Origin of the sequence: Arthrobacter sp. NPDC058097, from assembly GCF_042884885.1 — a bacterium.
Classification (GTDB): domain Bacteria; phylum Actinomycetota; class Actinomycetes; order Actinomycetales; family Micrococcaceae; genus Arthrobacter.
Genome location: NZ_JBHVSZ010000008.1, coordinates 56,250 through 171,592 on the forward strand (window position 1 = coordinate 56,250; position 115,343 = coordinate 171,592).

General features: G+C 64.8%; 95 protein-coding genes and 1 pseudogene (2 of these 96 cut by a window edge). 44 read left to right on the forward strand and 52 right to left on the reverse strand.

Annotated elements, in window-relative coordinates:
* Positions 1–418, reverse strand: the start of a protein-coding gene (locus ACFVTE_RS14805; RefSeq protein ID WP_387101561.1) for a helix-turn-helix domain-containing protein. It extends 1,085 nt beyond the left edge of the window; the window shows 418 of its 1,503 coding nt (coding positions 1–418); it begins with the start codon at positions 416–418; its stop codon lies off the left edge, out of view.
* A gap of 161 nt (positions 419–579) precedes the next feature.
* On the opposite strand from ACFVTE_RS14805, the gene ACFVTE_RS14810 reads away from it, so the two are divergent.
* From ACFVTE_RS14810 to ACFVTE_RS14830, 5 genes are all read left to right on the forward strand, one after another.
* Positions 580–1,626 carry an amidohydrolase family protein gene (locus ACFVTE_RS14810; protein ID WP_387101563.1) on the forward strand — a complete coding sequence of 349 codons (1,047 nt, stop codon included), beginning with the start codon at positions 580–582 and terminating at the stop codon, positions 1,624–1,626.
* Positions 1,623–2,438: an iron-sulfur cluster assembly protein gene (locus ACFVTE_RS14815; protein ID WP_387101565.1), complete on the forward strand. Its 816-nt coding sequence runs from the start codon at positions 1,623–1,625 to the stop codon at positions 2,436–2,438. Before ACFVTE_RS14810 ends, ACFVTE_RS14815 begins: the two co-directional genes overlap by 4 nt.
* Positions 2,435–3,469 (forward strand): NAD(P)-dependent alcohol dehydrogenase, encoded by a 1,035-nt coding sequence (locus tag ACFVTE_RS14820; protein WP_387101567.1) that lies wholly within the window; start codon positions 2,435–2,437, stop codon positions 3,467–3,469. Before ACFVTE_RS14815 ends, ACFVTE_RS14820 begins: the two co-directional genes overlap by 4 nt.
* Positions 3,470–3,506: 37 nt before the next feature.
* Positions 3,507–3,824: a putative quinol monooxygenase gene (locus tag ACFVTE_RS14825; RefSeq protein ID WP_387101569.1), complete on the forward strand. Its 318-nt coding sequence runs from the start codon at positions 3,507–3,509 to the stop codon at positions 3,822–3,824.
* 175 nt (positions 3,825–3,999) lie between these two features.
* Entirely contained in the window at positions 4,000–4,302 is a 303-nt protein-coding gene (locus ACFVTE_RS14830; protein ID WP_387101570.1) for a YciI-like protein, read from the forward strand.
* 125 nt (positions 4,303–4,427) lie between these two features.
* Here ACFVTE_RS14830 and ACFVTE_RS14835 read toward each other — a convergent pair whose 3' ends face one another.
* From ACFVTE_RS14835 to ACFVTE_RS14850, 4 genes and pseudogenes are all read right to left on the reverse strand, one after another.
* On the reverse strand, positions 4,428–5,540 hold the full coding sequence (locus tag ACFVTE_RS14835; protein WP_387101571.1) for a 2,3-butanediol dehydrogenase: 1,113 nt from the start codon (positions 5,538–5,540) through the stop codon (positions 4,428–4,430).
* A gap of 7 nt (positions 5,541–5,547) precedes the next feature.
* Positions 5,548–5,924: pseudogene (locus ACFVTE_RS14840) on the reverse strand (NAD(P)/FAD-dependent oxidoreductase); the annotation flags it as partial.
* 76 nt (positions 5,925–6,000) lie between these two features.
* Positions 6,001–6,984 (reverse strand): nucleoside hydrolase, encoded by a 984-nt coding sequence (locus ACFVTE_RS14845; protein WP_387101573.1) that lies wholly within the window; start codon positions 6,982–6,984, stop codon positions 6,001–6,003.
* A gap of 32 nt (positions 6,985–7,016) precedes the next feature.
* Positions 7,017–8,447, reverse strand: a complete 1,431-nt coding sequence (locus ACFVTE_RS14850; RefSeq protein ID WP_387101575.1) for an MFS transporter — start codon at positions 8,445–8,447, stop codon at positions 7,017–7,019.
* Positions 8,448–8,590: 143 nt separating this feature from the next.
* Between ACFVTE_RS14850 and ACFVTE_RS14855 the strand changes: the two genes are divergently transcribed.
* The 4 genes from ACFVTE_RS14855 (at position 8,591) to ACFVTE_RS14870 (ending at position 13,386) form a co-directional block, all read left to right on the forward strand.
* Positions 8,591–9,463 (forward strand): ribokinase, encoded by an 873-nt coding sequence (locus tag ACFVTE_RS14855; RefSeq protein WP_387101576.1) that lies wholly within the window; start codon positions 8,591–8,593, stop codon positions 9,461–9,463.
* A complete protein-coding gene (locus tag ACFVTE_RS14860) occupies positions 9,460–9,960 on the forward strand; it encodes a GNAT family N-acetyltransferase (RefSeq protein ID WP_387101578.1) in 501 nt (166 codons plus the stop codon). Before ACFVTE_RS14855 ends, ACFVTE_RS14860 begins: the two co-directional genes overlap by 4 nt.
* 150 nt (positions 9,961–10,110) lie before the next feature.
* Positions 10,111–10,236 carry a DeoR family transcriptional regulator gene (locus ACFVTE_RS14865; protein WP_387101579.1) on the forward strand — a complete coding sequence of 42 codons (126 nt, stop codon included), beginning with the start codon at positions 10,111–10,113 and terminating at the stop codon, positions 10,234–10,236.
* A gap of 681 nt (positions 10,237–10,917) precedes the next feature.
* Complete coding sequence (locus tag ACFVTE_RS14870) at positions 10,918–13,386, forward strand: CHAT domain-containing protein (RefSeq protein WP_387101580.1); 2,469 nt, start codon at positions 10,918–10,920, stop codon at positions 13,384–13,386.
* A gap of 419 nt (positions 13,387–13,805) precedes the next feature.
* Here the strand turns inward: ACFVTE_RS14870 and ACFVTE_RS14875 are convergent, their stop codons facing one another.
* The 6 genes from ACFVTE_RS14875 to ACFVTE_RS14900 form a co-directional block, all read right to left on the reverse strand.
* Positions 13,806–19,235, reverse strand: a complete 5,430-nt coding sequence (locus ACFVTE_RS14875) for an ATP-binding protein (RefSeq protein WP_387101581.1) — start codon at positions 19,233–19,235, stop codon at positions 13,806–13,808.
* A complete protein-coding gene (locus ACFVTE_RS14880) occupies positions 19,232–20,866 on the reverse strand; it encodes a hypothetical protein (RefSeq protein WP_387101582.1) in 1,635 nt (544 codons plus the stop codon). Before ACFVTE_RS14880 ends, ACFVTE_RS14875 begins: the two co-directional genes overlap by 4 nt.
* Positions 20,857–25,053, reverse strand: coding sequence for a protein kinase (locus tag ACFVTE_RS14885; RefSeq protein ID WP_387101583.1), 4,197 nt, complete (start codon positions 25,051–25,053; stop codon positions 20,857–20,859). Before ACFVTE_RS14885 ends, ACFVTE_RS14880 begins: the two co-directional genes overlap by 10 nt.
* Before the next feature lie 29 nt (positions 25,054–25,082).
* Positions 25,083–26,498 (reverse strand): hypothetical protein, encoded by a 1,416-nt coding sequence (locus tag ACFVTE_RS14890; protein WP_387101584.1) that lies wholly within the window; start codon positions 26,496–26,498, stop codon positions 25,083–25,085.
* A complete protein-coding gene (locus ACFVTE_RS14895) occupies positions 26,495–28,666 on the reverse strand; it encodes a restriction endonuclease subunit M (RefSeq protein ID WP_387101586.1) in 2,172 nt (723 codons plus the stop codon). Before ACFVTE_RS14895 ends, ACFVTE_RS14890 begins: the two co-directional genes overlap by 4 nt.
* 213 nt (positions 28,667–28,879) lie before the next feature.
* Positions 28,880–31,999, reverse strand: a complete 3,120-nt coding sequence (locus ACFVTE_RS14900) for a DUF3427 domain-containing protein (protein WP_387101896.1) — start codon at positions 31,997–31,999, stop codon at positions 28,880–28,882.
* 325 nt (positions 32,000–32,324) lie between these two features.
* Between ACFVTE_RS14900 and ACFVTE_RS14905 the strand changes: the two genes are divergently transcribed.
* Positions 32,325–33,194 carry a hypothetical protein gene (locus ACFVTE_RS14905; protein ID WP_387101587.1) on the forward strand — a complete coding sequence of 290 codons (870 nt, stop codon included), beginning with the start codon at positions 32,325–32,327 and terminating at the stop codon, positions 33,192–33,194.
* 323 nt (positions 33,195–33,517) lie between these two features.
* Here ACFVTE_RS14905 and ACFVTE_RS14910 read toward each other — a convergent pair whose 3' ends face one another.
* The 3 genes from ACFVTE_RS14910 to ACFVTE_RS14920 all read right to left on the reverse strand — a co-directional run bounded on the left by ACFVTE_RS14910 (position 33,518) and on the right by ACFVTE_RS14920 (position 35,074).
* Positions 33,518–34,387 carry a hypothetical protein gene (locus ACFVTE_RS14910; protein ID WP_387101588.1) on the reverse strand — a complete coding sequence of 290 codons (870 nt, stop codon included), beginning with the start codon at positions 34,385–34,387 and terminating at the stop codon, positions 33,518–33,520.
* 246 nt (positions 34,388–34,633) lie between these two features.
* Complete coding sequence (locus tag ACFVTE_RS14915; protein ID WP_387101589.1) at positions 34,634–34,852, reverse strand: hypothetical protein; 219 nt, start codon at positions 34,850–34,852, stop codon at positions 34,634–34,636.
* Between the two features lie 51 nt (positions 34,853–34,903).
* Positions 34,904–35,074, reverse strand: a complete 171-nt coding sequence (locus ACFVTE_RS14920; RefSeq protein WP_387101590.1) for a hypothetical protein — start codon at positions 35,072–35,074, stop codon at positions 34,904–34,906.
* Between the two features lie 163 nt (positions 35,075–35,237).
* On the opposite strand from ACFVTE_RS14920, the gene ACFVTE_RS14925 reads away from it, so the two are divergent.
* On the forward strand, positions 35,238–37,121 hold the full coding sequence (locus ACFVTE_RS14925) for a restriction endonuclease (protein ID WP_387101592.1): 1,884 nt from the start codon (positions 35,238–35,240) through the stop codon (positions 37,119–37,121).
* A gap of 378 nt (positions 37,122–37,499) precedes the next feature.
* Here ACFVTE_RS14925 and ACFVTE_RS14930 read toward each other — a convergent pair whose 3' ends face one another.
* Entirely contained in the window at positions 37,500–38,912 is a 1,413-nt protein-coding gene (locus ACFVTE_RS14930; RefSeq protein ID WP_387101593.1) for an amino acid permease, read from the reverse strand.
* 42 nt (positions 38,913–38,954) lie between these two features.
* Positions 38,955–40,064, reverse strand: a complete 1,110-nt coding sequence (gene hisC / locus ACFVTE_RS14935) for a histidinol-phosphate transaminase (protein ID WP_387101595.1) — start codon at positions 40,062–40,064, stop codon at positions 38,955–38,957.
* A 93-nt stretch (positions 40,065–40,157) separates the two neighbouring features.
* Between hisC and ACFVTE_RS14940 the strand changes: the two genes are divergently transcribed.
* The 3 genes from ACFVTE_RS14940 (at position 40,158) to ACFVTE_RS14950 (ending at position 43,499) form a co-directional block, all read left to right on the forward strand.
* Positions 40,158–40,661: an Lrp/AsnC family transcriptional regulator gene (locus ACFVTE_RS14940; protein ID WP_387101597.1), complete on the forward strand. Its 504-nt coding sequence runs from the start codon at positions 40,158–40,160 to the stop codon at positions 40,659–40,661.
* A 120-nt stretch (positions 40,662–40,781) separates the two neighbouring features.
* On the forward strand, positions 40,782–42,440 hold the full coding sequence (locus ACFVTE_RS14945; protein ID WP_387101599.1) for a thiamine pyrophosphate-binding protein: 1,659 nt from the start codon (positions 40,782–40,784) through the stop codon (positions 42,438–42,440).
* A gap of 129 nt (positions 42,441–42,569) precedes the next feature.
* Positions 42,570–43,499: an NADP-dependent oxidoreductase gene (locus ACFVTE_RS14950; RefSeq protein ID WP_387101600.1), complete on the forward strand. Its 930-nt coding sequence runs from the start codon at positions 42,570–42,572 to the stop codon at positions 43,497–43,499.
* A gap of 14 nt (positions 43,500–43,513) precedes the next feature.
* Here ACFVTE_RS14950 and ACFVTE_RS14955 read toward each other — a convergent pair whose 3' ends face one another.
* From ACFVTE_RS14955 to ACFVTE_RS14965, 3 genes are all read right to left on the reverse strand, one after another.
* Complete coding sequence (locus ACFVTE_RS14955; RefSeq protein ID WP_387101601.1) at positions 43,514–44,176, reverse strand: dihydrofolate reductase family protein; 663 nt, start codon at positions 44,174–44,176, stop codon at positions 43,514–43,516.
* A gap of 121 nt (positions 44,177–44,297) precedes the next feature.
* The gene (locus ACFVTE_RS14960; RefSeq protein ID WP_387101602.1) at positions 44,298–44,441 is read right to left on the reverse strand and encodes a hypothetical protein; all 144 of its coding nucleotides are present in this window, start codon (positions 44,439–44,441) and stop codon (positions 44,298–44,300) included.
* A gap of 2 nt (positions 44,442–44,443) precedes the next feature.
* Complete coding sequence (locus ACFVTE_RS14965; RefSeq protein WP_387101603.1) at positions 44,444–45,838, reverse strand: OFA family MFS transporter; 1,395 nt, start codon at positions 45,836–45,838, stop codon at positions 44,444–44,446.
* Between the two features lie 334 nt (positions 45,839–46,172).
* Between ACFVTE_RS14965 and ACFVTE_RS14970 the strand changes: the two genes are divergently transcribed.
* Entirely contained in the window at positions 46,173–47,408 is a 1,236-nt protein-coding gene (locus tag ACFVTE_RS14970) for an MFS transporter (RefSeq protein WP_387101605.1), read from the forward strand.
* 334 nt (positions 47,409–47,742) lie between these two features.
* Here the strand turns inward: ACFVTE_RS14970 and ACFVTE_RS14975 are convergent, their stop codons facing one another.
* Positions 47,743–49,254, reverse strand: coding sequence for an MFS transporter (locus tag ACFVTE_RS14975; RefSeq protein WP_387101607.1), 1,512 nt, complete (start codon positions 49,252–49,254; stop codon positions 47,743–47,745).
* Between the two features lie 327 nt (positions 49,255–49,581).
* Between ACFVTE_RS14975 and ACFVTE_RS14980 the strand changes: the two genes are divergently transcribed.
* The gene (locus ACFVTE_RS14980) at positions 49,582–50,151 is read left to right on the forward strand and encodes a hypothetical protein (protein WP_387101609.1); all 570 of its coding nucleotides are present in this window, start codon (positions 49,582–49,584) and stop codon (positions 50,149–50,151) included.
* Positions 50,152–50,229: 78 nt separating this feature from the next.
* Entirely contained in the window at positions 50,230–50,553 is a 324-nt protein-coding gene (locus ACFVTE_RS14985; RefSeq protein ID WP_387101611.1) for a hypothetical protein, read from the forward strand.
* 256 nt (positions 50,554–50,809) lie between these two features.
* Here ACFVTE_RS14985 and ACFVTE_RS14990 read toward each other — a convergent pair whose 3' ends face one another.
* The 8 genes from ACFVTE_RS14990 to ACFVTE_RS15025 all read right to left on the reverse strand — a co-directional run bounded on the left by ACFVTE_RS14990 (position 50,810) and on the right by ACFVTE_RS15025 (position 59,629).
* Complete coding sequence (locus ACFVTE_RS14990; RefSeq protein WP_387101613.1) at positions 50,810–51,544, reverse strand: excalibur calcium-binding domain-containing protein; 735 nt, start codon at positions 51,542–51,544, stop codon at positions 50,810–50,812.
* Positions 51,545–51,589: 45 nt separating this feature from the next.
* Positions 51,590–52,525 carry a DUF1524 domain-containing protein gene (locus ACFVTE_RS14995; protein WP_387101615.1) on the reverse strand — a complete coding sequence of 312 codons (936 nt, stop codon included), beginning with the start codon at positions 52,523–52,525 and terminating at the stop codon, positions 51,590–51,592.
* The gene (locus ACFVTE_RS15000; RefSeq protein WP_387101617.1) at positions 52,494–52,937 is read right to left on the reverse strand and encodes a hypothetical protein; all 444 of its coding nucleotides are present in this window, start codon (positions 52,935–52,937) and stop codon (positions 52,494–52,496) included. The genes ACFVTE_RS14995 and ACFVTE_RS15000 overlap by 32 nt, the downstream gene beginning before the upstream one ends.
* A 294-nt stretch (positions 52,938–53,231) precedes the next feature.
* Positions 53,232–54,620, reverse strand: a complete 1,389-nt coding sequence (locus ACFVTE_RS15005) for an MFS transporter (RefSeq protein ID WP_387101619.1) — start codon at positions 54,618–54,620, stop codon at positions 53,232–53,234.
* Positions 54,621–54,792: 172 nt separating this feature from the next.
* Positions 54,793–55,449, reverse strand: coding sequence for an endonuclease VII domain-containing protein (locus ACFVTE_RS15010; RefSeq protein ID WP_387101621.1), 657 nt, complete (start codon positions 55,447–55,449; stop codon positions 54,793–54,795).
* Between the two features lie 1,115 nt (positions 55,450–56,564).
* Positions 56,565–57,347 (reverse strand): carbon-nitrogen hydrolase family protein, encoded by a 783-nt coding sequence (locus ACFVTE_RS15015; RefSeq protein ID WP_387101623.1) that lies wholly within the window; start codon positions 57,345–57,347, stop codon positions 56,565–56,567.
* Between the two features lie 40 nt (positions 57,348–57,387).
* Positions 57,388–58,740, reverse strand: coding sequence for an APC family permease (locus ACFVTE_RS15020; protein WP_387101625.1), 1,353 nt, complete (start codon positions 58,738–58,740; stop codon positions 57,388–57,390).
* A 10-nt stretch (positions 58,741–58,750) separates the two neighbouring features.
* Positions 58,751–59,629 (reverse strand): carbon-nitrogen hydrolase family protein, encoded by an 879-nt coding sequence (locus ACFVTE_RS15025; RefSeq protein WP_387101627.1) that lies wholly within the window; start codon positions 59,627–59,629, stop codon positions 58,751–58,753.
* Between the two features lie 96 nt (positions 59,630–59,725).
* Here ACFVTE_RS15025 and ACFVTE_RS15030 point away from each other — a divergent pair, with 96 nt between their 5' ends.
* Positions 59,726–60,499 carry a FadR/GntR family transcriptional regulator gene (locus tag ACFVTE_RS15030; protein ID WP_387101629.1) on the forward strand — a complete coding sequence of 258 codons (774 nt, stop codon included), beginning with the start codon at positions 59,726–59,728 and terminating at the stop codon, positions 60,497–60,499.
* A 9-nt stretch (positions 60,500–60,508) separates the two neighbouring features.
* On the opposite strand, the gene ACFVTE_RS15035 is transcribed toward ACFVTE_RS15030, so the two are convergent.
* Complete coding sequence (locus ACFVTE_RS15035) at positions 60,509–61,252, reverse strand: TetR/AcrR family transcriptional regulator (RefSeq protein ID WP_387101631.1); 744 nt, start codon at positions 61,250–61,252, stop codon at positions 60,509–60,511.
* A 111-nt stretch (positions 61,253–61,363) separates the two neighbouring features.
* Between ACFVTE_RS15035 and ACFVTE_RS15040 the strand changes: the two genes are divergently transcribed.
* The 3 genes from ACFVTE_RS15040 to ACFVTE_RS15050 all read left to right on the forward strand — a co-directional run bounded on the left by ACFVTE_RS15040 (position 61,364) and on the right by ACFVTE_RS15050 (position 63,369).
* Positions 61,364–62,122, forward strand: coding sequence for a DUF2306 domain-containing protein (locus tag ACFVTE_RS15040; RefSeq protein WP_387101632.1), 759 nt, complete (start codon positions 61,364–61,366; stop codon positions 62,120–62,122).
* Positions 62,123–62,299: 177 nt separating this feature from the next.
* The gene (locus ACFVTE_RS15045; RefSeq protein ID WP_387101634.1) at positions 62,300–62,773 is read left to right on the forward strand and encodes a DUF4383 domain-containing protein; all 474 of its coding nucleotides are present in this window, start codon (positions 62,300–62,302) and stop codon (positions 62,771–62,773) included.
* A gap of 98 nt (positions 62,774–62,871) precedes the next feature.
* A complete protein-coding gene (locus tag ACFVTE_RS15050; protein WP_387101636.1) occupies positions 62,872–63,369 on the forward strand; it encodes a DinB family protein in 498 nt (165 codons plus the stop codon).
* A 35-nt stretch (positions 63,370–63,404) separates the two neighbouring features.
* On the opposite strand, the gene ACFVTE_RS15055 is transcribed toward ACFVTE_RS15050, so the two are convergent.
* A complete protein-coding gene (locus ACFVTE_RS15055) occupies positions 63,405–64,241 on the reverse strand; it encodes an oxidoreductase (RefSeq protein ID WP_387101637.1) in 837 nt (278 codons plus the stop codon).
* A gap of 112 nt (positions 64,242–64,353) precedes the next feature.
* Between ACFVTE_RS15055 and ACFVTE_RS15060 the strand changes: the two genes are divergently transcribed.
* Entirely contained in the window at positions 64,354–65,022 is a 669-nt protein-coding gene (locus ACFVTE_RS15060; RefSeq protein WP_387101639.1) for a TetR family transcriptional regulator, read from the forward strand.
* A 127-nt stretch (positions 65,023–65,149) separates the two neighbouring features.
* On the opposite strand, the gene ACFVTE_RS15065 is transcribed toward ACFVTE_RS15060, so the two are convergent.
* A complete protein-coding gene (locus tag ACFVTE_RS15065; protein ID WP_387101641.1) occupies positions 65,150–66,088 on the reverse strand; it encodes a LysR substrate-binding domain-containing protein in 939 nt (312 codons plus the stop codon).
* 242 nt (positions 66,089–66,330) lie between these two features.
* On the opposite strand from ACFVTE_RS15065, the gene ACFVTE_RS15070 reads away from it, so the two are divergent.
* Both ACFVTE_RS15070 and ACFVTE_RS15075 read left to right on the forward strand, forming a co-directional pair.
* A complete protein-coding gene (locus ACFVTE_RS15070; RefSeq protein WP_387101642.1) occupies positions 66,331–67,449 on the forward strand; it encodes a PrpF domain-containing protein in 1,119 nt (372 codons plus the stop codon).
* Positions 67,450–67,478: 29 nt separating this feature from the next.
* Positions 67,479–68,924 carry an SLC13 family permease gene (locus ACFVTE_RS15075; protein ID WP_387101643.1) on the forward strand — a complete coding sequence of 482 codons (1,446 nt, stop codon included), beginning with the start codon at positions 67,479–67,481 and terminating at the stop codon, positions 68,922–68,924.
* Between the two features lie 345 nt (positions 68,925–69,269).
* Here ACFVTE_RS15075 and ACFVTE_RS15080 read toward each other — a convergent pair whose 3' ends face one another.
* The gene (locus ACFVTE_RS15080; RefSeq protein ID WP_387101644.1) at positions 69,270–69,590 is read right to left on the reverse strand and encodes a GYD domain-containing protein; all 321 of its coding nucleotides are present in this window, start codon (positions 69,588–69,590) and stop codon (positions 69,270–69,272) included.
* A 296-nt stretch (positions 69,591–69,886) separates the two neighbouring features.
* Between ACFVTE_RS15080 and ACFVTE_RS15085 the strand changes: the two genes are divergently transcribed.
* Entirely contained in the window at positions 69,887–70,963 is a 1,077-nt protein-coding gene (locus ACFVTE_RS15085; RefSeq protein ID WP_387101646.1) for a DUF1524 domain-containing protein, read from the forward strand.
* A gap of 49 nt (positions 70,964–71,012) precedes the next feature.
* Entirely contained in the window at positions 71,013–72,104 is a 1,092-nt protein-coding gene (locus ACFVTE_RS15090) for a hypothetical protein (RefSeq protein WP_387101648.1), read from the forward strand.
* A 27-nt stretch (positions 72,105–72,131) separates the two neighbouring features.
* Here ACFVTE_RS15090 and ACFVTE_RS15095 read toward each other — a convergent pair whose 3' ends face one another.
* Positions 72,132–72,818 (reverse strand): GntR family transcriptional regulator, encoded by a 687-nt coding sequence (locus tag ACFVTE_RS15095; protein WP_387101650.1) that lies wholly within the window; start codon positions 72,816–72,818, stop codon positions 72,132–72,134.
* Between the two features lie 146 nt (positions 72,819–72,964).
* On the opposite strand from ACFVTE_RS15095, the gene ACFVTE_RS15100 reads away from it, so the two are divergent.
* The 4 genes from ACFVTE_RS15100 to ACFVTE_RS15115 all read left to right on the forward strand — a co-directional run bounded on the left by ACFVTE_RS15100 (position 72,965) and on the right by ACFVTE_RS15115 (position 79,902).
* Positions 72,965–74,719 carry an L-lactate permease gene (locus ACFVTE_RS15100; RefSeq protein WP_387101652.1) on the forward strand — a complete coding sequence of 585 codons (1,755 nt, stop codon included), beginning with the start codon at positions 72,965–72,967 and terminating at the stop codon, positions 74,717–74,719.
* A complete protein-coding gene (locus ACFVTE_RS15105) occupies positions 74,719–77,580 on the forward strand; it encodes an FAD-binding and (Fe-S)-binding domain-containing protein (RefSeq protein ID WP_387101654.1) in 2,862 nt (953 codons plus the stop codon). The genes ACFVTE_RS15100 and ACFVTE_RS15105 overlap by 1 nt, the downstream gene beginning before the upstream one ends.
* 110 nt (positions 77,581–77,690) lie before the next feature.
* Positions 77,691–78,584 (forward strand): potassium channel family protein, encoded by an 894-nt coding sequence (locus tag ACFVTE_RS15110; RefSeq protein ID WP_387101656.1) that lies wholly within the window; start codon positions 77,691–77,693, stop codon positions 78,582–78,584.
* A 385-nt stretch (positions 78,585–78,969) separates the two neighbouring features.
* Positions 78,970–79,902, forward strand: coding sequence for an SAM-dependent methyltransferase (locus ACFVTE_RS15115; RefSeq protein ID WP_387101657.1), 933 nt, complete (start codon positions 78,970–78,972; stop codon positions 79,900–79,902).
* A gap of 27 nt (positions 79,903–79,929) precedes the next feature.
* Here the strand turns inward: ACFVTE_RS15115 and ACFVTE_RS15120 are convergent, their stop codons facing one another.
* Entirely contained in the window at positions 79,930–80,457 is a 528-nt protein-coding gene (locus ACFVTE_RS15120) for a flavodoxin domain-containing protein (RefSeq protein ID WP_387101658.1), read from the reverse strand.
* Positions 80,458–80,641: 184 nt separating this feature from the next.
* Here ACFVTE_RS15120 and ACFVTE_RS15125 point away from each other — a divergent pair, with 184 nt between their 5' ends.
* Together ACFVTE_RS15125 and ACFVTE_RS15130 are read left to right on the forward strand one after the other, a co-directional pair.
* On the forward strand, positions 80,642–81,667 hold the full coding sequence (locus ACFVTE_RS15125; protein WP_387101660.1) for a glycerophosphodiester phosphodiesterase: 1,026 nt from the start codon (positions 80,642–80,644) through the stop codon (positions 81,665–81,667).
* Between the two features lie 208 nt (positions 81,668–81,875).
* On the forward strand, positions 81,876–82,559 hold the full coding sequence (locus tag ACFVTE_RS15130; protein ID WP_387101662.1) for a haloacid dehalogenase type II: 684 nt from the start codon (positions 81,876–81,878) through the stop codon (positions 82,557–82,559).
* Between the two features lie 113 nt (positions 82,560–82,672).
* Here the strand turns inward: ACFVTE_RS15130 and ACFVTE_RS15135 are convergent, their stop codons facing one another.
* The 4 genes from ACFVTE_RS15135 to ACFVTE_RS15150 form a co-directional block, all read right to left on the reverse strand.
* Complete coding sequence (locus ACFVTE_RS15135; RefSeq protein WP_387101664.1) at positions 82,673–83,821, reverse strand: low temperature requirement protein A; 1,149 nt, start codon at positions 83,819–83,821, stop codon at positions 82,673–82,675.
* Between the two features lie 240 nt (positions 83,822–84,061).
* Positions 84,062–85,531: an AAA family ATPase gene (locus ACFVTE_RS15140; protein WP_387101666.1), complete on the reverse strand. Its 1,470-nt coding sequence runs from the start codon at positions 85,529–85,531 to the stop codon at positions 84,062–84,064.
* Between the two features lie 299 nt (positions 85,532–85,830).
* Positions 85,831–86,910, reverse strand: coding sequence for a TM2 domain-containing protein (locus tag ACFVTE_RS15145; protein ID WP_387101668.1), 1,080 nt, complete (start codon positions 86,908–86,910; stop codon positions 85,831–85,833).
* A gap of 332 nt (positions 86,911–87,242) precedes the next feature.
* A complete protein-coding gene (locus ACFVTE_RS15150) occupies positions 87,243–87,659 on the reverse strand; it encodes an ester cyclase (RefSeq protein ID WP_387101670.1) in 417 nt (138 codons plus the stop codon).
* A 183-nt stretch (positions 87,660–87,842) separates the two neighbouring features.
* On the opposite strand from ACFVTE_RS15150, the gene ACFVTE_RS15155 reads away from it, so the two are divergent.
* From ACFVTE_RS15155 to ACFVTE_RS15170, 4 genes are all read left to right on the forward strand, one after another.
* Entirely contained in the window at positions 87,843–88,133 is a 291-nt protein-coding gene (locus ACFVTE_RS15155; protein WP_387101672.1) for a YegP family protein, read from the forward strand.
* 146 nt (positions 88,134–88,279) lie between these two features.
* Positions 88,280–90,073 (forward strand): RecQ family ATP-dependent DNA helicase, encoded by a 1,794-nt coding sequence (locus ACFVTE_RS15160; protein WP_387101674.1) that lies wholly within the window; start codon positions 88,280–88,282, stop codon positions 90,071–90,073.
* A 142-nt stretch (positions 90,074–90,215) separates the two neighbouring features.
* Positions 90,216–90,971: an ArsR/SmtB family transcription factor gene (locus ACFVTE_RS15165; RefSeq protein ID WP_387101676.1), complete on the forward strand. Its 756-nt coding sequence runs from the start codon at positions 90,216–90,218 to the stop codon at positions 90,969–90,971.
* A gap of 164 nt (positions 90,972–91,135) precedes the next feature.
* Entirely contained in the window at positions 91,136–92,332 is a 1,197-nt protein-coding gene (locus tag ACFVTE_RS15170; protein WP_387101677.1) for a TerC family protein, read from the forward strand.
* Between the two features lie 102 nt (positions 92,333–92,434).
* Here the strand turns inward: ACFVTE_RS15170 and ACFVTE_RS15175 are convergent, their stop codons facing one another.
* From ACFVTE_RS15175 to ACFVTE_RS15210, 8 genes are all read right to left on the reverse strand, one after another.
* Positions 92,435–93,307 carry a serine hydrolase domain-containing protein gene (locus tag ACFVTE_RS15175; protein WP_387101678.1) on the reverse strand — a complete coding sequence of 291 codons (873 nt, stop codon included), beginning with the start codon at positions 93,305–93,307 and terminating at the stop codon, positions 92,435–92,437.
* A gap of 204 nt (positions 93,308–93,511) precedes the next feature.
* Positions 93,512–93,709 carry a hypothetical protein gene (locus ACFVTE_RS15180; protein WP_387101680.1) on the reverse strand — a complete coding sequence of 66 codons (198 nt, stop codon included), beginning with the start codon at positions 93,707–93,709 and terminating at the stop codon, positions 93,512–93,514.
* 205 nt (positions 93,710–93,914) lie between these two features.
* Positions 93,915–94,541, reverse strand: coding sequence for a bifunctional 4-hydroxy-2-oxoglutarate aldolase/2-dehydro-3-deoxy-phosphogluconate aldolase (eda, locus tag ACFVTE_RS15185; RefSeq protein WP_387101682.1), 627 nt, complete (start codon positions 94,539–94,541; stop codon positions 93,915–93,917).
* Complete coding sequence (locus ACFVTE_RS15190; protein WP_387101898.1) at positions 94,534–95,919, reverse strand: mannitol dehydrogenase family protein; 1,386 nt, start codon at positions 95,917–95,919, stop codon at positions 94,534–94,536. The genes eda and ACFVTE_RS15190 overlap by 8 nt, the downstream gene beginning before the upstream one ends.
* Before the next feature lie 116 nt (positions 95,920–96,035).
* Positions 96,036–97,007, reverse strand: coding sequence for a sugar kinase (locus ACFVTE_RS15195; RefSeq protein WP_387101900.1), 972 nt, complete (start codon positions 97,005–97,007; stop codon positions 96,036–96,038).
* Between the two features lie 38 nt (positions 97,008–97,045).
* Positions 97,046–98,257: a D-mannonate dehydratase ManD gene (gene manD / locus ACFVTE_RS15200; protein ID WP_387101684.1), complete on the reverse strand. Its 1,212-nt coding sequence runs from the start codon at positions 98,255–98,257 to the stop codon at positions 97,046–97,048.
* 93 nt (positions 98,258–98,350) lie between these two features.
* Positions 98,351–99,376 carry an L-idonate 5-dehydrogenase gene (locus tag ACFVTE_RS15205; RefSeq protein WP_387101686.1) on the reverse strand — a complete coding sequence of 342 codons (1,026 nt, stop codon included), beginning with the start codon at positions 99,374–99,376 and terminating at the stop codon, positions 98,351–98,353.
* On the reverse strand, positions 99,373–100,785 hold the full coding sequence (locus tag ACFVTE_RS15210) for an MFS transporter (protein WP_387101688.1): 1,413 nt from the start codon (positions 100,783–100,785) through the stop codon (positions 99,373–99,375). Before ACFVTE_RS15210 ends, ACFVTE_RS15205 begins: the two co-directional genes overlap by 4 nt.
* A gap of 153 nt (positions 100,786–100,938) precedes the next feature.
* Here ACFVTE_RS15210 and ACFVTE_RS15215 point away from each other — a divergent pair, with 153 nt between their 5' ends.
* On the forward strand, positions 100,939–101,670 hold the full coding sequence (locus ACFVTE_RS15215; protein ID WP_387101690.1) for a GntR family transcriptional regulator: 732 nt from the start codon (positions 100,939–100,941) through the stop codon (positions 101,668–101,670).
* 88 nt (positions 101,671–101,758) lie between these two features.
* Here ACFVTE_RS15215 and ACFVTE_RS15220 read toward each other — a convergent pair whose 3' ends face one another.
* Positions 101,759–102,304, reverse strand: a complete 546-nt coding sequence (locus tag ACFVTE_RS15220; RefSeq protein ID WP_387101692.1) for a YceI family protein — start codon at positions 102,302–102,304, stop codon at positions 101,759–101,761.
* 320 nt (positions 102,305–102,624) lie between these two features.
* Between ACFVTE_RS15220 and ACFVTE_RS15225 the strand changes: the two genes are divergently transcribed.
* Positions 102,625–103,362 carry a DUF1524 domain-containing protein gene (locus ACFVTE_RS15225; RefSeq protein WP_387101694.1) on the forward strand — a complete coding sequence of 246 codons (738 nt, stop codon included), beginning with the start codon at positions 102,625–102,627 and terminating at the stop codon, positions 103,360–103,362.
* A gap of 21 nt (positions 103,363–103,383) precedes the next feature.
* Here ACFVTE_RS15225 and ACFVTE_RS15230 read toward each other — a convergent pair whose 3' ends face one another.
* Together ACFVTE_RS15230 and fdhA are read right to left on the reverse strand one after the other, a co-directional pair.
* Complete coding sequence (locus ACFVTE_RS15230; RefSeq protein ID WP_387101696.1) at positions 103,384–103,680, reverse strand: hypothetical protein; 297 nt, start codon at positions 103,678–103,680, stop codon at positions 103,384–103,386.
* A 130-nt stretch (positions 103,681–103,810) separates the two neighbouring features.
* A complete protein-coding gene (fdhA, locus tag ACFVTE_RS15235) occupies positions 103,811–105,022 on the reverse strand; it encodes a formaldehyde dehydrogenase, glutathione-independent (RefSeq protein WP_387101698.1) in 1,212 nt (403 codons plus the stop codon).
* 307 nt (positions 105,023–105,329) lie between these two features.
* Between fdhA and ACFVTE_RS15240 the strand changes: the two genes are divergently transcribed.
* Both ACFVTE_RS15240 and ACFVTE_RS15245 read left to right on the forward strand, forming a co-directional pair.
* Complete coding sequence (locus tag ACFVTE_RS15240) at positions 105,330–105,632, forward strand: DUF1540 domain-containing protein (protein WP_387101700.1); 303 nt, start codon at positions 105,330–105,332, stop codon at positions 105,630–105,632.
* 165 nt (positions 105,633–105,797) lie between these two features.
* Positions 105,798–109,577: a TM0106 family RecB-like putative nuclease gene (locus ACFVTE_RS15245; RefSeq protein WP_387101702.1), complete on the forward strand. Its 3,780-nt coding sequence runs from the start codon at positions 105,798–105,800 to the stop codon at positions 109,575–109,577.
* Positions 109,578–109,591: 14 nt separating this feature from the next.
* On the opposite strand, the gene ACFVTE_RS15250 is transcribed toward ACFVTE_RS15245, so the two are convergent.
* Positions 109,592–109,894 (reverse strand): acylphosphatase, encoded by a 303-nt coding sequence (locus ACFVTE_RS15250; protein ID WP_387101703.1) that lies wholly within the window; start codon positions 109,892–109,894, stop codon positions 109,592–109,594.
* A 136-nt stretch (positions 109,895–110,030) separates the two neighbouring features.
* Between ACFVTE_RS15250 and ACFVTE_RS15255 the strand changes: the two genes are divergently transcribed.
* Positions 110,031–111,230, forward strand: a complete 1,200-nt coding sequence (locus ACFVTE_RS15255; RefSeq protein WP_387101705.1) for a mechanosensitive ion channel family protein — start codon at positions 110,031–110,033, stop codon at positions 111,228–111,230.
* A gap of 91 nt (positions 111,231–111,321) precedes the next feature.
* On the opposite strand, the gene ACFVTE_RS15260 is transcribed toward ACFVTE_RS15255, so the two are convergent.
* Positions 111,322–112,194 carry a glycosidase gene (locus ACFVTE_RS15260; RefSeq protein WP_387101707.1) on the reverse strand — a complete coding sequence of 291 codons (873 nt, stop codon included), beginning with the start codon at positions 112,192–112,194 and terminating at the stop codon, positions 111,322–111,324.
* 257 nt (positions 112,195–112,451) lie between these two features.
* On the opposite strand from ACFVTE_RS15260, the gene ACFVTE_RS15265 reads away from it, so the two are divergent.
* The gene (locus tag ACFVTE_RS15265; RefSeq protein ID WP_387101709.1) at positions 112,452–112,751 is read left to right on the forward strand and encodes a hypothetical protein; all 300 of its coding nucleotides are present in this window, start codon (positions 112,452–112,454) and stop codon (positions 112,749–112,751) included.
* Between the two features lie 117 nt (positions 112,752–112,868).
* On the opposite strand, the gene ACFVTE_RS15270 is transcribed toward ACFVTE_RS15265, so the two are convergent.
* Entirely contained in the window at positions 112,869–113,144 is a 276-nt protein-coding gene (locus tag ACFVTE_RS15270) for a DUF2630 family protein (RefSeq protein ID WP_387101711.1), read from the reverse strand.
* Between the two features lie 294 nt (positions 113,145–113,438).
* Here ACFVTE_RS15270 and ACFVTE_RS15275 point away from each other — a divergent pair, with 294 nt between their 5' ends.
* On the forward strand, positions 113,439–114,332 hold the full coding sequence (locus ACFVTE_RS15275; protein ID WP_387101713.1) for a glucose 1-dehydrogenase: 894 nt from the start codon (positions 113,439–113,441) through the stop codon (positions 114,330–114,332).
* A 219-nt stretch (positions 114,333–114,551) separates the two neighbouring features.
* Positions 114,552–115,343: the 5' portion of an aldo/keto reductase gene (locus ACFVTE_RS15280; protein WP_387101715.1), read on the forward strand. The gene runs 183 nt beyond the window's last position; the window shows 792 of its 975 coding nt (coding positions 1–792); it begins with the start codon at positions 114,552–114,554; its stop codon lies off the right edge, out of view.

The following is a 115,343-nucleotide window of genomic DNA, read 5'->3' on the forward strand; positions in this document are numbered from 1 at the left end:
CGGCACGGACCAGGCTGGGCGTCCGGTCCGCCAGCGCCATACCCAACCCGCTGGTTCCGGCTTCCCGCTCGGAAAAGGCAAAACCGGGAGCCAGATGGACCTTGTCGAGTGCCCGCAGCAGTGACGTGTCGCCACTGAAGCGGTTGAGGACCAGCCCGTCGGCGTCGGTGAGCATCAGGCTTAGTGGCTCGTTGGCCAGCGTTTGATGCAGCCCCTTAAGCACCTCCTGGCCGCACTGGTAAAACAGCGAGTCACCGGGCACCGACCCGGCCCAGACGGGGTCGATGACCTCGGCCGAGACGCCGTATTCCTCACTGCGCTGCCATGAGGCAAGAAGGCGTCTTGAGACAGTAGCCATCATGCCTTCCGGCCCGCCGGCCTGTGGCCTCGGGACGGGAACGTTCTGCTCCGGCACCATCGCCGCCCTCCTTGTCCTGGTCATTCGAGATTACGGCGCGCTGCCTCAAAAGGCGATGCCACCCTGTCTCAAAATGAGACACCGGTCACCTGTTGACGGGTGCCTTTTGACCCTAACGTCGTCTCTGTCGCGACTATGGCAGTCGCGGGGAGGAGAACGATATGTACAGCAAAGACGGCGAGAACTACTTCATCGTCGACGCCCACATCGCATTGTGGGACGCCCGCCCGGAGAACCAGAAGAATATCCAGGGCAAGCAGTTCATCGATTGCTTCTACGACTACCACCGCAACCTCGGCCCGGAGAAGGAACACTGGTCCTACGAGGAATTCCTGTACCAGGGCGGCGAACGCCTCATGAAGGATCTGTTCGTCGACGGCTACGTGGACCACGCGATCTTCCAGCCGGCCTACCTCGGCGCGTTCTACAAGAACGGATTCGCGCAGGTGGAGGAGGCGTACGGCCTTGCCGCGGCGCATCCGGACAAGCTCACCTACAACCACTGCTATGACCCCCGCGAGGGCGAGGCCGGCCTGGACCGGCTCCGCGCCGACCACGAGAGGATGAAGTTCAAGGGGGTCAAGCTCTACACCGCCGAATGGCGCGGCGAATCCCGCGGGTACAAGCTCTCCGATCCCTGGTCGTACAGGTATTTCGAGGAGTGCCGCAAACTCGGCGTCAAGAACATCCACATCCACAAGGGCCCTACCGTCCGCCCGCTGGACCGGGACGCCTTCGACGTCGCCGACGTGGACCACGCCGCCTCCGACTTCACCGACCTGAACTTCGTGGTCGAGCACGTCGGCCTGCCCCGGCTCGAGGATTTTTGCTGGATCGCCACCCAGGAACCCAACGTCCACGGCGGCCTCGCCGTCGCGATCCCCTTCATGCGCACCCGGCCGCGGTACTTCGCCCAGATCATCGGCGAGCTCATCTACTGGATCGGGGAGGACCGGATCCAGTTCTCCAGCGACTACGCCATCTGGTCACCCCGGTGGCTGATCGAGCGCTTCGTTGACTTCCAGATCCCCGAGGACATGACCGAGTACGCCCCGCTCACCGTGAACCAGAAGAAAAAGATCCTCGGCCTCAACGCGGCGAAAATGTACGACATCCCGGTGCCCGCAGAGCTCCAGCTCCCGGACGCGGACGAGACAAAGACAGGACCGCGCCAGCCGGAACGGGCGGACCTGGCGGGCGCGGCATGACGGCGGCATTGACGGAGCGCACCGGCCGGGACGTGGCGGTGACAGCAGAGGACGTCCGCCAGGCGTTGGGGGCCGTGCTGGATCCCGAGCTGGACGAGCCGATCACGGATCTGGGCTTCGTATGTTCCCTCGAGATCACCGGTTCCCTGGCCGGGGCCGTGGTGACCGTGCACCTGCGCCTGCCGACGTCTTTCTGCTCGCCGAACTTCGCTTACCTCATGGCGTCGGACAGCAAGGACGTGATCTGGGCGCTGCCCGGGGTGGCGAAGGTGGTGGTCCAGCTCGATGACCACCACGACTCTGACCTCATCAACGCCGGCCTCGCGGCTGACGCAGGATACCGCGGCACCTTCGGCCACGAAGCGGAGGACAGCCTGGAGGAGCTGCGGTGGACGTTCCGCCGCAAAGCGCACACCGCCGCGATGGAGCGCTGCCTTACCGAACTGCTGCGGGCCGATCCCGCGCGGGCAGAAGAAAGCGTCGGGACGGTGCGGCTTGGTGACCTGCCGGCCGGCCGGTCCAAAGACGCATTAGTACGACGGCGGATGGCGCTTGGACTGCCGACGGAACCTGCCGCCGTCGTCCTCGTTGACCATAACAACCTCCCCTACCCGCCCGACAATGTGCCGATGGCGTTGCGGCGGGCGCGTTCCACGCGCATTTCCATTGACGGGAACGCGCATTTCTGCCGCGGCCTGCTGCGGACCCGCTACGCCGGCTCGGGTGCCGACCAGACCGACCGGCCGGACGGGGCCGAACCGGCAGACCACCACCACCTTCTTTCCCTCTCAGTCAAGGAGAACAAGCGATGAATACGATGCGGGCCGTCCAGGTGGTCGGCTACCACGAAGGCCTGAAAATGACCGAGGCGCCCATCCCGGAGGTGGCCGGGCCGCTGGACGTCGTCGTAAAAATCGGCGGAGCTGGCGTCTGCCGCACGGACCTGCACATCTTGGAGGGCCAGTGGGCTGAGAAGTCCCAGGTTGAGCTGCCGTACACGATCGGGCACGAGAACGCGGGCTGGGTGCACGAGATTGGAAGCGCCGTCACCAACGTGAAGCAAGGCGACAAGGTGATCCTCCATCCGCTGATCACGTGCGGGCTCTGCCGGGCCTGCCGTTCCGGCGACGATGTGCACTGCGAGAACAGCAGGTTCCCGGGCATCGACACCCACGGCGGATATGCCGAGTACCTGCTCACCTCCGCCCGCTCGGTGGTGAAGATCGACGACTCGCTGGAACCGGCAGACGTCGCGGCCCTGGCCGACGCCGGCCTCACCGCCTACCACGCTGCCGCCAAGGCGGCCAAGCGGCTGACGCCCCGGGACAATTGCGTGGTCCTCGGGGCAGGGGGTTTGGGCCACATCGGCATCCAGGTGCTCAAGGCCCTCACGCCCAGCCGGATCATCGTCGTCGACCGCAACCCGGCAGCCTTGGAACTGGCCAAATCCATTGGCGCCGATGAGGGGGTCATCGCGGACGGCACGCAGGTGGAGCAGGTGCGGGCGCTCACCGACGGCAGGGGCGCCGAGGTGCTCATCGACTTCGTGGGCGAAGGCGGGGCCACGTCGGAGGGCATTGCGATGCTGCGCGAAGCCGGCGACTACTTCGTGGTGGGATACGGCGAAAACATCAGCGTGCCCACGATCGACATCATCTCCTCAGAAATCAACATCATCGGCAACCTGGTGGGTTCCTACAACGACCTGCAGGACCTGATGGCGCTCGCTGCCCGCGGCGCAGTCACCCTCCACACCCAGAAGTACAAACTGGATGACTTCCAGCAAGCCATCAGTGACCTCGACGCCGGCAAGGTCCGCGGCCGCGCCATCCTGGTCCCCTGATTTCCCGCAAGGACGAACTGCAACCCGAGGAGAACCCATGATCTTCATTACCGCAAAATTTCCCGTCAAGCCCGAGCACGCCGACAACTGGCCGGAGATTGCCCGGGAGTTTACGGACAGGACCAACGCTGAAGAAGGCTGCCTCTTTTTCGAGTGGGCGCGCTCGCTTGAGGACCCCAATACGTACGTCCTGATCGAGGCGTTCCGGGATGACGACGCCGGGGGCGAGCACGTGAGGTCGGAGCATTTCAGGAAGGCCACCGCAGAACTGCCGGCGTACCTGGCACGGACCCCGGACATTGTCAACGTCAAGGTGGACGGGTGGTCCAGGCTCGGGGAGATGGCCGTCAAGTAAGCCCCTGCCGTTGCGGAGATCTCAACGTGGCCCAGAGGACGCGGTCCCGGTCCCGGTGGCAGCGCCTTCTGCCACCGGGGCGACACCCTTGCAAAGGGACGACGGCGGATTGAGTCCCGTGGGTACGCTACTTTTACAACGAGTGAAAACCCCTGAACGAAATGGACGGACACCCATGCACGCCGTGCTCGAATACACCTATGAGGACAACTACCTTCATACCCGCGAAAAATACCGCTCAGACCACCTCAGGGCGGCGTGGGAAGCAGTGGAACGGGGCGACCTTCTGCTGGGTGGAGCCGTTGGGGAGGGACCCTTTACTGGGTTGCTGATCTTCAGTGGCGAGAACGCGCTCGAGGCTGCACGGGCTTTTGCAGCCGCCGATCCTTACGTCACCGCCGGCGTGGTGACGTCGTGGACCGCCCGCCCGTGGACAACGGTGGTGGGAAAAGAGGCGGCCACACCCGTCCGCCCGTAAGCCCCATCTATCGCAAGCCAGCAGCAACGGATGGAGCGACGACGGCGGGAGTACGTGCCGCCGTCGTCCTCCGTCAGCGTGGGCGAACGGCAGCCGCTCCCCTGACGCGCGGCCGCCCACAGCGCCTACGGGTGCACCAGCACCTTCACCGCCGTGTCCTTGTGGTTGATCAGGGTATCGAAGCCCTGCTCCACCAGGTCCTCCAGCGCGATCCGGCCGGTGATGAAGGGTTTGAGGTCCACCTTGCCCTCCTGCACCATCCTGATCACCGCGGGGTGGTCCCGGACGTAGGCGATGGTGCCGCGCAGGTCGATCTCCTTGAGCACCAGCTTCTGCATGTCCACTGTGGCAGGCGCGCCCCAGATGGACACGTTGACCACCACGGCGCCTGGCCGGACGGCGTCGAGCATGGTGTCCAGCACCGCGTTCACGCCGGCGCATTCGAACGCGACGTCGGCCCCCGTCCCGCCGGTCAGCTCGCGCACCCGCGCCGGGACGTCCTCCTGGCTCGGGTCCAGGACGTGGTCCGCCACGCCGCTGGAGGTGGCTTTTTCCTTGCGCGCCTGGGTGAGTTCGCTGATGATCGTGGTCACCCCCATGCCCTTCAGGACGCCGGCGGTGAGCAGCCCGATCGGCCCGGAACCGCCCACCAGCGCGGTGTCGCCCGCCTTCACGCCGCTGCGCGCCACGGCGTGGTGCGCCACGGACAGCGGCTCGATCAGCGCCGCCTCATCCAGCGGAATGTCCCCGATGGGGTGCACCCACCGCTGGTCCACCACAATCTTCTCGCTCAGCCCTCCCCCGCCGCCAGACAGCCCAATGAAGCCCATCTGCCGGCACAGATGGTAGCTGCCGGCCTGGCACATATCGCAGTCGCCGTCCACAAAATAGGGTTCGACGACGACGTTGTCCCCTTTCGCCAGGCCCGTGACCCCTTCGCCGATTTCCGAGACAGTTCCGGAGAATTCGTGCCCCAGGGTCACCGGGGATTCCTCGTGGGACAGCGGATGCGGCCGGCCGGGAGGAGGACAGAAGATGGGCCCTTCCAGGTATTCGTGCAGGTCCGTGCCGCAGATCCCGCACCATGCGACGTCGATTTTCACCGCCCCGGCGCGGAGTTCCGGCTCCGGGATGTCCTCGATGCGGATGTCCTTGCGGGCGTGGAATCGTGCTCCCCACCCGCACCCTAACCTCGCAAGCTCGGCCAGGGAACCCTGCGGGCGTGGGCCCAAGCTCATTCACCAGTTAGCGGGTGTGGTGGCTGGGCTGCAGTTCATACACCGGAGTCTCCAGCCCTTCCATCCAGGCCTTGAGCTGCAGGGCCAGGTAGGAGGAGTAGTGCCGGCTCTGGTGCAGGTTGCCGCCGTGGATCCAGAGGTTGGTGACGTTGGTCGGTTTCCACATGTTGCGCAGCTCCCCCTCCCAGGGGCCAGGGTCTTTTGGCGTGTCTGAACCGTCTCCCCAGCATTTTCCTACTTTGTCCGCGATTTCGGGAGAGACCAGGTCCGCCACCAGCCGTTCATGGATCAGGAGCCGGTGGCGTACACCATGAGGTCGGCCTCCAGCTCGGTGCCGTCGTCCATCACCACGGCGTTGCCCGTGATCTTGGAAACCTGCCCGGACATCGGGTTTGAATCGTTTCCAAATTGTTGCATCTGCCCAAGAACTCTTGATGGCAGGTGGGTGGTTTCGCCTGACTCAACCGGCGAGCGCGGGTTCCCCCGCCAGTTGCAGGGTCAGCAGCGTCTCCACCAGATGCGGCGCGAAGTCGTCCTCCAGCGAGAGGACCACCCGGCAGCGGGCACCGGGCTGCTCCGGGTAGTCCATGTACAGTCCGCGCATGTCGCAGACGGTCTGGCCGCGGCCCGGCCCGGAGGTGGTGTCGACGTCGACATGCACCACCGGCGCAAGGGCGGGCGTAACAGCCCCCACAGCGAGCGCCGCGGCGAGCGGATCGTGCATCGCGGAGCAGGCGCGGCCGAACAGGCCCTCGTAGAACCGGAAGTAGTAGCCCAGCATCTCCCCCAGCGCCCGCGGCACGGGACCGGGCGAGGCGAGCAGTTCCTGCCGGTGGTTCTCCTCCAGCACGTTGGCCATGGTCACGTCCAGCGGCACCAGGGTCACGTTCCAGTCGGCGGCCAGCACCACCGCGGCGGCCTCGGGGTCGTTGGCGATGTTCGCCTCCGCCACGGGCGTGAGGTTCCCCGGGGCCAGGGCGGCGCCGCCCATGATGGTGATCTCCGCAACCAGCTCCGGCAGGGAAGGCTCCAGCCGCAGGGCCTCGGCGATGTTGGTCAGCGGGCCGATGGCCAGGACCCGCAGCGTGCCTGGGTACTCGTGCGCGAGCCGCACCAGCATCTCGGCCGCGGTTTCGGGCGCAAGTTCGGCAGCCGCCGTCGAAAGCTCAACCTCGCCGATGCCGTTGGCGCCGTGCACCCACGGCGCTCCCCCGCCGAAGGAACCGGCGAGGGGGTCGTGCGCGCCGAGGGCGACGGGGATGTGCGCATGCCCGGCGAGCTCCAGCAGGTCCAGGGTATTGCGGGCGCCGACGGCGGCACTGACGTTACCGCTGACGGCGCCGATCCCCTGCACGTCCGCCTGCGGGGAGGCGAGCAGGTAGGCCAGGGCGAGGGCGTCGTCGATGCCGGTGTCGCAGTCGAGGTAGAACGGGAAGCTGGTCATGGGTGGTTCTTCTTTCGGTTGGTGCGGAAGGTCTAGTGGGTGTCGCCCTTGGGGGCGGGGACGAAGAGGCTGACGATGAACGCGGCGGCGGTGATGCCCACCGAGATCCAGAGGGCGGTGGCGTAGCCGGCGGTGGTCGCCTGCGCGGCGAACGGGGCAACAATTACGACGCCGAGGCTCGCCCCGATGCCGAAGGAGGCGCCGTTGATGCTGGGCAGGGAAGCGGGTGCTTCCTTGGGCGAGAGCAGGACGGAGAGTCCGTTGATGGCGGTGAGGAAGAGGCCGTTGTAGAAGATGCCGAGGGCGGCGACGGCGACCATCACCGCGATCTGGTTGTTGGAGAACGCTGCGGCCGCCGCTGCGCAGGCCAGGCTCATGGCGGTACCGGTGCGGAGGACCTTGATCCAGCCGCGGCGGCCGGCGAGCCAGCCGGCGAACGGCGCGGCGAAGACGCCGATGAGCGCGGCCGGGGTGAGGAACAGCAGGGCGGAGAGGGACGGGCTGAGCCCGAAGCCGGGGCCCTTGTCCTGGCTGAGCAGCACCACGGTGAAGTTCATGATGGCGAAGATCCCGGCCAGGGTCAGCACGGTGCTGGCGATGACGGGCCACACCTGGCGGGAGCGCAGGTGGTGGACGGCGATGAGCGGGTGGCTGCGCCGTTTCTCGATCAGCCAGAAGGCGGCGAAGGACGCGATGGTGCCGGCCAGCAGGGCCAGGGTACCGGGGGCGGTCCAGCCGCTGGCCGACCCGCCGGAGACGAAGTAGGTGATGAATACCAGGAACACCGACAGCGAGGTCGCTCCCCACCAGTCCATGGCGCCGCGGACGTGTTGCGGACGTCCCTTCGGGACGGTCTTGAGGATGCAGCCGGCGGCGACGGCGGTGAGCACCAGGACCACGGCGAAGATGGACCGGAAGCCGAGGGTCTCGGACATCAGGCCGCCGACGTAGCCGTCCACTCCCCCGATGCCGCCGTTGATCGCGGCGATGATGCCCACGGAGGTGCCGAAGACGCGCGGCTGCAGATTCTCGCTGAGCACGATGTAGGAGAGGGCGAAGACGGCGCTGGACACGCCCTGCAGGAAGCGGCCGGCGACGAGCAGCGGCAGCGTGGGCGCCGCGATGCAGAGGATAGTTCCGGCGCCCATGATGGCCAGCACCAGCAGGAGGGCGGCGCGGCGGCCGATGAAGTCGCTCCACCGTCCGATCACGGGGCCGGCGATGGCGCCGGCCAGGAAGAACATGGACTGCACGGGGGCGGCCGCGTCGGGGGCCTGGCCGAAGCTGGCGGCGATCTGCGGCAGCGCCGGGGTGACCATGCTGGCGTTGAGCTGGAAGGACAGCACGCCGAGCAGCAGCGTGGTGATGAGCAGGGCGGCGGGGCGGCCGGCAAGTTTGTTCACGTCGGTTTCGCTTTCGACGGCGGTGGGCGGCGAGCTGCTGGCCGTGGCTGGGGTGTTCACATCAAACTCCATTGTTCTCTGCAGGAGGTCCTGCCGTTGGGTAAATCAGTTGTTATACAACCATGTATGACGAACAAGTACAACCATGCCGTACACTATTTCCTAATTCAGCCGCCCCTGGCTCGACCTGATAGGACTTCCTCATGAGCACTCAGCTTCCTGCCGTCACCGTCGTCGGCAGCATCAACCTCGACATCATCGCCACAACTGACCGGCTCCCCACCGCCGGGGAGACCATTGGCGGCGGCGTCCTGAGCCAGCAGCCCGGCGGCAAGGGAGCCAACCAGGCCGTGGCCGCTGCGCGCCTGGGAGGAAGCGCCCGGATGGTCGGCGCGGTGGGCGACGACGCCCAGGGCCGACTGATGCTGGAGGCTCTTTCATCCGCCGGCGTGGACACCTCGGACGTGGCAGCGCTCGACGGCGACGCGACCGGTACCGCACTAATCGTTGTGGACCGCGACGGCGAGAACCAGATCGTCGTGTGCCCGGGCGCGAACGCGGCGTTTTCCCTGGAGGGCGCTACTTTTGGCCCGGATGAAACGGTGCTGTGTCAGCTCGAGGTCGGCTTGGACGTGGTGCTGGAGGCGGCGCGGAAGGCGCAGGGGTTCTTTGTGCTGAACGCGGCGCCGGCCATGGACCTGCCGGCCGAACTGCTTGAGCGTTGCGACTTGGTGATCGTCAACGAGAGCGAGTACGCCCTGATCCCGGCCCTCGCGGAAGCAAAGTTGGTGGCGGTGACGTACGGCAAGGACGGCTCAGCGATGTTTGAGCACGGCCGGAAGGTGGCCGAGGCACCCTCCGTTGCCGTGACCGTGGCTAACACCGTGGGTGCGGGCGATGCGTTCTGCGCCGCCCTGGTCCTGGCGCTCCGGAGCGGGCTGGAGTACACCCGCGCCTTGGCCGTGGCCAATGCCGTTGGGGCTGATGCCGTGGGCGATCCCTCTTCCCAGCCGGACTTGGCACAGCTGGGCCACTACGTGGAGCGGACTGCCGCTGCTTCGGGCGCTTCCTCGTGACTGTTGTTTTTCGGCGTGCGGCGCCGGTGGCCTTCCCGGAGGTCCGCCGCATCACCCGCGACGCCTACCTCCGGGCCGGGCACTTTGCCGCCGACCACCCATACATGGGCGTACTGGAGGACGTGGAGCATCGGGCCTCGCATGCGCAGGTGTGGGTGGCGGAGGCCGCAGGGAAAGTGGTGGCGGCGGTGACGCTGACGTTCGCCGGCCAGCCGTACAGCGAGATCGCGCGGGACGGGGAGCTGGAGTTCCGGATGCTCGCGGTGGACCCGTCACACCAAAGCGGCGGCGTCGACCGCGCCGTGGTGCAGGAGATTATAAAGCACGCCCGGCAGCTGCCCGGCATCGAGGCGATCAGCATCACCAGCGCCCCCTTCATGGAACGCGCCCACGCCCTTTATGAGTCACTGGGCTTCCGCCGCGCGCCGGAGCGCGACTGGCATGTCCCGGGCGAAGACGTCCTGCTGTGGGTGTTCAGGCTGGAACTCGCTGGCTAAGCTTGTTGGACCCTGTCCGATCTCGCAGGAATACGACTGCAACGGGAGGGAGACCGGGAATTTGCAGCACAAATGCGGGGTGCGAGGAGATCTACCACGCTGCCCCGACCACCGGCCTGGCCTCCGTGGAGGAGCTCGGCCAAGTTCGAGGTGATCGGGTCCACCATCCGCCGCGACCTGGCGCTGCTGAACGGGCAGGGCCGGCTGGCCCGCACCCACGGCGGGGCCACGGCCCTCGGCGCGCACCAGGAGGCGTCATTCGGCAGCCATTGGTGAGGCCTTCGAGCAGAAGCACGCGATCGCCCGCTGGGCCGCGTCCGTGATCCGGCCCGGGGAAAACATCCTGCTCCGCGACGGCTCCAGCGCCTTACGCATGAGGTGTGAGGATTCAAGAAGCTCTTCGCGGCTGCCACAGATATCAACACGCCGCAGTGGCTCACCTAATCGGAAGGCATCGAGACGGACAGCGCGGGAGGCCGGCTGCGGCGGTGTTTGGCGAAGGCTTGTAGGCCACTGAGCCGAAGCGGCGCTGAGCGGATGAGTATTGTCCTGATCTTCCTGGGTACACCGCCGTCACCCCCGACGGCACCTGCAAAGGGACCAGGCCTAGACCCGGTGCATAGGGCGCGTGGGCGCCAGCCGAAGGGCATGAGCGCTGGCGGACTAGCACGTGCTTGGCCTGCGGCCTTTCCGCGCCTGGACACTTTTGGGAAGGTCGCGCCGACGCCAAGAAGCTACAGAAGACGGACTCGCGGGTCACGTTTGAGGTGGGCGGCGCCCTCTCATGTTGCGGCGCGGTGCCCGTGCCAACACGAGGTACATCTGTACTGACCAGGTACTCGTTGGCGCAAGTGCGATTAGGCAAAGGGTCAAAACGCTGTATCCCGCTCGTCCTCCGTCCAAAGCACCGCTGGAATGAACTTTGTGGTTTTGTTGCAAATGCCTCTACCATCTGGGATGGCCGAAGAACGAATGTCACATCGAGATAATGAATTTCAAACCAGACGCGCTGGATGGCTTGAGGCAATTGCAGTCCAAATGATGGCGGGCGCGCCTTGGCAAGAGGCCCAGACGGCTCACCCTAATGACCCGCCTCTTTCCCACATCGAGAAGGCCATGCTTGTATCGCATGTCGGCCTTAGCCACATCTACGGACTAAGTGAAGAAGACATGGCTATCGGCCCCTACCTCCCCTTTGAGGTAGCGGAGAGAACTATATCTAGATGGAGAAGCGGCGACTTTGATCCACGATTATGCAGCCAGCTGAACCTGCTTTGGCTCGCCCTCTTCCAAGTTGGGAGGGACACTTGCACAATTCGAAAGCCCATTCTAGAAGACGTTGCCAAAAGTGCGCTCTGCAACCTCATGAGATACCAAACTGAAGGAAATTTGCAGCCAAAGCCTGATACTGCACTGTCAGCCATTGCAGAAGAAAACTATGCTGACTTCAGCTACACCGCTGAAGTCAGCCCCTCGAATGGCAGTTATCCTCTCAATATAGCGCACAATCACTTACGATTGCTTCGCCATATTTTGGAAAACTCGGAACAGCATATACTGAGTTCTGTAAGCTTGCTGGAGCTGGTTGCCTGCTATGGGGACGATGAGAATGAAAGGTGGGGTGCAAAGGCCCTAGAAAAGGTGCGGTCCAGGAAGTTTCTACCTTTGATTCTTTCTGGCGCCTGGCCCCAAAAAGCCGGAGATGCACCCCCCGCTTGGGTTCTGGACATGGTGCGAACGCGGGGTGCTCGATTCAGCTATGCTTCATCAGGTTTTGTACCTGGCTGGTTTTTAGTCATGGACTCGGCAGATATTGAAAGAGCCGTGGTTCGAACTGGCTATGAGACAAAGTTCTTCTATGGCCGTGAAGAAGGTAAATTAATTCTCGGCTTTGTCCTAGAATTTCCCGACGACACACGGGCACATATTACCTACACCTACCATCTCGCGGATACGGATAGCCTCAATAACTTGAGTACCATGCTCGCCATAGGGATCGTCCGAATAGATTTTTACAAACTGAAGCCCGACGCATCTCTAGCGTGGAGCCATTCCATAGGTCGTCAAATCCCTCACGCGCTTATAAAAGCGCTTCGCACCGAAGTTATGAAGTGGACTGCCGTCGATCTGGCCGGCGGCACTGGCAACTATTGGACTATCGAACACCGGATGCAGCAAATGGCTTTGATGGAGCGTAACTTATTTGAAAGACTTGTTATACCGCAGCAACTCTTACAGGCGGAAGCTAATTCGTCACTTATGCCCGCATACAGCCGGTTTCTTGATGTAGCGCACGTCGTCACCCATCAACATTACGCGGGAAAGATGGTTGATACGACCTTATATGAGGAAGCGGTGAATGACCTGTACAGGAGTATTGCATTGAGCGCCTCCTCTTTCGAACTGGTCAATCTCGACATTGTGGGTAACGACACCGCATACATTCAGATGTACACGGTTGATGGGTATCTACACGCGTTAGTTGCTTATAATGGATCGAAAAACGTGAAGCAATGCAAGGATGTCGATCTTTCAGATAAGATTCGTTTATCTGCGATCGCTGATGATATATGCAGGACAAGTAACGAATTAGCTGCTGCGTTGATAGATCTTAAAAAGCTCCAAGACGAGGGTGTCAATAAATTGGTACTTTGTGCAGGGGTAGATGTTTATAACTTGCCGTTCCATGATGCACTGATAGACCTTGGGTTCGAGAGGGTAAGTTATACACATCGCCTGGGAACAATAGATACAGACTTTAACCTTCGCACTAATGCCAGCGCTTACATAACCGGGCACGCCGATCCGGAAGGCACGTACCTAGCAGCAATGAAGTACGAGCTCTCGGTGCTGCAACTCATCTATGGTGAGACGTGTACAGTTGCGCCCGTAGCAAAAGAGATGCCGGAGATCATGCATTGGGCTGGACACGGCTTTCATGGCTTCACTGCCTTCGAAGGGGGCATGCAGATGGGACCTTCGAACACGGACTTCGTATCTTCGGCGAGTATTTTAGCTGACTACGACTGCAGTTCGACCTATCTGGTCTATTTGTCCGCTTGTTCCACCGGCCGCGGAGAATATGGGTCCAATAGCTTGCCCATGGCCATCCCTATGGATGTTGCGTTTATTGAAGCAGGAGCTCGGGCAGTCCTGTCAACGACAGCACCAGTAAACGATGTTGTGTCCGCCTTTTTCGCCATCGTCTTCCATTTTGCTTTAGTAGGCAAACAACTTCCAGTTTGGGATTCATATGAGCTCGCGCGCCTATGCACGCGGTCACAAGCCTTGACCTCTACAGTGAACGAACTGGGCATTATTCTCGACGCCCAATGGCCAAGCTGGAGGACTGATCTGAATCTAGCAACCTGTCGGGCGCCCGACGATTGGAGATTATTCCGCTTGTCGGGCCGTTTTTGGCCGTAGGTCGGAAGGAGGCCAGTTCTACTGAGCAAATATAACGCCTGTGCAGTTGGTTTCCCCAGAATCTAATATTCTAAGTCACTTCTCGCCAATGCACTAGACTTGAGCCGCAACGATCAATAGGGCAATTGAGCCTCGGAGCTGAGTGCTTTGGACGCCTGCCACTGCCCAAATAGCAGAGCTGGAATAATACGGCTGACAATGCCGAGACATCGAAAGGCATCCCGGTGCTGGGAATTTCGGTTGTCCTTGCTATCGGCGTAAGTGTCGAGCGCTCGGTGTTTGCGTGGCTTCATAACACTTCCAATTCAGAGTGGCCGACCCGGCAAGTGTGCACTTTCGTTAGGACTTTAACTTCAGGCTTGCCTCAGTTCGCCAGCAGGCAACGGGACAATACCGGCCCAACCGAGACATAGCGCTCCTCATCGTGACGCGGTCTTGGTACCGCCGCCGTGCCGCGTCACTCTAGGCCGCAAGGAAACCCTCACCGCGTTACGCGTGAAGGCAAGGTCCACCGCCTTTCCTGCCCAGACATAAGCTTCCCCCGGCTGGAGGTGCGCTAGACTTTCCGGCCGGAGGCTGTTGAGTGCCGCATTGGCCTTTTGGATGTGCTTGAGCCACGCCGGTGACGTCATCTTATGAAGCACAACCACGTCCGAAAGCTCGATAAGCGATACGGGCACAGAAGGCGGGTCTTGGCTGGCAACCAGGATGCTCATACCCTTATGGCGCATCTCGCGAACAGACTCCACGAGCACGTCGACCAGCTCGAGGCTGTCAATGTATTTATGCGCCTCATCAAATACCACTAACTTATTAAAGCGCTTACCATCGGCCTTGGCTTCTGAGAAGAGCTGCATGAGGACGACGAAGAGGCCAAGACTCTCATCTTTTTCTATGAATTCATCACGCAGATCTACCACAATCAAACGTCCGGGTCGCAGATAGTCTGAGATCCGCGCGGAGTCGTCGATATAGTCTGCCGCGAGATTAAGCCGTTGCCGTGCAAGGTCCTTGAGATTGTCCGCCATGTTGGAAGACTCAACGCCCTGCCTCACAGTCGTCAGGCTCAGAGCGTTGCGGTTGGCCTTAAGTACCTGCATGAGCTGACGAATGTACATCGCCTGATTGCCTACAGCGCCGAGCAGAAAACGCCAATGGGAGGCTTGCAGTTCGGATGATGCGAACAACAACGGCTGCACGTCGAGATCCGGGAACTCCTCACGGCGCTCCTCGAGCTGGTCTCGGGGGACCAGTACGAGCACGTCCTCCAGTGCAGCGGGCTCTGCACCATATCGATCACGAAGTAGCGCGATCTGGCCTTCGACGTCATTCGCGTACTTCATCGAGGTGAACTCGGGTGCGTAATCCTGGGTCCGACTGTAGTGGAAAACGACCGAAGCAAGTGGATGCGGCAGGTCATTCACACCGGGAGCAGGCAGGATGGCGGCTTCGATTAGGGATCCGAGGGTATAACTCTTGCCCCCGCCTTGGACCCCGAACAGGCTGATGGTGTGGGTCTCATTCAGATCGAGGCCTGTCTTTCGGCCGCCCGCCGCCTCACCAAGCATGGCCCACTGCGGACTTTGATCCGTAACGCCCAGCAGCACCGGCGGGGCGACGCTCGGCGAGGAAGCAGCTAAGAAGTTTTCTAGGGCAGATTCGCTCCCCTGATCGACCGGCGCCTGCGTCGAGGGTTCGTCTTCCTCAGCGGCCAGACCACTGGGCGATGGTGGGTGGACGGTAGGGGCAGGCGCTTTGGGATTTAGTTCTACAGGAGGGGAACCCGCCGTCGTAGAATGCCAGTCGTTGTCAACTTCCTGCGCCTTGTCCTCGAGAGCATCCAGCGTCGGGGCCCGGAAGGCAGCGTGTTCACGAAGAGAACGCGTAAGCTCCGGGACCACACCGGAGCAGGGCTCGGTAGCGTCGCGGGGTAGGTCGAGCTCGGTGGGAACGGCGGAGAGAAGCTCGTCGATCTCGTTCCGCCCAATATGGTGGAACTCCACCCCGTCGACGGTCACGGGGGCACTGCTCTCCCCTGAAAGCTCGAATATGAGCCCGACCCGGTTAAAGCAAAGGTTAAACCCGTCATCAAGTGTCTCAAGCAACCGACGAGCATGCGTGCTCACGGAACGCCGCACCATCTTGTATCGTTCCGAGCGCTCGAGGTAGAACCGCAACAGAGCAGAGAGCTCGACGTTTTTCACCGCCCGGTCGACCCGATCGGGGTCGGCGGCGTTCGGGTCGAATAGGCTCGCAAGGACGCTTTGTGAGGTCTCAACCTGTTCGATTATTGATCGCTGCAACGCCTCGTGCTCCGCGACGTTACGGATCCTTGAATAGGCCTTGACCTCGACTAGACGGCAGGTGATGGTTCTCGCAACGGCGTCGAAAGAGAATAGCGCCAAGTCGGTGCGTCGTAGCGATTTCTCTGCCCCCGTTCGGCGCCGAGTCTCTGCATAGAGGTCTTGATGGGCGTCGAGAGGAATCACAATTTGATCGCCTAGCGCTTGCTGGCCCTCGAGGTAGAGCCTCGCGAGAGCAAGTCCCAGCACCTCGGAGCGCTGGTTGCGGGCAGCGGAGGACAGCTTAAAGGCGAGACTGCCCGACAGCAGCCGAAGTTGCTCGAAAAATGTCTGCAGATGCCGATCGTCCACTGCAATACCATGATCGACAATAACAGGCGCTAGCAGACCACGAAGTTCCTCGACCTTGCGCGAGCTGACTAATACCTGGCGGCCGAGACCGACGCCGCCGGCGACGTAATCAATAACAAAGTCGTTGCGGCCTCCACTCTCGGTCGTGCGGTCGAAGTACTCCAGTCCAAGGGTTCGGTCGATTATGACTACCCAGTCACTGACGTCGTGGGCCTGATGCAAGAGGGACCGCTGTTGACCATCGAGGTTGAGGGTGGCAGTTGGCACACGCCCGGTCCCAGTGCCATCAGTGGCGACACTCGCTGCGGCGTGGGCGAGCGTGTGCGGCAGGACGGCAAGCAGGTCATTTAGCGCGCTTTCCGTGCCAGCGAGTCGGGCGAAGACGGGGGTCTTCCGCCAGGTGACGCTGCCTCCGTCAGCTCCGACGTCGAACGCTGTAGCCGCCTGCTGGATCAACCCGTACGCGGGGGCGTGAGCTATGTGCTGAACCGGCCCGGTCTCGTGTTCCTCACCCGAGAAGGCGTCGACAAATATCGTCAGGTGGGCTTCGAACTCCGTCGGGCACTTTTCGAACTCGTCTATAGAGCGGATGGAGTAGGCTAGTTTAGGCACGCTGCTATCGTGGCGAGAGCCAAATACGTCGGCCTCTTCGCTGTTGAACCGGCTATCTGAGCGGGTCAGGTCAGCCACTGCCTCGCCGATCCCGGGCATAGCCGTATTCGGCGTGCACAGTCGTAGATCGTAGGTCAGTTCCTTGGTCGTCGATCGACGTTGAAGCTCCAGGAGCATCTCAACGATGAGTCCCGCTTCGCCCGGGTTGATTACGTTTATAACCAAGGTACGAATGTATGCATGCTGCCGGACGTACCGTTCCACTCTGTCGGCCAGCACGACTGGGGGCTGTGTCCGGCCAGGTGCTCGGGGTGCATCCGGTATACCGAGCGCGGTGGATAGTTTGCCGAGGAGCCCGACGGCATTGTCGGTCCGAGAGTGAACCATTGCTGTCCAAAAGGGCGTCACGTTGCCGACTGCGGCAAGCAGGTGGTGATTGTCCTGTCGCGGCACGGCAAAGGGGAAGCCCAGGGAATCAAGCTTGTGGAAGTAGCTCGCTGCCGCATCAGCGGCGACTTCCTTGTTGTGGCCGCCAAGCTCCCCGCGCCAAGCCGCACCTACAGCGCTCCACCCACAGAACCACAGCAACCGCAACGGATGCGTCGGCCCGACCAGCAAGACCTGGTGGAAGTCACCGAGCGCGTCAAGATAGCGCGTTGCGACCGCGTCGATCTGCTGCAGACCAGCAAGTGCCCGCAGCGCAGCTCCCCGCTCATTTCTCGTGACCTGTGCTGCATGGGCAGTCTGCGCTGCCACCATCCGCTGGTAGCTGCCTGCATAGGCAACGATTTCAGCTGTGAGTGGCATGAGGTTGGTTGTCTCGACGACACCGATGGGCCCGTCGTCATACGGCACGCTGACATTCGCAATCTCCTGGAAAAGGGTGTCGCGGACGCCAATGAACTCAGTGAAGGCCTGTTCCGCCACTGGCCCAAGCGAATCAACCCATGGGGTCTCGTCACGTAGCGGAACCGAGGGAGATCCCTCCTGGCCAATGGCAAGCTGCCACATGCCGAACTCCCGTGGGGTGATTAATGTGTCCCGTTCGATCTGGGTTAACAGTCGTGAGAGCCTGATCTCGACCGCGCCCCCACCGGCTACATGCACGTTGGCGCTGGCAAAGGCCGAAGTGCGCGACCCGTTGATCCACGAGACCTCCCCCGGAGCCAGGTCTCGGTCAGGGCGTCCATCAGCCAGGCGACCGAAGCCGAGCCTCTGAATGGCGTGCGTCAGACTTTCGTATCGTTGGGTCCGGGTCTCAGGTACTTCCTCTCGGTCATCGGCGTTGACGACGTAAAAGAGCTCACTCATGCCCGAGGCTGGAGCGGTGATGATACGGCGGTCCGTCTCCGCAATTGGTGTGACAACTAGGCGGTGCCAGCCCTCGTCAAGCTGGGCCTTCCGCAGGTTACGAATAGTTCCCCTATAGCTGCTCTTCGGGCGCTCTCCCGTTGCTACGTTAACAGCCTTCCCGGTTGGTTCACCGTCCTCAGAGACCAGCTCGACGCGGAGCTTGAGCAAACCTTCGCCAGTGGTCAACGCCGGGTCGATCGAGAAAGCGGCAGCAATATCCTTCGCACCAGTTGGACCTGCAACTAGATACGGCTGCCCGGCTAAGGTCTCCAAAACCGGATAGGTCCTGAGATGTTCGGGATCGTCACCGACAAACGAGAGGCCAACGAGGTGGACCTCGATCTTGATTTGTACTTCGCGTTCGCTGGGTGCAGGCCACTTGTCGAAAGTCAGCATGCGGTTGTCGCGGTCGGTGATGATCCTTCGGGTCCAAACAACGCGGTCCTCAAGTCCGATCTTACCGGCGAAGCGGGCGAGACGAGAGGTGAAATCGGGGTCGGACAGTCCGAGGGACAATACCCTTTGCCGCTCGTCGAGCTCGCTGCGGCTGAGGTCGTTGACGTGGACCCGGTTGCGACTAACCCGTTCAGGTACTTCCGCGACGTCCGTGAAAAGCCGCAGGTCTGGCACTAGTCCAAAGCAGTATATCGCCGCCCCGGCCGCGTCAGGCTCGTAATCGTTTGCGGCGAGGGTAAGCAGGTAACGAACCCATGCTTGGTCGCTGGAGCGATTGTCCTTCTTGCTTGCGAGGACCTGTTCCAGGTGGCTGATCCCATCCCGAAGCGAAGCCGGCACCCGGTTGATCAGCTCCTTGCGAAGCAAGGCGTAGGCGTTGCCGACCTCGACCTCTTCGAATGTCGCAACCCCGAAAGAGTCCTCGGCGCTGGCACGCAATCCCGGGGGCACGAATACAAGCAGTGGTCCGGAGGTCTCCTCGATCGGACGGTTGCGAAGTTCCACGAGTTGGGTGCTGGTAACCAGGGTGTCGTCCCCGTTGGCGACCTTCTCGTCGGAGGCCAGCAGGCACACCACAGTGCCTGGCAGAGTAGCCGTACGCAGCCGGCGGACCATGCGGGCGCCCAGCTCGCCGTCGAGTTCGGTGACACGCATGCAGTGGCCGGCCTGCCGGCTTGTGAGTAGCCCGAGCAGGTGGGGGACGAGCACGTCCTCCAGGGCACTGCGGACATCAACGGTGGTCGGCTCAACGAGCCCGGCGGCTGTGGCGCTCAATGTCGGCTCTTCTCGTGGTGGGCCCCGATGGTGAAGCGCGGGGTGACGGTCTGGGTCAGGTAGGCGTCGGAGATGTCGCGGTAATAGCCGATCTCGCGGAGCCGGTCAACGAAGGCGGCGGTGTTAGCTCGAAGCGCAGCCTGATCGGGAAGGTCTGGGCCGTGAAAACCGTCCTCTGTAGGGAGGGAATCTATGTATAATCCGTACCGGGTTCGCAATGTTTCGAGGATCTCATCCACTCTCATCGGTTGCGTCCGCATCCGTCCAGACTCGTCGGGCTGTACCAAGCACACTTGCAACAGCACCTCCAACAGCCGTGAATCGAGCACAAAACGGCGCGCGCCGGACTTGCCCCGAGGCTGGGTTAACAGTTCCCCAGGGCGGCCCTTGAGAAACATTGAATCCAGGCACTCGACGAGGTACTTTCGCTGAAAGGCGCCGCGGTAGTGCATGATCAGTTCGAGGTAGGTGTCCAGGCGGCTCAAATCGAGTTCCATGATGGTCTGAAGCTCAGGAGCAAGCGGCTCTTCCTCGTCGTCGAGGATCCGACGCACCCGCATGTCAAAGAAGATCTCGCGGTCGGCTTCATACTTCTTATCTAACAGTGCGATGGCATCAGAAGCGGGAAGGTCGTCTCTGCCTGGGCTCGCAAACTTTCCCTGCCGATGCAGATCCTTGGCGAAGTCGGCCAGCTTAAGCACCGCGAATGTGCCGCGGACAAACTGCGGTAGCCGTCCGTACCAGGTCGAGGCGCTCTTGGCTGCGTACTCTGCTGGCAGCCCAGGCTCCGAGCCTGCGACGTCCACGAAAAGGTGCGGATGGAAGCGACATTGTTCACCGCGCTTGTGACCGACGGTGCAGGCGTGGTCAACAGTACCTTTACGTACGGCAGTAGGAACGAGCTTAAGCATTCGCAAGTGGTAAAGAGCCAGGTGGAACGAGAATAAAATCTTGAGGTGCTCTACGAGCACGGTCCGGGGCATGAACTCACGGTGAAGCAGCAGTCGCAGCACGTCCTCCCCCAGCAGCTCACCCGGCTGGTGACACAGTTGCTTCTGCTCACGACGCGCTGAACTGTCGGGGCGATCCTGCGCCTGACCTTGGACAGCCTCGACCATGTTGAGCAATGCCTGCGACTCCACGTCAATGTCCGGACCCGGCGCCACCTGGCCGGTGGCGGGGTTGACATCGGAGAAAAAGAACTCCCGCAAGCCGTTTAGGGCGAGGTTATTGACCGAGAGCAGCTCGTAGAGCTGCTCGTCTGCACCATAAGGACGTGAGCGGGCGGAGTTTCGCAACCGGTAGGCGAAGCCATGGAGCGGACGCGGTCCCGCCACTGCCTCAGTTGTTCTGCCGCGGTTCACCATGTCGAGCAGGTGGGTCTCAACCCATCGGCGGCTGACGTCCTCGTCGTCTGCAAACCCGCTAAAGCGGCCGTACTTGTCGTCAACCAGCAGCTCCAGGTAGGCGTCGACATCCAGATCGGTTGCGCGGCGAACCCGGCTGCTCACGCCGCCATGCCAAAGCCTGGCCAGGAAGGCTGTGAGGACACGGTCCATAGTAAGGGTTTTATAGTCGATACGGCTGATGGCGTCGCATCGAAAGGCGCGGTCCTTGCCGTCTAGCGCCATTCCGCCTCCTGGGTCTCGGGCACGAATTTCTTCTGGGTGATCAGGTGAAGTACGCCGTCGTCTTCGCGCCGCACGGTGTGCATGGCGGACCCGTCAACGGTAAGCAGCACCGCCTGGTAAGGCACAACAGCAAGCTGGTTCTTAAACACCGTCAAGGCAAGCGCATAGCCCTGATCATCGTCAATGCTCGCCTGATAGCCGCGGCTGAACCGTTCGATCAGCTCGAAAAGATCCAACCCGATGCGCAGCTCGGCCGGCGGGATCCCTTCGTGGTCAGGATCTGTGTAAGTCAGCCGAAGCGCCGTCGGCCGTGTCTCGAGGTACGGGTGGGTCTCGCTGCCGATCCGTCCGGCTTGGAATCCCTTACCCGGAAAGCGGCGCAGGCTGCGTATGGTGCCCCGCACAACATTCCGCACCCCGATGACCAGCCCACCAGCCGCAAGTTCCTTCGAGACGACACCCTCGCTGCGGTTGAGTGCCTTGAGGAAGAGTTCGGTCGGCACTGGCCGCTTACCGTCGAGCAGTTCGAGGAAGGCCTGCACGGACGCATAGGGCAGCATTTTAATTGCCTCGCCGGGGTCACGCATTTCAAAGTACGACAGCCGGCGGGCTGTCGAGACGAATCTAATGACATCATCAGGATTGGTGTCAGCGGCACGAACCTCGGCGTGCAGTTCACGAAGCAGGTCTCGCTCTGGGGTGCCCCTGTCGTCGGGACTTACCAGATAGTGCTCCAGTAGGCCTTCGTTGGCCAGCCGTCTGTCGAGCACTGGTTGAGCGGGTCGGGCGACGTCGACGTGACGAAGCTGGATGAGTAATCTATCGCGCTCGGTCGCAGCGTCACCACCTCGATATGCGTTGAAATAGTGGCTATCCAGGAGTGAGTGGGACTGCTGTGCCTCGTAGAGCTCATGTATCTCGGCACAGTCACGCCCTGAGGTTAGGGTGTAGGCGAGTGCAGAGCGCAGGTCGCGTAGCGTGATGTGCAGTCGACCGCGGAGCTGGGCAACCTCGTAGACCCGTCGCATGCGCTCTTTAACCTGCGGCCCGATGACCGGATCGGCTATGGTGGCCGCGTTCTGCCGAGCGTAGCAGCCCTCGACAAGGGCACAGCCCTCACAGTCGGCCCAAAGTTCCGGGCGGACCATAGAGTCGAGCATTCGTTCAAGGATTGAGTCGCTAAGACCTTCACCCGTGAGAGCGCCGGCTGAACGCACGGTAACATCGCGGAGGTTGAGGTTGACCACCGCCACTGACCCCGGATCGTCGTCCTCACCACGAAGCCCCACCTCGACGATGCGGGTGAGAGCTGCGAACTGCTCTGGGTGGTGGCTGAGGAAATCGACTAAGCGGCCCTCATTGACCGCGATTAGCCGCGTCTCCCCGCTCAGCTCACTGACCTGGTCAGCGCCAGCGAAGGGAGCAAAAAACGCTGAAAGAACCTCGTCGCTAACTACGCCGTCCTCGTCTTGACTGCCATCATAGTTGGTGTGGAATTGACGCCCGCCGAGCTCAAAGTCGGCCCCATTGGCCCGCTCAGACGTAAAGGTAGCACCACGCTCACGCGCAGTTGCGGCGAGACTTTCAAGAAATGCCGTCTTTCCGTCACCGGCGTTACCAGTGACGATCACCAATGAGTGCCTACCTTCGAGGACCCCGGGCGTAAGAGCTATGTCCAGCCCGGTGGGCACATATACGCGTCGGTTGGCTGCATCCATTCCGCGAGTACCGCGATTACTCCGCCTACTCTGGCTGTAAAGGGTCTGCAGGTAGGCTACGAACGGATTGCGCTCTGACAAGGCTTCGTCGTCATCCCTCGCGAGGGCAGGAGCGGATGCCACTGCCTCTGCGATTTGGGGCTTCGCTTGCTCGGCGGCGGCCGTTAGCGCAGTGATGAACTCCTCGGCGCTGGTGAACCGGCTACCGCGTTCGGGCGCGATAGCCTTGAGGATCGTCTCCACCAGCTTGGGTGGGACCCCGGATAGATTGAACCGCTCGCGCGGATCATCGGGCGCCAACGCCGGCCGCGGAATACTGGCACCCTCCCACGGGTAGGCATTAGTGAGCGCCTCGTACAGCGTGATCCCGAGCGCGTAAAGGTCCCGGTCAATGTAGCCTGCAGCACTGGCAGGCACTTGGTCGAGGTCGGGCGGAGTGTAACGAGGGGTACTGGCGGTGTGTCCCTGCGTGGCTTCCGGGGTTTTGGCGATGCCGAAATCCAGGATTTTTACGCCCTCCTCAGTCCATAGCAGGTTGCCGGGCTTGATGTCGCAATGCCAGACGTCTAAGTTGTGCAGGTACTTCAACCCCTCAGCTACATCCAGGCCAATTCGCAAGACATCACTTGGCGTGAGAGTGCCGCCTCGGATGACTGCACCGAGGTCATCCCCCGTGACAAACTCGAACACGAGGAAGGGATACGTGTACGGCTGTGGTAGTACGTCGACGTCGAGCATTCGAACCACGTTCGGATGCGCCTCCGCATCCTGGAGCCGAGATAAAACCATGCCCTCGCGTCGGGCTCGCTCCCGAGTGCCCTCTTCGTCGCGCAGAATCAACTTGATTACTCGGTCGACATTTCGCATCGTGTCGAAGACCTTGTATGCCACGCCGCTCGCTCCGGGCTTACCGAGTCGCTGCTGCACGATGTATTTCGTGCCGAGCGCGAAGTCCCGAGGCAGGTTCCGCCAGTCCTGCAGGTCGCGACGTTTGTAGTCGTCCCCAGCCTGAGACGCCGCTGGGGCCGTCGATGCTTCAACACCGCTTCCCGCGGTGACTCGACGTTTGGGCCGGTGAAGCTCGCCGAGAGCCAGGTCGAACCGGCGGATTGCCTCAGGCGCGTCGGGCCGGTCCTCGGGCTTGGCAGCGCATAGCAGAGAGAGCCAATGACGCATCGGAGCGGGAACGTCGGCCTGCTCCAAGTCCTTCTCCGGGAGCACTCCCGCGGCTTTGACCTGCGCAGTGATTGACCTGAAGGGCAAGTGGCCAGTGAGCATCTCGAATCCGATAACGCCTAGCGCATAAATGTCAGCCTTAGCTGTCATTTTGGCAGGGTTCTCGAGCGCCTCGGGAGCGAGGTAGGTGTTGTCTGCGGCCGCGTGGGCATCTACTGCAACTGTGTGCGCACGCATCTGTGCACTCTTGGCATAGTCGAAGCCAGTGACCATCGCTCTGCCGTCTTGGGTGAGCAGTATCGTCGCGGGGCTGAGTGCCCGGTGCACGATCTTTCGGGACTGTGCGTGCGCCAGCCCGGCAAGTACTTGCCTCAGGATCAAGAGTTTCCGATCCCGGGTCAGCGGTTCAACCGGATTCTCTCCCAAGTGCAACCGCAGGGCATGACCGGGAATGTCGTCATATACCGTGACGAACCCGCGGTCCTCCTGATCAGGGAAAAAATCCTTGACTCCGACGATTGCCGGATGTGGCGGCAGTTTGCCGAGCGCCTCGTATGCGATGCCGATCTGCTTCTGTTTCTTCTCGCGTTCCCGTGTCGGGGCATACAGGTCTGCCTGCCTCACCACGAGCCGCACCGTTCCCGAGCCCTGTACGGCATTGGCATTTTTCGCACGGTACTCCCCCACCACGTCAATGCCATCCGCGTGGATTGTCTCACTCAGTGTGTCCAGCACCAGCCAATTGCCGAACTGCAACGGTCCAGTAGGCACCTGACCGATCCGCTTGACCTCCTCAACGATCTTCTCGTGATGACGCTCGATGTCGGCGTCGACCGAGAACGAACCCGTCGGCACACGAGAGGAGTCGGACAGAAGCGTGATCAAATGCTCTAGGTTGACCGTTGAGGCGGCGTCCCGCTGCGGTCTGTTGCGGTCTACCAGCCGAGCGTCAGGCGCCGGGAGCACAACAGCCGCGTCGACATAGACCCGAGAGAGTTGAGGATGCGCGTCCTCGAGGAGGCTTTTCAGCCGCTTAGCGTTCTCTCGCAGTTTCGGCAGCGGTGTATGGAAGGGCGACCGCCCCGCCGGCATCCAACGCGACCCCTGCACGTCGATCCGGCCGAACGTGCCCTTTACATCGATCACATACACCATGTGCTCTGTCACGACAACCAAGTCGACCTCGAAAAGGCGGCCTCGGGAGTCGGGAATCTCTAGGGAGTGCAGGACCGTCCACTCGTCCGGCCCGCGATCACGCAAATGAGCGATTACGGCTCGCTCCGCATCGTTCACGGGCGGTCCAATCGGAACAATCCTCGCCATCAGTCTTCGGCCCCCTCGATTGCCTGCGTCAGCAAAGCCAGCGCTTCATCCTCTAGCACATCGGCTCGGTCACGGTCTCGATACGCCTGGCGGACGCTGTCGGCAATCCGATACCGGTCATTCATGCTCGCGAGCGGGATCGGAATCTCACGGCGTAGGCCCTCATGAATATCCTGCTGCTTGCCGCCAGTGCTCAAGGAGCGGAATATTCGGAAGGCCACGTTAGAGCGCAGGAAAGCAAACAGGTATGCACCGGAGATAGTCTCGTCGCCGCTCACGATCCGTAGGAAGTGTTCGGAGTACGCGTTCTTAAGCCATGCGCCCGTCACCATCAGGGCCCGGCAATAGACCTCCTGCTCACCGAGGGTTCCCTGAGATGCGACCAAAATGGTCTCATCTTCCGCATGAACTTCTGCCGGAAGCGACCCTGCTGCGAGCATCCGCCCCTCCGGGCGGGCCCAAAAAGCCTGCCGCTGACCGACGAGAGGGACTCCAAAAGCGACCTCGCTGTCAATCCGTTTGAATCGGACCCCACGAGACAACAAGCCATCTTCGCAGACGTCACCCAGGCTGCGGTGCGGGACGGACGATAACTTGGCAATGATCTGACGAGCTCGAGGTGAGAAGTTGAGTGCGCGGATAGACTTGGGACCAAAGTCCGTTACCTCAAAACCGAGGTCAGGCCCCTCATCATGCCACCTGAAATCGATAAGTTCGGGCAGTCCGACGCTGCGAAAAAAGTCATCCGTGGCGGCAACGAGTCCGGCCTGGAAGGCAGCTCGCAGTTTCGCGCTTTTCTCGACGAGGTCGTGAATCTTGTACTCCACGGCTGAGTTGAACCGGGGCACCGGCAGATCGGCAAGGTGATGCGGCTCGATGTGCTGGATGATCGCACCGTAGGCGGACGAGGTGATCATGGGAATGCCAAAATCGCTGCGAAGAAACGTGTAGAGATAGCCAGATGGAATCAGGTCCGGGTTGCCCTGCACCTTCATCACGTGCTGAGACGTCCAAAATCCGGCCATATCTGGGCGCACGTAGCCCATCCGCCCGATCGTACCCGAGCACGAGATTAGCGACATGCCGGGCTCGGCTTTGAGATAGCCCAGCTTGTTCGCAATCTGCGTACTCAGCCTTGGCAGGTAACTGAAGTCAGCCTCGAGCATGTCGGTAGACCCAAGAAAGGGAACACTTTGCTCAGGATCGTTGAGATAAACTCTGCTGAACTTAGGCCCGTTAAAAACTCCGCCGTTGTGTCCTGCTGTAACCTCGTCCAGCCGCACCGTGTTTGACAGCGCTTCCAGCCGCTTTCGCGCCTCCAAGGCCCCAGATAGGTAAGGGGAGGCGTCCAAACGGAAACCCTGATCAGACAGCCAGTCCACTCGAACCGGGTTGTCCATGCTCACGATCTTCACTCGTCGACCAACTTCGCTTCACGGGGATCGAATCCCGGCAACGCGTACTTTTTGCGGAATTCCCAGTACTTTTCGGCAATTAATGGCAGGTCGTTATTTATCACGGGGCGACTACGCCTTACCCTGCGAGTGTGTCGCTGACCGCCAAGTGTCAGATATTCGGTTTCCTCGTACGTTTCCATGACGAGATCTCCGTTCGGCGACCTTTTGTAAAGGTCGTTGCCTCGACGGTCGAAGCCAACCTTCTCCGCAACCGCCATGAAGACCGGGTACGACACTGGACCGTTGAGACTTTCGTTGATCTTCTCGTCGAGCGTCTTGCGCTTAAGAAAGAGCAGAGTGGTCAGGATGTTGACATCGGCATCCACGATGAAAGTTTCTACCGGCAGCTCAACGCTCGCGAGCACCCAGCATTCCTGCAATATGAACCGACGAATACCCTCATCTGCCGGGCCAGGGTTCGAGAGGATGCCGTTTGGCAGGACGATCCCAACCCTACCGCCGGGCTTGATCCACTCGATAGCTCGCTGCACGAAGAGCTGCTCTGGCGCCATTGAGCCTGGCAAATTTGCACTGACCAGCAGTTCACCGGTGTTACGGTCGCGCGACCAAGACTTGGCAACCCCTTCACGGAAGTCACCGAGCACCGACGCGTCACTGATAGGAATGTCAGCGCCAAAGGGCGGATTGGTAAGTAGCACATCCACTAGGCCTCCACGCCCTTCCTTGGCCAGCGGGATTCGCCTGCTCGCTTCCGCAACCCCGCTCAGATGCCCCCGCGGAAAGGACAGGGAATCCATGTGGTACACATTTCCGGGCGTGTCGGCCAGGGTCATAATGTTCATCGCGGTGGCACGAACGAGGAACGGATCAAAATCCGCACCGAAGAGATGTTCATCCGCATACTGGCGCAGACGGTCGCGGTAACGTTCAGCCTGCTCCGGAGAGTCTGGGATGCCGCGGGTACCGTCTTCTTCCTGCATTTTGTGGTGCAGATGGGTGAGGGTAGCGTGCAGGAAGCCCCCGGTGCCGCAGGTCGGATCGAGGACCGTTTCGTCCTCCTTTGGATCCAGGATGTCGATCATCAGCTTCACCGCGCCGCGTGGGGTGAAGTATTGACCGCGGTCGCCGCGAAGGTTGGTGCCGACCAGCTCCTGGTAGGCCAGCCCCTTGGCGTCGATGTCAGTCAAGCCAAGGTCGTATGGGGAGAGTTCAGAGACAATAAAGGCGAGTGCCCGGTGGGAGAGAGTAATCTCGTCGCTTGCCTTGAAAAGCCCGGAATCCGCGTACTCCATTTTAACGTCGTCAAAAAGGTCAATAATGCGCTCCCGGATCGCGGCTCGGCCTTGATCGTCATACGGCTCGGTCATCGATGCATAGAAGCGACGTGGGCTGCCTTTGCGGACGGCACGCTCGTCGAACATTTTAGCGAAAAGCAGGTATAGGAACTGCCAGAAAGCTGCGTCCTTTGGCATGCCTTCGTTGCCGTGGACGTAGTTATGGCAACGCCGGAAGGTAACTTTGAGCATCTCCGGTTCGGCGCGACGCAACTGTTGGGCGGAAACCACCTGGCCGCTGCCTATTGTCCCATCAGCCATCGGCCAGTCAGCACGCTCGTGGAAGTCCGCACCCCAACGATTGGTCGTTTTCTCAATGAAGAAGAAATCGACGTTATCAGTCCACATGCCCCAGCAACGCTCGGGGCAGTCTTCCGCCCCGAGCAGGTCCTGAACGAAGGACATCTCGGACTTCATCTGATCGTATGTACGCAGCTTAACAACGTTCTTGCCCCGGTTGGGCTCCTTATTAGTAACCACCACCCGGCGCAAGTTAGCGGCACTGTGCTGGCTGCCTGGGGCGAAGATCGCGATGTCGACCTTCTTCCGGCGCTTACCCTTCTCGGTCTCAACCTGAATCGGGAAGTCGAGCTCCATGTCCTCCGGGGCGATTTGATACTCGTGGAAGAGCACCCGCACGATCCTCTGACGGACCTGCTCCTTGGGAGTGTCTTTTATCGGTGTGTCGGAGAGGAAGTCGACGATGTAGCCCTCGTCGAGGTGTTGGACGTGCGCGTCAGCTTCCCTGTTGGGCTGGTCGGCACTGTCCGGAGTTGTCGGGTCAACCATAGTGGTTGAGCTCACCATCACATTCTGTTCTGCGCTCGTCACGGTGCTTGTTGGACCGCATTGGGCGGCCACCGGTAGCGGGGTCCGAATTCCGGTTGCACCTTGTTCAGTTCATCGTATTGGATGGACCCCAAAGTCAGGCGAAAGGCGACGTCGAGCCTCGGAGTGCGCCACGCACGCCAAGTCCACAACCTGGTGCCTGGTACGCTCAAAGGCGCCCGTTTCAGTTCTTCCTGAGCAAATGACACCCTCCATTTACATTGCCACTGCTGCCGCTGACGCAAACACATCCGCTGGCATCGGCCGGTGCAGCTTCCAGGTAATAGCGATGGGCTTCTCGCCGGAGTGCTGCACGTAGTCCACCTGACCCAGGCACGTGTAGGGAACTGTCAGCCCGGTCTCGTCGTCCGCTGTGTCCCTGGTGAAGATTAGGATCCTCGAGCCGTGGGAAACCCGGTCGAGGTAGCGCCGTCCCGTCGGGCTGGTAGGTGACGTCGCGTTCTGCGACTCCCAGTGGAACAGCTCAGGGCTTATGGCGTAGTCCTTGTACATCGTGGTTGCCGAGTGCTTCTTGTCGTCCTTGTTCAGGGTGACAAAGAAGGCGTCGGTAGAAGTCCCCGGGCACCATGCCACACCTTCCCGGTGCTGGACATTCTTGCCCTGTTCCAGCGAGCCGTACTGCAACGCCGCCAGGACCTCCTCGCGCCGGTAGGTGGCATGTGACAGCAGCGGGATGTGCTGCAGCCCTGCGCCAAGGCTTTTGGCTGCATGTTTGGACGCCGCCACTCCCAGCTTGAGCACCTGGCAGATCTCCCGGCACACAAACTGGTAGCCGCGCAGGTGGTCCAGGCCGTCGTCGTACGTCTTGAATCCTCCGCCGTCATCCCACAGCGTGTAGAACAGCATGCGTGCAAAAGCCTGCTCGCGCATGCCAAGGTCCGCGTAGCGGGGCGCATCAGGAGCAACCAGCATCGAATAGGCAGCGGCCCGTTCCGGATCGTCCACGTGAATCAGCGCGGCCATCCGGCCCAGCAGCTTCTTTTCCTCAGCGTCCGACAGCTCCTCGAGCTTCCCTCGGAGCACGGTCTCCAGGGGTGAGAGCCCCTCGATCAACCCTGTCTGCCGGAGGTAGCCGGTCCACGAGTCCTTGGTGGAGCGGTAGATCGTCTTCACGTCGTTCCCCGACCGCTCCAGATAGGCCTCCAGCTCGGTCTCGGCGTATGAGCCGATGTCCCGGACCAGCTGTGCCCGGTTGAACCTCAGCTGTGCCTTGATGTTGTCCAGGACCACCTTCTGCGCCACCCGGTCCAGAACGATCTGCGAGCCGGACGGCAGGTACGGGAACTCGTCCTCGACAGCCTTCTCCAGCTCCTTGCGCCCGTAGCCGGTCAGCGCCCGGTAGCGCAGATCAAAACGGAACTCACGGCGCTGCTGGCCGATGAAGTCCAGGACCGTGAGCACCGCCTTGCCCTCGGCCCGGCGTAGCCCGCGTCCCAGCTGCTGAAGGAAGACGGTGGCGCTCTGGGTGGGCCGGAGCAGCAGGATGGTGTCCACCTGCGGCAGGTCCAGGCCTTCATTGAAGAGGTCGACGGCGAAGATGCAGTTGATCTCCCGCTGCCCCAGGCGCCTGAGGGCTTCCTCACGGTCAGCATTGTCAGTGGTGCCGTCGACGGCGACGGAGGCAATGCCGGCTCGGTTGAACACCTCGGCCATGTAGCGGGCATGCTGGACCGAGACGCAGAAGCCTATTGCCCGCATGTGGTCGGTGCTGGTGACCTTGTCGCGGAGTTCGCGGATCACCTTGGCTGCGCGGGCGTCGTTGCCCGTATAGAGGGCGCTCAGCTGGGTGGTGTCGTAGTTGCCGCGCTTCCACTCCAACTGGCTCAGGTCGACGTCATCGGAGACGCCGAAGTAGTGGAACGGGACCAGCAGGTCGGCGTCCAGTGCATCCCAGAGGCGCAGTTCACTGGCGGTGCGGCCTTCGAAGAACTGCTTGGCGACGTCGACGCCGTCGCCGCGTTCCGGTGTGGCCGTTAGGCCGAGGAGCTGCTGCGGTTTCAGATGGTCCAGCAGGCGGCGGTAGGTCGGCGCCATGGCATGGTGGAACTCATCGAGAACGACGACGTCGAAGAGGTCAGGCTCCAGCTGTTCGATGCCGAGGGAGGACAGCGACTGGACGGACGCGAAGATGTGCTTCCACTCCCGCGGCTTGTGCTCCCCCACATAGAGCTCACCGAAGGCGCCGTCCTGCATGACGTCACGGTAGGTGCGCATCGCCTGCTTGAGAATCTCCTGACGATGGGCGACGAAGAGCAGTTGTAGTTGTCTGCCAGCAGTTTCGCTTAGCCGTTTGTAGTCCAGAGCCGCGATGACTGTTTTGCCGGTGCCTGTAGCGGCGACCAGGAGGTTGTGGTTGAAACCCTTGAGCCGCTCGGCTTCCAGGTCCTCCAGCATCTCCTCCTGGTGGAGGAACGGCTGAACCTCAAGACCGGTAGTTGCATCCGGCGCCGCTGTGCGACGGCCGCCGTTCCGTTCCAACGCAGCGTCCAGCTTTTCGCCGTCTCGCTCCGGGTCATAGCTTTGGAAAGCCCGCTGCTCCCAGTAGCTGTCGAACGTGACCTCGAACTTCTGCAGGAGAGCGGGCGTTGCGACGGAACTGAGGCGGACGTTCCATTCAAGCCCGTCAAGGAGGGCAGCCTGGCTCAGATTGGAGCTGCCGACGTAGGCCGTGTCGAAACCCGTGTTGCGGCGGAACAGCCAGGCCTTGGCGTGCAGCCTTGTGGCCTGGGTTTCGTAGCTGATCTTGGCTTCGGCCCCGTACCGGTTGACGAGCTCGTCAATGGCGCGGCGTTCGGTGGCGCCCATGTAAGTTGTGGTGATGACCCGGAGCTTGGCGCCGCGCTCCTTAAGTTGCTCAAGGGCAGGCTCCAGGAGCCTGAGGCCGGTCCAGCGGACAAAGGCGCAGAGAAGGTCCACCGTGTCAGCGGACTCCATCTCGGCCCGAAGCTCGGCGGCGAGGTTGGGATCGTCCTTGCTGTTGGTAAGAAGGGCTGAGTGACTGAGCTTCGTTGTGGGGCGACGAAGGTTGCGGCGTTTAAGCGTCTCCGGGCGGTGAAGCGACTGGAGCTCGGTTGGACCCGGTGCGATGCGATCGCCGGTATTTAGTTGCTGGAGAAGCCTGTTCGCGAGGGCTACGCGTTCGGCGGGTTTAGCTGACACGAGGGCTCGCCTGACGGCATCGGCGATGTGACGAGCGAGGATATCCGGAGTGTCTTCGTCGCCTGCTTCCGCAAAGGTCGGTTGCAACTCCGTCTTGGCGGCAAGAAGTTTCTCGAGCCCATCTGTTTTTAATAGCTCGTATAATCCTTCGGGCAACTTCTCAGCTGCCCCTTCCTCACTAAAATTGGCCACTGCGTCAGATTAGCGGATAAGCCTCGCGACTTCTCGATTTGGGAGTTCTATATCTTGAAACATTCTCAGTGCTCGCGCCATACATCACTGCTCTTATGGGACCAGCTGCGACGGCGCGGTTAGGCATAGGCTGCTCGTCTTTTGTTGCTATTTTCACGTGCAAAAAGGCAGGAGTGCCTAGTCCCATTATGTGTAGCCGGCAATCTGCGAGCCGCGATAGTACGGAGTAGAAACAACGCTTCGGAAGGTCTCTACAACAACAGCGTCATCGCTCTGGCACACTAGAGCCGTGAACGACAACTGGCGACCGCTCGGATTGGATTCCGACACGACCGCATACGATGCTCTGCATGATGGCGTCCCCGATTGGATGGCGGAATCGTTCTGGGACTGGATGAGGACGCAGTTTCTACTCTCTCAACGCTCAGAAGAGTATCCCGGCGCGTTGGACTATTTTCTAGATCAAGACCTGGTCCGGCAGGTGGAGAGACGGTGCAGGGTTGCGATTCCATATCGCGGATACAGTGCAGAAATCGGAATGTCCGAAATACGAAGCTCAACAGAAGCCGCGCAGGCGCAGTTGAGGGTTGCGGATTTCTTGCTTGCAACTCGATCTACCGAGCACGCTGGCAACAGTTTGGATGTCGTGCTTGAAGAGTCTGGATCGAAGTGGAGAGTAGGAGAACGGTCGGGCTCAAGGGGTTTGGTCCGCAGAGTTCGAGATTCCGTCCAAACGGCCGTGGACAACGCCATTAGCTCCGGCGGTCATGCCGGCGACCGTCTCGCTCTCGCGTGGACCGCCACGTACGGTATCGATCCGAATCCCTCCCTAGCGTACTCGCTTGCCGTGAAGGCGGTCGAAGACGCTGCCATTCCCGTGGTCAGCCCAAATGACACTAGCGCCACGCTGGGAAAGATCAACTCGCAGATCAGAGATACAGGAGACTGGTCTCTCCCCTTTCAACGCGAAGACGAATATGCTCCCGCAGGCTCTACCTTGTTGTCCATGATGAAAATGCTCTGGGCCGGACAGGCAGATCGTCATGGGGGCCACCACGACCCTGATCTATTTGTTACACAGGAAGCGGCAGAAGTAGCAGTCATGACGGCCGCAACGTTGGTCCAGTGGTTCACTTCAGGCGCGGTCATGCGGCGCTAGCCCAGCGGCTTGTAGAGTGAGACGGACATCACAAAGGGGTCGAATTCCTCGAAGCACGTAGGCTCTGTGGCGCGTCAGCTCATCATCCCCATGCATAGCACCTGAAGAGTTCCTGGGATCTGGAGACGAAAAGCAATCTCCGGTTAGTAGCGCTCGATAGCCGGGGCGTCCTCACATCAGTTCAAGCATCTCAGTTGAAACAGCGCCATAATGAATTGCATTTATTAATGCGAAATTGCTAAATCTGCAGCCACTTCTCTTGCTGACGGCGCCCAAAGTGATCCCATGCCAGTCTCTCTCCGAGCCGATTAACTAATTCAACTTCAGGCCCTTGCATCTATGAATGTCGGAAACCCTGCGTCATCGGAGGGAAAGGCGAGTATTCGCGGACCTTTTCCCGGTGACCAGTCGAACTCTGGGTGGGTCCTTTCCCGGCTCTCCTTTCGCATGTCGTTCAGCGCTACGACTTCGGTTTCGAGGAGTGTCACCGTAGCGGAGAATAATACGAAGGCCTGGCCGTTCGGCAGTTTAAAGCCTCCCAGAAACGAGAAGACACCTGTCTCGCGAACGAGCCCACTAAGATCGAACTCCCCGCGTCCGGGGTTAACTAGGAAGCCCCGGACGGCCACCGCCCGGCCCGCGTCCGGCGCAGGTATCCATTCAACGTCCCCAATATCCTTCTTGCCTGAAGGTCCCGGCTGGAGATCGTCGGCCGGAATTACCAGCCTGAAACCTTCGGTCCAGCCCTCCGGGGAAGGCTCCGGACGCACCCATTGATGAATGATGCGACCCGTTTTCTCTTCAACGTCCTCTGAAAGCGACACAACAGCCAGGTCCGGTCGGTCAAGATCCTCTTGGACCATACCAATGAGTTGGTACCTGAAGTCGCCGGATTCGTGGAGGCTGATTTTGTGAAGCCCAGCACTGCTCCGAATCGCGATATACACGTCACTGGCATTTTGACCAGCGAACACCCTCCAGACTGAAGACCTTGCGGAGGGCTCCCCTACGCAAAACCTGAACGCCTCATTCTTGTTGGCCGCCGATATGACGTGGGAGTGCAGGAATCTGGCGTTTTCCCAAATCTGCAGGCCGGCTTTAGGTTGACCTTTGCCGGAGTTGACGACAGCAGTGACCTTTGGGACGCGGGGCATGATGTCCTGTAGTCGCAGCGAGTGGCGTGTATCTTGCATCAGCCCAGTCTAGGCGTCCCCGCCGGGAGTCCTGCCCGCGGAGGGTTCCGCCAGATGTCGCAACGGCGCGCAAAACTGCTTCCTCCCTAGTGCCCATCACCACCGACGATCAGGACCAACGGCTGGTTCCCACGGAAACGCTGGTTCGGTACGCTCCTCCGCGATGCTTGACCCGAGGATTGCGCCCGACTAGAGCCGGACGCACCCCTGGTGTAGTAGGTCCCGCAGACGTTTCGCGGCGCGGAGTCAGTCGATCAGCACCGGCTGCTTGTCGCCCTCTGGAGATTCAACAGGCGGCTGAGCGTCCCGCTTACGGTGGTTCATCCAGCACCCCACTGCAAGAACCGCAACAAGCCCGAAGGTGCGCAACAGCTGCGGACGGGAATCCTCGCCGATGAAGCCCACAGTGAAGATCGCCGCGAGGATGACCAGCCCAACAACAGTCAGCCACGGGAACTTTGGCATCCGCAGGGGAAGCTCCGCCCCCTTGCGGTCGGCGCGGAGCCGCAAGGCGAGCTAGGCCAGGAGCGCAGACGTCCACACCAGCAAGCAGGTCGAGCCCACGATGTTCAGCAGGACGCCGAGGACCATGTCGGGGAACATCAGCTCCAGCACCACCGTGACAACTCCGAAGGCGACGCTGGCAAGGACCGCCACCACCGGACCGGCGCCCTGAATTGCGAACATGCCGCCAAGCCGCTGAAGACCTTATCATTACCCCGTTGGCGCTGCATCAGACTTTGCTGTTCAGACTGACAAGAGTTCGGCGGGCTGGACCCCTGTCCAGCCACCTATTAGTTGGAGACACACGATTTTTGTGACTTGGCGCCAGAGGCACAAGCAGCCTCGAATGAGACGCAACGTTGGGTCGACGCACACGATGCGCAGGATTATCGTCTACTTGATTGCGGTCCTGCCCTGTTTAGCCTTTTGGTTAACGGTTCGATTCATAGCCACCGGACTGGAACACCTTGCTGTTCTCATTACAGCCCGAGTACTGGCGAAGAAGACGCGATCCTTGAGTTGTGATCTATCAGAATCCAAAGCGAACATTCCGACAGATTCGAAGCGCCGACAGCGGAATCTTGAGGAGGAAGACTGGCAAGAGGAGTGGCTCCGTCTTCATCGGGTGGCTCAGCGTGCATCGCCAAAACTCGTGAGCAGTGAGCCTACTATGCCTGCGGGTCGTGTCGGCCCATTAGATCCGGTATACGTGCTTGTCAACGACGCTCAGACGCCAGATGAGCCCTCCGGCGCTAACACTTTCGACCGCGATCAACACGAGCCGTTGATTGCGCATGAGGTGTCTTCAGACCAGCATTCATGGGACGGCTCAGCCGGGGATGGGGAGCTACGCCAAACGGTGCTGGCGACCTTACATACCCTTCTTAGGCAACAACACGCGGCACGATTACGTGGCTCGGATGGTACGGTCCGCGTTGATAAGACGGCAGAAGGAGCCGAATTGGAAGAACCTAGTTCCGTTGCTGAGCAGGATGATGCAAACCATATCTTTGCAGCCGACCCTCGAACGATGTGGGCCTGGTCCGAATACCTGAAGCATGGCCCTGTCCAAGAAGTCAGCAGTAAGGACGCGCTACAGATCCTAGAAGCAATCCCGGCTGGAGATCACGTCGAAATATTCGCCGCCGTTGCCATAACCCGCGAGTACTTTTTGCGGCGCCCTAGAAATGCAGTCCCACAGCAGGCAAAGTTTGCTGCTAAGACCTTTGACGCTTGGATACTGCCCGCCCTAGGGCATAATGCCACCAAAGTGCCTGCATCCGACACTAAGTGGTCAAGTTCCAAGAGTGGCAGCATGGTAGACAGCATTGCCGAAAACAATTACAGGATGGCCGATGACTGGACCCTTATTGCCTACACGGATTCGTCTGTTTACAAACAATTCTCCGATGGAGTTGGAACTGCCATCCTCCGCCTCCCCGATAACCCATTAACGGCTACCCCGCCGGAGCTGGGTACAAGTTCAGTTAGGGCGACCCGGGATGTCGTCCAACCACGGCGGTTGCTTGGGGATTGGCGCACCGCGGAGGACGTGGCACGCTGGCATATGTCAGGACCCCTTGGCTTTTTCGGCTCTCGTCTAACTGGCGGTGTATCGGACCGTGGCATCGACGTAGAACATAGTGAAGCTGTTGCCCAGGTAAAGATGCAGGCAAATCCTGTTGGTTCTCCTCAAGTACGCCAACTACGTGGGGCACGACCTCATTTAACGCACCACATCTTTTATTCCACTTCTGGTTACACGCGCGCTGCCATTTCCGAGGCAGCAGAGACGGGTGTTGCCCTCTTCACCATGGATGACAACGCCAATGTCAATCCGAAAGGCCTTCTCGCGCAAGACCTCATCCTCAGGGGCCACGAGCGGCATGGAGGCGACGCCGCAGCGATTGCTGCCTATGTCGGTGACGTTAGTGCGCGGGTAAGAAAGGCCCACGATAATTATGCAAGTTCGGATGCTTGGTGGGCCCTCCGTGAAGCCGAGGACGCAGATTGGGATCGTCTGACACGAGCCGAAAGCTATCTCAAAGGAGCGTTGACCGCAGTGAGGTGGCATCCACGGATTGGTGAAGAGCCAGATAAGGTCGTCGTCAGCCACTTTCGCAACGCCGACTTGTGTGCCGCGTTTTTTTGCCGAGTCCTAGACTTGCCTTATCCGGGAGACAAAGCGATAACACAACGGAAACCCCCCACAGCAGCAGACTTCTACTGACAGGGTTGTCCGGAGGGCCTTAAGCCGAGCCTTCAGCCCCTCTTGGGATAGGCTCACGAATGCCTCTTTGGCTGCGATGCCCTCTTCGAGCTCGGCTACATCGTTGTTGATAAGCAGGGGAAGATCAAGCATGGTCGTCGCGGTCCCGACCAAGTTGAGGAACGAGTAGCGGACATAATCGGCCGCCCGTGTCCGTCCCACGGGCACGATTCACGACAATACTTTGATTGGCACGAACGACACCACGTTGACGTCTAGGCGCACAGAGTGGAAGTCCGGCAGATTCGGCCAGCCCGACTTGAGTGGCCAAGGGCGCGTCCAGCCAAAGCTAGACGCGCCCTTCGTGTGCGATGAACCCGCGAAGTGAAGGTGCCTGGTTCAATCGATGAGCACCGGCTCCTTGTCGCTGTCCGAAGATCCCACACACGACTGAACGTCACGTGTGCGATGGTTCAGCCAGCTGGCCACCGCCAACAGCGCTACGAGCCCGAAGGTGCTCAGGAGCTGGGGACGGGAATCCTCGCCGATGAATCCGACCGTGAAGATCGCCGCGAGGATGAGCAGGCCAAAGCCCGTAAGCCACGGGAAGCCGGGCATCCGCAGGGGAAGTTCGGTTCCCTCGCGGTCGGCGCGGAGGCGCAACGCCAGCTGGGCCAGGAGCGCGGACGTCCACACCAGCAGGCAGGTCGAGCCCACAATGTTGAGCAGGACGGGAAGGACCTTCTCGGGGAAAGCCAGCTCCAGCACAACCGTGACAACGCCGAAGGCGACGCTGGCCAGGACCGCAACCACCGGGACCCGGGCCTTGGACACCGAGGCGAGCAGCCGCGGCGCCTCGCCCCGCTCCGCAAGGGAGAACGCCATCCGGGAGGCACCGTAGAGGTTGGCGTTCAACGCGGAGAGCAATGCAGCGACAGCCACCAGGGTAATGGCAGTAGCCGCACCGGGCATGCCGGCGGCGTCCAGGACCGCGGCGAACGGGCTCTTGAGTCCCTCAGACCCAACGGGAACCACCGCGGCGATCACGAAGATGGCACCGATGTAGAACACCAGGATGCGCCACAGCACGGTCCGGACGGCCTTCTTCACGCTGCGGGCCGGCTCGGCGGTTTCGGCTGCGGCCACGGACACGATCTCGGTGCCGCCGAAGGCGAATGCCACCACGAACAGCGCCGTCGCAATCCCGCCGAAGCCGTTGACCGCGAAGCCCTCACCCATGAAGTTGGCCAGGCCCGGCGACTGCACACCCGGCACCAAGCCGAAGAGCAGTGCAAAGCCCACCAGCAGGAACGCCACGATCGCCGCCACCTTGAGCAGGGCGAACCAGAACTCGAACTCGCCGAAGTTTTTCACGCTGGTCAGGTTCACGGCGGTGAGCACCACGATGAACACCAAGGCCATCAGCCACACCGGCAGCGCCGGGAAGATGGTGGCCAGCAGGCCTGCCGCACCGAGCGCCTCGGCGGCGATGACCACCACCAGCTGGACCCACCACAGCCAGCCGACCGTGGCGCCGGCCACGGGCCCGTAGGCCTTGGCGGTGTAGACGGAAAAGGCGCCGCTGTCCGGGTTGGCGGCAGCCATCTCACCGAGGGCCCACATCACCAGGATGATCAGCGTGCCGGCCACCAGGTAGGAGATCAGCACCGCCGGACCGGCGGCCTGAATGCCGGCGCCGGAGCCGATGAACAGGCCCGCGCCGATGGCGCTGCCCAGGCCCATCATGGTGAGTTGACGTGGTTTGAGGGCCGCGCCGAGGGCGCGGGCAGACGACTTTGTCTGTTGTTCCATGGGGATTCCTCTGGGTTGTAGATCGAGCGGAGCGGGAAAAGGTCAGGAAGTCGACACGGGAACGTGGGCTGCGAGGAGCCGGAGCACACGATCGTTGGAGGCGGGGTCGGCAACGGTGATTCGTACGCCGTCGCCCTGGTACGCGCGGACCAGGATGCCCGCGGCGTCGAACGCGTCCACCAGCGTCGCCAGCAGCGCAGCATCGGCGCGGATCCACAGGAAGTTTCCCTGGCTCGGCTGCAGTGCCCAGCCCTGGGCTTCCAGCTCCGCGGCCATCCGGGAGCGCTCCTGCTTCACCGCGGCAACGCGGGTTTCCATTTCCTCCCCCGCGTTCAGCGACGCGATGGCCGCCTTCTGGGCCAGCGCGCTCACGGCGAACGGCAGGGCGGTGCGGCGCAAGCCTTCGGCGATTGCCGCCGTCGTAAGGGCATACCCGACGCGCAGGCCAGCGAGCCCGTAGGCCTTGGAGAAGGTGCGCAGGATGCAGACGTTCGGGTACCGGCGGTAGAGCGCCAGGGAGTCGGGGCCGGTGCCGGTGCCGGCGTACTCCACGTAGGCCTCGTCGATGACCACCAGGACGTCGGAGCGGACGGACTGCAGGAAGTCCTCGAGGCGGTCGTGGCGGATCGGCACGCCGGTGGGGTTGTTGGGGGTGCAGAGCAGGATGACCTTGGTGCGGCCCGTGACGGCGGCGGCCATGGCGTCCAGGTCGTGGCCCTCGGCGTCGTCCAGCGGGATGCGGACCGGCCGGGCGCCTGCCAGCTCCACCAGGATGGGGTAGGCCTCGAAGGAGCGCCACGCGAAGACCACCTCGTCCCCGGCGTCGCACAGTCCGGTGATGATCTGCTGCAGGACGCCCACGCTGCCGGGCCCCACCGCCACCTCGTCCACGGTGACGCCCAGGTGCCGGGCGAGCCGTTCGCGGAGTTCGACGGCGGCCAGGTCCGGGTAGCGGTTCATCCTGCCGGCCGCCTCGGCCACCGCAGCGGTGGCTGCGGGCAGGGGCTCGTAATGGCTTTCGTTGCTGGCAAGGGCGGCGATGTCCGCGCCGGTGCCGCGCCTGCCCGGGATGTAGGAGGGAAGTCCGGTGACGGCGGCACGAAGGGTGGGCAACGCGGTTCCGCGTTCTGCCAGGAGTTGTTCAGGGCTCATGAAGACCGATCATGGAAGTGACCCGGACCACAATGCAAGGTAGGCTCCACTGCTTGGGACTTCTGCTCAACTTCTAGTGTGTGTGGTGAAAATATGACCATCGCGAACTCTCGCAGCCTTGATTCGCTCGACGGCAGGATCATCCTTGCCCTGGACAAGGACCCCGAAGCCAGCGCCCTGGCACTCTCCCGTACCCTCGGAGTCGCACGCAACACCGTCCACGCCCGGCTGGCCCGGCTGGAGCGCAGCGGCGCGCTCCGCTCCTTCAGCCGCAGGCTGGACCCCGCCGCGCTCGGTTACGAACTGATGGCCTTCCTCTCGCTGTCCATCAGCCAGACCCGGGCGGGGTCGGTGGAGAACGGGCTCGCGGCCATCCCGGAGGTCATCGAGGTGCACGCCACCACGGGGGACGCGGACCTGATGGCCAAGGTGGTGGCACGCAGCACCGCCGACCTGTACCGCATCACCAACGAAATCCTTGCGATCGAGGGAATCCAGCGAACCAGCACGGCGATTTCCGTGGTTGAACTCATGCCGCCCCGCTACGACGGCCTCCTGAGCCGGCTCTCCGAGCAGGAGTCCCGCCCTTCCGCCTAGCGCGGGGTGATGCAGGCCACAGGTGTGCATATTTTCAGTTGCGACTGCCTTGTTCTGCCAAATATCCCAGCCCGACGCAGCTCTCTTGCCCATCTGTGAAACTGCTCCGAAGATTCCTGCATGACTTCACTTACCGTCTCCGGCCGCGTGGCGCAGGTTCTCAGCAGCTATGTCAGCGACGTCTTCGGCGTCATGGGCAACGGCAACGTCTACTTCCTGGATGCGGCGGAGCAGCAGGGGCTGCGCTTCACCGCCGTCCGGCACGAGGGTGCCGCCATCGCCGCGGCGGACGCCTACTACCGGACCTCAGGACGGCTCGCCGTGGGCACCACCACCTACGGCCCCGGCTACACCAATGCGCTCACCGCCGTGGCCGAGGCAGTGAAGGCGCAGATCCCCGTTGTGCTGGTCACCGGGGACGCGCCGACCAGCGGCCCCCGGCCCTGGGACGTGGACCAGGCGGCCGTCGCCGCCGGCCTCGGCGCGGCCACCTTCACCGTCACCCGCGATGCCGCGGGCCTCATCACGCAGCAGGCGGTGGAATACGCGCTGACCAAACGCACCGCCGTCGTGCTTGCCATCCCCTACGACCTCGGGGCACTCGAGGCGGCGGACAAGGAAGTTCCGGCGCCGTCGGCACCAAAGGTAACGGACGACGTCGACGGCGGGCTTGGGCAGGCAGCCCGCCTGCTCGCCGGGGCGAAGCGCCCGCTGATCCTGGCCGGCCGGGGTGCGCACCTCGCCGGAGCCGGGCCGGAGCTCCGCGAACTCGCCGACCGGATCGGCGCACTGACCGCCGGAACCGCCCTGGCGCTCAACCTCCTCAATGGCGAGGGGTACCTGGGCGTCGCCGGCGGTTTCGGCACCGACACAGCGGCCGGGCTCCTGGGCGAGGCCGACGTGGTCCTGGCGGCCGGGGCGAGCCTGAGCCCGTTCACCATGCGGTTCGGGCACCTGCTCGGGCCGGATGCCACGGTCATCCAGATCGACACCGCAGTGGAACCGACGAATCCGCGGGTGGACCTGTTCGTCAGCGCGGACGCGAAGGCTGCTGCTTCGCGGCTTTTGTCTCTTGTTGAGGGCGACGCCGCGGCTGGGATGTGGCGCGCCGAGGCCGCCCGGCGTCTGGCTGTTGGGCCGGGGCATCCTGCTGGTTCCCCTGAAACTATTGATGGCCGGCTGGATCCGCGTTCCCTGGCCAGCGCGCTGGATGCCGTACTGCCGGAGCGCCGCACGGTGGTCCAGGACGGCGGACACTTCATCGGGTGGGCGCCCATGTACTGGAACATCCCGCGGCCGCAGGACCTGGTGATGGTGGGGACCGCGTTCCAGTCCATCGGGCTGGGACTCGCGAGCGCCGTCGGGGCCGCCCGCGCAGTGCAGGACGGCCGCACCCTGGTGCTGGCCTCCGGGGACGGCGGTTTCCTGATGGGCCTGTCCGACCTCGAATCACTGATCGGCGTAGCCCGCAGCGCGATCGTGGTGATCTACAACGACGCCGCGTACGGGGCCGAAATCCACCAGTACGGCTCGCAGGGCCTGACCGAAAAGCCCATGCTCATCCCCGAGGTGGACTTCAGCGGTGTTGCCCGGGCTTTGGGTGCCGGATCTGCCATCATCCGCTCACTCGCGGACCTCTCCGCGCTTCAGGACTGGATTGATGCCGGCGCCAAGGGTACCTTCGTGGCGGATTGCCGGATCACGTCAAGCGTGCGGGCGCCCTGGTTGAGTGAGTGGATGGCGGCGTCGCAGGCCTCAAAGGCAGCAGTGGCGGGGTAACTCCCCAGGCCCACGGCAGCGCCACATTTCCATGCGCGCATTAGCTGCCGGGCCTGACCTGGCCGTGCGATACACGAGCTTGCGCCGGGATCCGGAATAGCGATGCATGGCTGTGCCATTGTGGAAGGCATGAAGGCAATCACTTACAGCACATACGGAAGCCCTGATGTCCTCGAATTTGGTGATCAGCCAATGCCGAAAGTCGGGCCGGGAATGGTCCTGGTCAAAGTCAAGGCAGCCGCGGTGAACCCGGTGGACTGGAAAATCATGGCGGGGTACCTGGATGCCCTCATGGATCTGCAGTTTCCCGCCATCCCCGGCTGGGATGTAGCAGGGGTTGTGGAGTCGGTGGGAATTGACGCCCGGCAGTTCCAGCCCGGCGACGAGGTCATCGCCTACGGCCGCAAGGACTACGTCCACGGCGGGAGCTTTGCCGAGTACATCGCGCTGCCGGAGCGGCTCCTGGCCCGGAAGCCTGCCTCGCTCGGGTGGAAGGAATCGGCGGGCCTGCCGCTGGCCGGCCTCACCGCCTACCAGGTTCTTAACCGGCTGGGCTTGCAGTCCGGCGAGACAGTCCTGATCCATGGAGGTTCCGGAGGCGTGGGCTCCCTTGGCATCCAGATCGCTGTGGCCATGGGTGCCAGCGTCATTGCCACTGCCTCGGAGAAGAACCACGAGTTCCTCCGCTCCCTGGGAGCCGAACCGGTTGCCTACGGAGACGGGCTCGCGGAGCGCGTCCGCGCGCTGCGTCCTGACGGTGTAGACGTCGTTGCCGACTTTGTCGGCGGAAACCTCGAAGCGACGCTGGCCGTGCTGGCCGAAGGAGGCCGGCACGCCTCGATCGCCGACAGTGAAGTGGAAGAGCACGGCGGTGACTGGATGTGGGTCAATCCGGTGGGAGCCGATCTGCAGGAACTCGCCGACCTGACAGACGCCCGGAAAATCCGAGTGGAAGTTGCCAAGGTCTTTCCGCTGGAAAAAGCCGCAGACGCCTTCCGGGCCAACATGGAAGGGCATACCCGCGGCAAGATCGTGATTTCAGTAGACCAGGATTCCTGATCCGAAGACCGGCCTTACCTCCGGTCCGCGCGGCGGGTGAAGACCAAATGGACCACTCCCTGTGGAGAAGGGGTCGCTGCAATGTCAAAGCGTTCCTCGAGTCCCTCGAGACCGTCCCACAGACGTTCGCCCCGCCCCAGAACGATCGGCACGAGGACGATATGCATATGGTCGATCAGGTCGGCCTCGAGGAACTGCCGCACCGTGCTGGCGCCCCCGCCGATCCTGACGTCCAGGCCGGGCGCCAGGGCTCGGGCCTGTTCAAGCGCGGAGGCGGGGTCCGCATCAACGAAATGGAAGGTTGTTCCGCCTTCCATTTGGAGGACCGGCCGGGGATGGTGCGTCAGGACAACCACAGGGGTGTGGAACACAGGGTTGTCGCCCCACCAGCCCTTCCAATCCTCGTTCTCCCACGGACCACGCTGAGGGCCGAACTTGTTGCGCCCCATGATCTCGACGCCGACCCCGGGTCCCCACTGGCTGGCGAACGCCTCGTCCACGCCGAAGGATCCTTCCGTTTCGCCGTGGAGGCCCATTGCGCGGAAGGTCCGCGTTTCGAAGGCCCATTCCATGAGCCGGGTGCCTGCATGGCCGAACGGGGCGTCCAGCTGCTGCCCCTCGCCGGTGCCGAAGCCGTCGAGGGAGACCGAGAAGTTATGCACGCGGACGAGGGACATGGCAGCTCCTGAAGTGTCGTTGGCAGTCATGGAAAAACGGGGACCCCGCGGAAAGCCCCTCGGCACCAGCCCGTTTACCGGGATGGCCCCGGGCCCGCCGTCGAGCCTTTGCGGGGCCGGATCAGCCGAACAGCGCCGCCACGCGGGTCAGGGTCTGGAAGATGCCGTAGGCCAGCGGCAGCCCGACGAGTGCCCAGGCCACGGCCAGTTTGCCGGTGGACACCTTGACGGGCGCCAGCGCGCGGGAAGTGTTCTCGGTGCTCATCGTCAGGCCTCCATCGCAGGTTCGTGTTCCCGTCCGCGGTCCGGGCGGGGTTCGTGGAATCGTGCGTCCACCGGTTTCACCAGCAGGTTGGCCAGGAAGCCGACCACCAGCAGCGCCACCATGGTCAGCAGCGCCGGCTGGTAGGAGGCGGCGTTCAGCTGGCCGGGCTTGCCCTGGGCGTCCAGGAACGCGTTGACGATCAGCGGCCCGGCCACCCCGGCGGCAGACCAGGCGGTCAGCAGCCGGCCGTGGATGGCGCCCACCTGGAACGTGCCGAAGAGGTCCCGCAGGTAGGCCGGCACGGTGGCGAACCCACCGCCGTAGAAGGAGATGATGACAAACGCGAGCGCCACGTACAGCACGGTGGTGGCGGACCCGGCCAGCGCCAGCACCGTGTAGAGCACGGCGCCGACGCCGAGGTACACCATGTAGATGCGCTTGCGGCCGGTGACGTCGGACGTGGCGGACCAGGCGAACCGGCCGGCCATGTTGCCGATGGACAGCAGTCCCACGAAGCCGGCGGCGACGGCGGCACTGACCAGGGAGCCGCCGTCGGACTTCCGGAAGAAGTCCTGGATCATCGGGGCGGCCTGTTCCAGGATGCCGATGCCGGCGGTGACGTTGCAGAACAGCACAATCCAGACCAGCCAGAACTGCCGGGTCTTGACGGCGTTCCGGGCCGAGACGTTCTCCGTGGTGACGAGCTTGGCGGCCTTCACCGTGGCGGGGTCGAACCCGGCCGGCCGCCAGCCGTCGGCCGGGACCTTGATGGTGAAGGCGCCGAAGAGCATGTAGGCCAGGTAGACGACGGCCAGGGTCAGGAACAGGCTGCCCACGGCGTCGCCGCTGGCCACCCAGTCCTGCGCGCCGGAGTTGGGATCGTACGCCTTGAGCAGCGCGGTGGAGACGGGGCTGGCGATCAGCGCGCCGCCGCCGAAACCCATGATGGCCATGCCGGTGGCGAGGCCGGGCCGGTCCGGGAACCACTTGATCAGGGTGGACACCGGCGAGATGTAGCCGATGCCCAGGCCGATGCCGCCCACCACGCCGTAGCCCAGGTAGACCAGCCACAGCTGGTGCGTGAAGATGCCGAGGGAGCCGATCAGGAACCCGCCGGACCAGAACACGGCCGAGGTGAACATCGCCTTGCGCGGGCCGTTCCTGTCCACCCAGGTGCCCATGACCGCAGCCGACAGGCCCAGCATCACGATGGCGATGGAGAAGATCACGCCGATCTCGGTCAGGCTGGCGCCGAAGTGCTTGACCAGGGCGGTCTTGTAGACGCTGGTCGCGTAGGCCTGGCCGATGCAGAGGTGGACGGCGAGCGCCGCGGGCGGCACCAGCCAGCGGTTAAAACCCGGCGGGGCAATGGTGCGTTCTCGGTCCAGCCAGCTCATGAGTGCTCCTCGTTCACGACGTCGATGTCCCCTGCGCGCGTCCAGTGCACGAACCAGTGCCTGTCCCCGGGCATATGGCCTACGGCGCGTCCAGCCGCCGCTGCCTCCGGCCATCATGGTGCATGTCACATGTCTGCGCGGTGGTTTGTGCGCCGAGCGGCGGCTTTTTCGCGACGAGCGGTAGACCGGCGCGATTCACGCAGGACGCGACGGGCCGAGGCAGGGTCTGACAGACCCTGCCTCAGGGCGAATAAACCGGGTAGCTTTGTGGTTGGAATTTCCGGGCCAGTGACGTCCCTTCCGCCTCACCCCTTTTGAATGGATCCACTCCCCCATGTCTTCCGCTCTGCCCTTGCCTGCGCCCAAACGCTTCCCGCTCGCCGCGATGCTGGTCCTGGCCACGATCGCCTTCACGGCGATCACCACCGAACTCCTGCCGTCCGGCCTGCTGCCGCAGATCAGCGACGGCCTGGACGTGTCCGAGCCCGTGGCCGGCTACCTTGCTGCCGCCTATGCCGCCGTCATCGTGGTCACGGTCATCCCGGCCGCCCGGCTGCTCGCGAAGGTTCCGCGGAAGACCCTGCTCGTTTCGCTCGTCCTGACGTTCGCGCTGAGCAACGTGCTGGTTGGCCTCGCCCCCAACTTCGCGGCGGCCATGGGAGCCCGGCTGGTCGGCGGCCTGGCGCACGGCCTGCTCTGGACCACCATGGCGCCGTTCGTCTCGCGCGTGGTCCCGGCCGACAAGGTGGGCAAGGCCCTGGCCATCGTCTTCAGCGGCAACAGCCTGGGCCTCGCCATCGGCGCTCCCCTCGGCACGGCACTGGGAACTTTCTTCGGCTGGCGGGCGGCCTTTCTCTTCCTCGCCGGGTTCGGCCTGCTGCTGACCGGCCTGGCCCTCTGGCTCCTGCCGGCTGTCCGCCGGAGCCCCGACGCCGTCCGCCCCTCCATGCGCACGGCCATCGCCCAGCCCGGCGTGAAGTCCGTAGCGATCGCGTGGCCGCTGCTGGTCCTGGCGCACTTCGCGCTGTTCACCTACATCGCGCCGTTCATCCGCGAAGCCGGCCTGCCCGACTACGCCATCAGCCTCTCCCTCACCGTCCTCGGCGCCTCCGGCCTGATCGGCATCTGGATCGCTGGCATCACCGTGGACACCCGGCCCCGACGCTCGCTGCTGATCACGACGGCGGCCATCGCCGTGGCGATGCTCCTCCTCCCGCTGGGTGGCGGAATCTTCCCGGTCGCCATCGTGCTCATGACCGTCTGGGGCGCCGGTCTCGGCGCCATCGGCATTTTCAACCAGGCCGCCATCCTCCGCGCCGGTGGCGAATACCGCGACGCCGCCAACGGCCTCACCGTCCTGACCATCCAGCTCGGCATCACCGTCGGCGCGCTCTACGGCTCGGCCGCACTGGTCCTCACCGGCCCGCTCATAGTGCCCGTCGCCGCGGCGCTGCCGGTCGCCGTCGCCCTCGTCATCACGCTGGCGGGCAAGCGGCACGCCTACCCCGCCGGCCGCAAAGAGCGCGGATGGTCAGAGCCGAAAGCCGCGGAGCCGGCACTGCAGCACTAACGACGCGAGCGTCCCTCAAGCGGTCCTCGATTCACCGGGCCCCAGTTACGCCATCGGACGTTGGCCTACACTCATGGTCGTGTCTACATATGAACCTGCCGAGCTCGCACGCGAACTGGGCTATACCGATGAGCAGCGACCGGGAAAGGTCGTCCGAAATTATCTGCGGAAAAAGTACCCAGATCACCCGAAGTACCAGCCGTGGGTGCTAGATGAAGCCCAAGCAGCTGATGTTCGGGCCAATGTGCCGCGAAAGCGCTGACAGTTACCGGGGCCAAGTAGGGCCGTCAATGGGCCGCTTGTCTGGCGCGGGCCGGCGGGACACGCAGCTAGGTCACATCACCGTCGGGTTCCCAGGGCGTCCGTGAGCCGCCTGCGCCTCCTCGTAGCTGCTGTCAAACGGCAGACTGTCCACCTCCAACAGCGGGTTGTCGTCCTGCGTCGCCACCAGCTCCCGGGCGGCTGCTTCGGAGTCCACGCTCGGCATGGAGCCGGGCAGGTGCCGCTGGGCAGATTCCGGCAGGAAGTAGATGGCAACCGCGGCGACGGCCGACGTCGCCATGAGGTAGAACGCCGGCATCAGGTCATTGCCGGTCGCCTGGATGAGGGCAGCGATGATGAACGGTGAGGTGCCGCCAAAGATCGCGACGGCGAAGTTGTAGGCGATACCCATCGCGGAGTAGCGGTGGGCCGTGGGAAACAGTGCCGGCAGCGCGGACGCCAGAGTGGCAACAAAGAACGCCACCGGAAACGCGACCAGGGCCAGGCCGGCGAGCGTGGCGGGAACGGTGCCGACCGAGATCAGCAGGAACGCCGGAAGCGAAAACACCACTGTGCTGATCGCCCCGATCCAGAGCACGGGGCGGCGGCCGATCCTGTCGGAGAGGTGTCCTGTCAGCGGGATGCACAGCGACATGACCACCAGCACCGGAACGGTCAGCAGCGTCCCGTGGATCTCGTCGTAGCCCTTGTTGGTGGTGAGGTATGTCGGCATGTAGGACGTGAGGGCGTAGCCCACGGTGTTGCCGGCGGCCACGAGGATCATGGCCAGCAGGATCCGGCGCCAGTGGTCTTTGAAGATCCCCACCGGCCCGACGGGCCGGAGTTCGTCGCCGACCTCGTGGTGCTTGGCGGCCACGGCCTCCGCCTCCTGGGTTGCCTTGAAGGCGGGCGACTCCTCGATCTTCATCCGGAAGTAAATGGCCACGATGCCCAGCGGGCCCGCGATCAGGAACGGAATCCGCCAGCCCCACGCCTCCATCTGCCCCTGCCCCAGGATCAGCTGGAGCGCGGACACCAGTGCGGCCCCCAGCGCGAAGCCCAGGTAGCTGCCCATGTCCAGGAAACTGACGAAGAACCCGCGGCGCTGGTCCGGCGAATGCTCGCTCACGAACGTGGTGGCACCGGAGTACTCGCCGCCGGTGGAAAAGCCCTGGACCAGCTTGGTGACCACCAGCAGCACGGCGGCCCAGATGCCTATCTGTGCGTAACCCGGAAGAAGGCCGACGACGAACGTCGCTCCCGCCATCATCATCAGGGTCATGGCCAGCACCTTTTGGCGGCCGATCTTGTCGCCCAGCCAGCCGAAGAATATGCCGCCCAGGGGCCGGGCGATGAAGGTGGCTCCGAAGGTCCCCAGCAGGAACAGGTTCTGCACGGCCCTGTCCGCCTCGGGCAGGAACACCGGCCCCATGGTGGTGATCAGATAGCCGAACACGCCGACGTCGTACCATTCCATGGTGTTGCCCACGATGGTCCCGCCGAGCGCCTTGCGCAGCGTGCGGCGGTTGACGACGTTGACGTCGGATACGCGCAGTCGCCGTTGCTTCAAAGGTTGCTTGGTCATGGCCCGGTCACCGTCCCTGTCTGTTCAGACTGGACACGCGCCGCCGTTTTGCCGGCACCCCCTCTTAGTGCCCAACTCCCCACCATCTTCCCACCGGTGTTCCGGCACAACAATGGAAACCGCAGCCTATCCACACGACGCTGGCTGCCGCCGTCGTCCGTTCCGGGTCTTGTCCCTGTTCACGCGCCTAAGACCCATGGTCAGTTGGCTGCACCTACCGCGTTACTGGTGCGGGAGTGGGCGGCGGCTGGGATAAGCTCGCTTGCGGCCCGAACGGGCATCATCATCAACCGATGGACGGGGAATCCTTTGGATCTACTGGGCGGCATGAGCCGCGACCAACTCAGCATCTTTACTTGGGTTGCGGCCGCCGTCTTCGGGCTTGCGGCCGGTGTTTGGCGGCCCCGAAAGCTTCATTGGACTGTGCTTGGTGCCGTGCTGCTCTTCGCGGCCCTCAATGCCGGCGCCGGGATCTACGTCCTGAACCACGTCGGTGACCCGCGGTGGTCTGGAGGGGAACAGCCGCTGAGTGCTCCGTCGTTTTCCGGGACGCCCATGGTGGGACAGTTCCTGGGTCCCCTGGACTCGGCCCTCAGCTCAGTGGTTGGCCAAGTGAACACGTTCCTCGCCTTCAAACAGGCACTGCCCGTAGCGCTGGGCTTCCTTGGCACGTCCGGCTGGGCCCTGCTGGTGTCGTTCCCGCTCGGCATCCTCGCCGCCGTCGTGAGCTACATCCAGGAGCGGCGCCGGAAGGCCGAGTTCGACAGATACCGGGCCACCGTTGACCAGCTCAAAGCGGAGCTTGAGCAGATCAAACGGCAAATCTCGGCAGGGCACTCCGGCAGCACTGGACTTTCGGCAGGTGACGGGGTCCCTGACGCCGCGGCCTCGCGTTGAGGCGAAAAGGATGATGCCGGAGATCCTCTAAAGGCTTGGGCACGGTGCAGGCGTCCCGCCGCGCGGGATAATGGAAGCATGACGGACCGCGATCACGACGAGGATCTGTGGCAGGAGTTCGATCGGCTCCCGCCCGCAGGGCCCGACCGCGTCCAGGGACTGCCCGGCGGACTGCCGCAGGGCTTTGGCTTCCGCACCGGCGTGCGCAGCGCCAAGGTTGCCCTCGGATTCGCGGTGTACGCCCTGGCCCTTGGGACCGTGCTGGTCCTCACCGGCGCGATCGTGTTCATCAGCCAGGGGCAGTGGCTGCTGGTCGGGCTCATGGTGCTGATCGAGGTGGTCTTCGTCCTTGCCTTCAGCCGGCTGGTGCGGCTGGCCCGCCTCCGGCGCCTGGGGCATTAAGGGTCATCGCACCCGGACACGAAGGGCAGGTCCGATACGGATGATTTCATCGCCTACCTGGACACATCCTAGGTCCGGCCTGGAAAGCTCGAGGAGCTCAAAGCGACGCATCGGTCATTGTTCGGGACTTCCACACGGGGTTTGACCGCCTGCCACGCACACTAGGTCGATTCCCGGCTCGTGGACTTGCCGGGCAAACGTGAAAGCCGTGGATACCCTCGAAAACGAGGGTATCCACGGCGTGACGTCAGGACTGCTACTCGCAGGCCACGCCGTCGCTATCGCGGTCAAGACCGGCCCTGTAGCCGGCCTGCCCGGCATACAGCGGTGCGGCGCCGGCCGCCCTGGCGGCAGCGCAGTTGGCGTAGTAAGCAGCGGCCGGCACGGCGGGGACGACAGGAGCCACAGGCGCAACCTGCGCAGCTGCCTGTTCGGCCGCCTGTTTCGCAGCAGCCGCATCGGCTGCCCGCTGAGCTGCCGCAGCCTTGGCGGCCGCGGCCTTATCCGCAGCTGCTTTTTCTGCCGCTGCTTTGTCTGCGGCCGCTTTGTCCGCCGCAGCCTTCTTGGCTGCTGCCACCTTGGCCGCCGCAGCCTTCACCGCCGCAGCTTTGTCAGCCGCGGCCTTGTCTGCGGCCGCCTTTTCCGCCGCCAGCTTTTCCAGGGACTTGACGCCGAGGTGAACGGTGGAGCCCTTCGCCGCCTGTGCACCTTCCGCGCCGTCCTGCGACATCACCTGCCAGTTCTTCTTCAGGACGATCGTTTTGCCGTCGACGATGTCCACGGAGTCGACCTCGAACCCCAGCTCTTCCAGTTGATCCGTGGCCTCGTCCAGGGTCAGGCTCACCACGCCGGGAACAGTGACCGCTTCCGGAGTGGCCGTGGCCGTTGCAGTTTCTGTCGGCTGCGTTGCCGTCTGCTTGTCAGCCTGGTTGCCGCCGCATCCAGTGAGCATGAGGCCGGTCAGCACAAGTAGTGTGAGTGTCTTTTTCATTTTTCCCCCTTGGAAAATTTGGAACTGTGGAGTGATGGAATTGGTCTAGCTTTCGCAGGCGACGCCGTCGGAGTCACGGTCGAGCGCTGGACGGTAGCCCGCCGACCCGGCGTGCAGCGGAGCGGCCCCCGCAGCCCTGGCCGCCGCACAGTTGGCGTAGTACACAGCCGCCGGTGCTGGCGCCACGGGAACCGCCACTACAGGTGCTGGAGCAACAGGAGCCGGAGCGGGCGCTGCCGGGGCAGGGGCGGGCTGAACGACGGCGGGTGCAGGTGCCGGTGCCGGTGCCGGTGCCGCAACGGCTGGCACCTTCTCGTTTGTTGGAGCGAGCTGTCCCGAGCAGTCCCCCAGGATCCTGGCCATCGCGTCGTGTTCCGCTTGGGTGACCCACAGGCGGTACGTCGCCTTCACCGAAATCTGCCGGGCCACGTATTCGCACCGGAAGACCTTGTTCGGCGGCAGCCAGGTGGCGGCGTCACCGTCGCCCTTTTGCATGTTGGTGGGACCGTCGGTCGCCTGGAGGTTCAGCGGGTCGTTGGCGAACGCTGTCCGCTGTTCCGTGGTCAGCTGTTGTGCGCCCTTCTGCCAGGCGTCGCTGAGGGCAACAACGTGGTCGATCTGCACAGCACTGCTGGTGGCGCTTCCCCGCAGGAAGTTGATGGTAGTGCCGGTGTACGGGTCGGCAAGTGTCCCGGACTGCACCTTACAGGGCACGCTGTTGGTGTAGCTGATGCCCGTGAGGTCGCGCTTGAGGATGTCATTGCGAGTGTCGCAGCCGTTGCGGTCAACGTCGGCCCACGCCTGCCCGAACAGGTCCCGGTCATAGCCGGTCTTGGGTGCACGGCCCTTAACCGAAAGGGTGGCCAGCAGGTCGATCGCCTTGGTGGCGTAGGCAGGCTGCGACTTCGGCGCGGCAACGCTGGCGCCCTGCGCCGAGAGACGGGGGCTGTCAGCATCCAGCGGAGCGCTCGTCTCCTGCACAGATGGGACGGCCGACGGCGTCGGTGTCACTGTGGGAGTTGCGCTCGCTTGGGCGGTGGCTGGCGATGCTGTGCCCTCCGATGATGCGGCCTGAAGGTCCCTCGTAGTGGCTCGCGGCAACGCAGCAGCACCGCCGATAAAACAGGGCGAAGGAGACGGCAAGGGCGATGGTCCCCGCGCTCCGTTTGGCCGGGAGCCCTGCCCATGAACGGCGGCCGGTTGCCAGGACATAGAGACCGGTAAGTGCGGCCGTGATGGCCAGGAAGACCAGTGCGCCACCAATGCCGCCGCTGAACGCCCCCATGATCATGAAGAGCGCAGCGAGGCCCCCGACAATGAAGGTGGAAACGCGCGGCTTCTTAGGCGTCCGCGGGACGGGGTCCGCGCCCGACCGCCGTGGTCCCAAAGGCATTCCATACCGCGACATCGTTTTCCCCAATTAAATAAGGGCCCGGCGGATAGCCGGGCCCTTTGTCTAAAGCCGAAATCTTGCTACTGAAAAGCCTATTTCTCACAAGGCCCAGAGAACGGAAAGTGCGACGATCTTTGGGCAACGTTGATTCGGTCTTGAGCGAATCTTGAGGTTGCCGTCGCAAACGGACCTCAACGCTTAACGTTTGAGGTACAAGCTCGGACATCCAGCCAAGTAAATGGCACCCGCGCCTCAGTGCAGCTGCGCTAACGGCGAATCCCGCAGTCGGTTCCCTCACGCCGTCTTACGTTCCCGCCACAGCAGAGACACCACGAACGTCATCGCACACAACCCGAGCATCACCAGCACCACGCGGCCCCAGTTCTCCTGGTTCACCCCGGTTCCGTAGAAGATGCCGATCATCACCGTCGCGCTGATAGCACCGACGTACCGGCAGGTCTGGAAGATCCCGGCGGCCATTCCCCTTTCCTCCGGTGCCGCGGAGAGGTACAGCCCCTGGTTGTAAGCGATGCTGGCCGACCCGTACGGCACGCCCATCAGGGCGGTCAGCAGCAGCACGAGCAGGACGGCGAACGACGCTGTCAGCAGCCAGAGTGCCGCTGCCGCCAAGGTCAAAAGTACGACGCCGGCGATCAGCACCCGCCGCGCGCCGAACCGGTCGATCGCACGCACGGCGAACGGGGTGACGACCACTGACATGGCCGCCAGCGGCAGCATCAGCACGCCCACCAGGCCGGGGTTGTAGCCGCCGGCCTCCTGCAGCACCTGCGGCAGGCCAAAGAACGCGAAGTAGTAGACGCCGCTGAACACCGTGAAGCCCAGGTAAACCAGCAGCAGGGGCCGGTTCCTGCCGAGCAGCCGCAGGTCCAGGAACGGGCGGTCGAAGCGCAGCTCGCGCCAGGCGAACACAACGGCCAGGACCATCGCAGCGCCGAGCAGCCACCAGCGGTAGCCGGGCAGCGCGTTCAGCAGGCCCATGAGCAGCAGCACCAGGCCGCCGGTGAAGGCGAGGATGCCGGGGATGTCGGAGTCGCGCAGCAGGGTGGCGATCCTGCCCTGCTCCCGGCGCTCGTCCGGTGGCGCGACCTTACGGATGATGAGCATGGCGGCCAGCGCGAGCGGAACGTTGACCAGGAACAGCGCCTGCCAGCCAACCAGGCTCACCAGCAGCCCGCCCACGACCGGGCCGACAGCGGCCCCGGTGGTGTTGGCCATCTGGATGCGACCCAGCGGCCTTGTCGACGTCGTATCGGCCAGCCTCGCCAGGGTGCCGACCATGACGACGGCGCTGGGGTACGCCGTCGCCGTGCCCAGCGCCATCAGGGCGCGAGCGATGCAGACGAACACAAAGTTGGGCGAGAACGGCGCCAGCGCACACGACACGGCCACCAGCCCCATGCCGAGCATGAAGAGTTTCCGCGGGCCGAACCTGTCGGCCAACCGTCCCATCAGCGGCTGTCCAGCAGCTGAGGTGATGTAGAAGGCGGTGATCACCCAGGTGACAGTGGCGACGTCGAGGCGGAAGTCCTCACGCAACACCACCAGGGCGACGGCGATCATCGACGAGTTCAGCGGGTTCAGCGCTGTGCCGATGCTGAGGCCTGCCACGGCGAGGCCGGTGCGCTGGCGGGTTAGGTTGCTGGTGCGGGGAGAGTTGCTCACGGCAACAGTCTTCCGCACCCTGTGCCCAGCGCCAACGCCAACGCCAACGCCAACGCCATGAGGTTTCCATGTACACGTGACAACTACCCGTCGCTTCGACCGCCTGCCCTTCCGACGGAAGAGTCGCTGGGGGTGGGACCTTCCCAAGTTGGCATCGTTGGCACCTGTGGGGCTAAGCCAGTTGAAGCGGTTGGCGCTCGAGGTAGTTTATAGCTTCCTTCAGCAACTTGATGTTGTCGCGAAATAGACCGAGTCCTCGATTACAGTCGGGACAAAGCAGACCCCGGATGCAATTCCCGCATGAGAGCGTTCCTGGACAGCAGGAATGATCGTGATCGATGGACAGGCGAAAACCGTCTGCGCGGACCGTTACAGGGCAGATTGCACACCGCCCGCCCTGCGATTCGAGCAGAGCTTCAAATGCGTCGATATCAATGCCGTATTTCGCCTTCTTCTGTGCCGATGCATGACAACGTCTGCATCTGTGGCTGAAGCCATCGCTTGAGGCGGATGCCCGGCTAAATTCTGCTTCGGGCTTCCATTCTTCGCATAGTGGACAGAACTTATTGCCGAATTCGTCGCGCAGAAGGACTTTCCGCCCACGGTTTGGAGTCCCCTTCAACGGTGCCATTTCCTGTCCAAGTTCATGCTGTCGCCAATGGTGGCGGCAGTATCCACCACCGTCGGGGGCATCAAGATACTTACAACCGGGAAAATTGCACGGGGTGGACTCGCCCCTCCGCCGGGTCACCTTCAGCGGCACCAGAATCTGACCTCGGCGTTCCTGCGCATTGTGACCCCCGCACAGCTTCTTCGTCTTGTGCTTCATGGGGCGTCCGCACGGCATCCCGTCAGGGCCCGGACCGATACAAGTGCCGTCAGGCGTATTCGTCCGTCTGATGGGCTTCAATGTCCCACCTTTGTTGTGTTGCTTATTGTGAGGACCGCAATATCCCGTCCCCGCCTCGGCCATGCGGTCGCACTGTGCTTCGCCGTCCTGCCCCGGACCCGGGCACCGAACTTGCGGAACTGGTGCAGCTTTGGGTGCAATTCCGCTCATCCAACCCCGACGGTTCATCTGGTCGTAATGAGACTTGCAGATCCCGTCGTCCTGCCCAGGTTCGCGATAATACACCTGGCGACCGCACTTGCCACCATCCGGGCCTGGCCCAGTACACGGTTCTTTACTCGTGCGTGTCCGGAGCGGCACGAGCACGCCCTTCGTGTTCATCTGAAGGTCGTGAGATCGGCATAGCTCGGCTGACTTCTTATGTACGGGTAGTCCACACTGGGGTTGGCCCATCCGACCAGGCCCAATGCACAGTGGCCATTCGGACCTGCCTGCCCGGGGGCCACTACCGGCGAGCGCCGTTTTTCCTTCCTCCACAGGCGTGGAAACTTCAAAGGGCAGTTCAGCCTGCAACGGCAATGGTGGTCGTGGTGCTCGTTTGAAAGATATGTGGCTCAACGCTGAGTCCTTCCTTCATGATCCAAACTGCTCGGTCGAGGCAGCGTGACGCATCGGCACCAACCAGCCCTCCTCGCAAGGCCTGAGGCAGCGTCATGCGAAAAAGGTATCACGATTTAGCCACAAAACCCCAACTACTTATTTACTTAGTGGAACTCTTCGTGTATAAGCTACACATCTCCTCGAGGTCGGCCCTCCCCGATCGCTCGTTTCAAGAGTTCACACCGGTAGGGGTGCCACAACGCTGATGCCCAAGTTTTGCAGCTCCTAGCGAGACTCGGACCAGCGACGCATGTCAACGGACGCCGTGCTCAAGGGCGACCCCTCGGAGCGCCCTCGGCACGACGGCCAGACTAGCTGGCGGGCTTAGCGGCCCTGCTCGCCGTGGCCTCATTGCACGCGGAGAGCGTTGTTGATCGCTCGAGTTCTTAGACTCCCCGCGCGATCATGGCATGGCCACTCTTCGTGGCACGCACCTACCCCAGCCGCCGCTGCCGGAACATAGGAAACTGCTCACGCACCCGCGCCACGGTAGACAGCGAAACCTCCACCGCCCGAACCCCCGGCTCCAGCCCGAGGTCGGCCTCCACGTACCCCATCGGATCCACCAGCAGGCTCCGGCCCACGGACACCGGCGGGGCCTGGCAGACGCCCGCTACATACACGCTGTTCTCAATCGCGCGGGCCGCATTCAAAGAGAGCCACTGCTCGGTCTTGTGCGTGCCCGGCACCCACGACGAGCAGACCAGCAAAACCTGTGCGCCGGCGTCGGCCAGGGAGCGGGCCAGCTCGGGGAACCGCAGGTCGTAGCAGGTCATCAGCCCGAACCGCGCTCCCCCGGCCTCGAACACCACTGGCTCGGTGGACGGCCCCGGCTTGATAAAAACCGACTCCCCGAAGCCCTGTGCGTCGAACAGGTGGATCTTCCGGTAAACGGCCAGCCGTTCACCGGCAGGATCGAACGCCACCAGCGTGTTGTACGCCCGGCCCTCCTCGTCGGACGTTTCCACCACGCCCGCCACGAGCGTGATGCGGTGACGGGCCGCGGTGACCGCGAGTTCCCGGCAGACGGGGCCGTCCAGCGGCTCGGCCACGGCCGGGAAGGAGGCGTCCACGATCTTCTTCTCGTATGTGGCGTACTCCGGGAAGGCCACCAGCGTGGCGCCGTCGGCGGCAGCGGACGCGGCGAACCGGTCGATCGCGGCCAGGTTGGCCTGGATGTCCGTGCCGGACTCCAGCTGCCCGAGCGCTATCCTCACGCCGGTCCCTCCAGTCTCGTAGAACTCCAGTACAAAAGCGTTAGGCGGCGGCCTCCACGGTGGCCTTCTGCGTCGTCGTCATTTCCGGCGGCGCGGCACGGAAGCCGCGCGTGATCAGCGCCAGCACCACAATCCCCAAGACCAGCCAGCTCAGTCCCAGCGTAATGGCGTTGCTGTCCAGCTGGGAGAGCAGGTAGGCACAGACGAGAGCGCCCACCGCCGGGACCACGACGTATGAAATAAAGTTCAGCTGCTCCCCCGCCCGGCGCCGGCGCACGTAGTGGAACACCACGGACACATTGACCAGCGTGAAGGCGGTGAAGGCACCGAAGTTGATGAACGACGTCGACGTCGCCACGTCCAGGAAGATCGCGATCAGGCCCACGATGCCGGTGATCACCAGGTTCACCACCGGCGTGTGGTACTCCGCGCTGAGCCGGCCGAAGATGGCCTTGGGCAGCACCGAGTCGCGTCCCATGGCGTACACCAGGCGGGAGGCGCTGGCCTGCGCGGCGAGGCCGGAGGCGAACTGCGCCACCACCAGACCGGCGAGGAACACTGCACCGAACACCTGCCCGCCGATCTGCAGCGCGATGGCGCTGGCCGCGGACGCCGAGTCGTCGAACACGCCGCCCGGGTGCACCAGCTGCGTGACGTAGGAGACGGCCACGAAGATGCCGCCGCCGATGAGCGCGATGAGCATGATGGCGCGGGGCACGTTGCGGCGCGGGTCCACGGTTTCCTCGGTGAGGGTGGTGACGGCGTCGAACCCGAGGAACGAGTACGCCGCAATGGCCGCGCCCGCGGAAATGGTAGCGAAGCTGGACGTGCTGTTGAAGAACGGCTCCGTGCTCACCAGGCCGCCCGGGCCGGAGGCGGACACCACGCTGCCGACGGCGAGCGCCACGAAGATCACGATCACCAGCAGCTGGAACGCCATCAGCAGGTAGTTGGCCTTGTCCGCCACCTTGATGCCCAGGATATTCAGCACCGTGGTGACGAGGATGAAGCCGACAATCCACAGCCACATGGGCACGCCCGGGAACTGCGCGCTCAGGTACGAGCTGCCGATCAGCCAGATCACCATGGGCAGGAACAGGTAGTCCAGCAGGATCGCCCAGCCCACCAGGAAGCCCACCCGGGGATCAATCGACCGGCGCACGTACGTGTACGCGGAGCCGGCCACCGGGTAGGCCACCGCCATCCGGCCGTAGCTGTGCGCCGTGAACAGCATGGCCACCATCGCCACGAGGTAGGCCGACGGCGCCGCCCCGCCCGTGGTCTCGGCGATCAGGCCAAAAATGGCCAGGACAATCAGCGGGGTCAGGTACGCCAGGCCGAACAGCACCAGCGACGGCAGCTTCAGCGTGCGGGTCAGGGTTGGAGTGGTCACGTGGTTGTCCTTAAGCATTGAAAGTGGGGGGCGTCCAGGTCAGCGGATTGATCCGCCCCTGGTAGACGGGAAGTTCGACGGCGGCCTCGCCGTCCCGGAACTGGGACCAGGGACGGTTGAGGTTCTCCGTCCCGTGGGTGCGGACGTGCCCGACGGCGGCCAGGTCCAGGTCCGCTGTCAGCAGCACGGGCGTATCGTCGTCGGCTTCCGTAATGGTGTTGCCCTCGGGGTCGACGATGATGCTCTGGCCCCTGCCGGTGGGGCCGGCGCAGTTGACGCTGACCACGAACACCTGGTTCACGATGGCGTTCGCCTTGGCCAGCACCAGCTCCTGCCGCCGGTCCGGGGTGGTGGTCTTGACGACGTTGAGGATCACCTCGGCGCCCATCCAGGCCAGCTGGCGCGACACCTCCGGGTACCAGGCGTCGTAGCAGATGTTCAGGCCCACCCTGCCGATGCCGGCCAGGTCCACGGTGGTGAACCGGTCGCCGGGATCGTACGGCTCAAACGGGCGCCACGGGAAGATCTTCCGGTAGTAGCCGGCCAGCTCCCCCTCCGGCGACAGCACCAGCTGGGTGTTGAACAACTGGCCTTCCGGGCCGCGCTCGCAGACGCTGCCCGGCACCAGCCAGATGCCCAGGTCCGCGGCGAGCTCCTTCAGTTCCTTGATTCGTGGTCCGTCGAGCGGCTCGGCCGAATCCTGCAGCGCCTCGGTGCGCTGCCGGTCCGGGTTCCCGTCGCCGAACAGGTGGAGCTCCGGGAACACCACGAGCTTGCTGTCCGGCTTGGTGTTGAGTGCTGCCGTGACCTCGTCCGCGAAGGCCGAGACGGGTTCGCCCATGAGCCGGGGCGCGGCCTGGGCAGCGATGAGGGGAAGGATGCGTTGCATGGGTTTGTCTCCGCGTCGGGGTGTGATCTGCACTATATTAGATCAGAATGATCCAATAATGGGAAGGGGTACCGGATGGGCCGTAAAGTAGCGGATATGACCCGTCAGCTGGAGGACCCCACCTCCCCCATCGGCACTTCGCGAATCGGTGGCAGCGCCCTGGCCGGCATCGACCGCCGCAGCGCCATCGACGCCGTGCGGCTGCGCATCGGCATGGCCATTTCGCTGGGGCTCCTGAAACCCGGCGAGCGCCTGCCCGACCAGGAGGACGTGGCCCTGGGCCTGTCCGTCAGCCCGATCACCGCGCGCCGCGCACTGGCGAGCCTGGCGGACCAGGGCGTGGTGGTCCGCCGCCGCGGCCGCGCGGGAGGGACGTTCGTGGCGGACGAGCCGCCGCGGGACGTGCTGGCCGAGCTGACCGCGTCGCCCGCCGAATCCCAGGCCGTGAACAAGCTAGTGGACCGGCGGCTGCTCTTCGAATGCGCCGTGACCCACTACGCGGCCGTCAACGCCACGCCCGAACAGCTCGATGAGCTCGCGCGGCTGACCCGGGACATGGCCGAGTCAACCGACTGGTCCGCCTACCACCAGGCCGACGAGCAGTTCCACCAGCTGGTGGGCACAGCGTCCTGCCTAGGGACCGCCGTCGGGGTTTACCACGAGACGCTGGCCGAGCTCTATGCCTACTTCATCCCCTACCCCATCGAACTGCTGCACAAATCCAACGGCGACCATGTGGCGCTGGTGGCGGCGCTGCGCGCCGGAGACGGGGACACCGCCGTCGACATCTCCCGGAAGCACGTGGACATCCTGCACCGGACCATGTTCATGGGCCTGGCGGAGGGCGGAACCGAACCTACGCCGGAGTGACCGCCGGCCTCAGCTCCCGTTCCGGTGATGCTTTTTGGCCTGCCGCGACGTCCATCCCTGCCGGTGGAGCCGCTCGAAGCCGTCCAGGAGCAGGTCGAGCGCAAATTCGAACTCAAACTGATCGTCGCAGCCACGGCCCACCACGGAGCCTTCATCATGGCTCGCCGCGGCGGCCACCTGAAGGATGTTCGGATACCGTGCCGCCATCTCCTCGAAGACTGCCGCCTGCGCCTCGGGCGCCATCTCAACGGGTGCTCCCCCGCCCGGGCCGGCAGGGTCATCGAACAGCTCCTGGGTGAAGCCCCAGATGCGGCTTCCCATGGCGTGCATGACGTGGTGGGTGAGGTCCACCGAGAAGCCGCCGGCCAGGAACATGGCGATGAAGGAGTCAATGTACCCGAGGACGGTCGGGGTCTGGTTGGTTCTCGATTCCAGCACCTGCCGGGCCCACCGATGACGCTGCAGCACAGCCCTGGCCGAGAGCACCCTCAGCCTCACAGCGTTCTTCCAGTCGGCGCCGCCCACCGCCGGATCGATCTCGGCGACGATCGCCTCGACCATGCCGTCGAGAAGCTCCTCCTTGTTGGCCACATGCTTGTAGAGCGCCATCGGCACCACGCCCAGCTCCTGCCCGAGCCTGCGCATGCTGAGCTCGTCAATGCCGCCCTCATCCGCCAGCGAAACGGCAGCCTGCAGCACACGATCCCGGTTCAGCCGCACGCGCCACTGCTGCCCTTCAATATGCTCGGTCACGAACCACCCTTCCGCCGATTCAAATTTACGCCATTGACAGGTGTACTGCGTACACTTTACTCTCCTTCCATAAGGTGTACGCCGTACACCAGCCGGTCCGAGGAGCTTCCCATGAACGCACAGCAGGCAGGCACGGATCCCGGCACCAACATTCAGGCTCCGGGTCATACCGGCAACATCCAGCCGGGCTCCAGGCAACGGCCCCGGCACGGCTGGCTGGTGCCGGCGGCGTTGATCTTCCTCAGCCTCATCCCCGTGCTCGCCGGAGCGGCGCGCCTCACCGAATTGACCGGCGGCGCCACCATCACCCCGAGGAACGAGAGGTTCTTCAGCTCGCCCATCCCGGTGTTCACGCACATCGTCAGCGTCACCGCCTACTCCCTCCTGGGAGCATTCCAGTTCACACCGTCCCTTCGCCGGGGCCGGCGCAGCTGGCACCGGGCAGCGGGACGCATTCTCATACCCGCCGGCTTCCTGACGGCGCTGTCCGGGCTGTGGATGGCCCTGTTCTACGAGCTGCCGCCCAGCGACGGGCTCGTCCTGCTCATCCTCCGGCTGGTCTTCGGCAGCGCCATGCTGGCGAGCCTGGTCCTCGGCGTGGTTGCCATCGTCCGGCGGGACTTTGCCAAACACGGCGTCTGGATGACCCGCGCTTACGCCATCGGAGTTGCGGCCGGGACCCAGGCCATCATCCTCATCATCCCGGAGCTCCTGACCGGAGCGCCCGACGTAACCACGCGGGCCCGCCTCATGGGCGCAGCCTGGATGATCAACCTGGCGGTGGCCGAATACGTCATCCGCCGCCGCCCCCGGCCCAACACACCGCCTGCCCGGCGCGGCCGGCCTGCCATGTCTTTTCCTGGGCAATGAACGGCTTCGCGAGTGCCCTTGATCTACCCCTGAACGGGCTGCCCCGACAAGCGCATTTCCCCTGCACACGCGCCGTTTTCAGGAGTAGGCTATGGGCGTCGGCAGGATTCCTGCGACTCCTTGCCGCGAGCCGGTTCTCCACCTGAAGAACCGGCAGTCACCGTGAAAGGGAGACTAATGACAACCGCTTCACACCCCGCACACCACCACGCTTTGGGGTTGTCCCTTCACAACACCGCATTGGGTCTTGGTGTGGTTTTCCTCCTGGTCGGGATCCTCGGGTTCATCCCGGGAATCACCACCAACTACGGCGCCATGAGCTTTGCCGGATATGACTCCGGGGCAATGCTGCTTGGAGTCTTCCAGGTGTCCGTGCTGCACAATATCGTCCATATGCTGTTCGGCGCGGCCGGCATTGCAATGGCCCGGACAGCCTCGACGGCCCGCTGGTTCCTGCTTGGCGGCGGCATCGTCTACATCGTTCTGTGGATCTATGGCCTGGTCATCGACATGGACGGGAGCGCCAACTTCGTCCCGTTCAACACTGCCGACAACTGGCTGCACCTGATCCTTGGCCTCGCCATGGTCGGTCTGGGCCTCTGGCTCGGCAGGGATGCCATGGACCGGACGAGGGGAACCGCCACCCCATAGCGCGAACCCACCGTTAGCAAAACAAATGACGACGGCCGTCCCTTTTCGGGGCGGCCTTCGCCGTTGCTTCGGCGTCCTGCGCTTGGAATACTGCGTGCATGCCTTCCCTTCCCGCCACATTCGCCGAGGACGTCATCAACCAGCCGGTGCGGATCCAGTTCGATGCGTTCCTCGATGAGCACCGCAGCAGACTCAACGCCTGCCTTGACGGGCTGACGGAGGAACAGGCACGCCGGTCTTTGGTACCGTCCCGCACAACGCTGCTGGGCCTGGTCAGACACGCGACCTTCGTCGAGAAAGTCTGGTTCGACGAAGCCATCACCTGCCGTTCCCGCGCCGACATCGGCATACCGGCAACCCCTGACGAGTCATTCATCCTCGAGGACCAGGACACGATTGCCAGCATCCAGGCCGCCCACCGCGAGGCCTGCGAGGCGTCGCGGCGCGCTGCGGCTTCCCTGCACCTCGACGACCTGCTCCACGGCAACCGGCGCGGCCCGCTCCCGCTGCGCTGGGTGTACCTGCACATGCTGCGCGAACTCGCACAGCACTGCGGCCACGCTGACATCCTCCGCGAGCAGATCCTCAGCAGCTGAAACTGTGAGCGCGGCCGGTGTTGGCGCCTGCCTTGTCAGGCTGGCACCCCGGCGAAACGCTTGATGACGGAATCGAAGGTCCGGTCGGGCAGGACCCTGCTGAGCCAGATCATCGGGGTCGCCCCGATGCCGACGCTGTAGCGGGTGCGCGGCTTGCGGGCCGTGGCCGCCTTCGTGATGGCGCGGCCGACGACCTCGGGCGGTGAAACGAGCCGGTAGCCAGGCTCGGAGCTCGCGGAGAGCGTCTTGATCATGGCCTCCGCCTGCGTACGGTAGGCGCCCTGTCCGGACGTGGCGCGCAGTTTGTCCGCGGCAATCGCACCCCACTCGGTGCGGATCCCACCCGGTTCGATGAGGACGACGTCGATGCCGAACTGCCCGACCTCGAGGCGCATCGCGTCACTGAGGCCCTCGACCGCGTACTTGCTGGCGTGGTACCAGGAGCCCAGCGGAGTCGCGAAGCGGCCGCCCATCGAGCTGATGTTGATGATCCTGCCGCTGCCTTGGGTCCGCATGTGAGGCAGCACCAGCTGCGCAAGCCGCGCCAGGCCGAGCACATTCACGTCGAGCTGGGCCTGCGCCTCGGCGAGGGGAACTTCTTCCAGGGAACCGTAGGAGCCGTAGCCGGCGTTGTTCACGAGGACATCAACGCGCCCCTCGTCCGCGATGATGCGCTCGACGGCGGCGCGCGTCGACTCCGCGTCCGTGACGTCGAGGGCGAGCGTCCGAATGCCGGCCTGCTCGAGAGCGGCCATCCGGTCAGTCCGCCGCGCCGCGGCGTACACCGTGAAGCCGGCGTCCTTGAGCTGGCGGGCGGCGACCTCGCCGATACCCGAGGAGCCGCCCGTGACCAGTGCAACCTTCTTGTCCATGTCGGGTTTCCATTTCTCTCACTCCGGGTCCTTCAAGTAAAGAACCGATGGTCTCTAATCTAAGAGACCGCCAGTCTTTAGTCAAGAGACCTGCGGTCTGTAAAATGGACGCATGAGTACTTTCCAGCGCGCAAGAAGCGAGGACCAGCGGGAGGAACGGCGGGAAGCCATCCTGCAGACGGCGGCGTCGATGCTGGCCGAGATGCCAGTCTCCGCGGTCAGCCTGAACGAGCTCAGCCGCCGCGTCGGGCTGGCGAAGTCGAACGTGCTGCGCTATTTCGATTCCCGCGAGGCGGTGCTCCTCGACCTGCTCATCCAGCTCGCTGACGAGTTCTTCACCCAAATCGGGAAAGAGCTGCCCGGCGTCGTCGAAGCGGAGGCTTCGGTCCGGGCCCGGGCCGGCAGCGTCGCCGCGGCACTGGCGACCGAGATGGCGGCGCGCCCGCTGCTGTGCGAACTGCTCAGCGTCCAGGCAGGCGTCCTCGAGCACAACGTGTCCGCCGAGACGGTCGCAAAGTACAAGCGGAACGGCTACGAAAGCCTGGCCGGGTTCACCGCGGCACTCCGCCAGGTGCTCCCTGAGCTCAGCGAGGAGGGTGCAGCAGAAGCAACGAGAACCATCACGGTGTTCGCCGGTGCCCTCTGGACCCACGCCCACCCGCCCCAGGCCGTCCAGGACGCGTATTCCGCGGACCCGTCCCTGATATTTCTGCCCGCCGGCTTCGCCTCGTCCCTGGAACGGACGATCAGCGTCGTCCTCATGGGGCTGCTGGCCGACTAATGACCGGCAACCTCCCCTACCCCCGGAGGGTGGAGTTTTTGTCCAGATGTCGCGGGTTGGAGGCCCGTTTGCGGCCATTATCTGGACAAAAACTCCACCCTCGCCAGGCCCCTACAACCCGCCGTCACTACAGATAGTCGCCGGCATGCTCGCGGGCAATCTCCAGCAGGGTGGAGTGGAAGGCAACCTCCGCCGGGGCGTAGACCTTGTCCTGGCGCTGGGCCAGCAGTACCCGCCGCAAAGGCGCGGCGGAGCCGAGGCTGATGACCCTGACGTCCGGGTGCTGCAGCGCCACAGCGGTCTTGGGCACCATGGCGACGCCCATTCCGACGCTGACCATCGCCTGGGCCTCCTGGTAATCGTTGGCCAGGAAGCCGATGGTTGGTTCGAACCCGGCCTCATGGGCGGAGCGCTGCAGCACCTCCACCACGGGGTGGGCCTCGGCCCGCACGATCCACGATTCCTTCCGCAGCTCCTCCATGCGGATCTCTTCGCGGTCGGCGAGCGGGTGCCCGCGGGACACCAGCAGGACGGTGCTTTCCTGGAAGACCTCCGTGATCCGGATGGAATCGTCCTGAAAGCGGTTCCAGGGGTAGTCCCAGAGCAGGCACAGCCCGGTGACCCCCGACTGCAGGTCCGCAACGAGCTCCTCGAAGCGCGCGCTTCGCAGCGAGAGCCCAATGGCGGGATACCTCTTCTTGAAGGCCCGGATGACAACCGGCATGAATGACCCCGCGAGAGTCGGGAACGTCCCCACCGTCAGGGAACCGCGTTTGAGGCCGGCGATTTGATCCAGGTCGGACTGGGCGGCCCGCATCTGCCCGACGATCTTGCGGGCGTGGCCGGCGAGCACCTGGCCAGCCTCTGTGGGGACTACACCGCGGGAACGGCGGTTGAGGAGAGGCTGCCCCACCTCCTGCTCGAGTTTCCGCAGCTGCTGGGAGACCGCCGAGGGCGTGTACAGCATCAGCTCGGCCGCAGCTGTGATCGATCCCTGCTCGACGACCTCCACCAGCAGGGCCAGCCGCCGGATATCGAATAAATCTTGGGCTTCATCGTTAACCACTTCTTCACCCTTCTCCTCCGATGGTTCATTCTATGCACCCAGCCCATGATTCACCGGATCTGGCGGCTCAGTCCGGACACCTAAGCGCGTTACCACTGGGTCACTAGCCGCTGAATCTCAATGAATGAAGAAATGCTACATATACCCGCAGAAATCCAACATTGTCTTCAAGTGTGATCTGGGTCAATCTCGAATCAAGGCACCGAACATCTCGGGGCGGTAGAGAAGCAAGGAACGGGATCATGAAGATCGAAGCGGAATGGATGCGCGGAGGCACCAGCAAGTGCTGGGTCTTCGAAACCGGACAGCTGAACGAAACCGGAACCAGCCCGGATGTGCTGCTTCCCCGGCTGTTCGGCAGCCCGGACCACCGGCAGATCGATGGCGTTGGCGGGGCGTCCTCCACCACCAGCAAAGCGATGATCCTTCACCGCCCCGCAGACGATGATGTTGATGTCGAGTTCACCTTCGCCCAGGTGGGCATCGAAGAGGCGGCCGTGGATTGGGGCAGCAATTGCGGCAACTGCTCCGCAGTGGTCGGCCTGTACGCCATCGAAAAGGGCTGGGTGGTGCCCACTGGCGACGTCACCCGGATCGTCACCCGCAACACCAACACCGGCCAGCTCATCATCCAGCGCGTGTCCACGCCGTCCGGCGCACTGCCGATCGTGCCGCAGGCCCAGATGCCCGGCGTCCCGTTCCCCGGGTACCGGGTGGGGCTCGGCTTCCAGGACCCCGCCGGCAAAACCACCGGCCAGCTGCTTCCCACAGGTTCAGCCTCGGACACCATCACGGCCGGCGGAACCCGCTGGACCGTCTCCATGGTGGACGCCGGAGCGCCGGTGGTCATTCTCCGGGCCGAGGACCTCGGCCTTGACCCGGAGCGCTACGACAGCTGGTCCGCCGGAGTAGAGCTGCAGCTGGAGACGCTGGAGCACATCCGCCGCCAGGCCGCAGTGCGGATGGGGCTCGCAGCCACCACCGCCGAGGCAGCCCGCGCCGTCCCCAAGGTGGCGATCGCCGCCTCACCGGCCCAGGCAGACTCGGAAAGCGACGTCAGCGTCATGATGCTTTCAATGGGCAAGCCCCACCCGGCGCTCGCCATCACCGGCAGCATCGCCCTGACCCTCGCCGCCCGCACCCCGGGCACCGTGCTCAACCACATCACCGGCAGCACCGTCCGCCCCACCCTGCGGCTGCGGACACCGGCCGGCGTGATCGAAACCTGGAGCGAGGAACGGGACGGATCGCTGCTGGTCGGCGTCGACCGGACCGCCCGCACCATCGCCACCACCACCATCCACCTCCCCGAGGCCCTCGGCAGCGCCGTCGACGCCTCCTACGCCAGCGCCACCAACTGACCAGCGCCACTCAACGAGGAGACAGCATCATGACTAAGACTGAAGAACAACCAGCACTCCTGGAGAGCGACACCTTCGAGGACCGCTCCCAGCGGCCCAACCGTCGCCGCCGTATCCTGCTGATGACGGTAGTCGCCACCGCTATTCTGGGTCTGGCCGCCCTCCTGTTCGGGGGTGTTTTGTTCAGCCCCGCGGCCGCCTCGGAATCGGAGCCGACCATGACAGCCACCCAGATCATCCCGCTCGTCATCCTCGTCGTGATGTTCGTCGTCGCCACCAAATGGCCGCTGAACATCGGCGTGATGGGGCTGGTTGCCTCCTTCGGCGTCGGCTACTTCATGCTGGGAATGAGCGACAAGCAGATCCTTGAGGAGTTCCCGGCCAGCATCGTCCTGACGATTATCGGAGTCACGTACTTCTTCAGCATGGCCCAACGCAACGGGTCAATCGACATCATCGTCCAGACCTGCGTGCGCCTGGTTCGCGGCAAAACAATGCTCCTGCCCTGGGTCTTCTTCCTCATGGCCGCCGGCCTGACCGCGCTGGGCACCTTCTCCCCCGCCGCCGTCGCACTGCTCGCCCCGGCAGCCCTGGGACTTGCCTACGAGTCACGCATCCACCCGGTCCTCATGGGCGCCTTCGTCATCAACGGCGCCCACGCCGGCGGGTTCTCCCCGCTGTCCGTCGCCGGCGTGCTGGTGCACGACATCTCAGTGAAAAACGGCTTCCCCATCGACCAGGGCGCGCTGTTTACGGCCAGCTTTGCACTCAACCTCATCCTCTCGGCCCTGACCATCGTGCTGTTCGCCCTCCTCGGCAAGCTGCGCGACCAGCACGCCAACGAGTACGCCGGCCTGGAAACTCCCCGCGCTGGACGTCCGCGCGGCCAGCAGATCTTCACGCTGGCACTGATCGGTGTGATCCTCGTCTGCACCCTGGGCTTCCACATGCCCATCGGCTTCGTCGCCCTCTCCGCCGGCCTCATCCTGGCTCTCGTGAACATCAAGGAACACAAGACCTTCATTGGCGGCGTTTCCTGGTCCACCGTCCTGCTGGTGGCAGGCATGATCACCTACGTATCCCTGCTCCAGCACGTCGGCGTCATTGACACCCTCGCCGAGCAGGCCCTGGCACTGGGCGCCCCGCTCCTGATCGCCCTGGTCCTCTGCTACGTCATCGGCGTCGGATCCGCCTTCGCCTCCTCCACCGCACTGCTCACCGCGTTCATCCCGATGGCCGGTCCGCTGCTGGCCACCAGCTCCCTCAGCGCCTCCGGAACCGTCGCAGCACTCGCCATCGCGGCCACGGTGGTGGACGTCTCCCCCTTCTCCACGGACGGCGCCCTCGTCGTCGCCAACGCCCGCGACAACGACCGCCAGCGCGTGTACAAGCAGCTCATGATGTACGCCGGCGGCGTGGTCCTGGCGGCACCGGCCCTGGCCTGGGCCCTGCTGGTACCCACCGGCATCATGTGATCCCCTCCAGGCAAACCACACACAGGTTGCTGCCTGTCGGAGACCACCGATTGGCAGGTTGCCGGATTCGCATCCGGCAAGCGGACGGGACCACAAACCCTGCACTCCATCGCAACAGGTAGCCCGAAAGCCGGGCGCAGGAAGGAACCCGTACGCACCAAAGGCAGGGCGGCTCAGCCGCCCTGCCTTTTGGCATTCCATGAATCGTGGTGGGCATCCCGGCGCTGCCGTCGGACTGGCGGGTGTTTGGCTGCGCCTAAGGGCGCCGCCCCGGGACTGGCCCGCGCCGCCGGGTCCCGCCGTCGGGCATTCCACGAAATTAAGGCGGGCCGGCTTCGGCCCTGTCTACTGACCCGGGGCCCGGTAGGACGGCGTCTTCTTCGCGGCCTCGTCGATGTCCTCCGGCGTAAGGAGCGGCTTCAGCCGAACGTTCACGTTGCCGGTCGAATTGATCATCAGCGATAGGGCCGCGGCGCCGGCGGGGTCGGGGACATCGAAGACGCCCAGGACGTCGGTGTCCCCGAAGGCGTAGTAGAAACTCTCGAGCGAGCCGCCCACGGAATTGAGGGCGTCGGTCAGCGCTGCTCGGCGCGCCGTGCCCCCTTCGCGCATGAGCCCCTTGATCCCCTCGCCCACGTAATTGGCTTCAAACAAATACTTGGTCATGGCCTTTTCCTGTTCCGCGATGTCCAGGACGGGCACCCGCGGGCGCGCCTGGCACCCTCGCCGGCAGGTCCTGGAACGTCCCCGAATGGGGCCGTGCGCACAGCGTAGGCCCACTTCCGTGCGCTGACAACGGTCCGCTGGAAAGTCCGCGGATGGCTCTGACTGGCGGCCCCGCCAGCTCCCTGGAACCCGAGCCATGGATCCATAATTAAGTGCTATTGCGGCTGGCTGTGGCGGAGTAGGATCCGGGCACCACCATGACGTTCAGAGGGCAGGGCACTGCGATGAAGCGAGCTGTGAAGCACCGCACAACATTGGTAGCGGCCAGTCTTCTGGCCCTCTGCGGCAGCGGGGCTTCCAATCCGGCCGCACAGTTCCCGGCCGGTGCCAGCAGTCAGAGCGCGGTCTCGCCGAACCGGTACCCCTTCGAAGGTGAGACGATCGGCAAGGCGCTGCTAAACACCCTGGTCCGGGAGGCGCCGCGAGGTCCCGACTTCGATGAGTCCGCCTTCGAGTACCCGATAGTCTGGCCCGACGGATGCACCACCCGCGAAAGGGTCATCATCAACGGCGCCAGCGAGCATACCCTCGCCTCGCCCTGCACCGTGCTCTATCCGCAGTGGGTATCCGCCTGGGACGCGAACGTCCTTGTGGACCCGGATGAGGTGGACGTTGGGCACATGGTTCCGCTGGAGGAGGCCTGGTACTCCGGGGCGTGGGCGTGGACAGCCAAGCAGCGCCGCGACTTCGCCAACGATCTGTCCAACAGCACCTCGCTGAGGGTCCTGACCGCGAGCACGAACGCGGAGCGGGGGTCCTCGGACCCGGCCCGCTGGTGGCCCACCATCGAGGGCTACCGGTGCGGCTACGCCGCGGAATGGGTCTGGGTGAAAGCCCGGTGGAACCTCTCCGTGGACCCTGCCGAGTACCGCGCGCTCATGACGCAGCTCGACGAAACCGAGTACAACTACTGCCGCGACAAGCCCGTCTATGTCCCGCCGCCCGGCCTGAGCCCCGGCCGGGGTCCGGCATCCATCATCGGAGGCATCTTCGCGCCGTCCGGCACGCCGTACAGCCTGATCGGGGTGCAGGCGTACGACGCACACCATGCACTGGTCCGCGAAACCCGCGTCCGGGTGGAGGGTAACTACGAACTGACCGGACTGCCGCCGGGCAAGTACACGGTCAAGTTCCTCGGCGGCACCAGCGGCACGTCGGACCAGTGGTACAGCGATGTGCCGGGCGGCCCGCCGGAGGTGCTCACACTGACGGCCGGCAGCATCGCCAGCGGGATCACGGTGGCGATGCTGGCCGCGCCCGGTTCGGCAGGTACGGCGGGGTCGGCAGGGTCGACGGGTTCGGCAGCTTCGTAACGCCGGTTCCGGTGCGGTGACAGGATAGATCCTGTGGAGGTGGGCAACGATGCTCGAAACTGCGCGCAACACCAGCACTGACGCACGCCGCGACCTGGTCACGGAACTCCTGGGCCTGTGGCTGGTGCTGGCCGTGTTCCTCGACGGGTGGGCGCACATCAACCTGCCGAGCCTGGAGACGTTCTTCACGCCGTGGCACGCGGCCCTCTACTCGGGCATGCTGGCGACGGCGGCATGGACCGCCGTCGTGATCTGGCGGAACCGCGCGCCGGGGCAGCCGGTGCTGCAGGCGGCCCCGCCCGGCTACCGCGGAACCGCGGCGGGCGTGGTCCTGTTCGCCGTGGCCGGTGGGCTGGACCTGCTGTGGCACGAGATCCTGGGCATCGAGGTCTCGCTGGATGCGCTGGTCAGCCCCACCCACCTGCTGCTCGGCTTCAGCCTCTTCCTCATCCTGGGCACCGGGGTCCGGAGCGCCCGCGCGGCGGGCAAGCCAGGCGAATTGAAGCACGCCCGGAACCCCGGCCTGACCCCGGCGGCGCTGTTCGCCGTCGTGCTCATGACCGGGCTGGGTGCGTTCTTCCTGGTCTACTGCTCCGCCTTCGTCCGCCCGGGGCCGACGGCGGTCTTCGTTCCGGCGCCGGTGGGCACGCCCGGCCGCATCCAGTCGGAGCTGCCGGTGGTCGTCACCCTGGCGAGCTACCTGCTGACCACCGCGCTGATCATCGCGCCGTTCCTCTTCACTCTCTCCGCTGCCCGGCGCCCGGCCCGCGGGATCGTCACCCTGCTCGTAGCGGCGGCGGCCTGGCTGCCCGTGGTCATGGTGGGCCTGCATCCCTACTCGATTGCGGGAGCCGCGGGGGCGACGATCGCCGCCGTCGTTGTTGATGTGCTGCTGACCCGAGTGCCGGACGCCTGGCTGGGGAGGCGGCTGCCCGCGTTGACGGTCGGCATCGCGGCGCTGCTTTGGACCGGACAGCTGGTCGCGTTCGCCGTGACGGATGCGATCCGCTGGCCGGTCTCGCTCTGGCTCGGCGCCGTGGTGCTGAGCGCCGCGGTGGCCGCCGGCCTCGCATTGCTTAGTTCATGGGGGCCGGGGCGGTGGGCGGCTCACGCCACCGGTCCCGCCGTCGAAAGATCCTGACGGCAGGGCGCCGCCCAGTCCGCCAGCTCAGTCCGTGAGTTGTGACGCCAGGTCCGCCTCCGGACCGGCTTCGCCACCCATGGCGGCCACCAGCCGTTCCCGCGCCCGGCCCAGGTGTTCGTCCAGGAGCTGCGCGGCGTCGTCGCCCTTGCCCTCCCCGATCAGTTCGAGGAGCCGCTGGTGCTCCGCCTGGATGAGATTGGTGTCCAGCAGGTGCAGCGACTGGACCCGGGACATGCAGAGGCGCACCTCCCCCACCAGCGACAGGTACATCTTGCTGATGCGCTCGTTGCCCAGGGCGTCCACCAGGCTCGTGTGGAACCGCATGTCCGGCTCCACCACATCAAGGGGCGCGCCGGACTTCAGGGCAGCGATGTCATTGTTGGCCCGCACCGCTTCTTCCGGCACGGTCCGTCCGGATGCCAGCCGCCGGAGTACTTCACTCTCGAGGTAGGCCCGCGCAAGGTAGATGTCCCGCACGGACTCCGGACCCAGGTCGGCCACGCGGGCGGTCTTGTGCACGCCCCGGACCAACAGGCCCTCGGCCACCAGCTTCTCGATGGCCGCCTTGGCGGTGGGCCGCGCAACGTCGTAGGAGGAGGCGACTTCGGTCTCGGTCAGTGCATGCAGCGCCGGGAGCTCACCTGAAAAGACGCGGGCGCGGATGTCCGAAGCGATCGCTTCCACGATCGATACAGCTGAAACTCGGCTCACGGCTCTCCGCTTCTCCACGTCGCACTTCGGGTGGCTGTCTTCATTTTGCCAGACAAGCCATCAAAGTGATCTTGACCGACTTGTGTACTTGTTAGACAATCGAAGTGCGCCACGAAGCTGTGACGCCTCACACACCTGGAGATCTCATGTTTCAGCAGATCCTCGACCCCATCGGCGGGTCGCTCTTGCTCTCGGCCCTTTGCGCCGCGCTTCCGCTCGTCCTGCTCTTTGTTCTTCTGGGCGTCTTCCGGGTCAAGGCACCCAAAGCGGCCCTCGCCAGCCTGCTGGTGTCACTGCTTCTGGCGTTGATCGGCTGGCAGATGCCGCTCGGCCAGGCGCTGAGCGCCACCGCGGCCGGCATCTTCTACGGCCTCTTCCCGATTCTCTGGATCCTGGCCAACGCCCTGTGGATCTACAAACTGACCGTCGCCACCCCGTGGTTCGAGGCCCTGGGCCGGACCATACGCTCCATCTCGGACGACCTGCGCATCCTCTCGATCCTGATCGCCTTCTGCTTCGGCGCCCTGCTGGAATCCCTGGCCGGCTTCGGTGCGCCGGTGGCGATCTCCGCGGCCATGCTCATGGCGGCCGGCATGAAACCGCTGAAATCAGCGGTCGTGTCGCTGCTGGCCAACACCGCGCCGGTGGCCTTCGGCGCCATGGCCGCCCCCATCGTCGCGCTCAACGGCGTCACCGGCCTGCCCCTGCACGACCTCTCCGCGATGGCCGGGCGGCAGACCCCGTTCATCGCGCTGATCGTGCCGCTGCTGCTCGTGTTCATCGTGGACGGGCGCCGCGGCGTGAAGCAGGCGTGGCCGGTGGCCCTGGTGGCCGGCACCGCCTTCGCGGCATCCCAGTTCGTCACCTCCAACTACTTCGCCGTCGAGCTGACGGACGTGGTGGCCGCCGTCGTCACCGTGGCCGCGGTCCTGGTGATGCTGAGGTTCTGGAAGCCGAAAGAAACCATCGGCATGGCCGGCGGCGCGGAGTCCGGCGCTGAGGAAGCAGTTCCAGCGAATGTCCGCCAAGGCGCCCTAGCTGACCGGACAAGCACGACGGCGGTCTCCCGCACTTCCGCTGCCGCCGCCGCTTCCGGTCCAGCCGCCGTCGGCACCGCGAGTGACGGCAGCACCGCGCCGACCGACAACACCCGGCCCGAACCGCGCCACATCTGGATGGCCATTGCCCCGTACCTGATCATCATCACCGTGTTCTCCATCGCCCAGATCCCGGCGGTCAAGTCCTGGCTGAACCAGGTGGGCACCGTGACGTTCCACTGGCCGGGCCTCGACATCACCGATTCCGCCGGCAAGCCCGTGGCCGCCACCAAATTCAAGCTCGACCACCTCAAGGCCACCGGCACGCTGCTGCTCTTCTCCGGCCTCATCACCATGGCGCTGTACCGGATCACGGCCGGCCAGGGCTGGCGGATCTACCGCGAGACGCTGGTGCAGCTCCGCTGGACCATCGTCACCGTCACGTCCGTGCTGGCCCTGTCCTTCGTGATGAACCTGTCCGGGCAGACCACCACGCTGGGATTCGCACTGGCATCCGCCGGCGGCTTCTTCGCCGTGCTCTCCCCGCTGATCGGCTGGATCGGCGTGGCGCTGACGGGTTCCGACACCTCCTCCAACTCCCTGTTCGGCCAGATGCAGGCCACCGCGGCCCAGCAGACCGGCCTCTCCCCTGTCCTGATGGCGGCCTCCAACTCCTCCGCCGGCGTCATGGGCAAGATGCTCTCACTGCAGAACCTCGCGGTGGCCTCCGCCGCCGTCGGACTGGACGGCTCCGAAGGGACACTGTTCCGTAAACTGATCGGATGGAGCGTTGGCCTGCTGGCCCTCATCACCGTCCTGATCCTCCTGCAGTCCACCCCCGTACTCGGCTGGATGGTTCCCTGATGACAACACTGCAACTTGCCGGGCTCCGCGAAGCCGTGGCCGATCCCGCCCAGGTGAAAACCCGGCCGATCGACCTCCACGCCAATGCCCACGACGCTTCCCATTTCCTGCTCATCCCGCAGGCCGTGGTGACGGCAGGGAACGCGGACGAGGTGGGCCGCCTGCTCCGGGCCAGCGCCGCCCAGGGCGTTCCGCTGACCTTCCGCTCCGGCGGCACCAGCCTCAGCGGGCAGGCCGTGTCCGACGGCGTCCTGGTGGACGTGCGCCGCAACTTCCGGGACGTTGAGGTGCTCGACGGCGGCGCGCGGGTCCGCGTCCAGCCCGGCGTCACGGTGCGCGCCCTGAATGCGCGGCTGGCGCCCTACGGACGGAAGTTCGGGCCTGATCCCGCCAGCGAATCCGCCTGCACAGTGGGCGGTGTGGTGGCCAACAACTCGTCCGGCATGAACTGCGGCACGGCGGACAATGCCTACCGCACGCTCGAGTCCATCACCGTGGTGCTGCCCTCCGGCACCGTGATCGATACGGGTGCGCCGGACGCGGACCAGAAACTCCGTACCCTGGAACCGGAGCTGCACGCGGGCCTGGCGGACCTGGCCCGGCGGGTGCGCGGCAATAGTGATTCGGTCAGGAGGATCCGGCAGCAGTTCTCGATGAAGAACACCATGGGCTACGGCCTGAACTCCTTGCTGGACTACGACTCCCCCGCGGAGATGATGGCCCACCTGATTGTCGGCAGCGAGGGGACGCTGGGCTTCGTGGCCGAGGCGGTCTTCCGGACCATCCCGCGCCTGACCCATGCGGCCACCGGGCTGCTGGTGTTCCCCGACCTGCAGGCAGCCAACGAAGCCCTGCCGGCATTGGTGGAATCCGGAGCCGCCACGGTGGAGCTCATGGATGCCCTGTCACTCAAGGTGGGCCAGACGCTCAAGGGGACTCCCGCCGTCGTACAGGACCTTGCTGTCCGGGACCACGCGGCTCTGCTGGTGGAATACTCGGCCGAACAGGCCGAGGAGCTGGCTGCGCTGCAGCAGCGCGGCGAGCGCATGCTCACCGGCCTGGGCCTGGCCGCCCCAGCGCAGTTCACCGGCGATGCCTCTGCCCGCGCCCAGCTGTGGCACCTGCGCAAGGGCCTCTACGCGTCCGTGGCCGGAGCCCGCCCGCAGGGCACCACCGCCCTGCTGGAGGACATCGTGGTGCCGGTCCCCGTGCTGGGCCGCACCTGCCGCGAACTGGTGGGGCTGTTCGACAAGTACAGCTATGCGAACAGTGTCATCTTCGGCCACGCGAAAGACGGCAACGTCCACTTCATGCTCACGGACGGCTTCACCACGCCGCAGGAGCTGGACCGCTACAGCTCGTTCACCGAGGACATGGTGGACCTGGTCCTGGGTGAAGGCGGCTCGCTCAAGGCCGAACACGGCACGGGCCGGGTCATGGCCCCGTATGTGCGGCGGCAGTACGGCGACGAGCTGTATGGGGTGATGCGCCGGATCAAGCAGCTGTTCGACCCGTCGGGGATGCTCAATCCCGGCGCGCTGATGGACGACGACCCGCAGGCACACCTCCGCCACATCAAGACAGCACCGCCGGTGGCCGAGGAGGTGGACCGCTGCGTCTCCTGCGGCTACTGCGAACCGGTGTGCCCCAGCAAGGATCTGACCCTGACGCCCCGCCAGCGCATTGTCACGCTGCGTGCCATCGAGGCGGCGCGGCTGGCCGGAGACGAGCGGCTGGCCAGGGAGCTCGAGAAGGACTACGACTACGAATCGGTGCAGACCTGCGCGGTGGACGGCATGTGCCAGACGGCCTGTCCCGTGGACATCAACACCGGCCTGCTGGTGAAACGGATCCGCCGGGCCGAGGCCGGGACGGTGGAAAACGGTGTCTGGAACGCCGCGGCCAAGCACTGGGGCGGCGTGACCCGCGGGGCCGCGCTCGCGCTCACCGTGGTCAACAAGCTTCCGGCCGCGGCAGTGGTCCCGCCCAACAAGGCAGCCCGTGCAGTCCTCGGGACGGACACCGTGCCGCTGTACTCGCCGGAACTCCCGGGCGGCGGTTTTACCCGGAAACGCCCGACGCCGGATGGCGCGCCGGACGCTGTCTACTTCCCGGCGTGCGTGGGGACGATGTTCGGGCCTGCCGGGTCTGATTCCTCGGTTGCCGGCGGCGCAGCTTCTGGTGACGGCGGGGACGCGGGCCTCGGCGTCCAGTACAGCTTTGAACAGCTCTGCCAGCGGGCGGGGATGACGCTCCTCGTGCCGGACGGCATCGACGGGCTATGCTGCGGAACCCCCTGGTCCTCCAAAGGCATGGCCGCGGGCCAGGCAACCATGCGCGGGAAAACCCTGGCAGCACTGCGACAGGCCACCCGCGACGGGGAACTCCCGATCATCTGCGACGCCTCCTCGTGCACGGAGGGGCTGCGCCAGGCGGTGGAATCCGACGAGCCGATGCCCGGCCAGCGTGAGCTGCGGATCGTCGATGCCGTGGACTTCGCCGCCCAGCACATCCTGCCCAAGCTGCCGGACCACCAGAAGCTCGATTCCCTGGCGCTGCACCCCACCTGCTCGTCCACCCGGATGGGCATCAACAGTTCGCTGAACGCCGTTGCCCAGGCGGTGGCCGACCGCGTAGACGTTCCGGACAACTGGGGCTGCTGCGCCTTCGCCGGCGACCGCGGCATGCTGCATCCCGAGCTCACCGCCTCCGCCACCGCGAAGCAAGGCAGGGAGGTTGCGGAGATGGGCGCGTCGGCGCACGCCTCGTGCAACCGCACCTGCGAACTGGGCATGACGCGTGCAACGGGCAGGGACTACCGGCACGTGCTGGAACTGCTGGAGGAGATGACGCGGGACTGAGTCCGCGGTGGCTGGTACCGGCCGCCGTCGGCTGAGGAACGAGATGGTCGTTCCGGGCACTGCGCCGGGCCGGCGTCGGGCCTCCCGGCGGCCGGATCCTAAGATGAGGCATGGACTTCTGGGACGTCGTATGGACGGTGGCGGGAGCCGGGCTGATTCTGCTGATGCTCGTCGATGTCTTCCACACGCTGCTTTACCCGCACGGTTCCGGTCCGGTGTGCAGGACGATCATGCACGGATGCTGGCGCCTCTCCCGGATATCCAAAGGAGGGGCGTCCTCCATCGCCGCCCCTGTGGCCATGGCTGCTGTCATCTTCGCCTGGGCCGCCATGGCCATCCTGGGCTGGGCGCTGCTCTACCTCCCGCATCTGCCGGAGGGCTTCATCTACGGTGACAGGGTTCCCCGGGAAGCGGATTTCCTCGAAGCGGTTTACGTCTCCATGGTCACTCTTTCCACGGTCGGGTTCGGGGAAGTCGTGGCCGGCTACCCTCTGCTGAGACTCGTCTCGGCCGCCCAGGCCGTCACAGGTTTCGGTTTGCTGACGGCCACGGTCTCCTGGATCCTTCAGATGTACCCGGCCCTGAACCGCCGCCGTGCCCTTGCCCATCAACTGAACCTGTTCAGGGAAGCGGCAACTCCCGGCGATCCCTTCTCGATGGATCCAAGCCATGCCGCCGGGCTGCTCGAATCGCTGGCCGGCAGCGTCGCTGCCGTCAGCATCGATTTGCTCGCCTTCCACGAAACGTACTACTTCCAGGAGGTCGAGCAGCGGGGCTCCCTGCCGGCCACCGTCACGTACGCACAGGAACTCGCCTCCGCAGCCAGGGGCAGCGATCACCCGGATCTACAGTTTGCCGGGCGGATGCTCGAGGCAGCGCTGGAGGACCTCGCCAAAGTTCTCCGCGGCCGGTTCGGGCATGCCGGGGCGACGTCATCCGAAGTGTTCGAACACTATTCCACGCACCACAGGCACCGCCGGTCCCCGGAGGCAGATACTCCTTAGCTTGCCGGATTCTGGCGCGCTGCACTGCCCTGTGCGCCTGTCAGGAATTGCTGTGTGAGCAGACGGATACAAAGCTGAAACGTGGCATCGACGCCCTGAAACATGGCGTGGCTACGCTAATTCCTACCTGAAATCCGCAGGTCAATTGAAAGGAATTAGCCATGCTTTGGAATACCTTGAACCTGTTTTTCAGCTCCGCGCGCAATGATGGGCACTCCGCATTTGGGGAGACGGGGCCGAGCAGCGGTTTTCCCCAGGGCCACCTCACGTCCGCACCTTGGGAAGGCTGGTGGGACAGCGCCTCGCAGGTGTGACGGGCCTGCGGATCGGGGGCCGCCGGGGGTAGGCTCGCCAAGAGTGATCCACGACGACGGGAGGGCCAGGCATGACTGAACCGACAGGCAGCACTGATCTTGAGGATCAGGGGCTTCCGCTGACGGCACTTGCCGTGGCCGCTGGCCGCGCCGTCGAAACCTCACGGGCCAACCCGCTCGTGGCGGACCCCTTCGCTTCGGCTTTGGTGGTGGCGGCCCGCTCCCACCTGGACCTGCCGACGGTGTGGCCCGCCGAACCTGCCGAGGCTCCTCCGCTGCAGCAGCCGCTCCTGCTCGCCTCCATCTACATCGGCATGCGGACGCGGTTCATCGACGATTTCCTGCAGTCCGACCCGCCGACAATGCAGACGGTGGTCCTCGGCGCGGGACTCGACACCCGGGCGTTCCGGCTGGCCTGGCCGAAGGGTGCCCGGGTAATCGAAATCGATTCCGCGAATGTCCTGGAGTTCAAGGCCCACGTGCTGAGCCGGCTCTCGGCGGAGCCCGGGTGCGAACTGGTTTCCCTGCCCGCGGACCTGTCCCTGCCGTGGCGGGAGCCGCTCCTCGCTGCCGGGTTTGACCCTGCGCAGCCCACCACGTGGATCCTCGAAGGCCTGCTGCCCTACCTCGATGCCGGCTCCCAGCACGCGGTGCTGGGTGAAGTTGCGGCGTTGTCGGCGCCGGGTTCCCGCGCCGTGATTGAGCGGGCCGTGGCGCTGCCCAAGACCGACGACATCGAGGCCAAGCTGCGCGAATTCAGCGAGCAGACGGGCCTGCCCATGAGCGAACTGCTGGCGCGGGCCGATCCGCCGAACCTGGTGGAACTGCTCGAGTCGGCCGGCTGGCGCTGCAGCAGCCATGCCGTCGAGGAGCTGTGTTCGACCTACGGCCGGGTGCTGTCGCTTGCCGCGCCGACTGAGGCGGGACCGGAGGTGCCGGAGCCTGAGCGGCAGCGAAACCAGGACCAGTCCCGGGGCGGCTTCGTCACAGCCTGGCTGGCGTAGGCCGGCGTCGGGAAATAGGGCACGCCCTCAAGACTGGGGCGGAGCAGGCTTTGCCAGTTCAGCTGCGATCTGATCGGCCCAGGCGTCGATGGCCGCCCAGTCGCGCAGATCCCCGAACCGGCCGCCGGTGAGGCGGAACAGCGCTCCAAGCGGAGCCGACAACTGGCTTGCCTCGTAGACCCCGGAGAAGACAGCGTGGCCGCGGAGCGGAACGTCATGGAACTGCGTTTGTTCCAGTCGCTGCTTCTGCAGTTCCGCACCGCGCCCGCGGAACAGCTTTGGCAGGCCGTCGGACATCCCGACGCTGAAGGCCCAGACGGGTCGTTCGGCCAGCTCGGGACCGTGCTGTGCCAGGAACTCCACGGCCGGGGACAGCCACGCCTGATTGTGGATGGCACTGCCCACCACCACGGCCCCGTATCCCGAGACTGAATCGATCTGCTCCACGGACCGGCACTCGACCTCGCCCAGCGCAGCGGACATGCGTTCGGCTACATGCTGGGCTATTTCCCGGGTGGAACCCTGCGCACTGGCATAGGCAACAAGAACAGCCATGGTTGACCTCCTGCTTTCTTTCTCCATTCTGATGGAACCGCGTCTGCCCGCAACCCGCCATGGTTCCCACAATGCCGTTAACCTCAGCTCCACCTCCCCGCAGACGGCAGGCCACCTGGCTTCCCTAGGGTGGACGGGTCGGCGGCTCAGCGCCGGCCACCGTCAACCGGGAGGACCCAAAACCATGCGCAAAGCCCTGACCGCAGCGGCCGCCGTCGCACTTTTCACCGCTGCCGGCACGCCGTCGTCGAACTCCACCGCCCCTTCCGCCATCACGACGAACGAGCGCAACGGCTCCTTTGACCTGCAGTCGCACCGCGGCGGCCGCGGCGAGTGGACCGAGGAATCCCTGGCCGCGTTCGCGAACTCCCTGAAGCTGGGCGTGAGCACGCTCGAGCTGGACACGCATCTGACCGAGGACGGCAAGGTCGTCGTCTGGCACGACGACACGATGCAGGCCAACAAGTGCGTGGACACCGCTCCGGTGACGCCGAATGACCCGGAGTTCCCCTACGCGGGCGACCGGGTGGCGGACCTTTCCCTCGCCCAGATCAAGACCCTCAACTGCGGCTACAAGCAGCTGGCCGGCTACCCGGAGCAGCAGGTGATCCAGGGCAACCGGATCGCCGAGCTCAAAGACGTGTTCGCCTTGGCCAACGAGTACGGCGCCAAGAAGGTCCGCTTCAACGTGGAGACCAAGGTGGAGGACGGCCAGGCCGGGGGCGAGGGCTCCGTGGCGCTCACCAAGGCCGTGGTCACCGAGATCTACAAGGCCGGGATGTCCGGGCGCACCACCGTGCAGTCGTTCGACTGGTCCACGCTGAACTACACCAGGAAGATCGCCCCGCAACTGCCGCTCGTAGCGCTGTCCAGCGGCGACGCCTGGCTGCAGGTGGGCAAGCCCGGCGCCGCGCCCGAGCTCGGCGGCATCGACATCGACGACTACGACGGCTCCCTCGCCAAGGCCGCCAAGGCACTCGGCTACGACGTCATCTCCCCCGCCTTCGCGTCGGTCACCCCGAAGATGATCGCCGAGGCCCACGAGTTCGGCCTGCCGGTCATCCCGTGGACCGTGAACACCACCGCCGACATGGCGCGCCTGATGGACCTCGGCGTGGACGGCATCATCACCGACTACCCCACCCGCCTGCGCACCCTCATGGACGAGCGCGGCCTGAAGCTGCCGAAGGCTTACGCCGTGGCGAGCTAGTTTCTTCCATCGGTTGCTCCGTAACTGCCGTTTTGCGGGCCCGGAAGGGCAGTTGCGGAGCAGTCGATGAGCTGGAGGTCCGTGCGGAGGCGAGTGCCGCCGTCGTACTTCCCCATCAAGTCGTACTTCACCGTTCATGAGCCCTACCGTCGGGGCGCGGGCTGCGCAAGACTGGGCGTGACCCAGCCGCCGCAGAAGGAGCCGCTCCGTGCCTAGCCAACCCTCCGTCGTCGTCTTCGACGTCAACGAAACCCTCTCCGACATGTCCCCGATGGCAGACCGGTTCGCGGAAACCGGCGCGCCCGCGCCGCTCGCCAAGCTGTGGTTTGCCACCCTGCTGCGCGACGGCTTCGCGCTCACGGCGGCCGGTGACAATGTGGCCTTCGCTGAAATCGGCGCCGAAGCGCTGCGCGGGCTGCTCGCCGGTCTGGACCTGAATATGGATACCGACGCCGCCACTGACCACATCATGCAGGGCATGGCCGGCCTGGGACTTCATCCGGATGTGCCGGAAGGAGTCTCGGCCCTGAAGGCTGCCGGGTTCCGGCTGGTGACGCTGACCAACGGGTCCACCGGTGTCGCGGAGAAGCTGTTCACCGCGGCCGGAATCCGGGACAGCTTCGACCGCCTGCTGTCAGTCGAGGACACCCCGGCGTGGAAGCCCGCCCGAGCAGCTTACGACCATGTCGCCACGGCGTGCGGCACGGATCCGGAACATCTGCTCCTGGTGGCGGTCCACCCCTGGGACATTCATGGCGCGGCGCGGGCCGGGCTCGGGACCGCGTGGATCAACCGCTCGGGGGCGCCCTATCCGGGGTACTTCGCCACGCCGGACTACACCGTGGCGTCGCTGCCGGACCTCGCCGCCGCCCTGGCCAACACCGCGGGCTGAACGCACTTGGCGACTCAGGACACCGTGTAGCTCAGCCGGTACTTGGCGCGTACCACGCGGACGCCGGGGCGTGCATGTCACGGTGCAGCCGGGCCCTCCTGCCGCGGGGCCCGTCATTGGGACTGCCGGCGGACCAGCGCGTCCGTCACCGCAACACCTATCAGCGGAAGGGCCGCGCCAATGGCGGCTACGAAGGCGGGTACCAGGAAGCTAACTCCGGCCAGGAGCACCAGGGCGCCGACGCCCACCAGCCGGGACCCTGCCACCCGGCCCAGCACGCGCTGGATGAACACGGCCTGCCCGGCGAGGAAGAGCGCCGGGCCGCCATACAGGAACAGGACGGTGGCCACGTCCGGATGCTCGAGCGGGTGGCTGATGACCAGCTCGTCTCCCACCGCCACCAGGATCAGTGCGGCCAGCAGCACCATGAGCGTGTTGCCGGCCACGACGCCCGGGCGGAAATGGTCGGCCTCGGAAGCCAGCCTGTCCAGGGTCTCCTTCTCCAGCCGGTAGAAATAGCACCACCAGATGGCCACGCTGCCGGCCAGGGCGACCGTGCCGGTCAGCAGAATCAGCGGATCCTCAAGGTTGGCGGCGATGGCGGTGCCGGTGGTCAGGATCCCCTCGCCGAGCGCGATCAGGTAGAACAGTCCGAACCGTTCGAAGATCCGCTCCCCTGCCAGCGGCACATGCTTTCCTTCGGTCCTCACACCCGGCACGCGGTGTGCCAGCAGGTGTCCAGTGAGGTCCAGCAGCGCCCCGGCGCCCCAGAAAACCAGCTTGAGCTCCGGATCGAAGAACACCCCGGCAATCCACAGCGGCGCGCTGACGCACTGCCAGCCGAGCGTCCGGACGAAGTGGCTCTGCAGGGTTCCGTCCAGGCCGGTGGTGAGCATCCATGCGCCCCTGCCGACCTGGATCAGCAGATACCCTTCGACGAAAAGCCAGCCGAAGTCCCCGAAGGCGGCATCGATCGAGGCGTTCATGAACAGCGACACGAGCATGATCAGCAGCAGCAGCCAGTGCAGCTCGAGCTTGGCGGTGTCCAGCAGGGTTGCCACCCACATCGTGTACGTCCAGACGAGGTACACGGCGACAAGCAGCACCAGGGTTTCGGCGGCGCCCGTCCAAGTGGGGTGCTCCAGCAGATGGTGCGACAGCTGGGACACCGCGAACACGAAGACGAGGTCGAAGAACAGCTCGAGATGCGTGACGCTGTCGTTCGTTCCCTCACGCCGCAGCAATGACTTCGCCCGGATCATGTGGAAAGGCTGGCAGTGCGGTTCGGGGAAGTCAACGACGGCGGGTGGCTGGCTTGGGTTTCGACCGGCTCAACCAGCGGGGTCTCCCAAGTGACTCGCAGTTGTTGTCGTTTTGAGGGCCCATAACGACAACAACTGCGAGTCAGTTGGGTGGGCGTTCCGTCTGGAGTGCTGGGTATTCGGCCAATGTCAGGCAGCCAGGTAATCGCCAGTACCGAACGCCGTCAGGCGTGCAAATGCCTATGGTGCTGGGGTTGCACTCGTCACGATTGCTTCCGCCGCTCTAACAAGTTCTTGGGCCTGCTCACGGATCTCCGGCTCCATCAGCCACGTGGCGATCAGAGCATGCCGGACCAGGCTTTCTGGAAGGGCCAAGTATCTCGCAATTTCAAAGAATACTTGTTGATGGCTGACACCGGCTGTGAGCGCGACGGCAGTTTCGAATTTATCAACCGGTACACCGAGCCGATCAGCAGCCACTTCCGGGTTAGCTGACAGGATACTGTGCTCAGGCAATTGTCCGGGCAGATAGAGGGCCGGACGACCGGATGACCGCTGGTCGCCATCCAAAACTAGCAACGGCGTGAGCCTCGTCGATGCGCCAAGGAGGCCTGTCGCCCGGACTGCTTCGTTTACTCCCCCGCAAGGAACAATGTCCCACGATCTGCCGTGTTCCTTGGCAAATTCAGTGAATATCCGTTGAAGAATGTCCCTAGCAAGTGAGTCTTCAACCAGTGCAACGAAGCGAACTGCTTCCTCATAGCCGAGCGCAGCCATGACGTCATCGTGGCCTACCCCGGACCTAATAGTTGTCCCCTCCCGGGACTGCGCTGCGAAGCGAAGCAAACTGGAAGGAACACGGCGAATCATTGCCTCGGAGTGAGTGGCAACTATGGTCTGGAAGCCGCGACTGAGGGTTTGGCGCGCTATTTCGTCGATAAATGCGCTGTGCCCGCGCGGCGACAAATAACTCTCTGGCTCGTCTATGAGGACAACGTCAGTAGGGTTCGATCGTTGGAGTTCCCATACGCAAAACAGAACCCACAGCTCCCCAGAACTCATCTCAAATGCCGTTCGCACAGTCCCATCAGCCATCGTTGCCGAAATCCACGGTGCAGAGAAATCCTCATGCTGGAATGACTTCAAGTGCACTGATGCGTATTCACGCCCCAAAATCCTGTTGATGCTTTCAAGCGTGTCCCTGTCGCAGACAAGCTCATCGGCAAACCGGTAGAGGACTTTCGGGTTGAACGACTCCTGCATCCACATCGAGTATTCACCGAACGCCCTGTGGGCGCTCAGCAATTGCGTGATGCTAAGCTCCTCGGCTGCTTCCTCGTATCTGAAGCTGTGAGGTTGTGGCACGCTCAGGTCCACGAGGGCCCGGCGGGGTTCCCAGCCGTTCCCCATGAACACGACATGTTCCCCGATTACCGCACCGTCCTCTGCTGGCCGGTCGGCACTCCACGGCCGTCGACCTGGCGGCAGCGGCAGAGAGCCATCACCGTATGAAGGCAAGGACTCTTCTACAACTTTCAAAAGGTAGCTCTTACCAGCCCCGTGGCAACCCGCCACAGCCGTGAGCTGCCCGAAGGTGACCTCCTGCTGGACAAAAACGGGCGAAGTGGAAATCGAGATCCGTTGCAGCTGAACCCGAGCTGAATTGGCGAGCTTGGCATAAACGCGCGATGAAGATGAATGCGATGTCATCCGCCGATGCTAAGCGAGCGGACAGACAGCGTAACGAACAGCATGAAATCAGCGCACGTGATGGGTGCCGGTCACACCACGTCCTTGGAACAGTCTGGCAGCCTATGGGAGAAGTCAACGACATCGGCCGGCTCGTTCCTGGTCGGTGACGACCCCAAGTGACTCGCAGTTGTTGTCGTTTTGAGGGCCCATAACGACAACAACTGCCAGTCAGTTGGGTGGGCGGCATGCAAAAGGCCCCGCGGGACCGGGCATGGTGCCGGGTCCCGTGGGGCCTTCGTGTCGGGAGGAGTAGAACGCTACTTGACCGCGATGGTCCAGTCGCCGTCGGAGTTCACCTGGACGAAGCCGGGGGTGAGCGTCACGGTGCCGCTGTAATCGCCGATCTTGTTGACGGCGAGCTCGGGAACCTCGTTGCCGAAGCCCTGCACCACGAAGGTGCCCTCACCCTTGTTGGTGATGGCTGCCTTGTCGCTGGCCACATCCCAGTACAGGACCCTGTCGCCGTGGCCGCTGACCTTTTCCGTGGAGGACGGGACGCTGTCGATGTCCTCGATCTTGAGGGTCCACGCGGAGTCGGCGCTGATGTTGAATTCGGTGGTGGGCGTGCCGGCGCTGGTGTCGACCAGGTGCGAACCAGCGTAGGCGCCGGTGGTGTTGACCAGCAGGATCTCGGCGCCGTTGGTCTCCAGGGCGGTATTGCCGGTGCAGGCCTTGCACGTGAAGGTCACGACCGCCGGTAGCCCCTTGAGGTCAACCGTCTTGACGGCGTCGCCCGTGCCGGTCAGCGTCTTGGCTTCGAGGTGCGGCCGGTCCTCCCCGGCGGCTGCCTCCTCGGTGCTTTCCGGTGCAGCGGACGAACCGGCGGCACTCTCCTGCGTGACAGGTGCCGCAGAGATGATCGGCGGGGTGGCGGCCTGCCGGACAAGAGCGGCAGTGGCAATTCCAACGAACACGCCGATCACCAGGCTGACCACCACATAGGCCACGGTGACCACAACGGCCACGTTCTTGTGCTGCGCATACCCTGCCAGCGGCCGGCGGTTCTTGTCCGTCTGCTTCCCTGCCAGCGTGATGATCAGGTCCACGAGGGACCACCAGCCCAGGCCACCCAACGTCAGCAGCTTGGCGATGCCCGTGCCGATCTTGCCGAGGTAGAAGCGGTCCACGCCCAGGCCGCCCAGCAGCAGGGAGAACAGCCAGGTGACCAGGAAGGACTTCTGCGGCTCCGCCCCATACTGCCCCGGGAACACCCCATACTGCCCCGGATACGCCTGCCCAGCGTTCTGCCCGTCCAACAGCTGCCCGTTCGCGTACTGCGGCGCGCCGTAAGTGGTGTAGTCGGAGGGCGGCGGCGGGGTTGGGCCGGGGTGGCTCATTGCGGTCCTTTCAGGGCAGGCGACGGCAGGGGTCGCCGAGGTGGCGGAGGAAGAGTGAGGTGGGCAGTGCGGAAGGGTGTGGTGCGGAAAGGGTGTGGCACATGGCTTCAAGAAGCCCGTCTACTTAAGGCTTTATGGCTTGCACATATGCTGCTGTCCCCCAGTTTGACGCTTTGACGTCACCGCCCCCATAAGGGATGATACAGGGCTTCCGGATGGCACACGGGGACGCCACGGCGCGTCCCGGACGGCGCGCCGCAAAGACGTACGACGACGGCGGCCGCCGCCCGCCGTCGTCGTCCTTTTGTTTCTGTGCGGTCAGCTAAGCCGGCCTACTTTGGCACGGCTCCGATCTGCTGCATGAGGCTCAGCGTGTCCGTCGATCCCCAGTGTTCGGCCACCTTTCCGTCCTGCACGCGGATGATGTCGATACCCGAGAATTCCACCGACTTGCCGGTGGCCGGGACGCCCGCGAAGTCGCCCTGGTGTGTTCCGGTCAGGATCACGTGGGCGGCCTCGAGGTCGCCGTCGGCGAGCGCCGGCTCGCTGGTCTTCACCGCGAGGTCCGGAAACGCCGTCCGGACCGCATTCACGTAGAACTTCACTCCCTCCTTGCCCGGTGGCTGGCCGGGGAGCCCCTCCTCGTGGTCGACGACGTCGTCCGCCACCATCTCGTCGATGACCGCCAGGTTTCCGCCCGTCAGCACCTCGTCGTAAAAACGCTTGATCAGTCCGTTTCCGCCAGCCATCTCCGTCTCCTTTGCGGTTGTGGCCACATATGGCAGTTGCATTGTCCTCCTGCCGATTTGGGGCTTCAATGGTCAGTTGCTTCCCGAAATTCGGGAGCCGCGGGGACGGTCCTTCCGGGCGGGAAAGGTCCAAAATAGACTCGGGGGACATGCCCAAACCAGCAACGAACGAAGAGGTTTGACATGGCCGGATACTTTGAAATTACCGATGCCCCGGACGGCGGCTTCCGCGTCAGGCTTCTGGACGGGGCGGGCAGCCTGGTGGCGGTCTCGGTGAAGTACCCCACCAAAGAGGCTGCCGTCGCCGGGATTTCCTGGACCAGGGAGGTGGCCGGCACCGGCCTCATCCGCGACATGAGCCGGGGCGGCCACGGGGAGATCATCATCCCCAAGTCGAGGGTTGCCCACGCGACCACGCGGATCCACTCCCACACCCGGTTCCAGACCGCTGCCAGAGGGGTCCATTCCCACTGACGTACTGACCTGCCGGCTGGCTGGCGGGGCATGGGCAAAGGGGACATGACGTCGGGCGGGCCTCGCACTGGGGCCGGGCCGCGCATTAGGGTGGATTCCACGGCTGAAGACACCCGGCCTTGGAACGCCCCTAGGGAGCCGCCACCATGACCGAAGCCCTCGCCCCCAGCACCGGAAGTGCTGAAACCGGAAATACCGCAGCCGAATGCACCGGTACCGAAAGCCCAGATGCCGTCGCCGCCCTGCGCCGCATCGCCGCCGACAGGCTCGGCCTGCCACACCTCCGCGACGGCCAGCTGGCCGGAATGACGGCCCTCGCGTCCGGGCGTGACGTCCTCGCGGTGATGCCGACCGGCTACGGCAAGTCAGCCATCTACCAGGTTGCCGCGCTGTTCATTCATGCCGGCCTCATCCACGGCGGGCACGGCGGCGCGGAGCACCCCGACGAGCCCGGCGCCAGCAGCGCAAGGCGCGGTCCCGCCGTCGTGGTTTCCCCGTTGATTGCGCTGCAGGAGGACCAGCTGGACGGCCTGCTGGAGAACCTGGGCGGGGAGTCCGCCGTCGCCATCAACTCGGGCCGGAAGGATTCCGAGGTGGAGGATGCGTGGGAGGCGGCCGAGCGGGGCGATGCCGCGTTCCTCTTCCTCGCGCCCGAGCAGCTGGCCAAGACCGAGACGGTGGAGCGGCTCGCGGCCATGGACGTGGCGCTGTTCGCGGTGGACGAGGCCCACTGCGTTTCGTCCTGGGGGCACGACTTCCGCCCCGACTACCTGCGGCTGGGCGAGGTGCGCGGGCAGCTCGGCAACCCGCCGGTCGCCGCCCTGACTGCCACCGCTTCTCCCCCGGTCCGTGACGAGATCCAGCAGCGCCTCCGCATGAAGGACCCGCTCGTGCTGGTCCACGGCTTCGACCGGCCCAACATCCGGCTCGACGTCGTCCGGCACCTCGAGGAGCGAGACAAGGAGCGCGCCGTCGTGCAGCAGGTGGCCGAACTCAAGGGGCCCGGGCTGCTCTACGCCGCCACCCGCAAGGACACCGAAACTTACGCGGCCGAACTCGCCGAGCACGGGCTGCGCGCCGCCGCGTACCACGCTGGCCGGAAGCAGAGCGAGCGGGACGAGGTGCACGAGCAGTTCCTCGACGACGAGCTCGACGTCGTGGTGGCAACCACCGCCTTCGGCATGGGCATCGACAAGCCCAACGTCCGTTTCGTCATCCACGCCGATATCCCCGAGTCCCTCGACGCGTACTACCAGGAGATCGGGCGCTCCGGCCGCGATGGCCAGCCCGCCTCCGCCGTGCTGCACTATCGTCCCGAGGACCTCGGACTCCGCAAGTTCTTCGGCACCCACAAGCCGGACGAGGACGCGCTGCTCGCCGTCCTGACCGCCCTGCGCGCCGCCGACGGTCCGGTCACCCAGAAGGCGCTCGCCGAACAGACCGGCATCCCCGGCCGCCGGCTCACCGGGGTGCTGAACGAACTGCTTGAGACCCGTTCCGTGAAGGCCCTCAAACGCGGAGTCCGGCTGGAACCCGGCGCCAAGCTGCCCAGGGTGGTGGAACACGCCGTCGAGCTCGCCGAAGCACGCCAGCGCGTGGACCGATCGCGGATCGAGATGGCTCGCGGGTACGCGGAGACGGACGCCTGCCGGCGCCAGTTCCTGCTTGGCTACTTCGGCGAAGACCTGCCCGAGCCGTGCGGCAACTGTGACAACTGCGCCGACGGCTCCGCGTACGAAGAGGATTACGACGGCGCCGCGGCCGCCGCGGGCGGGGAACCCTTCCCGCTCCAGGCCGCTGTGGTGCACAAGGAGTGGGGCGCGGGCATCGTGATGCGGCACGAGGAGGACGTGATCACCGTGCTGTTCGAGCAGGAGGGCTACAAGACGCTCTCCCGCCAGGCCGTGACCGAGGGGAAGCTGCTGACGCTGGCAACGTGACGCCGTCGTGCTGTCCCGTCCCGACCCAACTGGCTCGCAGTTGTTGTCGTTTTGGAGCCTCAAAACGACAACAACTGCGAGCTACTTGGGGTGACCCGCAGACCCGTTGACATGTGACCAAATGGTCACCTATCCTGATCGTGTGGACGCCGTATTCAAGGCCCTCGCCGACCCCATCCGCCGGGACCTGCTGGACGCACTCTTCCTCGAGGACGGCCAGACCCTCAGCGCGCTGGAGTCACGGTTCGAGATCACCCGGTTCGGCGTCATGAAGCACCTGAAGATCCTGGAAGAGGCGGGCCTCGTGGTGACCCGGCGCCGCGGCCGCGAGAAACTGCACTTCCTCAATCCGGTGCCCATCAGGCTCGTCCACGACCGGTGGGTGAGCAAATATGCAGAACCATGGGCCGCTGCGCTTAGCGACCTCAAGACCCGATTGGAAAGTCCCATGGAAAAGATCTTCGAAATCTACATCAAGACCACGCCGGAACGGCTCTGGGAAGCCATCACGGACAGCGACATCCGCAGCAAGTACCAGTTCGGCAACACGCTGAAGTCGGACTGGACGCCGGGCTCCCGCTTCGAGATGGGCAACCCCAGGGCAGGGGAACTGCTGGGCGAGGGCGAGAACCTTGAGGTCGATCCCCCGCGCCGGCTGGTGCAGACCATGCGCGCGCTCTGGGGCGAGGACGTCAAGGCCGAGGGCACTTCCCGCGTCACCTGGGAAATCGAGCCGGTCGGCGACGACTCCTGCCACCTCACCGTCACGCACGACCAGCTCCGCGAAGGCGCCAACGAACAGCTCTACGGCGGATGGCCGATGATCCTCTCCGGTCTGAAGACGTGGCTCGAGACCGGCGAAAAGCTCACCACGCCGGGCTCGCTGATGTACGGCTGAGCGCAGCTTCGCGGGAACTTAAGTGACTCGCAGTTGTTGTCGTTTTGAGGGCTGAAAACGACAACAACTGCGAGTCACTTGGGTTAAGGGAAGGAGCTCAGTGGGTAGGCTTGACTGCAAGCCCCGCCCGCAACGCCCGCCGCAGCGCCTAGGAAAGAGGCAGCATGGAAGTTCCCACTATCGTCTGGATACTCACGATCGCCGGAATCGTCGCGCTCCTGGCCTTCGACTTCTTCTTCCACGTCCGCAAGGCCCACACCCCGTCCCTGAAGGAATCCGCCACCTGGTCGGCCATCTATGTGGGCATGGCCCTGGTGTTCGGCCTCGGCGTCTGGATCTTCGGCGGCTCCAAAATGGGCACCGAGTACTTCGCCGGCTACGTGACCGAGAAGGCGCTGAGTGTGGACAACCTCTTCGTCTTCCTGATCATCATGTCCAGCTTCAAGGTGCCGCGCGCCGACCAGCAGAAGGTGCTCCTGTTCGGCATCGTCTTCTCGCTGCTCGCCCGGACCGGCTTCATCTTCCTCGGCGCCGCGTTGATCAACAGCTTCGCCTGGGTGTTCTACATCTTCGGTCTGATCCTGCTCATTACCGCCGGCAACCTGCTCAAGCCGGACAACCACGACGACGACAGCGAGACCCTCGTGGTCCGGCTCGCCAAGAAGTTCCTGCCCGCCTCGGAGCATTTCGACGGCGACAAGCTTTTCACCGAGGTGGACGGCAAGAGGGTCCTCACCCCGATGCTCCTGGTGATGGTGGCCATCGGCGCTACGGACATCCTCTTCGCGCTGGACTCCATCCCGGCCATCTTCGGCCTGACGCAGAACGTGTTCATCGTCTTCACGGCCACGGCGTTCTCGCTCATGGGCCTGCGGCAGCTGTTCTTCCTGATCGACGAACTCCTCGACCGGCTCATCTACCTCTCCTACGGGCTCGCCGCCATCCTCGGCTTCATCGGCGTGAAGCTGATCCTGCACGCCCTGCATGAGAACAACCTGCCGTTCATCAACGACGGCGAACATGTCAACGTCGTCGAAATCAGCACCGGCCTGTCGCTCAGCGTGATCCTCGGCGTCCTCGCCGTCACCATCATCGGCTCGCTCCTGAGCCCCAAGGGCAAGGCCAAGACCATGGTCTCCGGCGCCAGGCGGCACGCCACCACGTATGTGGACCTGAACTACGAGACGGACATTGCCGAGCGCGAGCGGATCTTCGACAAGCTGGTCCATGAGGAGCAGGAGCTGAAGAAGCTGCCGGAGAAGTACAAGCGGCTCATCCGGAACCAGACCGAGTTCATGGACCTGATCCGCCAGGCCCACGCCGAGCACGACCAGGCCCTCGAGCGCGCCGGGGAGAAGTAAGTCCGCAAACGGCAACGGGGCCACGCAACACCAACGCGAGGTCACTTGGCGCCCAATCCGAAGGGTTTATTGGGCTGTAAGTGACCCCGCGTTGGTGTTTTCTTAGGTTTTGGCGGTTAGTTCCGCTAGGAGCCGGAAGCCGTGGCGGTCCACGGATGCCGCTGTTGCGGTCAGAAGTACGACGCCGGTCCCCGCCTTCCGGTCCAGGCCCACCCAGGAGCGGAAACCGCCGGTGCCGCCGTTGTGCCAGGTAACCTCGCGGCCCTTCGCATTTAGGGTCATCCAGCCTGCGCCGATGCGGGCGGCCGGCCCGGCGAAGTTGGCCACCGGATCCAGCGCGGCCAGACCCGGGGCTAAGCCGTCCAGCAGGGCCTGCAGCAGCCGGGCCATGTCGCTGATCGAGGCCCGGATCCCGCCGGCCGGGGCAACCGCCTCGCCGGTCCACGGCCGCATCAGCCGGCCCGAGCGGCTCCGGCCGGCGACCGCCGTCGGACGCACGGCAGCGGCAGTGGCCGGCGCGTAAACAGAATCGAGCCCCAGCGGACCCGCGAGCCGCTCGCGGAGAAGGTCCTGGAAGCTCAGGCCGGCACCGGCCGCGACGGCGTGGCCCAGGAGCTCGAAGCCGAAGTTGGAGTAGCGCGGCCGCGGGGCTCCCAGCTGGGCAGTGCGGGCCTGGCCGAGCAATTCAGGGAGGGTTTCGCCGTACGGATTGGTGCCGTGCAGCATCAGGGCAAGCGTGCGTCGGAGCGTGCCCGCCTGACGGGGCAGCCGCGGCAGCCCGGAGGAATGCGTACTCAGTGAAGCCAGCGTCACCGCCGCCGCCGGGCAGTCGCCGAGCGGCAGCCGCTCCCCCAGCATGGTGTCCGGGCCGAGCTCGCCGCGGCTCAAAGCGTCGGCATAGAGCAGCCCGGTGATCCCCTTGGAGACGGAGCCGATCTCGAAGTCAGCCGAAAGGGAGGCGCCGTGGCTTGCCACGGCAACCTCCCTCGCGGAAACAGTGGCCGCGGCAAACACCGGCCGGCTGCGGCCCAGAGCCTTTCGTATGTGTTCTAAAAGTCGTGCGTCGCCGTGGATCCCTAAATCGCCGGCGGCCTGTTGACCGGCGGGTTCACCGTGCAGTTCACTCACGGTGCCATTCAGTCATGGCGACGCGGAAGTGGCAATCCAGCGCCCAATAACTCAGTGCCTGTGGAGGAAGTGGCGGATCTTGTTGCCGATTCCTTCCGCGGTGCGGCCGCGACCCATGGAAGAGGTCCGTCCCGTGGTGTAGGGCCTGGTGCCCCGCGTGTATCCCCTCGAGTATCCGCCCGTGGTTCCGTGGGTGGTCCGTCCGGAGAGTTTTCCTGCGGCATTCCTGATCATGTTGCCCAAGTTCATGATGAACTCCTTTGGTAGTGCGTCTGTTCAGGCTGCGACCGGTTTTTAGACCAGTCTTTCCCGACTCTACGCCCGCCCACCGGGGCGTGGCTACCGCAGAGTATTAGTCCTCCAAAAAGCAACGCGAGGTCACTTACAGCCCAATCCCGCGGCATTATTGGGCTGTAAGTGACTCCGCGTTGGTGTTTCGGAGGTCGGCGGAATACTAGGTGCGCAGACCTGCCGCTTCCCGTGCCAGCTCAGTGATCCGCTGCCAGTCACCGCTTTCGACGGCGGCGCGCGGCGTCAGCCAGCTTCCGCCGACGCAGCTGACGTTGGGCAGCCTGAGGTAATCCGGCGCGGTGGTCAGGCTGATGCCGCCGGTGGGGCAGAACGTCACCTGCGGGACGGGTGCGCCGATGGCCGCCAGGTACGGCGGGCCGCCGGCAGGACCGGCCGGGAAGAACTTCATGGTGTCCAGCCCGCGCTCCAGCACGGCCATCACCTCGCCCACCGTGGCCACGCCCGGGAGCACCGGCACGTCGAGGGAGAGCATGTGGTCCAGCAGCGCCGGCGTCACGCCCGGGCTCACCAGGAACTCTGCGCCTGCCGCCACCGCAGCGTCCGCCTGGCCGGGCGTCAGGATGGTGCCCGCGCCCAGCAGGATGTCCGGCACTTCGTTGGCGATGACCTTCAGCGAGGTGAGCGCCGTGTCCGTCCGGAGCGTGAGCTCGATGATCCGGACGCCGCCGTCGGCCAGTGCCCGGGCAACGGGAACCGCATGCTGCGGGTCCTCGATGGTCACCACGGGGACGACCGGGGAAACGTTCAGAACGCTGGTGGCGTCAGCCATGGTTGATCTCTTTTCTCAGGCCGTCCAGCCCGTGCGTGTCGATGATGCTGTACCAGTGGATGAGGAGGTCCGCGAACCCGGTGTGCGCCGCGAGTTCGGGATCGAAGACGCTGCGCACGCCCAGCAGGGCGGGGACCACGTCGGCCGCGTCCTGCGAGGCGGGCAGCGCCGCGTGCAGTTCGGCGGCCAGCGGGTCGTTCAGTTCGTCCGCGGGCGTGGTGGCAACATGCCGCATCCAGGCAGCGACGGCGAGCGCCGCCCACCGGGGTTCGCGGCCGGCGTCGAGGTTTCCGCGCACGGTGCTGAGCAGGCGCAGGCCGATCTTCTGTGACCCGTCGCTGCCCACCTTGGCCGTGGTGTGGCCGAGTGCGGGGTTGGCGAAGCGGGCCAGCACCTGGCCGCAGTAAGCGTCCGCATGGAGCCCCTCCGGAAGCGTGATGGTGGGCAGGACGTCCTCGGCCATCATGCGCCGGGCGGCGGTGTGGAACGCTTCCTCGGCGACGCCGTCGCTGATGGTCTCCTTGCCGGCGGCGAGGCCGAGGTAGGCCAGCAGCGAGTGGCTCGCGTTCAGCAGCCGCAGCTTCGCCGCTTCCCAGGCCGCGACGTCGCTGCTGAACAGGGCCCCGGCATCCTCCCAGCGCGGGCGGCCGGCGGCGAAGTTGTCCTCGATGACCCACTGCATGAACGGCTCGGCCACCACGGCGGCCTCATCCCGCAGCCCAAGTTCGCGTTCGACGGCGTCCAGGTCACCCGCCGTTGTGGCCGGTACCATCCGGTCCACCATGGTGCTGGGGAACGTGACGTTGGCGTCCAGCCAGGCGGTGAGCGGCTCGGCTTCGGCGGCCGGCAGTGCTGCCGCGAAGGCACGGACCAGGGTGCCGGTGAGTTCGCCGTTGCCGGGAAGGTTGTCGCACGAGACCACCGTGAGCGGACCGGCCCCGGTGCGCGAACGCTGCTGCAGCCCGCGGGCGATCTGGCCGATGGCCGTGAGCGGCGCCCGCCCCTGCAGGTCCGCCTGAACATCGGCGTCCGCGAGGTTGAGCGAGCCGGTGTGCGGATCGATCCGGTAGCCCTTCTCGGTGATGGTCAGCGTGACCACCAGGGTCTCGGGCGCCGCGATCAGGTCCACCACGGCGGCCGGGTTGTCCCGTCCGGAGATGGCGTCCACGATGCTGGACACCACGCGGAGCGGTGCCGCGCCCTCGCCCCGTTCGGCCACGGTGAACAGCCCGTCCTGCGGGGCAAGCTGCCGGGCAACGGTATCCGAGCGCTGGGTGACGCCGGTGATCCCCCAATTGGATTCCCCCGCGGCCAGCATGGCGTTCTCGGTGAACACAGCGGTGTGCGCGCGGGCGAAGGCCCCCAGGCCCAGGTGCACGATGCCGGGCTTCAGGCCGTTGGCGCGGAGCCCAGCCCCCGGGAACGCGGCTGCGTCTCCCAGGTTACTGCCCAAGTCGGCGGCGCTCAGGTTGGCGGCGCTCAGGTTGGCACTGCTCAGGCGTGCGATGACAGCTCTCCTTCGGGTGTCTCCAGGCCCTGCGTCTCCACCGTCCGCTCACCCACCGTCTGCGGCCCCAGCGCGTGGGCGCGGGTCTGCTCGAAGCTGGGAATGAAGCCGGTGCCGCCCCTGCCGCCCACCACGAGCGACGCCGCGGCGGCGCCGTACCGCACGGCCTCGGGAAGGCTGTCGCCGAGGACCAGCCGCGCGGTCAGCGTGCCCACGAAGGCGTCGCCCGCACCGGTCTGGTCCACCACTGCCGGAGCGGGAATGGCGTCGATCCACGCAGACGCTCTGTCGCTCTCCAGCTGGATCCCCTCCGCCCCGCAGGTCACAGCGACATTGGCGGTGCCCAGCGAGCGCAGCCTCCCGGCCGCATCGGCAGGCGAGGACGTGCCCAGCAGGGCGGACGTCTCCCCCGGGAACGACGGGGTCACCAGGAAGGCCTTCGGTGCCAGCTCAACCACGGCCGCCGTCGCATCCTCCACGGACGTGAGCCGCGGCCGGTAGTTCGGATCGAAGACGAACCGGCCGGCAACCTCCGCGGCCCGGTAAACGGCGGCCCGGGACGAAGCCGAGATGGCGCAGGCGATGCCGCCGGCAATCACGGCGCCGGCCTCGGCAAACACGGCCGGGTCGACGTCGTCCGGCCCCAGCGTGGAGCCGACGCTGCCGCTGCGCGCGTAGGAGAACTCGCGCTGCCCGTCGGGGTCGCAGTGCACCAGGTACACGCCCTGCTGGCCGGGCCGGAACTTGAGAAGATCGGTGGAGATGCCGAGTTCAGCGATCCTGGCGGCGACCGCCTGGCCAAGATCGTCGTCGGGCAGTACTGCCAGCAGCGCGGTGCGGGCACCGGCCGCAGCGGCAGCCGCCGCGACGTTCAGCGCGTCGCCGGAGATGCCCAGCTGCGCCGGAACGCCGTGCCCGAACGGGACGTCGGTGGCCACCTCGAGGAGGATCTCCCCCATGGCGACGACGTCGTACGGCTGAGTTTGAGTCGAATTGGTCACCAGTCATGCACCGACCCGTCGAGGCGGCGGTTGATGGGCAGGTACTTGGGGTCGAACGCGAACCTCGCGGCGGCTTCCTCGTCGAACTCGACGCCGATGCCCGGAGCGTCGCCGGGGTGCATGTAACCGTCCGTGAAGGTGTAGGAGGTCTTGAACACCTCGTTCGCGGGGTCGCGGTGGCCCATGTATTCCTGGACGCCGAAGTTGGGGATGCTCATGTCCACATGCAGCGCCGCGGCGAAGGACACCGGCGAGAGGTCGCCCGCGCCGTGCGAGCCCGAGCGGACGCCGTACAGGTCCGCCAGCGAGAAGATGCGGCGCAGGTGCGTGATGCCGCCGGCGTGCGAAACCGAGGTGCGGATGTAGTCAATGAGCCGTTCGGTGATCAGCTGCTGGCAGTCCCAGATCGAGTTGAAGACCTCACCCACGGCGATCGGCGTGGTGGTGTGCTGGCGGATCAGGCGGAACGCCGACTGGTCCTCGGCCGGCGTCGGGTCCTCGATCCAGAACGGGCGGAACGGCTCCAGCGAGGCGCCCAGGCGGCCGGCCTCGATCGGGGTCAGCCGGTGGTGGACGTCGTGCAGGACATGCACGCCGTAGCCGAACTGTTCCCGCACATGGGCCATCATCTTCGGCGCGAAGTCCAGGTACGCCGTCGTCTCCCACAGGTCCTCCTGCGGGATGTTGCCGCTGGCCGGCTCGTAGGTCTTGCCGTCCACGGGCGCGATCCCGTAGGTCTTCTCCAGCCCCGGCACGGCCGCCTGCGCGCGGATGGCCCTGTAGCCGAGGTCCAGGTGGTGCTGGAAGTCGGCAGTGAGGTCCTCCAGCGTGGAGCCACTGGCGTGGCCGTAGACCATGACGCCCTCGCGGGCCGCGCCGCCCAGCAGCTCGTACACCGGCATGCCGGCAGCCTTGCCCTTGATGTCCCAAAGTGCGACGTCGATGGCGGCGGTCGCTGTCATGGTCACCGGTCCGCGGCGCCAGTAGGCGCCCTTGTAGAAGTACTGCCACGCATCCTCGATGCGGCGGGCGTCGCGGCCGATCAGCAGCGGGCAGAGGTGCTCGGACAGGTAGGACGCTACAGCCAGTTCACGTCCGTTGAGGGTGGCGTCGCCGATGCCGGTAATCCCGTCCTCGGTTTCGATAACGAGCGTGACGTAATTCCGTCCTGGTGACGAAACCACTACTCGTGCGTCGGTGATCTTCACTGGTGGGGTCCTTTGGGAGTCGGGTCTTGCAAGTAGCTGGCAGTTGTTGTCGTTTTGAGCCCTCAAAACGACAACAACTGCGAGTCAGTTGGGTCAGGAGAGGCGGAGCATGACCTTGCTGCTTCCGGCGGCCGGGTCCGCTGAGACCCGCATGGCTTCCGCGGCCTGGTCGATGCCGAACTTGTGGGTGATGACGGGTGAGACGTCCAGGCCTTCGGACATCGCCTTGAGGGCGTCGGTGATCTCGTCCGCGAACCGGTAGGAGCCGATCCACGTGATCTCCCGGGTCACGATGTCCCCGAGGGCGGCCGGGGCGGGTGCGCCGGGCAGGTTCCCGACCTGGACGATCGTGCCGCCCCGCGCGGTGGCCCGGAGGATGCCGCCCAGCACGGCCGGGATGCCAGTGGCCTCGAACACGAGCTCGACGTCCTCCGGCAGCGTTCCACCGTCGGAGAGGTTGCGGACCTCGTCCGCGCCCATGGCGGTTGCGATCCGCAGCGAGGCATCGTTGATGTCCGTGGCGGTGACGGTCCGCGCACCGGCGTACTTGGCGGCCGCGATCACCAGGGATCCGATCGGCCCGGCGCCGTTGACCAGCACGTCGCGGCCGGCGAGCGAACCAGCCCGCTTCACGGCGTGAAGGGCGACGGCGAGCGGTTCAGCAAGTGCCCCGCGGAGGGTGTCCACGCCGTCGGGAAGCGGACGGATCTGCGATGCGCGGACCAGCTTCCGCTCGCTGAAGCCGCCGTCGGTGTGCGGATCGAAGGCCGCCGATCCGAAGTAGCGGATCTTCGGGTACAGGTTGGTCCGGCCGCTGAGCCGTTCCGGCATGATCCCGTCCCCCACCAGTTCAGCGGGGTGCACCGTGACCGGCTGGCCGACGTCGAGGTTTTCGACGCCGTCGCCCAGTTGGGCGATCCGGCCGGCCACCTCGTGGCCGAGGACGAGCGGGGACTTCAGCTGCGCGGTTCCGGAGGCGCCGTGGCGCCAGTAGGAAAGGTCGGAGCCGCAGATGCCGCCCCATTCGACGTCGAGCACTACCTCTCCGGGACCGGCAACCGGCTCGGGCCGTTCATCGATGCGGAGGTCGTTGGCGCCGTGGACGACTACTGCCTTCATGCGGCGTCTTCCAGGCGGACCAGGTCGCGGCCACGGACCTCGGGGCCGACGGCGGCGGAGACCAGCGTGATCAGCGAGTAGCCGATGAGCATGGCGGCCAGCGGCCACCAGTGCCCGGTGACTGCAGTGAGCGTAGCGGCGAGGATCGGGCCGATGGCCGTGGCCAGGATGCCGCCGATTTCCTTGGCCAGGGCGAGCTGGGTGAAGCGCGTCCGGGCCCCGAAGAACTCGGCCATGGTGACGCTCTCCATCGAGAAGAGGCTCAGCACGCCCAGGTTCAGGCCGGCAACGACGGCAATGGTGACGAGAGTCGGGTTGCCGCTGGTGACCATGAGCATCATCGGAATCGCGAAGACTGCGGTGGCGGAGCTCAGGATGATGTACAGGGGCCGGCGGCCGAAGCGGTCACCCAGGATGCCGATCAGCGGGATGGTGGCGAAGCCGATGATCGAGCCGATCATGATGGCCGTGGTGCCGACGGACTTGTTCATGAGCAGAACCGTGGCGAGGTAGCCGATGAGGAAGGTCTGGATCAGGCCCGAGTTTCCGGCCTGTCCGAAGCGGAGGCCGAGGGCGATCAGGAAGGACTTGCCCTTGCGCTGGTGCAGCGCGGCTTCGATCGTGCTGGTGGGCTGCGTGGTGTGCTTGGCTTCGTTTACTGCGGAGGTGTTTGCTTCGGCGGTGAGGTCGCGCTTGGCGAGTGCGACGCCGTCGACGACGTCCTCACGCTGCTCGAAGACCGGGCTCTCCTTGAGGGAGCGGCGGATCCAGACAGCGAAGATCATCAGCAGGAAGCTGGCGAGGAACGGCAGGCGCCAGCCCCAGGTCAGCAGCTGGTCCTCCGAAAGTACCGCCACCAGGATTGCCCACAGCGCGGAGGCCGCGAGGGTGCCGGAGTTGGTGCCGAGGCAGACGAGCGAGGAGATCAGGCCGCGGCGCCGGGCCGGGGCGTATTCAGCCAGCATCACGGTGGCGCCGGCGATTTCCGCGCCGGCACCGAAGCCCTGGATCAGGCGCAGCGCAACGAGCAGGATGGGCGCCCAGATGCCGACCATGGCGTAGGTGGGCAGCACACCGATGAGGGTGGTGGACGCACCCATCAGCGCGATGGTGATGAAGAGGACCTTCTTGCGGCCGATCCGGTCGCCCATGCGGCCGAAGTACACGGCGCCGACCAGGCGGGCCACGTAGCCGACGCCGTAGGTTGCCATCGCTGCGATGAGGCCGATGACCGGGCTGACGTCGGGGAAGAAGATCTTGTTGAAGACGATGGCCGCGGCCAGCGAGTAGAGCTGGAAGTCCATGAATTCCATGGCCGTACCCAGCCAGCCGGAAACGGCGACCTTCGCGAGGTCCCTGGTGGTCCTCGTCTCGGTTTTGGCGGTGGGCGGTGCGATGCTCTCGGTCATCAGTTGCTCCTTTGCAGGCGATGAAGAAGGGAGTTGGAGAGTTCTGCCTGAATGTGGCCGGTTGGGAGGACAGGAGAGCTGTCCTGCGGCCGCTTGCTGACTACCATACAAGCACTACCATTCTAGTTTGTCAACGATGGCTACACTGGATGCATGGCAACCGGCAAACCCGAAAAAGGGCAGTCTCCGCGGCTTTCCGTGCGGGACCAGACACTGGATACGCTCCGGCGTCGCATCATCTCCCTGCAGCTCCCTCCGGGCGAGCCCTTGTCCGAGAACGAGCTCGCCCAGGAACTCGGTGTCAGCCGGACACCCGTGCGTGAAAGCCTCATCCTGCTGCGTGAAGAAGGCCTGGTGCAGGTCTTCCCGCAGATCGGTTCGTTCGTCTCGCTCGTGGATCTGGGCCGGGTTGCCGAAGCCCAGTTCGTCCGTGAGGCCATCGAATGTGCGTCACTGAAGGATGCCGTGGTTGACGCCTCCGGACTGGCCGGACTGCGCGACATCCTGGCTGCGCAGCGGGACGCGGAATCCGCTGGCGACGTCGAGGAGTTCTTCCGGCTCGACGAGGACTTCCACCGCGAACTCCTCCGCCTGGCAGGGCACGAATCCGCCTGGACCGCGGTCAACTCGGCGAAGGCCCACCTCGACCGCGCCCGCCGGCTCAGCCTCATCGACACCCGCCCCGTGTCCACCCTGATCGATCAGCACACCGCGGTGGTGGACGCGCTCGAAGCCAACAACCGCCCCGAAGCCGACAGCTCCCTGCGGGTCCACCTGCGCGGCGTCTTCGAGGACGTCAAGCGCATCCAGGCATCCTCACCCGAGCTCTTCTCGGACGGCACAACCTCCCGCCCAATAAGGCGCAGCATCGCCCGGCTCTCTTAATCCCCACCGTCTCCCTAACCTCGCAAGCTCGGCCAGGGAACCCTGACGGCGTGGGCCCAAGCAGTCCCGGCGGGCCTGGCTGACTCGCTTATCCCTGCTTAACCAGCGCAGCCTCAAGGTTGATCTTTACCTTGTCGCTGACCAGGAGGCCACCGGCTTCGAGGGCGGCGTTCCAGGTCAGGCCGAACTCCTTGCGGCTGATCTCAGCCTCGGCGGAGAACCCCGCACGGGTGGCGCCGAAGGGGTCGACGGCCACGCCGGTGAACTCAACCTCCAGCTCAACGGGCCTGGTGACGCCCTTGATGGTGAGGTCGCCCGTCAGCGTGTAGTCCTCGCCGTCGCCGTCGATGTGCGTGCCCTTGAAGGTCATCTCCGGGTATTTCGCGACGTCGAAGAAGTCCTCCCCCTTCACGTGCGCGTCGCGGTTGGCGTCACCGGAATCGAAGCTGGCCGTGCGCACGGTGGCGTGCACTGAGGAATCGGCCAGGGACTCGCGCACATGGGCCTCGGCGGTTGCTTCCCGGAACCGCCCGCGGACCTTGCTGATTCCGGCGTGCCGTACGCTGAAGCCGATCTCACTGTGGGACATATCGAGTGTCCAAATACCGGGGGTCAGGCCTGCGGGAAGGGTCATGACGCATCTCCTTTGAAGGAAAAACCTGCTGGTCAGTGCGATTTCAACACTGGTTTAGCCCGGCCGTGAAGTCAAGGATGAGAACCTTCACCACAGACTCCTAGCTTATTTTCAGGAAACTTCCCTAGCCTTGAAGCAGGCCCACCGCGTATCCCCCATCCGAGGTGGTCCTGCCGCTAGGAGAAGCCCCGCAATGCCGTCAGGCAGTGCGGGGCTCTCTGCGTTTCAGGACGTCATCAGCGTGGCACCGCCGCCTCGAACCCGCCGGCCAGTACGATCGATCGTTGAATCGACAGCCAGCGCCACGGGAGTACACCGCCTTGCACCAAGCACCACCCCGCCAAAGGAACTGGTTTGCGGCCGGCGCCCTTGCCGCCGTCATCCTGGCCACCACCGCCTGTGGCGGGGCCATCAGCGCAACCCGGCAGCCGTCGTCGGACGCTGTCCCGGGCGTATCAGCCGGCAACGCACCAGGCTACGCCGTCAAAGCAGCCGACCTCCTCGCTACCCTCCCCGTCAAGGGCCGCGCCCCGAAAACCGGCTACGACCGGGAGGAGTTCGGCCCGGCCTGGTCGGACACGGACCACAACGGCTGCGACACCCGCAACGACATCCTCGCCCGGGACCTCAAATCCACAACGTTCAAGCCCGGAACCAAGAACTGCGTCGTGCTGACGGGCACCCTCGCCGATCCCTACACGGCCACCACCATCGCCTTCACCCGCGGGAACAAAACCAGCAGCGCGGTCCAGATCGACCACGTCGTTGCCCTCAGCGATGCGTGGCAGAAGGGCGCCCAGCGCCTCAGCAAGGCACAGCGGACCGCCTTCGCCAACGATCCCCTCAACCTGCTCGCCGCGTCCGGCCCCGCCAACCAGCAGAAGTCCGACGGCGACGCCGCCACCTGGCTGCCCGCCAGCCGCGCCTACCGCTGCCCGTACGTCGCGCGGCAGATTTCGGTCAAGGCCAAGTACAAGCTGTGGGTGACCCAGGCCGAACGCGCCGCGATGGCCTCGGTCCTGGCCCAGTGCGGCGGGACGGTCGCCGGCGGCAAGTAGCCGGAAGCAAGTAGCCGCCGCTCAGCTTTCCTCCGGCACCTCGCCCGCGAACGGGTAGTCGTCATCGTCGTTGCCGGGTGTGCCTGCGGCCTGCTCGATGGCGTCGGCCTCGGCCGCTTCCTCCGCTGAAAGGTCCGGCGCGGCGGCCGGTCCGTTGGACCGAAGCGGCGTCCGCTGCTCCAGGGCATCCGCCTCGGGAACGTCCTCAGGCAGCGGCCGCTGTTCCTCGTCCCCGGACTCCCCGCCCGCCGACTGGCGCTGTTCGAACGCGTCGACCTCCGGGACTTCGAGCGGTGTTTCGTCAGGCTGGCTGTTCATGGATCTCCTCCTGCGGCTGGGTCCGTCGTTCCATGAGTCTGGCCCTACTTCACGACGACGGCAATGGGGGCCGCAGGCTGCCAAACCTGCAGGCCGGAACTGCATGCGGCCCCGCTTCGCTGCCTCTGCGTCAGCTGAGGTATCCGTTCGGGTTCAGCACGTACTTGGTGGCGGCGCCGGCGTCGAACTCGGCGTACCCCTTCGGTGCTTCGTCCAACGGAATCGGCTTCGCGTTGACGTTCTTGGCGATGTGCACGCGGTCGTTGAGGATGGCCATCATCAGCTGCCGGTTGTACTTCATCACCGGACACTGGCCCGTGGTGAAGCTCAGCGACTTCGCCCAGCCCGTGCCGAGGCTCAGGCTCAGCGCCCCCTTCTTGGCGGCCTCGTCGACGCCGCCCGGATCACCTGTCACGTACAGCCCCGGAATGCCCAGAGCACCGCCCGCTGCAGTGATATCCATCAGCGAATTCAAGACGGTGGCCGGCGCCTCCTTTGCACCCTGGCCGTGGCCCTTCGCCTCAAAGCCCACAGCATCCACGGCGCAGTCCACCTCAGGTACGCCTAGGATCTGTTCGATCTGCTCCCCGGGCCCGCCCTTGGTGAGGTCCACCGTCTCGCAGCCGAAGCTGCGGGCCTGCCCCAGCCGGTCACCGTTCATGTCACCCACTATTACGACGGCGGCACCCAGCAGAAGCGCGCTCGTCGCCGCTGCCAGTCCAACAGGACCGGCACCCGCGACGTATACGGTGGAGCCGACGCCGACCCCCGCCGTCACGGCGCCGTGGAAGCCCGTAGGGAAGATGTCCGAGAGCATGGCAAGGTCCAGGATCTTCTCCATGGCCTTGTCCTTGTCCGGGAACTTGAGCAGGTTCCAGTCCGCGTACGGCACCAGGACATAATTCGCCTGGCCGCCCACCCATCCGCCCATGTCCACGTAGCCGTAGGCGCTGCCCGGCCGGTCCGGGTTCACGTTCAGGCAAATGCCGGTCTTTCGCTCCTTGCAGTTCCGGCACCGGCCGCACGAAATATTGAACGGTACCGAGCAGATGTCCCCGACCTTGATGAATTCGACGTCTGGCCCCACCTCCACCACTTCACCGGTGATTTCGTGGCCCAGCACCAGGTCCGGCGGCGCCGTGGTCCGGCCGCGGACCATGTGCTGGTCAGAGCCGCAGATGTTGGTGGCCACAGTCTTGATAATTGCGCCGTGGGGAACCTTGCGCCCCACGTTGGCCGGGTTTACGCCCGGCCCGTCCTTAAGTTCAAAAGTGGGGTAGTCGATATCAATGACTTCCACCTTGCCGGGTCCCTTGTAGGCAACGGCTTTGTTCCCTTCCATCTCTTTCCTCCTGGCGTCACGGACCCTTCCCTGCGAAGGGTCGGCGGTGAATTCATGAGTGATGTGATGCGCCCTCCGGGGCATTCCCTTGAAAGGCCGGACGACGCCGTCAGGCCTTAAAGGTGGAGGGTGAGGCCAGTCTAGAACGGGGCCCGCGGCGTGGTCCATGGGTTCCGGAGGGTAAATTGAGAGTGCGCACTCAGTGCAATTACGCAACACAATTGGGTCTTTTTGATCCGGAGCATCGGGCCTACGTTGAGAACAGCGAGTCGCCCAGCCAGGGCGTCCGGAACCTTGGAGGAATCCCATGAGCACGCATGTAGCCGATTGCAGCGTTACCAACTGCTCCTTCAACGACCACTCCGAATGTAATGCCGAGGCCATCACGGTGGCCGGCACCACAGACCATGCCTCGTGCGCCACGTTCATTGACACCGGCACGCACGGTGGCCTTCCGAAGGTCCTCGCCGGCGTCGGCGCATGCCAGCGGGCAGAATGCATCCACAACGACCACCTCATGTGCAAGGCGCCTGAAGTCCACGTTGGCCCCGGCCCGGACAACGCCGACTGCCTCACCTACTCCCACAATGGACGGCAGGCCACCCACTGACCGGCGGATCCACTTATCTGCGCATCCACTGACCTGCGCAGGCATGTAGGGTCCCCCCATTGGCCCGGCTCCGGCCGGCGCGGCTTGATTGTCACAGCCTCTTGCTAGATTCGAATCAGCGCACCGGGAACCGTCCCGGAGCGAGGCTGCCAATGGGGAGGCCCCATGTTCCTGCTCGACCCAACCACGCCGGGAGCACCAGCTGATCTGGTGTTCTCAGCCAGCGATCTCGTGGCCGCCAGCGAATGCGAGTACCGCACGCTCCGGATCCTTGACGAGAAGCTGGGCCGCTTCCCCAAGGCCGATTTCGCCGCTGACGAGATGCAGGCGCGGGCCGGCAAGCTCGGCGATGTCCACGAGCACGAGGTGCTGGCCTCGCTCATCGACCGCCACGGCCCGTGGGATGCCTCGCGCGGCACCGGGGTCTACTGCGTGGACCGCGGAACGACGGACCGGGCCGATCTGGAGGACAAGGCCGGCGAGACCGCCACCGCACTGCGCGCCGGCGCGGACGTCGTCTTCCAGGCCACATTCTTCGACGGCGAATTCCTCGGCTACGCGGACTTCCTGGTGCGGGAGGAGGCGGCCGCGGCGAGCGAAGAGGCCGTGGGCATTTCAGCCGCGGGACCCTCACTGTCCAGGGGTTCCGCAGTGGACCGGTATGAGGTCTGGGACACCAAGCTGGCGCGGCACGCCAAGGTGGGGGCGCTGCTGCAGCTCGCTGCGTACGGCGACCAGCTGATCAAGCTCGGGTTGGAGCCGGCCCCGCGGGTATTGCTCGTGTTGGGCAACCTTGAGCGCAGCACCCACTCGCTGGTGGATCTGCTGCCGGTTTACCGCGAGCGCCGGGCACGCTTCCGTCAGCTCACCGCCCGGCACCGTCGCGCGGAGGCTCCTGTAGCGTGGCAACAACCCGGCGTCAGTTACTGCGGCAGGTGCGACTACTGCGCCGAGCAGGTGGCCGGGCACCGCGACCTGCTCATGGTGGCGGGCATGACCTCCGTCGAGCGGAAGAAGCTCGTCGCGGATGGCGTCACCACCATCGACGCCCTCGCCGAGCTCCCTCTGCACCTGGCCAATGGGTCGCGGCAGCGCCTGCGGGACCAGGCCAGGATGCAGACCGGACTGGAGGCAGCCGACGGCTCACGCACCTTCGTGAAGGAGGGCCAGCCGCACACCGTCGCTTACAAGGTGCTGGCGGATAACGCGCTGGCCGGCATTCCTGCCCCGAGCGACGGCGACATCTTCTTCGACTTCGAGGGCGACCCCCTCTGGCAGGATCCCGCAGGCCAATGGGGACTGGAGTACCTCTTCGGCGTGATTGAGGCCCCGCTGCCCACAGACCCCCGCGGCCAGGAACCGGTCTTCCGGCCGTTCTGGGCCCACTCGCGTGCGGGCGAACGGCAGGCGTTCCTGGACTTTCTCGCCTACGTGGAGGAACGGCGCGCCCGGTATCCGGACATGCACGTCTACCACTACGCCCCCTACGAAAAAACGGCCCTGCGAAACCTCTCGCTGAACCATGTGGCCGGCGAGGACGTGGTGGATTCATGGCTGCGGGACGGGCTCCTCGTTGACCTCTACGCCACGGTCCGGCACTCACTGCGTATCTCAGAGGCCTCGTACTCCATCAAGAAGCTCGAGCCGCTGTACATGGGAGACAACCTGAGGTCCGGGGACGTCAAGGACGCCGGCGCTTCCGTCGTGGCTTATGCCGCCTACTGCGAAGCACGCGACGCCGGCCCCGGGAGGCAGGCGGAGGCAGCCGCCATCCTCGCCTCGATCTCGGACTACAACCAGTACGACTGCCTTTCCACGCTGCGCCTCCGGGACTGGCTGCTGCAGCTGGGTGGTGGTGAGGCTGGTGCATCTGCGGCGGCCAGGGCTCCTGTGGAAGCCAGTGCGGGGACGGCAGCTGGGCAACCGCCGTCGGACGCCGTTGCGGACGCGGAACCTTCGCCGGAGGAGGCAGGTCTGCGCGCCTTCCTGGACGCCGTTCCGGAGCACCGCGAACTGACTGCCGATGAACAGGCCGTGGCCATGGTCGCGGCGGCCACCGGCTATCACCGCCGCGAGCGCAAGCAGTTCTGGTGGGAGCACTTCGACCGCCTCGAATCCGAGGTCGACCGGTGGCGGGACCAGCGCAACGTGTTCATCGTGGAAGCGGCCGAGGTGGTCTCAGACTGGGCGCGGCCGACATCCCGGGCCCGGACGGAGTCCCGCACCCTGCGTCTCACCGGGATCATGAGCGAGGGCTCGGAGTTCAAGGCCGGCTCAACCTGGTTCCGGATGTTCGAGGACCCCCTGCCCGAGGGTCTCGGGGAGGTCGACGGCGGGCGGACACCGAAGCGCCCGTCAGCAACCGAGCCTTCAGTTACGGCCGGCTCTTTGGAAGATGCCCTTGCCGCACCCCACGAGGCCACCATGCCGCCCTCGCGCGACGGCATCTTCGGCACGCTCGTGGAAGCGGTCGAGGACCATCCTGAGCAGCCCGGCCGGACCGTCATCACCATCACGGAAAGATCCAAGAAGAAGGTGCCGCCGTACTTCCAGCTGCCCATGGCGCTGACGGACGACCGGCCCATCGCCACCGACAACATTGAGGCCGCACTGGCAGAACTGGCGCAGCTCGTCGGTTCCTCCCTGCCACAACTTCCCAAGCATCCCGGCGTGGACATCCTGCGCCGGTCAGCGCCCAGGCTGGCCGGCATCCCGAACCTGCCCGTCGTCGGCGACGACGCTAACGGAAACGCCGACTACGTCTCGGCCATTACCCAGGCGCTGGAAGACCTTGATCGGTCGTACCTCGCTGTTCAGGGCCCTCCGGGCACGGGCAAGACGTACGTCGGTTCCCACGTCATTGCCCGGCTCGTGGAGGCCGGATGGAAGGTGGGCGTGGTCGCCCAGTCCCACGCAGTGGTCGAAAACATGCTCTGCACGGCGATCGAGAAAGCCGGGGTAGACCCCGCCGTGGTGGCGAAAAAACTGTCCCAACCACGCGTCGTGCCGTGGACTTGCGTCACCGACGAGGACGTCGCGAGGCTCCTCGACGGGCCGGACGGCTGCCTGGTCGGCGGAACCGCCTGGACCATGACGGGCAGGCACGTCCCTGCCGGTTCCCTGGATCTGCTGGTCATCGACGAGGCCGGCCAGTATTCGCTGGCCAACACCCTGGCCGTTGCCCGCTCCGCGAAGCGGCTCCTCCTGCTCGGTGACCCGCAGCAGCTTCCCCAAGTCACCCAGGGCTCCCATCCGGAGCCGGTCGATGAGTCGGCACTGGGCTGGTTGTCTGCTGGGCACGCCACGATGCCTGCCGAGCTCGGCTACTTCCTTGCTGATTCCTGGCGGATGCATCCCGAACTGTGCCGCAAGGTGTCGGTGCTCAGCTACGACGGCAAGCTGGAATCCGCGGCGGCGGCATCACTGCGCCATCTCGACGGGGTGCCGCCGGGCGTGGACACCGTTCTGGTGCCGCACGCCGGCAACACCACGAGTTCAGCCGAAGAGGCTGCCGCGATCGTCGGACTGGCCCGCGAACACATCGGGCTCAAGTGGACGCCGGGCAAGGACGAACCGATCCGCCGGCTGGAACCCAAGGACATCCTGGTGGTGGCCGCGTACAACGCCCAGGTGCAGACCATCCGGCACGCCCTGGGCCAGGACGGCCTGGCCGACGTGCGGGTGGGCACGGTGGACAAGTTCCAGGGCCAGGAGGCTCCGGTGGTGCTCGTGTCCATGGCGTGCTCCGCGATTGCGGAGGCACCGCGTGGAGCCGAGTTCCTGCTCAACCGCAACCGGATCAACGTGGCGGTATCGCGGGGGCAGTGGCGGACCGTGATCGTCCGCTCCCCCGAGCTCACCAACTACATGCCGTCCCGGCCGTTCGCGCTCGAGGAACTCGGGGCCTTCCTGGGGCTCAGCCCGGGCGAACTCGGCAGGGATTAGGCTGGCCGGGAAACTCAGCTGACGACCTGAAAGCTCCTGAAGCCGCCTTCGGCCGGGGAAACCTTCTCGTCGACATGGGACACCCTGCCCGGCGCCTGGGATGATCCGAGCCAGCGCCTGAATTCGACGATGTCCGGCTGCGGCCCTTCCGCGACGACGGCGACCGAACCGTCGTCGTCGTTCCTGACCGAGCCGGTCAGGCCCAGCTCATCGGCCTTGCGGGCGGTCCAGTAGCGGAAGCCGACTCCCTGGACCATTCCCGTGACGCGAGCGGTGAGACGGACGCTGTCCGGATCTGCTGCCTTCGAGTCAGTCATGGAACCAATGTAGCGCCGGCGGCCTCGGTCCCGACAGGCTCGGCGGCCGGGGTGAAACCCCGTCGGAAGGCAAATTTCCGTTCAAACGGAAAAGGTTGGTAGTGGTTGATACATGCCAGACCTTCTAGACCAAGCAATGCCTTTCCTCGCAATGTCAGTAGCCGTGGCGGCCGGGCTGGTCCTCTCCTGGCTGCTCCGCCACGTCGTCCTTCGGCTCAACCGGCGCCTGACTGGACTGCGTGATTCCTCGCGGCGGGCCAGAGTTCCGCTGCGGCTCACGCTGTGCCTCTTTGGCGTCCGGATCGCCCTTGCCCTCAGCACGGAGGACGCGCCCTGGCGCCGGTCAGTGGACCAGGTGCTGCTCATAGCGCTGATCGCCGCCGTGGCCTGGCTGGCGGTCGCGGTGCTGCTGATTATCGAATCACTCATGCTTGCCCACTACAGCGTGGATGTGGCGGACAACCGCCGTGCCCGCCGACTCCGCACGCAGGTCATCCTCGCCCGGCGGGTTGGGGTGGCATTGGTTGTGATCCTCGCGCTGGGCGTCGCGCTCCTGACCTTCCCGGACGTCCGTGCGCTCGGTGCGGGCATCCTCGCCTCGGCCGGCTTGCTCTCCATCGTGGCAGGCCTCGCTGTGCAGTCCTCACTCGTCAACGTCTTCGCCGGAGTCCAGCTGGCGTTCACCGACGCCATCCGTGTGGATGACGTGGTGGTGGTGAACAAGGAATGGGGCAGGATTGAAGAAATCACGCTGACGTACGTGGTGCTCCACATCTGGGACGACCGCCGACTGATCCTGCCATCGACGTATTTCACTACCACGCCCTTCGAGAACTGGACACGCCGTCGGTCCGAGGTGATGGGTACCGTTGAGCTCGACCTGGACTGGCGAGCGCCGGTCGAGGCCATGCGCGCCGAACTCAAGACCCTGCTGGCCGGCACGGATTTGTGGGACGAGCGGGTGGGCGTCCTCCAGGTCACCGACGCCACGAATGGCTTCGTCCGGGTCCGGATCCTGGTGAGCGCGGCGGACAGCGCCTCGCTCTTTGACCTGCGCTGCCTCATCCGCGAGGAACTGGTCCGCTTCCTGCAACAGGAGCACCCGCAGGCGCTGCCGCATCTGCGCTGGGAGACAGTTGGCTCCGTCCCGGGTCAGGCTTCGCCGCAGCGGCCACCACGGCAGCAACTGGATGCCCATCCCCGCCAGCCGTCGGACCCGCACGATTCCCAGCTCTTCACCGGCTCCGTCGAAGCCCTGCAACGGTCCCGCGCCTTTACCGGGCCGGGCGAGGAGGCGTTCGAGGACCGCGAAAAGACCCTGTCTGCCCACGAGTAACCTGTCCGCCCACGAGTAGGCCGCCCCTGGCGCGGACAACGCAGAAGCCCCGCCGCAGCATGAGCTGCGGCGGGGCTTCTGCGTTGTTGAATCAGTTGACGGTGATGTCCCGGGTCCGGTGGTCGTAGCGGATGGTGAGCCGGCCGCCGGAGTGGTGCAGCTCGTGGTTGGCACCATCGAACGCGCCGAACGCGCCGTAGTTCTCTTCCCAGGAACGGTTAAGGGCGATCTTGAAGTTGTAGTAGCCGGCCGGGATCTCAGCCGACAGCTTCCACAGCTGGTCCAGTTCGTCCAGCTGCATTTGCGCTTCGTCGTACTGCGGCGCCCAGTTTTCCGGAGCTCCCAGCAGGGTGTTGAAGTCGCCGGCCACGGCCACGGCCGCCGGCTGGTTGACGGTTTCCGCAGAGTTTTCGACGGGAGCCTGCGCTTCGGCGTCGGCTTCTGCCTTCTTCAGGACTGCCTTGGCCACCGGAGCAACAGCGTCCTCGATCAGCTTGGCCGCCTTGTCAACAACCTTCGCTGCCTTGGACGGAGCCTTCTCGGCCTTTGCAGCGGCTGCCTTCGCGGGCGCCTTCTTGGCTGCCGGTTTGGCAGGTGCGGCCACCGGAAGGGGCGTCCCGGCCGGAACCGGAGTGCCGGCGTCGAGCGCTGCCGAGAAGCTGGCCGCGTCCGGGAAGGCGACCGTTGCGCGCTGTCCGTCCTCGGTGATGGTCCAGCCGGAGCGTCCCTTGACCAGCCAGCCGGCCTTGACCAGCTTGGCCGTGGCGGTGGTCAGTGACTTGTGGCCGCGGGGAATGCCGCCGCTGAGGAGTTCAGCTTCGTAGGCGTTCAGCGGAACCCGGACGAGGGCTTCAGCCAGCACGGCACCGGCGTTCTGCGATTCACCCGACAACACCCCCTCTGCCAGAACGTCCAGCACGGCCTTAAGGCGGATGTTGGTGTTTTCGGCGGCAGTCTTGCGCATGGTTCCCCTTACAGAGCGATTGTTCCCCCAGTAGTCTGCCAAGTGCTGGGCAAATCTGGCGACTTTGTCTGGTAAACATTGTGTGTCGTGACCGACTATGACGGGGATTACACCTGAACTGAGCCGGAAATCTCGGTTATTTCGGCTCTCGCGACCGCTTCCTGGCTCCGCTGGCCTGCTTACACGCCCGGCCCATTTCCCGGCAGCGAGAATAGAAAGTAGGCTTATCATATAGAGCGAGGCATCATACGGAAGGGATGATTTCAGTGAGTGACCACAGCAGCAAGGCAGACGGTTTTATCGTTCCGGACCCGTCGAAACTCCGCGACGACGTTCCCGGCGACGCGGGTGACGATGCCAACGCCATCCGCTTCAGCGAGGAGCAGGCCCTTATCGAGGAACAGTCGCACGGCATCCGCCCGGAGCGCTACAGCGTCCCGTCCGGCGGCCCCACCATGGAGGAAGCCCGCGGCAACATGGATCTCTCCGACGACGTCGGCGACGCCGCCGCCGCGGACAGCAGCGACGACGGACTGCACAGCGGCCAGGAACAATAGCCGCCGGCAATAACCATCAACACGCAGGGCGGCTGCCAACGGCGGCCGCCCTTTTCATGCCCAGCGCTATCGCGCCGGACATCCTAGGACGTGCCGGACATCGTAGGAACTGACGCCCTACTGGACGTAGCCTTCCACCTCGTTGACCGGCCGGGCATCCGCCTCGTTGGGGTCTTCGCCCGCCTTGGCCTTTGCCCGGCGCTGGCGCAGCAGGTCCCAGCACTGGTCCAACGCCTCTTCCACCTGCCGCAGCCGGGCGAGGCGTTCACTCCGGCTGTTGTCATCCTCGTCGGAACTGTCCCCGCCGGCAGATCCCGAACCCGCTGGCTCACGGAGCTGATGTTCTTCGTCAACCAGCGCCTCGATGCGCTGCAGAATGTCCTGGTTGTCCATCGCCTTCACTCCTTGCTTACCGCGTGCCGGATTCACTGTTGGGACCACCACGCACAACCTTTCGCGCGGGGGTTGGACTGCCAGCCTAATCACGTGATGCAGCCCGGGAAAGGGGCAGTTCCCCCGCTTTCAGCCCGGATCCTACCCACCCGCGTTCCGTGACGAGCACGGCACTGGCGGCACCGCCCTCGCCTCGTTAGGGTGGACGATAAGCATGCTTAGCATTACTGCAATGCCAGCACGCCCTGACCAAGATGATCCTGTCCGCGTTCAACACCACCACGGAGGAGAACCATGACCGACCAGTACACGTTCAAGAACCCTGTCACCGCCTACGAGCACATCTCGCCGCCCAAGCAGCACCAGCCCGAGCCCGGCCTGGACGCCAGGCTTGAACCCAAGGCCGATCTGGGCGAGGACAGCTACCGCGGCACCGGACGTCTCGACGGCAGGAAGGCCATCGTCACGGGCGCGGACTCAGGCATCGGCGCGGCGACGGCGATCGCCTTCGCCCGGGAAGGGGCCGACGTCGTGCTTTCCTACCTCCCCGAGGAGGAGGAAGACGCCAGGAAGATCGCGAACCTGATCGAGAAGGCCGGCCGCAAGGCCGTGAAGGTGCCCGGCGACCTCAAGGACGCCGCCACCTGCCAGAAGCTGGTGGACACCGCGCTGCAGGAATTGGGCGGTCTGGACCTCCTCGTCAACAACGCCGGCAAGCAGGTGGCGCAGGAGGACATCGGCGACATCACGGACGAGCAGTTCGACCACACGCAGAAGACCAACGTGTACGCCATGTTCTGGCTCACCCGTGCCGCGGTGCCGCACCTTCCCGCGGGCTCCACGATCATCAACACGACGTCGATCCAGGCCTACAACCCCTCGCCGACGCTCGTTGACTACGCCACCACGAAGGCCAGCATTAACAACTTCACCAAGGGACTGGCCCAGCAGCTGGCGCCGAAGGGCATCCGTGTGAACGCCGTGGCTCCCGGGCCAATCTGGACGCCCCTGCAGGTCAGCAGCGGCCAGCCCAAGGAAGCCCTCCCCGAGTTTGGCAAGGACACTCCCCTGGGCCGCGCCGGACAGCCCGCCGAACTCGCCCCGGCCTACGTGTTCCTGGCGTCGGCGGAGTCGAGCTTTGTGGTGGGCGAGACCCTGAACGTCAACGGCGGCAGCCCCACGCCGTAAGTGCGGCCGGCTATTGTGGGCGCGGCTGCGCATTTTTGCACCACTTCAGGAAGCAGCACCGCCGCCAGCCACCGGGAAACCGCGTCAGCATGCGGGCGCCCCGGGGCCGGCGGCGTTTCCGCGCCATGAAAGTGGAGCAAAAATGCCGCGAACCGACTTATAGTGGCGACTACACGCACCTCCCTGAGCCACTCCCGCAACCCACATCAGGAGAGCCCCATGGAATCCCGCACACTGGGCACACTTTCAGTCTCCAGCCTCGGCCTCGGCTGCATGGGCATGAGCGAGTTCTACGGAACAGGCGACGACGGCGAGTCCATCGCCACCATCCAGGCCTTCCTGGATGCCGGCGGAACCCTGCTGGACACCGCAGACATGTACGGCCCGTTCACCAACGAAAAGCTGGTGGGCAAAGCCATCGCCGGGCGGCGCTCCGACGTGGTCCTGGCCACGAAGTTCGGCAACGAGCGCCGGGAAGACGGTTCCTGGGTAGGCATCAACGGCCGCCCCGAGTACGTCCGCGCCGCCTGCGACGCCAGCCTGCAGCGCCTCGCGGTGGACCACATCGACCTCTACTACCAGCACCGCGTCGACAAGACCGTCCCGATCGAAGACACCGTCGGAGCCATGGCGGAGCTCGTCGAGGCCGGCAAAGTCCGTCATCTCGGGCTCTCCGAAGCCAGCGCTGACACAATCCGCAGGGCGCACGCCGTCCATCCGATCACTGCGCTGCAGACGGAGTATTCGCTCTGGGAGCGGGAGCCGGAGACGAAGGTCTTCCCGGTCCTGGCGGAACTGGGAATCGGGTTCGTGCCCTACAGCCCCCTTGGCAGAGGCTTCCTGACCGGCCAGCTGCGCAGCCCCGACGATTTTGCTGAAGACGACTTCCGGCGGCACTCGCCCCGGTTCCAGGGCGAGAACTTCACCCGGAACCTGCAGCTCGTGGACCGGGTCAAGGAACTCGCAGATGAGAAGCAGTGCAGCCCGGCACAGCTCGCCCTGGCCTGGCTG

Bases quoted from the DNA above. Each gene is read 5' to 3' on its own strand.
- ACFVTE_RS14825 (WP_387101569.1), top strand. From the start codon at position 3,507: ATGATCTTCATTACCGCAAAATTTCCCGTCAAGCCCGAGCACGCCGAC.
- ACFVTE_RS14970 (WP_387101605.1), top strand. From the start codon at position 46,173: ATGTCTTCCGCTCTGCCCTTGCCTGCGCCCAAACGCTTCCCGCTCGCC.
- ACFVTE_RS15155 (WP_387101672.1), top strand. From the start codon at position 87,843: ATGGCCGGATACTTTGAAATTACCGATGCCCCGGACGGCGGCTTCCGC.
- ACFVTE_RS15030 (WP_387101629.1), top strand. From the start codon at position 59,726: ATGACCCGTCAGCTGGAGGACCCCACCTCCCCCATCGGCACTTCGCGA.
- ACFVTE_RS15110 (WP_387101656.1), top strand. From the start codon at position 77,691: ATGGACTTCTGGGACGTCGTATGGACGGTGGCGGGAGCCGGGCTGATT.
- ACFVTE_RS15265 (WP_387101709.1), top strand. From the start codon at position 112,452: ATGATTTCAGTGAGTGACCACAGCAGCAAGGCAGACGGTTTTATCGTT.
- ACFVTE_RS15075 (WP_387101643.1), top strand. From the start codon at position 67,479: ATGACTAAGACTGAAGAACAACCAGCACTCCTGGAGAGCGACACCTTC.
- ACFVTE_RS14975 (WP_387101607.1), bottom strand. From the start codon at position 49,254: ATGACCAAGCAACCTTTGAAGCAACGGCGACTGCGCGTATCCGACGTC.
- ACFVTE_RS15205 (WP_387101686.1), bottom strand. From the start codon at position 99,376: ATGAAGGCAGTAGTCGTCCACGGCGCCAACGACCTCCGCATCGATGAA.
- ACFVTE_RS14930 (WP_387101593.1), bottom strand. From the start codon at position 38,912: ATGGAACAACAGACAAAGTCGTCTGCCCGCGCCCTCGGCGCGGCCCTC.
- ACFVTE_RS14965 (WP_387101603.1), bottom strand. From the start codon at position 45,838: ATGAGCTGGCTGGACCGAGAACGCACCATTGCCCCGCCGGGTTTTAAC.
- ACFVTE_RS14940 (WP_387101597.1), top strand. From the start codon at position 40,158: ATGACCATCGCGAACTCTCGCAGCCTTGATTCGCTCGACGGCAGGATC.
- ACFVTE_RS15140 (WP_387101666.1), bottom strand. From the start codon at position 85,531: ATGACATCGCATTCATCTTCATCGCGCGTTTATGCCAAGCTCGCCAAT.
- ACFVTE_RS14835 (WP_387101571.1), bottom strand. From the start codon at position 5,540: ATGAGCTTGGGCCCACGCCCGCAGGGTTCCCTGGCCGAGCTTGCGAGG.
- ACFVTE_RS15160 (WP_387101674.1), top strand. From the start codon at position 88,280: ATGACCGAAGCCCTCGCCCCCAGCACCGGAAGTGCTGAAACCGGAAAT.
- ACFVTE_RS15045 (WP_387101634.1), top strand. From the start codon at position 62,300: ATGACAACCGCTTCACACCCCGCACACCACCACGCTTTGGGGTTGTCC.
- ACFVTE_RS15240 (WP_387101700.1), top strand. From the start codon at position 105,330: ATGAGCACGCATGTAGCCGATTGCAGCGTTACCAACTGCTCCTTCAAC.
- ACFVTE_RS15260 (WP_387101707.1), bottom strand. From the start codon at position 112,194: ATGCGCAAGACTGCCGCCGAAAACACCAACATCCGCCTTAAGGCCGTG.
- fdhA (WP_387101698.1), bottom strand. From the start codon at position 105,022: ATGGAAGGGAACAAAGCCGTTGCCTACAAGGGACCCGGCAAGGTGGAA.
- ACFVTE_RS15100 (WP_387101652.1), top strand. From the start codon at position 72,965: ATGTTTCAGCAGATCCTCGACCCCATCGGCGGGTCGCTCTTGCTCTCG.
- ACFVTE_RS15060 (WP_387101639.1), top strand. From the start codon at position 64,354: ATGAGTACTTTCCAGCGCGCAAGAAGCGAGGACCAGCGGGAGGAACGG.
- ACFVTE_RS15070 (WP_387101642.1), top strand. From the start codon at position 66,331: ATGAAGATCGAAGCGGAATGGATGCGCGGAGGCACCAGCAAGTGCTGG.
- ACFVTE_RS15105 (WP_387101654.1), top strand. From the start codon at position 74,719: ATGACAACACTGCAACTTGCCGGGCTCCGCGAAGCCGTGGCCGATCCC.
- ACFVTE_RS15000 (WP_387101617.1), bottom strand. From the start codon at position 52,937: ATGCCTTTGGGACCACGGCGGTCGGGCGCGGACCCCGTCCCGCGGACG.
- ACFVTE_RS14855 (WP_387101576.1), top strand. From the start codon at position 8,591: ATGAGCACTCAGCTTCCTGCCGTCACCGTCGTCGGCAGCATCAACCTC.
- ACFVTE_RS15120 (WP_387101658.1), bottom strand. From the start codon at position 80,457: ATGGCTGTTCTTGTTGCCTATGCCAGTGCGCAGGGTTCCACCCGGGAA.
- ACFVTE_RS14870 (WP_387101580.1), top strand. From the start codon at position 10,918: ATGGCCGAAGAACGAATGTCACATCGAGATAATGAATTTCAAACCAGA.
- ACFVTE_RS15230 (WP_387101696.1), bottom strand. From the start codon at position 103,680: ATGAACAGCCAGCCTGACGAAACACCGCTCGAAGTCCCGGAGGTCGAC.
- ACFVTE_RS15055 (WP_387101637.1), bottom strand. From the start codon at position 64,241: ATGGACAAGAAGGTTGCACTGGTCACGGGCGGCTCCTCGGGTATCGGC.
- ACFVTE_RS14815 (WP_387101565.1), top strand. From the start codon at position 1,623: ATGACGGCGGCATTGACGGAGCGCACCGGCCGGGACGTGGCGGTGACA.
- ACFVTE_RS14915 (WP_387101589.1), bottom strand. From the start codon at position 34,852: ATGCCAAAGTTCCCGTGGCTGACTGTTGTTGGGCTGGTCATCCTCGCG.
- ACFVTE_RS14960 (WP_387101602.1), bottom strand. From the start codon at position 44,441: ATGAGCACCGAGAACACTTCCCGCGCGCTGGCGCCCGTCAAGGTGTCC.
- ACFVTE_RS15275 (WP_387101713.1), top strand. From the start codon at position 113,439: ATGACCGACCAGTACACGTTCAAGAACCCTGTCACCGCCTACGAGCAC.
- ACFVTE_RS14880 (WP_387101582.1), bottom strand. From the start codon at position 20,866: ATGGCGCTAGACGGCAAGGACCGCGCCTTTCGATGCGACGCCATCAGC.
- ACFVTE_RS15010 (WP_387101621.1), bottom strand. From the start codon at position 55,449: ATGAAGCACAAGACGAAGAAGCTGTGCGGGGGTCACAATGCGCAGGAA.
- ACFVTE_RS15090 (WP_387101648.1), top strand. From the start codon at position 71,013: ATGCTCGAAACTGCGCGCAACACCAGCACTGACGCACGCCGCGACCTG.
- eda (WP_387101682.1), bottom strand. From the start codon at position 94,541: ATGGCTGACGCCACCAGCGTTCTGAACGTTTCCCCGGTCGTCCCCGTG.
- ACFVTE_RS14810 (WP_387101563.1), top strand. From the start codon at position 580: ATGTACAGCAAAGACGGCGAGAACTACTTCATCGTCGACGCCCACATC.
- ACFVTE_RS14920 (WP_387101590.1), bottom strand. From the start codon at position 35,074: ATGTTCGCAATTCAGGGCGCCGGTCCGGTGGTGGCGGTCCTTGCCAGC.
- ACFVTE_RS14820 (WP_387101567.1), top strand. From the start codon at position 2,435: ATGAATACGATGCGGGCCGTCCAGGTGGTCGGCTACCACGAAGGCCTG.
- ACFVTE_RS14980 (WP_387101609.1), top strand. From the start codon at position 49,582: ATGAGCCGCGACCAACTCAGCATCTTTACTTGGGTTGCGGCCGCCGTC.
- ACFVTE_RS15170 (WP_387101677.1), top strand. From the start codon at position 91,136: ATGGAAGTTCCCACTATCGTCTGGATACTCACGATCGCCGGAATCGTC.
- hisC (WP_387101595.1), bottom strand. From the start codon at position 40,064: ATGAGCCCTGAACAACTCCTGGCAGAACGCGGAACCGCGTTGCCCACC.
- ACFVTE_RS15150 (WP_387101670.1), bottom strand. From the start codon at position 87,659: ATGGCTGGCGGAAACGGACTGATCAAGCGTTTTTACGACGAGGTGCTG.
- ACFVTE_RS15135 (WP_387101664.1), bottom strand. From the start codon at position 83,821: ATGATCCGGGCGAAGTCATTGCTGCGGCGTGAGGGAACGAACGACAGC.
- ACFVTE_RS15215 (WP_387101690.1), top strand. From the start codon at position 100,939: ATGGCAACCGGCAAACCCGAAAAAGGGCAGTCTCCGCGGCTTTCCGTG.
- ACFVTE_RS14985 (WP_387101611.1), top strand. From the start codon at position 50,230: ATGACGGACCGCGATCACGACGAGGATCTGTGGCAGGAGTTCGATCGG.
- ACFVTE_RS15245 (WP_387101702.1), top strand. From the start codon at position 105,798: ATGTTCCTGCTCGACCCAACCACGCCGGGAGCACCAGCTGATCTGGTG.
- ACFVTE_RS15115 (WP_387101657.1), top strand. From the start codon at position 78,970: ATGACTGAACCGACAGGCAGCACTGATCTTGAGGATCAGGGGCTTCCG.
- ACFVTE_RS15270 (WP_387101711.1), bottom strand. From the start codon at position 113,144: ATGGACAACCAGGACATTCTGCAGCGCATCGAGGCGCTGGTTGACGAA.
- ACFVTE_RS15250 (WP_387101703.1), bottom strand. From the start codon at position 109,894: ATGACTGACTCGAAGGCAGCAGATCCGGACAGCGTCCGTCTCACCGCT.
- ACFVTE_RS14845 (WP_387101573.1), bottom strand. From the start codon at position 6,984: ATGACCAGCTTCCCGTTCTACCTCGACTGCGACACCGGCATCGACGAC.
- ACFVTE_RS14910 (WP_387101588.1), bottom strand. From the start codon at position 34,387: ATGCAAGATACACGCCACTCGCTGCGACTACAGGACATCATGCCCCGC.
- ACFVTE_RS15255 (WP_387101705.1), top strand. From the start codon at position 110,031: ATGCCTTTCCTCGCAATGTCAGTAGCCGTGGCGGCCGGGCTGGTCCTC.
- ACFVTE_RS14950 (WP_387101600.1), top strand. From the start codon at position 42,570: ATGAAGGCAATCACTTACAGCACATACGGAAGCCCTGATGTCCTCGAA.
- ACFVTE_RS15145 (WP_387101668.1), bottom strand. From the start codon at position 86,910: ATGAGCCACCCCGGCCCAACCCCGCCGCCGCCCTCCGACTACACCACT.
- ACFVTE_RS14945 (WP_387101599.1), top strand. From the start codon at position 40,782: ATGACTTCACTTACCGTCTCCGGCCGCGTGGCGCAGGTTCTCAGCAGC.
- ACFVTE_RS14830 (WP_387101570.1), top strand. From the start codon at position 4,000: ATGCACGCCGTGCTCGAATACACCTATGAGGACAACTACCTTCATACC.
- ACFVTE_RS15195 (WP_387101900.1), bottom strand. From the start codon at position 97,007: ATGGGGGAGATCCTCCTCGAGGTGGCCACCGACGTCCCGTTCGGGCAC.
- ACFVTE_RS15050 (WP_387101636.1), top strand. From the start codon at position 62,872: ATGCCTTCCCTTCCCGCCACATTCGCCGAGGACGTCATCAACCAGCCG.
- ACFVTE_RS15125 (WP_387101660.1), top strand. From the start codon at position 80,642: ATGCGCAAAGCCCTGACCGCAGCGGCCGCCGTCGCACTTTTCACCGCT.
- ACFVTE_RS14955 (WP_387101601.1), bottom strand. From the start codon at position 44,176: ATGTCCCTCGTCCGCGTGCATAACTTCTCGGTCTCCCTCGACGGCTTC.
- ACFVTE_RS15210 (WP_387101688.1), bottom strand. From the start codon at position 100,785: ATGACCGAGAGCATCGCACCGCCCACCGCCAAAACCGAGACGAGGACC.
- ACFVTE_RS15080 (WP_387101644.1), bottom strand. From the start codon at position 69,590: ATGACCAAGTATTTGTTTGAAGCCAATTACGTGGGCGAGGGGATCAAG.
- ACFVTE_RS14925 (WP_387101592.1), top strand. From the start codon at position 35,238: ATGAGACGCAACGTTGGGTCGACGCACACGATGCGCAGGATTATCGTC.
- ACFVTE_RS15180 (WP_387101680.1), bottom strand. From the start codon at position 93,709: ATGAACTTGGGCAACATGATCAGGAATGCCGCAGGAAAACTCTCCGGA.
- ACFVTE_RS15220 (WP_387101692.1), bottom strand. From the start codon at position 102,304: ATGACCCTTCCCGCAGGCCTGACCCCCGGTATTTGGACACTCGATATG.
- ACFVTE_RS14990 (WP_387101613.1), bottom strand. From the start codon at position 51,544: ATGAAAAAGACACTCACACTACTTGTGCTGACCGGCCTCATGCTCACT.
- ACFVTE_RS15025 (WP_387101627.1), bottom strand. From the start codon at position 59,629: ATGCAACGCATCCTTCCCCTCATCGCTGCCCAGGCCGCGCCCCGGCTC.
- ACFVTE_RS15040 (WP_387101632.1), top strand. From the start codon at position 61,364: ATGAACGCACAGCAGGCAGGCACGGATCCCGGCACCAACATTCAGGCT.